Here is a 115,343-nt window from a genome sequence, read left to right as displayed (position 1 = left end):
GCTGCTGCCGCTGCTGCCGTTCGCCGTCGGCACGCCGTGGCTGTGGTGGACCTTGCTGCTGTTGCTGGGCGCGGCGGCGGGCGGCATCTACATGCTGGCCCTGGTGGCCTGCGGCGAGCGGTTTACGGGGCTGTCGCTGACCAGCGCCAGCGCCATCGTCAACGCCACCTGGGGCGTGACCAGCGGCGGCGGCCCCCTGCTGACGGGCGTGCTGATGCAATCGGCGGGCGTAAACGCCCTGCCGGCCGTCATGTGGGTGTGCGCCGCCATTTTCGTGGGCAGCGCCGTGTGGGAACGCAGGAAGGGGATCGTGTAACGCGCTATTTCTTTTCCAACCGCTGCCGCAGCTCTTCGGCCACCGGGTAGTCGGGATACGCCTGCCTGAATGCGGCCCACTCCTCGTGCGCCAGCGCGCCCTCGCCCGCCTTGAGCAGGGCGTCGATCTTCACCAGCCACACGGAAGCGTCGAGCTTTGCCGGCGGCGGCAGCGGCGCGGAGCGGGCCGCCACGGGAGCGGGCATGGCCAGCGCGCGCTGCACGGGCGCCTGGCGCTGCAGGCCGGCTTCCGCCTGCATGACGGCTTGCTGCTCCATTGCCGCAGCAGGCGCCGGCGGAGGCGGCGGCGCAGGGGGAGCCACGGGTACTGACACATGTGCTGGTACTGGCTCGGCCTGCGCCGGCGGCGGCCTCGGTGCCGCCTTGGCCATGGCGCGCGGTGCTGGCGGTGGTGGCGCGGACTCCGTCGCAGGGGCAGGGGCCGGTGCGGCTTCCCGCATCACCTCCTGCGTGGCCGGCTCCCCGACCACGGGGAACTGCGCCGGCTTCGAGCCGAACCAGTCCACGCCGATCAGGTTTACCGTCAGCAGCACGGCAGCGGCCAGCCCCAGCGGAACGCGCCAGCGCTGCAGGTAGTCCGGTGATTTCTTGGCCGGCAGAGTGCGCAGCACGCCATCGGCGCTGTCGTTGGCGGCCGCCGGCTGGTGCAAGGCTTTTTCCGCGTCGGCCAGGATGGCCGCATCGAGCGCGCTGGAAGGCGCCGGCTGCGGCAGGCTGGCCAGCAGCGCGTTCAATTCCTCGTCATTCGGTTCGTCGTGATCGTGCGTATTCATGCCTGTCCTCCCGCGCCAGCGGCGCTGTCCAAGCCCGCGCGCAATTTCTGCATGGCGTAGCGCAGCCGGCTCTTGACGGTTTCCGCTTCCGCCCCCGTCACCGCGGCGATCTCGAGGATGCTCATGCCGCTGAACTGCTGCAGCACCAGCGCTTCCTTCTGTTCCGACGGCAGCGCGGCGATGGCCGCATGCAGCCGCGCGTGCTGCTGTTTCTGCTCCAGCGACTGCGGCGGCGAGGCGCCCTCGTCCGCCAGTTCGCCCGCCTCGCCGTGATCCTGTCCTTCCCGCTGGCGCAGGAGGTCGATCAGGCGGTTGCGCGCGATCTGGTACAGATAGGTGCGAAACGCCGCCTGCGGCTGGTAGCCGGCGCGCGCCGCATGCAGGCTGGCCCACGCATCCTGCACGATCTCGTCCACCCACGCGCGGCGCGGCGAACGCCAGGCCACGAAGCGGTACAGGCCCTGGCTGTGGCGCCGGTACAGCTCGCGAAACGACGGCAGGTCGCCGGCGCTGTAGCGCAGCATCAGGTCTTCATCCGTCGCGGTCAGTAAGGTATCGGGCATGCGGACCAGTGTAGCCGAACTACGCGGCAGCGACAATTTCCCTGCGCCTTCAGCGCAAAGAGGAGGCATTGGGCGCATAGCTGACGCGGCGCACTTCGCGGATCTGCCCCTCCTTGAGCGCCCCTTCCACCAGTTCATAGCCGAGCAAGGCGAAGACGCGGCCCTGCAGGAACAAAGGACGCGCATTGCCGTACCAGTCGATGCACGACGCGCGGCAGCCGTCGTCCGGTGCCGGACCGGGCCGCGCCGCCAGCGCGCCCAGTTCCGTCAACTGCAAGCCGCTGTTGCGCAGATACAGGACTGAGGCGGCTGGCTTGTTGAGGCCAGGCCGCTCGTCCGCGCCCAGGATGGGCAGGCCGATCAGGCCCTCGCCGGCCGTTTGCGGCTTGTAGAAAAAGCCGTGGCTGCGCGACTCGCCCTGCGCCGCGTCGGCGCGGATGTAGCGCGTGGCGACCGCCGCCTGGCCCGCCAGGCCGATGGTGCTGAAGTGCAGATCCCTGCCCTGCGCGCCGATCACCAGGGCGTCATTGCCCAGCGCCTCGATGCGCTCCACGCCGTGCGGCAGGGACAAGGCTTGCACGCTGCCCGCATCGGCCCAGCGCACGGCATACAGGGGCTGGCGCGGCCAGGCCTGATCTGCCTTGCGGCGTCCGGGATTGCCCGGATTGCCGTACAACAGATACGGCCCCACGAAGCGGTTCTGCAGGCCGTAGCCGCCACCGCCGGGCAGCGGATGGTAGCTGCCGGCCGGCGCACTGTCACGGCCATCGGAAAACGTGGCCAATGGCACGCGCAGCAGGGCCATGTCGCCCCGACCCCGCGCGCCATCCCACATCGCGTCGCCCTGGCCCTCGGCGCGCAGCAGGACGTTCAGGTGGCCATCCACGCTTTCGAGGAACGAGAACTGGTCGACGGGCGCGCCAGCCACCTTCAGGGCGCTGGGCGCCGAGCCGTCAAGGGGAATGCGGAACACGCCCGAGTCGCTGCCCCGGCGCGTGGTCCACACGAAAACGGATTCGCCCGAGACATAAAACACGCGCCCCTGCGGCCCCATCACGGCCGTCGCTTCGCAGCGCATGTCGCGCTGCGCCAGGTCGCACACGGTGACCGTATGCAGGGTCAGGCCAAAGCCCGGCTCGGGCTCGTCATCGGTGCGGTAGATGCGCGTGGCAGGGGCGATGCGCTTGAAGTCGGACGGCACGGCGTCGGGGTGCCAGCGGCGCAGCGCGGGGAAGCTGCCGAACGGGTCGCCCCGGCGCAAGTTCAGCGACAGGGGCGAATAGAACACCAGCTTGCCGCCGACCAGGCGGCTGGCGTAATTGCGCGACGAATAATAATCGTTGGAGCGCAAGTGATACGTGGCGCGGTAGGCCAGCTTGCCTTCCGCGTTGACGTCGAACAGGCCGATCTCCGTGCCGCCACGGCTGTAGCTGTAGCCGATCACCACCACCGTGTCGCCATCGATCAGCATTTCGTCATACCAGCTGCCGGACGGGTCGCTGCCCGGCGCGAACGCGTCGAGCGAGGCGATGGGCTGCAGGGCATTGCCGCCCACCTGCACGGTGAACAGCTTGCCGCGCCTTAGCATCACCAGGTGCTTGCCGTGCAGCTTGACGATGCCGCCTTCGTCCACACCCGCCGTCTGCACATTGGTGACCGATTCGGCCGCCTCTGCCGACGCCGCCGGTGCCGCTTTCGCCACCATCGGCGCTGCTGCTGGCGGCGGTGCGGGCGCCGTCGCCATGTACTGCGCCGTGGCGCGCTGCAGTTTCTGCTGCTCCCGCAGCAAGGCCGCCTGGCGCGCCTGCAGCTGCTGCAGGTAGCTGCTCAAGGCTTGCTCGCTGGCGAACGGCGCCAGGGTCTTGCGCGGCGCCGTGCCGGCGGCGTGGCTGCCTGCAGACAGCAGCAGGGACAGTATCAAGGTGATCTTGAGGGCGCTGGACATCGCTTCTTCTCCGGTTGGCTGGGGTATCCAACATGAAACGCAGCGGCGCAGAAAAAAGGGTTAAATATGCGCAAAAATATGCACGCGGCTGCCGCCTTACTCAAAACCCCGTATGCGATCACCATTGAAATTCGGCAGGCGCCACTCGAAGTGCAAGGCCAGGAAGCGGAACAGAAAGCCCGCACCGATGGACGACAGCTGCGCCACGGAGCTGTCGACCTTGAAGTGCAGCAGGCCGACATACAGGGCGCCCGTGAACAGGGCCACGGTGGCATACACTTCGCGCTGCAGCACGAGGGGAATCTGGTTGCACAGGATATCGCGCAGCAGGCCACCGAAGACACCCGTGATCATCCCCGCCAGCACGACGATGGCCGGGTGCATCTTGGCCGACATGGCGATGTCGCAGCCGATCACGCAAAACGCCACCAGACCCAGTCCGTCGACCAGCAAAAAGATGGCGCGCAGATGGTGCAGGTAGCGCGCGACAAAGGCCGTGACGACGGCCGCGCCGATGGTAAACAGCAGGTATTCGGGATGCGCTATCCAGCCCAGAGGATAGTGCCCCAGCAGCACGTCGCGCACGGTGCCGCCACCGAGCGCCGTGACGGCGCCGATCATGCAGATGCCGAACAAATCCATGCCGCGCCGCATGCCCATGATGGCGCCGGACATCGCTTCGGCGACAATCGCCACCAGGTAAATCGTATATAACAGCATGGTCTTACTCTTCCGAAAATGATTTGAGAATTTGTTCGCGTTCGCGCGCTTCGCTCAGGGTGCGCGCTTCGCTCGTGCCCGTGCTGGAGCCGCCATCGCCCGCTTCACCGCGCGCCATGCGCGTATCGGCACCGCCGCTGCCGCAACCGACGCTGCTGTGGATAAAAGCGAAGTTATCCTTCAGGCAGTCGCCGGCCAGGTACTCGGCATACACGTAGTCGCCGTCGAGCAGGGCCAGGCCTGGCGGTTCGGCCAGCACCTGCTCGCGGCGGCCCTGCACGGCCACCTGCATGTAATCGCGCCAGACGGGCAGCGCCAGGGTACCGCCGGTGGCATTGCCCAGGCTCTTGGGCTGGTCGTAGCCGAGCCAGACGACGGACACGAGGCCCGAGGAATAGCCGGCGAACCAGGCGTCATACGCATTGTTCGAGGTGCCCGTCTTGCCGGCCGCGTCGCCCCGTCCCAGCGCCAGCGCGCCGCGTCCCGTTCCGCTCTTGACGACGTCGCGCAGCATGCTGTCCATGACGTAGGCATTGCGCGTGGAGATCACCTGCGTGCCCGGCGCCGGCGCGCCCTTGGCGCGCGGCGCCGCGTCGGAAAACAGCACGTCTCCGCTACGGCTGCGCACTTCCTTGATCAGCTTTGGCGGCATCTGCACGCCGCCGTTGGCAAACACGGCATACGATTGCGCCAGCTGCAGCGGCGTGACGGCGCCCGCGCCCAGCGCCAGCGGGAGCGAGACGGGATTGCGCGCGCCCTCGAAGCCGAAGCGCGTGGCGTAATGCTGCACGTAGCCGGGGCCGGCCGCCTGCATCAGGCTGACGGCCACGAGGTTTTTCGAGCGCACGAGGCCGCGCCGCACGCTGATGAATCCTTCGTAGTTGTTGCCGTAATTGCGCGGACGCCACGGCTGCGCGCCCGTCTCCTGTGGCAGCAGCAGGCGCTGCGTATCGTCCACGGCCGTGCCGGGGAAATATCCCTTTTCCAGCGCCGCCGAATACACGAAAGGCTTGAAGCTGGAACCGGGCTGGCGGTAGGCTTGCATGGCGTGGTTGTAGTGGTTGCGGTAAAAATCGAAGCCGCCCGCCATGGCGACGATTTCGCCGCTGTGCGCCTCGACGGAAATGAGCGCGCCTTCCATCTCGGGCAGCTGGCTCACGAGCCAGCGCTTCTTTGCCGCGTCGTGCACCACGCGGATGACGCTGTTTTCCACGATGGCGCGCTTGCCGTCGAGCGTCAACTTGCCGCCCAGGCGCGCATCCGAAGCGGCCAGCACGATCTCGTCGCCATTGCGCAGCTGCGCCGTCACCTGGCGCTTGGCCGACGTTTCCACCTTGCGCACCAGGGCGGCGCGCACTTCACCGCTATCCGGATAGGCGGCCAGCTGGCGCGCCACGCCGTCTGCGGAGGCGGCCAGGCGCGCTTCCGGACCGCGATAGCCGCGCCGCGCCTGCGCATTCAACAGCCCATCGCGCAGCGACTTGTCGGCCGCCCGCTGCGGCGCCATGCGGATGGTGGTGGTCACGTCCAGGCCCAGGCTGTAGGCGCCTTCCGGGTAGCTTTGCACGATCAGCTGGCGCGCTTCCTCGACCGCATACGCGGCCGCGTGCACGGAGCTGTTGCGGTCCTTGTTCAGGGCCAGTTTTTCCGCCACGGCCGCGTCGTATTCGGCCGGCGTGATGTAACCGAGTTCGCGCATGCGCTTCAGGATGTAATGCTGGCGCACGGTGGCGCGCTGCGGATTGACCACGGGGTTGTAGGCCGATGGCGCCTTCGGCAGGCCGGCCAGCATGGCCGCTTCGGCGATGCTGACGTCGGCCAGCGGCTTGTCGAAATAGATGTTCGAGGCGGCGGAAAAGCCGTAGGAACGCTCTCCCAGGTAAATCTGGTTCATGTACAGCTCCAGCAGCTTGTCCTTGCCGTAGTGCTGTTCCAGCTTGTAGGCCAGCAGCATCTCCGTCAGCTTGCGCTGCACCGTCTTTTCGCGCGACAGGAAAAAGTCGCGCGCCACCTGCATGGTGATGGTGCTGGCGCCCTGCGCATGGTGGCCCGTGACGACGTTGGCCAGGGTGGCGCGCGTCAATCCATAAAAGTCGACGGCGCCGTGTTCATAAAAACGCGCATCCTCGATGGCCAGCAAGGCCTGGCGCATGCGCAGCGGTATCTCCTTCAGTGGTAGGAATTCGCGGCGCTCTTCGCCGTATTCGGCCAGCAGCTCGCCTTCGCTGGAAAAAATGCGCAGCGGCAGCGCGGGCTTGTACTGGGCAAGGTGCTCGACGGCCGGCAAGTCCTGCCATGCCTGGCGCAGCCACCAGCCGCCCGCCAGGGCGGCGGACAAGCCCAGGCCCAGGGTCAATCCCAGGCCGAATTTCAGATTGCGCGCCAGTTTCGATGACGGCTTGCGGGGCTTTGTATCTTGCGCTTGTGCTTCCATGAGGTGATTCCCTTGCTGCCAGGAGGCCGCGCCGCATGCGCATACGCTGCACTCCATCAAAGAGGCATTGTGCACTGCAACACTCTCATCCTTATAAAAAGTAAGTATTATTTAGTATTGATAAATTTTTCTTATGTTAGGCAGTGACCATGGATCTCAATCCCAAGCACACGGAAGCGTTCCGCGCCGTCGTCGAAACGGGCAGTTTCGAGCAGGCGGCGCTGCGGCTGCACCTGACGTCACCGGCCATTTCGCAGAGGGTGCGGGCGCTGGAAAGCCAGCTCGGCAATGCGCTGATCGTGCGCAGCCGTCCCGCGCGCGCCACGCGCATGGGCCAGCGTCTGATGCAGTATCTGAAGCGCGCCAAGCTGCTGGAAGCGGACTTGCAGGCGGAGCTGGCGGTGCAGCAGGATGCCCCGCTGACCCTGGTGCTGGCGCTGAACGCGGATTCGATGGGCACGTGGTTCTTCCCCGCCCTGTCCGAGGTGCTGATACGCGAACGCGTGCTGCTGGACCTGACCGTGGAAGACCAGGACCACACCTATACTTTGCTGGAGACGGGCATGGCCATCGGCTGCATCAGCACGGAGCCGAAACCCATGCGCGGCTGCACGGCCGAGCCGCTGGGCGTAATGCGCTACTGGCTGGTGGCCACACAAGCGTTCCGCCAGCAGTGGTTCGCGCACGGCCTGACGCGCAAGGCGGCGCGCACGGCGCCCGTGGTCGCCTACACGCGCAAGGACACCCTGCAGTCGTCGTTCCTGCAAGAGGCGCTGGGCTTGCCCGAAGGCGCCTACCCCTGCCATTACGTGCCGGGCGCTACCTCGCACTTCAACGCCATCCGCTATGGCCTCGGCTACGGCATGGTGCCGGAACTGCTGCTGAAAGCGAACACGGACGGCGAGCTCGTGGAAATGCTCACGCCCAAGACGCCGGCCGACGTGGCCCTGTACTGGCACACGTGGAAGGTGCAGTCGCCGCGCATGGAGCAGCTGTCGCGGCAAATCATCGCGGCGGCACGCACGATGCTGAGATAATTATCGCTGCATGCCCCAACGCTTCAAGGTCACGCGCTCCAGGGTGCGAAAGCCGATGTTTTCCACGATTAAACCGATGACGATGACGGCCGCCAGGCCGGCGAACACCTTGTCCGTGTACAGCTCGTTGCGGTTCTGGAAGATGTACCAGCCCAGGCCGCCCTGCCCCGACGTCGTGCCGAAGACCAGCTCGGCCGCGATCAGGGTGCGCCAGGCAAACGCCCAGCCTATCTTCAGCCCCGAGACGATGGACGGCAAGGCGCCCGGCACGAGGATGTGCAGCACCAGCCGCAAACCGTTCAAGCCGTAGTTGCGGCCCGCCATGCGCAGGGTCTCAGGCACGCCCTGGAAGCCCGCATACGTGTTCAAGGCCAGCGGCCACATCACGGAATGGACGATGACGAAGATCAAACTGGAGCGCCCCAGGCCAAACCACAGCAAGGCCAGCGGCAGCAACGCAATCGCCGGCAAGGGATTCAACATGGCCGTCAGGGTTTCCAGCAGGTCGCGCCCGATGCGGCTCGATACGGCCAGCAAGGTCAGCACGAAGGCGGCCAGCACGCCCACCGCATAGCCCTGCAGCAACACGACGAGGGACGCGGCCGTGCGCGTGAGCAATTCTCCGCTGGCGATGCCGCCGATAAACGCCTGCGCCGTCTGCAGGAAGCTTGGCAAGAGTAGATCGTTCTGCGTCCAGCGCGCCGCCCCTTCCCACAGCAAAGCCAGGCTGAGCAAAATGAATGCCTTGCGCCATAGCGCGTGCTGGCTCCAGCGCTGCCAGCGCGACAGCGGCCGTTCGACGGTGACGCCGGCGGGCGGCGGCGCCGCATAGACGAATTCCTGGCGGATGGGCGGCTCCAGCAGCGCGCTCATACGGCCTCCCGCTGCGCCGTATCCGCTTGTTGAGCAGGATCAACATCTTCATCGAACAGCAATCCATGGATGCGGCTGCTGGCGGCCTGGAATTCCGCACTGCCCGCACTGTGCAAACCGAACTGATGGCTGTTGAGTTCGGCGCGCACCCTGCCCGGATGGGGCGACAGCAGCAGGATGCGGTTGCCCACGACCAGCGCTTCCTCGATCGAATGCGTGACGAAGACGAGGGTAAAACGCAGCTCCTGCCACAGGCGGCTCAGCTCTTCCTGCATCTTGCGCCGCGTCAAGGCGTCGAGGGCGGCAAACGGCTCGTCCATCAGCAGCACTTCCGGCTGCATGGCCAGGGCGCGGGCGATGGCTACCCGCTGCTTCATGCCGCCCGACAAGGTATGCGGATGCGCATCCTCAAAGCCGGCCAGGCCCACCTTGGCAATCCAGTGATGGGCGCGCTCGCGGGCCGCCTGCTTGTCCAGTCGCTTGCTGGCCAGCAAGGGGAACATGACGTTTTCCAGCACGGTCTTCCATGGCGGCAACTGGTCGAATTCCTGGAACACGACAACACGCTCCGGCCCCGGCTTTGTGATGATTTTCGCCTGCATGGCGATGCTGCCCGCGCGCGGCGCGACGAAGCCGGCCACGGCTTTCAGCAAGGACGACTTGCCGCAACCCGATGGCCCCAGCAGCACGAAACGGTCGCCACGGAACACGTCGAAACTGACGTCATGCGTGGCGCGCACGGTACGCTGCTCCGTGCGGTATTCCAGGCTGACATGCTTTACGCTGAGCAATGGTTCTACCGTGGCCGGAGGACGTACCAGGTGAAAAGCGGGCGCGTTCATGTCAGCCTCCTTGCGTGATGGCAGGGTCGTCAAAAAAGTAATCGCGCCAGCTGTCGGGCAAGTTGCGGATGGCGCTCACACGGTGCAGGAATTGCGCCAGGCCATAGGTATTTTGCGGCGCGATCTTGAATTGCACTTGCGGATTGGCAAAGATTTTCAGCAGCAGATTGCGGTCCACCTTGCTCTTGTTCACCTTGATATAGATGTCGGCCGCACCCTGCGGGTTGCTGCTCGCGTACTGCGCCGCTTCGGCCAGCGCGGCGATGAAGGCGCGGTAGGTCTTCGGATTGTCCTTGCGGTATTTTTCTGTCGCATACAGCAGGGTCGACGAACTGGGCCCTCCCTGCACGTCGTACGAGTTCAGGATGATATGGGCGTTCGGATTCTGCGCCAGTTCCTGTTCCTGGAACGGCGAATTGCCGAAGTGACCACTGAGCTCCGTGCCGCCGGCGATGATGGCGGCCGCCGCATCCGGATGCGGCAGGGTTTGCGTGATCTTGTCGAGGCGGGCAAATTCCTTGTCGCCCCACTGCTTCGCCACAGCCATTTGCAAGATGCGCGCCTGGACGGACACGGACACGGCGGGCAAGGCGATGCGGTCCTTGTCCGTGAAGTCCGCCAGGGTTTTCACCTTCGGGTTGTTGCTGATCAAATAGTAGGGGAAATTACCGAGCGAGGCCACGCCGCGCACGTTCTGCCGTCCCTTGGTACGGTCCCAGATCGTCAACAGCGGCCCCAGGCCCGCCCCCGCGATATCGATATTGCCCGACAACAAGGCATCATTGATGGCCGGGCCGCCGGACAGGGTGATCCACTCGACTTTCACATCGACGCCCTGCTGCTTGCCATGCTTTTCGATCAGTTTTTGTTCTTGCGCAATATTGAGCAGCAAGAAAGTGATGCCGTGCTGGCCCGCGATGCGGATCTGGCCTTCGGCCCGGGCCATGGGCATGGCCATGCACAGCATGGCGATGGTGGCGAGCAGGCGGCGGGAAAAGGTAAAGATCGGCAACATGGACACTCCTTGGTCAACTACGGTCAAAAATCAGTACGGCGCATCGCCTTCGATGGTGGTGCGATACAGTTTGCGGCGCTGGTCGGGCGGGCACCCCGTCGCCAGATGCATCAGGGAACGGTTGTCCCAGAACACCAGGTCGTGCGGCTGCCAGCGGTGCACATACAGGTGTTCCGGGCGCACGCTGTGGGCGAACAGTTCGTCGAGCAGGGCGCGGCTTTCATCGGCGGGCAAGCCGACGATGCGCGTGGTGAAATGCTCGCTGACAAACAGGGCGCGCCGTCCCGTTTCCGGATGCACGCGCACCACGGGGTGGGTCACGGGTGTGACTTCATCGATCTGCGCCTGCGTCAGCGCGGGGCGCCATGGGTTGCGGCGGCGCAATTCCTCATACTGGCTCAAATAGCTGTGTTCGGCGCGGGCGCCGCGCACGGCGTGGCGCAGCGCGGCCGGCAAGCTTTCCCACGCCAGGTGCATGTTCGCAAATACGGTATCGCCGCCCTCGTCCGGCAACTCCTGCGCGTGCAGCATGGAGCCGAGGCTGGGCACTTCCTTGTACGACAGGTCGGAATGCCAGAAATGGCCCGCGTCGCCCAGGCCGATGGGCTGGCCATCCTCGACGATGTTCGAAATGATCAGCACCTCCGGCTGCGTGGGCAGCTGGAACTGGCGCAGCACGTGGATTTGCAGGGGACCAAAGCGGCGGCTGAAATCGACTTGCTGCTGCGGCGTGATGCGCTGCTCGCGGAACACCAGCACGTGATGATCGAGGTGGGCGTGGTGCAGGCGCTGGAAGTCGCCCAGCGACAGCGGCTGCGCCAGGTCCAGCCCCAGCACTTGCGCACCCAGCGGCGCGTCGAACGTTTCGATACGGAAATGACTAGCGGAATGCGCGGGTTTCAGGACGGCCGACATGATGGCTTCATCAGTGAACAAGGGAAGTCCACTGTATGCCGGCCTGCGTTCCTTGCAAACGAAGCATTTACTATATGAATATGCGCGGCGCGTTGCGCCATGCTGCAACAGGCACTGTCACGCGATGGCACAGCCGTAACGGCTTTGCCCGGGAATGGCCCTAGCACGAAACTTGCTTATCTACCAATTTCCAACGCATAGACAGGAACGCCATGCCCACTCTCGCCCTCTTGCTCGCTCTGCTGCTCGCTGCGCCCTCCCATGCCCAGGATAGCCAGGATGAAGGCGATCTCAGCTACAAAGCCTATGTCCATAGCGACAAGCGCATCAAGTGCTTGTACGGCTATGCGGCCGACAAGACGGGCGACCATGCGGCTGCCGTCGCCATCTTTGAAGACTGCATCCGGCGCTGGAACGATGTGTATTCGATGATTTGGCTGGCACAGCTGTATGAAACGGGCATCGGCGTGCCCAGGGACCTGGAACAGGCGACGGCGCTGATGCGGCGCGGCGCCCATACCAACGATGACGCCGCCTATGCGCGGCTGGCGCGCTACCACTATGGCGTGGCGCTGGCCGATGGCCGGGGCACGCCGCAGGATATTCCCCAGGCCAGAACCTGGCTGCGCCGGGCGGCGCAAGAGGGCGTGCGGGAGGCGGCCGATTACCTGCTCCGCCTGGATGGTGCGGCACCATAGGCGCCGCGCCAGGGTCGATTACGCGATGGCTTCGTAGCGGGCCAGGCGGGCCGCCATGCGGGGCGCCAGTTCGTGGCCAGCCGTGACGGTTACTTCCAGGTCGTTCAGCAAGCCATCCTTCAAGCCATAGACCCAGCCATGGACGCTGAGTTCCTGGCCCCGTTCCCACGCATCTTGCACGACGGTAGTCTGGCACACGTTCAAGACCTGCTCAACCACGTTGAGTTCGCACAGGCGGTCGCCGCGCTGGCGGCTGGTCAGCACGTCGCCCAGGTAGCGCTCGTGTTTCTGGCCCACATCCTGCACATGGCGCAGCCAGTTGTCGACCAGGCCGATGCGCGTGCCCGTCATGGCCGCATGCACGCCCTTGCAGCCGTAATGGCCGACGATGATGATATGTTTGACTTTCAGCACGTCCACGGCAAATTGCAGGACGGACAGGCAATTGAGGTCGGAATGCACGACCACGTTGGCAATATTACGGTGCACAAACACGTCGCCAGGCGCCATGCCCAGCAGTTCGTTGGCGGGCACGCGGCTGTCGGAGCAGCCGATCCACAGATATTCGGGCGACGTTTGCGCTTCCAGGTTCTTGAAGAAGTTCGGGTCTTTCGCCACCATCGAGTCGGCCCAGCGGCGGTTACGCTGCAGCAGTTCCGCCAGGGCCAGGCCATTTTTCGGTTCGGTCATATCGCTCCCATGAGGTAAGTTCGGTTGAACAGCGCGCCGATCGCGTGCGTTGGCGTGCGATGCGCGCAGATATTGAGTCAACCGGGGTAAAAAAACGCCGGGATGTTTCAGCATCCCGGCGCATGGTATTACGTGTGCTTACTCAAAAAAATCCTTGACCTTGTCTTTCCAGGTCTTGCTTTGCGGACTGTGCTTGGCACCGCCCTCGGTCGTCGACTTTTCAAAGTCGCGCAGCAGGTCTTTCTGTTTTTCCGTCAGTTTCACGGGTGTTTCGATGGCCACGTGGCAGAACAGGTCACCCGCATAACCGGAGCGCACGCCCTTGATGCCCTTGCCTTTCAGGCGGAAGGTCTTGCCCGACTGGGTGCCCTCCGGGATCGTGAACGACACTTTGCCGTTCAGGGTCGGCACTTCGATTTCGCCGCCCAATGCTGCCTTGGTGAACGAAATCGGCATTTCGCAATGCAGGTCGTCGCCCTCGCGCTGGAACACGGCGTGCGGCTTGATGTGGATTTCCACATACAGGTCGCCCGACGGGCCGCCATTCGTGCCCGGTTCGCCGTTGCCGGACGAACGGATACGCATGCCATTGTCGATACCGACTGGAATTTTCACTTCCAGGGTCTTGTTGCGCTTGATGCGACCGGCGCCGCCGCACGGCGTGCAGGGGTCGGTGATGACCTTGCCGCTGCCATGGCATTTCGGGCAGGTTTGCTGGATGCTGAAGAAACCTTGCTGCATGCGCACCTGGCCGTGGCCACCGCAGGTACCGCAGGTGGTCGGCGACGTGCCCGGCTTGGCGCCGCTGCCGTGGCAAGTGTCGCACTTGTCCCAGCTCGGCACGCGAATCGTCGTGTCGAAGCCGTGAGCAGCTTGCTCCAGTGTAATTTCCAGGTTGTAGCGCAAGTCGGCGCCACGGTACACCTGTGGACCCGCATTGCGGCTGCGTCCACCGCCACCGCCAAAGATGTCGCCGAAGATATCGCCGAAGCTGTCGGCAAAGCCGCCAGCACCGCCGCCGAAGCCGCCACCGCCGCCCATGTTCGGGTCCACGCCAGCGTGACCATAGCGGTCATACGCATCGCGCTTTTCCGGATTGGTCAGCATCTCGTAGGCTTCTTTGACTTCCTTAAACTTTTCTTCCGATTCCTTGCTATCCGGATTGCGGTCCGGATGGTATTTCATCGCCAGTTTACGGTAAGACTTTTTGATCTCTTCTTCCGAAGCATTTTTTGCGACACCGAGTGTCTCGTAAAAATCACGCTTTGCCATGTTGTCGGCACCTTGCAGTCTATCTACTGATGTAAAAATTACACGAAAAAGCCGAGTCGAGTGCTGCGCTAGGCGCAGCGACTCGGCTCGGCCGGTCTTCGCGGCTAATCCCGCGATGTAGCGTTCAGCCCGGCTGCCCCCATTTCATGGGAGCGCAAGACAATTACTTGCTGTCTTTGACTTCCTTGAAGTCAGCGTCGACAACGTCGTCCTGCTTGGCGCCTGCATCCGATGCGCCAGCGGCTTGCTGTGCACCTTCCGCGCCGCCGGCAGCTTGCTGCGCTTGCATGTCGGCATACATTTTTTCGCCCAGTTTCTGCGATGCGCTCGACAGTGCTTCCACCTTGGCGTCGATCTCAGCCTTGTCGCCGGCCTTGATGCTTGCTTCCAGGTCAGTGATCGCCGCTTCGATCTTCTCTTTCTCGCCCGCGTCCAGCTTGTCGCCGTATTCGGTCAAGGATTTCCGGGTCGAGTGTACCAGAGCATCGGCCTGGTTGCGCGACTCGGCCAATTCTTTGACCTTCTTGTCTTCTTCCGCGTTCAACTCGGCGTCTTTCACCATCTTCTGGATTTCCGCCTCGGTCAAGCCGGAATTGGCCTTGATCGTGATCTTGTTTTCCTTGCCGGTGGCCTTGTCTTTGGCGCCGACGTGCAAGATGCCGTTGGCGTCGATGTCGAAGGTCACTTCGATCTGTGGCGTACCGCGTGCTGCTGGCGGGATGCCTTCCAGATTGAATTCGCCCAGGCCCTTGTTGCCGGCGGCGATTTCGCGCTCACCCTGGAAGACCTTGATGGTCACCGCAGGCTGGTTGTCGTCGGCCGTCGAGAAGACCTGGCTGAACTTGGTCGGAATCGTCGTGTTTTTGTGGATCATCTTGGTCATCACGCCGCCCAGGGTTTCGATACCCAGGGACAGTGGAGTGACGTCCAGCAACAGCAAGTCCTTGCGTTCGCCCGACAGGACCGAACCCTGGATGGCTGCGCCCACGGCGACGGCTTCGTCCGGGTTCACGTCCTTGCGTGGATCCTTGCCGAAGAATTCCTTCACTTTTTCCTGCACCTTCGGCATACGCGTCATGCCGCCGACCAGGATGATGTCATCGATGTCCGACACTTTCACGCCAGCATCTTTGATAGCGGTGCGGCATGGTTCGATCGTTGCCGAGATCAGCTCTTCCACCAGCGATTCCAGCTTGGCGCGGGTCATCTTCAGGTTCAAGTGGACCGGTGCGCCGTTCGCCATGGCGATGTACGGCTCGTTGATTTCGGTTTGTTGCGACGACGACAGCTCGATCTTCGCGCGCTCGGCCGAAGCCTTGATGCGCTGCAGGGCGATCGGATCTTTTTTCAGGTCGATGCCGTTGATCTTCTTGAACTCGTCGATGATGTAATCGATGACGCGCTGGTCGAAGTCTTCGCCGCCCAGGAAGGTGTCGCCGTTGGTCGACAGCACTTCAAATTGTTTCTCGCCATCAACATCCGCGATTTCGATGATCGACACGTCGAACGTACCGCCACCCAAGTCATACACGGCGATTTTACGGTCGCCTTTTTCGGTCTTGTCCAGGCCGAATGCCAGCGCTGCCGCGGTTGGCTCGTTGATGATGCGTTTGACGTCCAGGCCAGCGATACGGCCGGCATCCTTGGTCGCTTGACGCTGCGAATCGTTGAAGTAGGCAGGCACGGTGATGACGGCTTCGGTGACTTCTTCACCGAGGTAGTCTTCTGCCGTTTTCTTCATCTTGCGCAGGACTTCAGCCGAAATTTGCGGTGGAGCCAGTTTTTTGTCGCGCACGCCAATCCATGCATCGCCGTTGTCGGCTTTCATGATTTGGTAAGGCATCAGCGCGATGTCTTTTTGGACTTCTTTTTCGTCGAACTTGCGACCGATCAAACGCTTGACTGCGTACAGCGTGTTTTTCGGATTGGTCACGGCCTGGCGTTTCGCCGGCGCGCCGACGAGAATTTCGCCATCTTCTTGATAAGCAATAATCGATGGCGTCGTGCGTGCGCCTTCAGCGTTTTCGATTACCTTTGGTTGACCATTTTCCATGATGGAAACGCAGGAATTCGTGGTTCCCAGATCGATACCGATAATTCTACCCATGATTTTTTTCCTTTTATTTGCTAGATTTCAGATGGTTCTTATATGTGGCAAAGCGGCATGGTTTCAAGGCTTGCTTGATGCCGCCCTCTGATTATTTTGCTTGCGCGGTGGTGACAATGGCCGGACGCAACAGGCGGTCGGCAATCATATAGCCCTTTTGCAAGACTGATACGATGGTATTGGCTTCCTGGTCCGCTGGCACCACGGCAACGGCCTGGTGTTTCATCGGATCGAGCTTCTCGCCCTGCACTGGCAACACTTCCACCAGACGGTTGCGCTCGAACGCGGCGGTCAATTGCTTCAGGGTCATCTCGACGCCTTCCTTCAGCGATTCGATGGTCGGTGCTTCCACCGTCAGCGCCGTTTCCAGGCTGTCTTTCACCGGCACCATGGCTTCGGCAAAGCTTTCCACTGCGAATTTATGCGCTTTAGCAACATCTTCCTGCGCGCGGCGGCGGATATTTTCACCGTCGGCCTTGGCGCGCATGAAGGCATCGTGCATTTCTGCAAGACGCGCTTCGGTACTGGCCAGCTGCTCTTCCAAAGTAGGCTCTGCGGGAGTCGATGGCGCAGTCGTCGCGGCGTCCGCTTGCGGATTAGGTACAGCTTGGTTTTCCTGATCTTGCATCTAGAAAGCTCCTACAATCAATGACTTAAATGGGTTAGGCTATACATCTTTACAACACTAACCGGCAGATGGGGCTATATCCTACTGTTTCAAGGGGTATCGGCGCGAGCGCCAAGGTTTACGTCAGCTAATGTTACAGCTTATTACATTTTGTTTCCCATTTCGGACTGCGAGCCGTGCGCGCCCTCTGAAACAGCCGGCATCCCCAGCGAAGGCGGCATTCTACCAGTCCCGACCAGGCCATTGCCACTGATGGTGTTGCTATTTGGAAAACCTCATGTCCATGCCCAAAATGACAAAGCCGCGCAAGCGCGGCTTTACATGGCAGAAGAACATGCTTCCTAATTCGCTGCGCCCAGGGCCAGGGCGGCCGCGCGCGCCTGCTCGCCCACTGTCTTGTCCGCCTCGCGCTGCGGCGCCGTCTTCATCGTCGGCCAGCCGATCATGTGCTGCTCGGCAATTTCTGCCATACCCGCGATCCAGGCCGGCGTTTCGTTCAGGCAAGCGATATAGTGAAACTGCTGGCCACCGGCCGCCTCGAAATCATGCTTCGCTTCCATGGCGATTTCTTCCAGGGTTTCCAGGCAATCGCTGGTAAAGCCCGGGCACAACAGATCGACGCGCTTGACGCCCTGTTGCGCCAGCGCCACCAGGGTCGGCGCCGTGTATGGCTGCAGCCATTCGGCCTTGCCAAAACGCGACTGGAAGGTCACCACGTATTGCTCTTTAGTTAATTTCAGCTTTTCTGCCACCAATCGCGCCGTTTTCAGGCATTGGCAGTGGTAGGGGTCGCCCAGCAGCAAGGTGCGCTTGGGCACGCCATGGAAACTCATCACCAGTTTTTCGGGACGGCCATGCGCTTCCCAGTGGTTCAGCACGGAATCGCGCAAGGCGTCGATGTAGGTGTCGTGCTCGTGGTACTGCTTGATAAAGCGCAACTCCGGCACATTGCGCACGGTGGCGTAATGGGCGAAGACGGCATCGTAGATGGAACCCGTCGTCGTACCCGAGTATTGCGGATAGGCCGGCAGGATGGCGATGCGCTCGCAACCTTCGCTTTTCAGCCGGGCCAGCACCTCGGGCAAGGAAGGCGAACCGTAGCGCATGGCCATGGCCACCGTCACGCCGTCATGGCCCCGCTCGGCCAGAGCACCGGCCAGCAGTTTGGCCTGCTTTTGCGTATGCACTTTCAAGGGCGAGCCGTCGCGCGTCCAGATCGAGGCATATTTCTTGGCCGACTGGCCCGAACGGAAGGGCAAGATGATCAGATGCAGGATGAACCACCAGACCAGGCGAGGAATTTCCACGACGCGGGGGTCCGACAGGAATTGTTTCAGATAGCGCCGCACGGCCGACGAAGTCGGCGCATCGGGCGTGCCCAGGTTGACCAGCACCACGGCGCTGCGGTCGATGCTGCCATGCGTGTACGGCGGTTCTGTTTGAAATGACATGAAGACTCTTCGAAGACGTTGGATGGATTAGACGACCATTATAGTTACATTGCGTCAACATCGGGAGTACTGCCAGACGATGGCAGCACGCCTGTCACGTCCCAAGTCAAATCGCGAGCAATTCGCGGGCATGCTTGCGCGTGGTGGCCGTGATTTCGAGGCCGCCCAGCATGCGCGCCACTTCTTCCACCCTGGCCTTGGCGTCGAGCATGTCGATGCGCGAGGCCGTCTTGCCATTCTCCAGGGTGCTTTTTGCCACTTGGAAATGCTGATTGGCCTGGCTGGCCACTTGCGGCAAGTGGGTCACGCACAGCACTTGCCGTCCCTGCCCCAGGCGTTTCAACAGGCGCCCCACCACTTCGGCGACGCCGCCGCCGATGCCGCTGTCGACCTCGTCGAAGATCAGCGTCGGCGTGGTGGTGGCATGCGAGGTGATCACGGAGATGGCCAGCGCGATGCGCGCCAGCTCCCCGCCGGACGCGACTTTCGCCAGCGAACGGGGCGCCGTGCCCGCGTGGCCGGCAACGAGGAATTCCACTTGCTCGAGGCCGTGCGCGGCCGGCTCGCACGGATGCAGGGCAATCTCGAAACTGCCGCCCGTCATGCTCAGTTCCTGCATGGCGCGCGTGACGGCTTGCCCCAGCTCCAGCGCGGCGGCGCGGCGCGTGGCGGACAATCGCTCGGCGACGCTGCGGTACTCGGCCTCTATCTTTGCTTCCTGGCGCAGCAAGCCTTCGATATCGGAAGCGTCGGCCAGGTGCTGCAGTTTTTCCGACAGCTTGGCGTGTTCCTCGGGCAACTCTTCGGGCGTGACGCGGAATTTGCGGGCCGTGCTGTGCATGGCTTCCATGCGCGCGTCGAGCTGGTGCAAACGCTCCGGGTCCAGTTCCACCCGGTCCAGGTAGTTGTTCAGCGCATACACGGATTCCTGCAGCTGGATGCGCGACGATTCGATCAGGTCGACAATCGGCTGCAATTCCGCATCGACGGACACGAGCTTGCCCAGCTTCTGGTTCAGGCCCGACAGTTGCGACACGATCGGGTGGTCTTCCGACTCGGAAATGAGAGACAAGGCTTCCTGCGCCCCTTCCAGCAGGCTGGCAGCGTGCGACAGGCGGCTGTGCTCGTTCGTGATGTCCGTCCACTCGCCGGGCTTGGCCGCCAGTTTTTCCAACTCTCCCACTTGCCACTCCAGGCGTTCGCGCTCGTACAGCACGTTGGCGGCATTCGTTTCAAATTCCTCGCGCTGGCGCACGAGGGCGCGCCAGCGCTTGTGCAAGGCTGCCACTTGCCGCGCATCCTGCTCCGCGCCCGCTTCGCGCGCCGTCGCCTGGCCGTCAAGCAAGGCGCGCTGCGCCTCGCTTTTCAGCAAGGACTGGTGCGCGTGCTGCCCATGGATGTCGACCAGCATGTCGCCCAGTTCGCGCAACTGCGCCGCCGTGGCGGGGATGCCGTTGATATAGGCTTTCGAGCGGCCCGCATTGTCGATCACGCGGCGCAACAGGGCGCCGCCGTCGTCGTTGGCGAATTCATTGGCCACCAGCCAGGCCTGCGCCACTTCGCTGACGGAGAAATCAGCCGTGATGTCGGCCTTGGCTGCGCCCTCGCGCACCACGCTGGCGTCGCCGCGGCCGCCCAGCGCCAGGGTCAGTGCATCGATGAGGATGGACTTGCCGGCCCCCGTCTCGCCCGTCAGCACGCTGAAGCCGGCGGAAAATTCCAGTTCAATGGTATCGACAATGACAAAATCGCGGATGGACAGTGTATGGAGCATGGCTTCTGTGGTTAGGCGGCGAGCCGCGGGTTAACGTGGAAAGACTTGTTAGCTGAGCTTGCCCTCGCCCGACGGATACTCATTCCAGTGCAATTTTTCACGCAGGGTGTTGTAGTAGCTCCACCCCTCCGGATGCAGGAAGGTAATCGTGTGCGGCGAACGGCGGATGAGGATGCGGTCTTGCTGCACCAGGCTGGCAAAGGTCTGCATGTCGAAATTGACGCTGATATCACGCCCGCGCACGATTTCCACGACGATCTGGCTGGAATCGGGCAGCACGATGGGGCGGTTCGACAGCGCATGCGGCGCGATCGGCACGAGCACGATGCCGCCCAGGGTCGGGTGCAGCAACGGACCGCCGGCCGACAGCGCATACGCGGTCGAGCCCGTGGGCGTGGCAATGATCAGGCCGTCCGAACGCTGGTTGTACATGAAGTGGCCGTCGACCTCGACGCGCAATTCGGCCATGCCGGCACCGCCGCCGCGCGAGACGACGACATCGTTGACGGCCATGCCCACGTGGATCGATACGCCGTCGCGCAGCACGCTGCCTTCGAGCAAAGTGCGGCGTTCGGCCTTGAAGCGGCCGCCCAGAATTTGCGCCAATACAGGCAGCATACGCTCGAGCGGGATATCCGTCATGAAGCCCAGGCGCCCTTGATTGATACCGATCAAGGGGACGTCGAATGGCGCCAGCTGGCGCGCGATACCGAGCATGGTGCCGTCGCCGCCCATGACGATGGCGCAATCGGCGGCGGCGCCGATCTCGGCCGGCGACATGGCGCGCACGCCAGGAAACGCCAGGTTCAGATGCGCGGCCGTCTCCGCCTCGAAGACCACCGTGTGGCCCAGCACTTGCAGGAAATCGACGATGCTTTTCACGGGTTCGGCAATGCCATCCGTATTCTGGCGCACGACCAGGGCGATGGTCTTGGCGCCCAGGTTGAAGCGCTCGCCCGGGGCTGGCAAGGTCGCGGCTGGCTGTTCGGCTCGCTGGTCGGCGTAGTTATCGACGGGCATAAAAATCTCGGTAGTGAATTCGGTGGCAAACCGCCCCTGGCTGTCGCGTCGCACGCCGGCATCGCATGATACTGTATATATGCACAGTATAGTGCGCCTGCCGTATGCCTGCAAGGGGCGTTCTCGGTGTTGCTCGCAGTGTAGCGCAGAAAAAGAATCGTCCATGCGTGCGCCAGCGCTCCATCGCGGGGCAAATCCGCTTGCATGGTCACGCCGGCGGCAGGACACTGGCGTGACATCATTCTTTTCTTCAGGAGGCCATATGGTTGCCCAGCATAGCGAGCGCAAGATCAATACCGATGAAAAGGTGAAAAATGACGGCGTGGATCGCCTGCCGCATGAGCGCGACGAATCGCCCGACGCGCAGAACGTGCGTCCGCGCAAGATCATGCAGCAGGCGGCCAGCGACCTGGAACAAGGTTTGGTGGACACTGACCGCCATGCCCAGCCCGGCGTGGAAAAGGTCAAGCCCGCCCCGCCGCAACAGGCCCGTCCCGACGCGCAACTGGAACCAAAGAAGGCGCGCTGACTCCAACTGTCACGCACTGCTCATGTTACGGAGTACGCCATGCACCGCTGCGCCCGTTCCTTCCTGCTGGCCGCCGCCTGCGGCGCCCACCTCGCCCACGCCCAGGCGCCCGCCATGCCCGTGGGCTTCGGCCCGCATCCCGTGCTGCCCGCGCCCGATAAACAGTTCATTCCCACCGTCAACGTAGCGCCCGTGCAGCGCTGGACGGCCGGGCAGCACCCGGCTGTCGCGGCGGGGCTGGCCATCCGCGCCTATGCGCGCGGACTCGACCACCCACGCTGGCTGTACGTCTTGCCGAACGGCGACGTGCTCGTGGCGGAAACGAATGCCCCGCCGAAACCGGACGACAGCAAGGGCATCAAGGGTGCCATCATGCAGATGCAGATGAAAAAAGCGGGCGCGGCCACGCCCAGCGCCAACCGCATCACCCTGCTGCGCGGCATGGATAGCAACGGCGTGGCGCAGACGCGCAGCGTCTTCCTGCAAGGGCTGAACTCGCCATTCGGCATGGCGCTGGTCGGCAACGAGCTGTACATCGCCAACGCGGACGCGCTGATGCGCTTCCCGTACGAAACAGGACAGAGCACCATCACGGCCCCCGGCGTCAAGGTGATGGATTTGCCGGGCGGCCCCATCAACCACCACTGGACCAAAAACGTCATCGCCAGCGCCGATGGTCAGTTTCTCTATGTTGCCGTCGGTTCGAACAGCAATGCGGGCGAAAACGGCATGGCGGTCGAAGAGGGCCGCGCCGCCATCTGGCAATTCACGCGCGCGACGGGCGAGGCGCGCGTGTATGCGACGGGCTTGCGCAATCCCGTCGGACTGGCCTGGCAGCCTGCAACGGGCGCCCTGTGGACGGCCGTCAATGAGCGCGACGAGCTGGGCAACGACCTCGTGCCCGACTACATGACCTCCGTCAAGGATGGCGCGTTTTACGGCTGGCCCTACAGTTATTTCGGCCAGCACGTCGATGCGCGGGTCAAGCCGCCCCGTCCCGAACTGGTCGCCACCGCTGTTGCACCCGACTATGCGCTCGGTGCGCACACGGCCTCGCTGGGCCTGGCGTTTTATGACGCCGTCTTGCTGCCCGAACGCTACCGGGGCGGCGCCTTCATCGGCCAGCACGGTTCGTGGAACCGCAAGCCCTACAGCGGCTATAAAGTCATCTTTGTTCCGTTCGCCGGTGGCGTGCCCAGCGGTCCTCCGCAGGACGTCGTCGCCGGCTTCCTCGATCAGAACGGCAAGGCGCATGGGCGCCCCGTCGGCGTGGCCGTCGACAAGGCGGGCGCGCTGCTGGTGGCCGACGACGTGGGCAATATCGTCTGGCGCGTGACGCCGGCGCCGTGAATGCATGGGCGCCGCGCATGCGTGCCCTGTGTGGCGCAACGAACGGAAGCGCAGGGGGCGGGCGCGCATGATGGACGCTCGAACCACGCAAGGAGTACATCATGAAAAAAACAGGATCAGCCGTCTGGAGTGGCGGCCTTAAAGATGGCAAAGGATTCATTTCCACCGAAAGTGGCGCGCTCGACAATGTGCCATATGGCTTCAACACGCGCTTCGAGGATGGTCCCGGCAGTAATCCGGAAGAACTGATTGGCGCTGCCCATGCGGCCTGCTTCACCATGGCCCTGTCCGGCCAGCTGGGCGAGGCGGGCTTGCGCGCCACGGCCCTGAAAACCACGGCCGACGTCAGCCTGGAAAAGATCGATGGCAGCTATGCGATCACGGCCGTCCACCTGACCCTGGTGGCCACCATTCCCGGCGCCAGCGACGAAGCGTTCCAGGACGCGGCCCTGCGCGCCAAGCTCGGCTGCCCCGTATCGAAGCTGCTGGCCACGGAAATCACGCTGGACGCCCATCTGGAGTAACTCCAGAGGCATCCTCACCGTCCGCTGCCGTTCCATTACCGGGCGGCAAGGGCGGTTTCGGCAAGAAAGCCGTAAAACGCATAAAATCCTGCCATTCCCCTAACACCCTCAAGGATTTACGATGCGTATTTTGCACACCATGTTACGGGTCGGCGACCTGCAGCGCTCCATCGACTTTTACACGAACGTCCTGGGCATGAAGCTGCTGCGCACCAGCGACAACCCGGAATACCAGTACACGCTGGCCTTCGTCGGCTACGGTTCGAACCCCGACCACGCGGAACTGGAACTGACGTATAACTATGGCACCACCAGCTACGAGCTGGGCACGGCGTATGGCCACATCGCCATCTCGGCCGACGACATCGTCGCCGCCTGCGACGCGGCACGCGCGAATGGCGGCAACGTCACGCGCGAACCGGGTCCCGTCAAGGGCGGCAACACGGTGATCGCCTTCATCACCGACCCGGACGGCTACAAGATCGAATTGATCGAACGCAAGTTCGACGGCCAGGGCGGCGGCCTGTAATACCTCAGCCTGGCTCGGCGGCCCTGGCAATGGCCGCGCGCAGCCAGGCGATGCCCGCGTCACCGTCCGTGCGGCGGTGCCGTATTGTTTCAAACGCAAACGGCGCGATGGCGAACGGCGCAGAATGCTGCGCCAGCCCTTGCCCCGCGCTTCCCTGCAAGGCGCGCCGCGCCACCGTCAATATCAGATCCGTCCCCATCAACAGCTCCGGCGCAACTGTCCAGTACGGCACGCGCACGGCGAGGCGGCGCGTCTGGCCCAGCTGCGCCAATGCGGCGTCGACTTCGGCAGCCATGCCCCCTTCGCTGGACGCTACCAGCACGTGGGGACGCGCCAGATAGGTCTGCAGGCTCAAGGACTCGCCCGGCGCCAGGCTGGCCGGGTCCAATGCGCACACGAACGCTTCCTCGAATAAAGTTTCCCTGTGGAACTGCTCAGGCAGTTGCGGGAACACACCCAGCGCCAGGTCGATTTCGCCATCCTGTACGCCGGCCACGACGGCAGAACGGCTGGCGTGGCTGACGGTCAGGTCGATGCCGGGCGCTTCCACGCGCAAGCGGCGCAGCAAACGGGGCAAGATCAATGCCGCGCCGTAATCCGACATGGCCAGGCGAAACACGCGCTGCGCCGTGGCCGCGTCGAACACGGCGCCGCCGAGTACGGAGCGCACGCTTTGCAGGGCTTCGGCCAGCGGCCGCGCCAGCTCCAGGGCACGCGCCGTGGGCTGGAAGCCGCCCTTGCCGCGCAACAGCAGCGGATCGTCGAGCAGATGGCGCAGGCGCGCCAACGCATGGCTGACGGCAGGCTGGCTCATGTGCAGGCGTTCCGCCGCACGTGACAAATGGCGTTCGCTCAGCAGCGCGTCCAGGATCACCAGCAAGTTCAAATCGACGGCGCGCAGATTATTCATTTGGTGCATAGTTGGATGACAAACTACGAATTGGATTTAATGATGACAGCATAATACGATGACTCCATCAACTCAACACGCAGGGAGTCGCACATGAATGGATGGATCACCTTGTTTGCCCCGCTGGCCATGCTGGCCGGCGCCGTCGTCCCCTTCCAGGCGGGTGCAAATGCCGCGCTGGGCCGCAACCTGGGCCACCCGCTGTGGGCCACGCTCGCCTCGCTGGCCGTCAGCGCCGTGCTCGCGTCGCTCGTGATGCTCGTCTGGCGGGTGCCCGCGCCCGATTTGCACCTCGCCGTGCGCGGGCCGGGCTGGTCCTGGCTCGGCGGCGCGGCCGGCGTGTTTTATATTACGGCCGCGCTGATGCTGGCGCCGCGCATGGGTTCCGGCCCCTTCATGGCAGCCGTCATCGGCGGGCAGATGCTGGCCGCGCTGGCCATTGACCGCTACGGCTTGCTGGGCTTTGCCGTCAAGCATATTTCTCCGCTGCACTGGGCGGGTGCGGGACTGGTGGTGGCCGGGGTCGTGCTGACCCAATTCGCCAACAGCCGCGCCGTGTGACAACACCGCCAGACGAAAAAAAAGGCTCTGTCCCCGACAAATAGGGGAACTCAAGGAATCTTTCCCAGCCCCGGCTGTCTGACTGTACATATTAGACAAACGGGAGCCTGCCATGCAGCCAGCCGAATGGAAAACCTTCATCGCCCAGTTCACCGCACTGAGCCGTCGCCAGCGTCTGGCCAGCGCCACCCTGCTGCCCGGGGCAGGATCGCAGAACGCCGCTGTGGCACTGGTCGAAAGCGTGGCCCGGCAGCGGCTACACTGTCCCGCCTGCCACAGCAGCCATGCGCACCGGCACGGCCATGCGCACGGACTGCAGCGCTACCGCTGCGTGCCGTGCGGCCGCACCTTCAATGCGCTCACCGGCACGCCGCTGGCGCGCCTGCGCCACAAGACCTTATGGCTAGCCTACGCCGATTGCCTGCTGGCATCGGCTTCCGTGCGCCAGGCAGCGCGACAACTGAACGTGCACCGCAACACCGCCTTCCGCTGGCGCCACCGGTTTTTGACGCTCGCCAGGACGGACCGGCCGCTGTGCCTGCACGGCATCGCCGAGGCCGACGAGCTGTATCTGCTGGAATCGGAAAAGGGATCCAGGCATCTGACGCGTCCGGCGCGCCGCCGGGGCGGCCACGCCCGCCAGCGCGGCATTTCCAGTGAACAGGTCTGCATCTTGGTGGCGCGCGACCGCACGGGACAAACCCTCGATTTCGTCACGGGAAAAGGGGCGCTGACCAAGGTCCAACTGCATGCCTGCCTGCCACCCGTGATCGACAAGGACGTCTTGCTGGTCACCGACGGCCACGCCGCCTATCGCGCCTTCGCCCGTGCAGCGGGCATCAGCCACCGGGCCGTCAACTTGCACGCCGGCATCCGCGTGCAGGGCGCCGCCCACGTGCAGAACGTCAACGCGTATCACAGCCGCTTGCGGGAATGGCTGCGCATCTTCCATGGCGTGGCCAGCCGTTATCTGCCGAATTACCTGGGGTGGCGCTGGATACTGGACGCCGGGCGTATCCGCTCTCCGGAAACATTATTGAAGGCAACACTGGGAGAGTTCCCACGCTTGACGGTGACATAGCCAAAAAAAACCAGCGCCGTTGCCGGTGCTGGTTTTCATGTAGAGCAAGAGCGCGCTTACTTGACGAGCAAGGCGTTGACCGGCATCAAGTCCGTTTCCTTCAGGGTGCCGGCGGCCGCCTTCAGGCGCAAGCCGTTCATGATGGTGTCGTAGCGGGCTTTCGACAGGTCTTTCTGCGTCGAGAACAATTGTTTCTGTGCATTCAAGACGTCGATATTGATGCGCACGCCCACCTGGTAGCCGAGCTGGTTCGATTCCAGCGCCGATTTGCTCGACACTTCCGCCGCTTCCAGCGCCTTCACTTGCGCCAGGCCGCTGTTGACGCCGAGGAAAGCCTGGCGCGCGCCCAGGGCCGCCGTACGTCGTGCCGTCTCCAGGTCGTTGCGGGCCTTGTTTTCCAGCGCAATCGATTCGCGCACCTTGCTCGTGACGGCAAAGCCGCTGAAGATGGGGATGCTCCACTGCACGCCGATGGCGTTATTGTTGTTCCCGTTGCCATTGCCGCCACCGGAAGTGTAGGTATGGCCCGTGTTGGCGATCAGGTCCAAGGTCGGGTAGTGGCCGGCGCGGTTGCGGCCGATGTCGCGCTTGGCCGATTCCACGTTGAACTGGGCCGTGACGACGCCGTAGTTCTGCTCTTCGGCGGACGACACCCACGGTTCGATGGCGGCCGGTTCCGGCGCGCTGATGACGACGCCCGTGCGCATCGGCGCCAGATTCGTTGGCGCTTCGCCAATGATGGTTTGCAGGGCGCTGCGCTTGTTGGCCAAGTCATTGATGGCGGCAAATTCCTGCGCCACCACCAGGTCGTAGGCCGCTTGCGCTTCGTGCGTGTCGGTAATCGTTTGCGTACCGACTTCAAAATTGCGCTTGGCCGACGCCAGCTGCTCCGTCGTGGCGACCTTCTGCGCCTGGGTGGCGCCCAGGTTGTCCTGCGCGCTGAGCACGTCGAAATACGCCTGCGCCACGCGCGTGATCAGGTCTTGCTGGACTTGCGCAAATTGCGCTTCCGCAATTGCCTGCGCCAGCTTGCTTTGCTGATAGGTTTCCCAGCGATCCCAGCGGAACAGCGGCTGCGCCAGGGTCAGGTTGTAGCTGTTCGTGCGCACATTGACAGACGGCGAGGTGATCTTGTTGCCGCCATTATTCTGGATAATCTGTTCCTGATTGCCACGCGTATTGCTGCCCGACGCGGAGATTTGCGGCAGCAAGCCTGCCATCCCCTGCGGAACCCGCTCCATCCCGGCCGACAGGGCCGCGCGCGCGCTGGCGTACTGCGCGTCATTGGCCAGCGCCTGCTGGTACACCTGGATGAGATCGGCCGCCTGCGCTGGCAGCGTAGATGTCATCGAGACAAAGGCGCTGGTCATCAGTACGGCGATAAGGGGTTTCCGCATTGCATTTCTCCGTTGGAGTCGTCAAAAGTTGATGGAATCAAAAATCTGCTACCGCTTGCCTTGCGCCCGCCGGGTGAGCGGGGTACAGGCCTCCGCAGGCATGCCCGATGGCATGCCTGGGAGTGCATCTACTGCGAATTAACTTAGTATTTCGGCATGGCGTTGTCGACTTGCAGCGCCCAGGCGTGAACGCCGCCCGTCAAATTACTGATCTTGCCAAAACCATTGCGTTCCAGGAAGGCCGCCACTTGCATGCTGCGCATGCCGTGATGGCAGATGCAGACGATCTCGGCGTCTTCATCGAGGTCATCGATGCGCGCAGGAATCGAGTTCATCTGCATCAGGGTGGCGCCATCGAGGTGGCACAGCTCGAACTCCCACTGCTCGCGCACGTCCAGCAATACAGGGCGCGGGCGCGAAGGGTCAGCGAGCCAGGCGGCCAGCTGCGGTGCACTCAAATGCTCCATCGAATGGGTCGCCTCAGAACTGGAAGTGCGACGGCGCCACGGCTTGCAGCGGCGTGACGTTGGTTTCAAACAGCTTGCGCGTGTCGTAGGCCTTGTCCGAGCTGCGCGTGATCAGGTGCGCCGACATGATCGGCGCTTCGCCGATGATGGCCAGGATGCGGCCGCCCACTTTCACTTGTTGCAACAGCGCTTCCGGCAGCACGGACAGGGCGCCGGACACGACGATCACGTCGTACGGTGCACCCTTGCTCCAGCCCTGGGCACCGTCGCCCAGTTCCACGGTCACGTTGGTCACGCCATTGGCGGCCAGGTTCTGTTCGGCCAGGGTTTTCAATTGGGGAACGATTTCCACGCTCGTCACATGACGCGCCTTGTGCGCCAGCAGAGCGGCCATATAGCCGCTGCCGGTGCCGATTTCCAGCACATTTTCATGCTTCTTGACTGCTACATCTTGCAAAATGCGTGCTTCCAGCTTCGGCGTGAACATGCATTCGCCGCCGCCCAGTGGAATTTCGGTGTCGACGAAGGCCAGGTTTTTATAGGCGGCCGGCACGAAATCTTCACGCTTGACCACGTTCAACAACTCCAGCACGTCGAGATCCAGTACGTCCCATGGACGGATTTGCTGTTCGATCATATTGAAGCGGGCTTGTTCGATATTCATCTTTGGACTCGGTAAGTGAAGTAATAATCCGCCATTTTATCGTTGAACTGGCTGAAAGCACATGTTAACCATAAAGACGGGGAATGGAGGAAATTTGCGACGATCTGCAGATTTGAGGGGGCGAACCTTGGAAAAGGGGCAACTGAACGGTGGCGGCGGGCTCCGCACGTCAGCTTTTCCCGGGCGCCTCCACCTGCAGGCTGCGCAAGCTCATGTCGATAAAGGCATCCATGTAGGCAAGCGGGTCGATGTTCTTGACCTCGCATGGCAGGAAGGAATGTGTCCACATCATCAGCATGGTGACGGGCGCGCCGAGGATGGTGCTGACCAGCACGGGATCGACCTGGCGGAATTCGCCGCGCTGCATGCCCCGTTCCAGCAGGCTGACGATCAGCGCATGGCCGCGCGTGACGACTTCTTCGTTGTAAAACTGCGCCAATTCCGGGAAATTGTTCGCTTCGGCCATCATCAGCTTGGTCAAGCCGGCCAGTTTGGTGGCACCGAACTCTTCCCACCATTGCATCATCACCTTGCGCAGCAAGTCGGCGCTGCACTCTTCCGAGGCGGCCATGCTGTTTTCCGCCTCGCCGATCGACTGCACCATATTGTCGCGCACCACGGCCTTGAACAGTTCCTGCTTATTCTCGAAGTACAGGTACAGGGTGCCCTTCGACACACCCGCCCGCTTGGCCACATCTTCCAGCCGCGTCGACGCGAAGCCCCGTTCGACGAAGAGGTCGAGGGCGGCGGCGAGCAATTCCTGGGGGCGGGCATCCTTGCGCCGCTCCCAGCGGGGCTTGGTATCAGTCGGGGCTTGCATGTGTCTTTCCAAGTAACTTACTTTTGAGTCATTAATATTAGACCTGTCTGCCGTCAAGGTCAAGCGGAGGGCCACTGACACTACGCAGTGGCCTCGCACCCTGCAACAAAGCACAGGCATTGTACCCTTCGCGTCCACGCCGTCCCATGCCGGCGCGGCAGAAGCATGACGCCACGCCTGCCTTCAATCGTGCAATTCAGGCAAATTTTCCATTACGACACATCAATAGGCGACGGTATACAGTGACAGTATACCAAGGCGCAAAGCCGCCGGATCACAATGCGGCCCTTCATGCGGCTTAGCTCAGACATCTCCATGCGCTTGCGCCTGGCGCAGGCCGCGCCTGGAGCAGCGCCGCCGGCAGACAGTCTCGGGCAAGGAAAAACGCAGTTCAGCCCCCGTTTTGCGCAGTTCATCGCATTGGCGTTCAGCGACGATAAGCGCTTTGCTATCTTGTCATCGACAGCACGGCAGCCGCGGCGCGGCAGCCGGCTTTTTTCTTGTTCCGCACTAAAACAATCATAAAGGAAACACCATGCGTACCCTGCTGGCCCTGTGCTGTGCCCTTGCCCTTGGCGGTTGCGCCATCGTCATCAACCCCGGCGATGGCGAAGTGCGCCATGCCGACTCGGGGAGCCATACCATCCAGGGCAACGAGCAAGTGAGCCGCGACGTGCGCCAGGTCAGCAACATCGACACACTCGACATCGACAGCATGAAGCGCATCGATATCAAGATCGACGTGCGCGTCGGGCCGGCGACCTCGCTGGTGATCGAGGCGGACAGCAATCTGCAGCCGCTGATCCACAGCGACGTGAACGGCAATACCCTGCGCATCTGGAGTGACAGCAACATTCGTAGCGGCAACGGCATCCATGTCATCTACACGACGCCGCGCTTGAGCAAGATCAATGTCTCAGGCTCGGGCCGCCTGGTGGCCAGTGGTTTCAACGGCCAGGACTTCAGCCTGGTGCAGCGCGGCTCGATGAAGAGCGAGCTGTCCGGCAAGGTAGGCCGCTTCGACGTGGCCAACAATGGCTCGGGCAGCATCAACGCGGCGGCCCTTGCCAGCGGCAATACGGATGCCGTGCAGAATGGCTCGGGCCGTATCCAGCTGGGTGACGTAAGAGGTGAGCGCATCAACGTGGCAGTCAACGGCTCCGGCAACATCAGCGCCAGCGGCGCCGTGCAGCGCCTCGACACCAACGTCAACGGCTCGGGCGACATCAACCTGGCGGCGCTGAGCAGCGACGTCGCCTACCTGGCGAGCAATGGTTCCGGCGACATCGACGTCACCGTGCAAAGCGAAGTCAATGCCCGCACCAGCGGCTCGGGCCGCATCACCGTGCATGGCGATCCGCTGCGCCGCACCTTGTCGGGCAAGCGCATCAGCGTCGTGCGCTAGGTGTGAAGTTGCAAGAGGTTATTCGGAGTGGATCTGAGCCGTGACATCGGGGCCGGCTTGCTATACTGTCGGCCCCAGATTCTTTTCCAGCCTGCCGCCATGCCTTCCCCCGCCGTTTCCCTGGCATGCCGCCCTTCCTGCGGCGCCTGCTGCACCGCACCGTCCATCACCAGCCCGATTCCCGGCATGCCGGATGGCAAGCCTGCGGGCGTGCGCTGCATTCAGCTGGCCGACGACAACCGCTGCAAGATCTTTGGCCAGCCGGAGCGGCCCGCGTTTTGCGGCGGATTGCAGCCATCCGAGGATATGTGCGGCAACAGCCGCGAACATGCCATCCGCTGGCTGGACGAACTGGAACGGCTGACGGCACCCTGAGCAGTAGCCCCTGTCATCTTTACCGCTTAACGGCCATCTTCGGCGGCTGCCGAAGCTTCCTCCGCGTCGCGCAGGCGCTTGTATTCCAACAGCATGGCCAGGCCCAGATAGATCAACAGCAAGAACAGGGAGTCGCGCGCATCGCTCCAGTCCAGCGTACTGTGGCGCATCCAGTGCATGACATTTAGCAACAATACCGCACCCAGCATTCCCCATCCATGACGGCGCATGGCACGGCCCAGCAAAATGGCCAGCAACGATGTACGTGACAGCATGGCATTCCTTTATTTATTCCAATTTTTACAACACTAACAGAATTTATATCTTTTCGGCAATATTTTACGGCGCCATGCTGTACGCTTGACTTCATTTGCACGTTTGCGTATATTCATGCACATTCATGCACGTTTCATCATATACCCATGTCCGCCACCCTGCTCCTCAAACAACGCCACGCACTGATCCAGCAACAATTGCACGCCGACGGCCGCGTGCTGGCGCTGGACCTGGCGCGCCAACTCGATGTGTCGGAAGACACGATACGGCGCGACTTGCGCGAGATGGCGGCGGCCGGACTGTGCCAGCGCGTGTATGGCGGCGCCCTGCCGCTGGCGCCCGACGGCGGTACCTTGACGCAGCGCAAGCAGGCGGCGCCCGAACGCAAGGCGCGCCTGGCGCAGGCGGCCGTGTCGCTCGTGCGCGCCGGCCAGGTGCTGTTTCTCGACGCGGGCTCGACCAACCTGGCCATCGCCTGCGCCCTGCCACCGTTGGCGCTCACCGTCATCACCAACGCCCCATCCATTGCCATGGCGCTCATGGAACGTCCCGAGATCGAGCTGATCATGGCCGGTGGCAGGGTCGACCGCCGCGCGGGCGCCAGCCTCGGTCCGCAGGCGCTGCGCACGGTCGAGCGCATGCATCCCGACCTGTGCTTCCTCGGTGCCTGCGGTGCCGATGCGGAGGCGGGCGTGACGGCATTCAATTACGACGAGGCCGAGTTCAAGCGCAGCATCGCCGGCGCCAGCAAAGCCGTCGTCGTGGCCGCCACCAGCGACAAGCTGGGCACGGCCGCACCCTTCGGCGTGCTGGCCACAGGCTTGCTGCAGCACCTGGTGCTGGAAGCGGACGCCGATGCCACGCATGCCGCCGCCTTTGAGCGGCTGGGCGTGCAAGTGTTGCGCGCCCGCGCCTGATCTTATCCACCCCGACTCTTGAAAAGCTCCCCCATGCATCTCACCGGCACCTTGCAACAACGCGCCACGCGCCTGGTCTTCTTCGCCGCCGGCCTCGGCATGGCCGCCTGGGCCCCGCTGGTTCCCTACGCCAAGTCGCGCCTGGGCCTCGATGAAGCCACCCTCGGCGTCCTGCTGCTGTGCCTGGGCGCCGGCTCGCTGTGCGCGATGCCGTTTACGGGCATGCTCACGGCCCGCTTCGGCTGCCGCAAGGTCATCGCCGCCGCCGGCCTGCTCTTGACCGCCATCCTGCCCGGCCTGGCGCTGGCCGCCACGCCGCTGCAACTGGGCCTGGTGCTGCTGGTCTTCGGCGCGGCCATGGGCACCTTCGACGTGGCCATCAATATCCAGGCCGTGATCATCGAAAAAGCCAATGGCGGCGCGATGATGTCGGGCTTTCACGCGCTGTTCAGCGTGGGCGGCTTCGCCGGCGCGGCCTGCATGGCGCTGCTGCTGTGGCTGGGCCTGTCGCCGGCCTGGTCCTGCGCGGTGATGATGCTGCTGCTGTGCGGCGTGCTGGGCGCGGCGCAAGGCCATCTGCTGCCGACGGCGTCAGCGACCGGCGAAAAGACGCCGCTGTTCGTCATGCCGCATGGCGCCGTCATTTTCATCGGTCTGCTGTGCTTTATCGTCTTCCTCGCCGAAGGCGCGATTCTCGACTGGAGCGCCCTGTTCCTCACCACCACGCGCGGCGTGGAAGAAGCCAAGGGTGGCCTCGGCTACGCCGCCTTCGCCATCGCCATGACGATAGGCCGCTTCACGGGTGACAAGGTGGTCAGCCGCTTTGGCGGCAAGCGTGTGCTTACTTTCGGCGGCTTGTGCGCGGCCAGCGGCTTCTTCCTGGCCGTGCTGGCGCCGCACGCCGGTGTCGCCATGGCCGGCTTCGTGCTGATCGGCCTGGGTGCCGCGAACATCGTGCCCATCCTGTTCACGGCGGCGGGCAACCAGCATGCCATGCCGGCCAGCCTGGCGGTGGCAGCCATCACCACCATCGGCTATGCGGGCATCCTGGCCGGTCCGGCCGTGATCGGCTTCGTGGCGCACGCCACCAGCCTGAATATCGCCTTCGCCATGCTGGGCGCCGCCCTGCTGCTGGTGGCGGCCAGCGCGCGCCTGGTGGCGCCGGCAAAACAAGCATCCTGATCGCCCCTCCTGCCTGGCGGACGGCGCTAAAAAAGCGCCGCCCGACAGCGCCCAAATAAGGTCCGCAGGCCTGCGGCGTGGTAAGCTTCGACCCCGCGCACATTGCTGGCGCCATGCAGTCACCCCATCCTGTCAATTACACCCTTGTATACATCTATGGATCTCATTCTTGCGTTAAAAGCCATCATCATGGGGCTGGTCGAAGGTTTCACCGAATTCTTGCCGATTTCGTCCACGGGGCATCTGATCCTGGCCGGCAGCTTGCTCGACTTTACCAAGGATGTCTCGAAAGAAGTCATGGATGTCTTCGAGATCGCCATCCAGGCCGGCGCCATCCTGGCCGTCTGCTGGGAATACCGCCAGCGCATCGGCAGCGTGCTGTCCACCTTCAGCACCGAGGTCAAATCGCGCAAGTTCGTGCTGAACGTGGCCATCGCCTTCATCCCGCTGGCAGTCATCGGACTGGCGATTGGGAAGATGATCAAGCATGCGCTGTTCAAGCCAGTACCGGTCGCCATGGCCTTCATCATCGGCGGCATCGTGATTTTGCTGGTGGAGCGCCGCGCGCGCACCAACCCCGTCACCGTGCGCGTCAACTCGGTCGATGAAATGACGCCGTTTGACGCCCTGAAAGTGGGCTGCGCGCAGGCCTTCGCGCTGATTCCCGGCACCAGCCGTTCCGGTTCGACCATCATCGGCGGCATGCTGCTGGGTCTGTCGCGCAAGACGGCCACCGAATTCTCGTTCTTCCTGGCCATCCCGACGTTGCTGGCCGCCACCGCCTATTCTTTGTACAAAGCGCGCGACATCCTGTCGGCCACCGACGTGCCCCTGTTCGGCCTGGGCACCGTGGCCGCCTTCATTTCCGCCTTCCTGTGCGTGCGCTGGCTGTTGCGCTACATCAGTTCGCACGACTTCACGTTCTTTGCCTGGTACCGCATCGTGTTTGGCTTGCTGGTGTTGGCCAGCGCCCACTACGGCTGGGTTGTTTGGGCAGAATAAGGCACTATGAATCAAGATCTTAACCAGCGCGCGCTGCACCTGCTGCAGACCGTTTTCGGCTACCCGGCCTTCCGCGGCCAGCAGGCCGACATCGTCGACCATGTCAGCCATGGCGGCGACGCGCTGGTGCTGATGCCCACGGGCGGCGGCAAGTCGCTGTGCTATCAAATTCCGGCGCTGCTGCGCGATGGCGTCGGCGTCGTCGTCTCGCCACTGATTGCGCTGATGCAGGACCAGGTCGACGCGCTGGAGGAAGTGGGCGTGCGCGCCGCGTTCCTGAACTCCACCCAAACCTACGAAGAGGCGAGCCGCATCGAGCGCCTGGTGCGCACTGGCGGCATCGACGTCGTCTACGTGGCGCCCGAGCGCCTGATGACACAGCGCTGCCTGGACCTGTTCCAGGCCTCGAAAATCGCCCTGTTCGCCATCGACGAGGCGCATTGCGTGGCCCAGTGGGGCCACGACTTCCGTCCCGAATACATCAAGCTGTCGGTGCTGCACGAGCAGTTCCCGGACGTGCCGCGCATCGCGCTCACGGCCACGGCCGACCCGCAGACGCGCGCCGAAATCGCGCTGCGCCTGCAACTGGAAGACGCGCGCCAGTTCGTCTCGTCCTTCGACCGCCCGAACATCCGCTACCAGATCGTGGAAAAGGCGAATGGCCGCAAGCAGCTGCTAGACTTCATCAACACGGAACACGCGGGCGACTGCGGCATCGTGTACTGCCTGTCGCGCAAGAAAGTCGAAGAGACGGCGGAATTTCTGAACCAGAGCGGCATCCGCGCCCTGCCCTATCACGCCGGCATGGAGTACGCCAAGCGCAGCGCCAACCAGGCGCGCTTCCTGCGCGAGGAAAACATCGTCATGGTCGCCACCATCGCCTTCGGCATGGGCATCGACAAGCCCGACGTGCGCTTCGTCGCCCACCTGGATCTGCCGAAAAGCATCGAGGGCTATTACCAGGAAACGGGGCGCGCGGGCCGCGACGGCATGGCCGCCAACGCCTGGATGGCGTACGGCTTGCAGGACGTGGTGCTGCAGAGGCGCATGATCGACGAATCGGAAGCGGACGACACCTTCAAGCGCGTGCTGGGCGTCAAACTCGACGCCATGCTGGGCCTGTGCGAAACGCTCAGCTGCCGCCGCATGCGATTGCTCGAATACTTCGGCGAGCCGGCTTCGCCATGCGGCAATTGCGACACCTGCCTGGTGCCGCCCGTGTCCTTCGACGGCACCGTGCCCGTGCAAAAGCTGCTCTCGGCCATCTACCGCGTCGACCAGCGCTTTGCCGGCGGCCACGTGATCGACGTGCTGCGCGGCGTGGAATCGGAGCGCATCAAGACCTGGCACCACGATTCCCTGTCCGTCTTCGGCATCGGCTCGGACCTGGGCGAGGCGGAATGGAAATCGATTCTGCGCCAGGCCATCGCGCTCGGCCTCGTCTCGGTCGACCATGAACAATACAGCTCGCTGAAACTGACGGACGCCTCGCGCCCCGTGCTCAAGGGCGGCCAGAAGGTGCAGCTGCGCCAGTACCAGAAACCGGTGAAGACCAGCAAGCGCAGTACCAGCGTGGCGAAAGGCTATGTCGAGACGGATTTGTCCACCAGCGAACAGGCGATCTTCGACAAGCTGCGCTGGTGGCGCGTGGAAACGGCGCGCACGCACAACGTGCCCGCCTACGTGATTTTCGTCGACGCCACCCTGCGCGAAATCGCCAAGGCCAAGCCCACCTCGCTGGAGCAATTGCGCGGGGTAAGCGGCGTGGGCGAGAAAAAACTGGCCTCGTACGGCGACGAAATCGTCGCCATGATACTGGAGATGATTTGATGGAAGCACTCTCGCCGGACCTGATTTACCAGGCCGTGAAACTGCTTGGCGCCCGGCCCGACGCAGATGACGCGGTGGAAGCGCAAGTACGTGCCCTGGTCGGCGACGACCTGACGGTGCGCCGCCTGGCCGACGTGGTGCCGGAAGCCTTCGGCCTGGTGCTGGCCTCCCACCTTCCCGGCGCCGAAAACATGACCTTGCCCGACACCTTCTGCGCCCAGGACGAGAATGGCGAGTGGGTGGAATTCCCCCTGCGCCGCGAACCGATCTTTGTCGTCGCTGCGGATATCGCCCAGCATACTTTCCACAACGGCCCGCGCGCGCTGATGAAAAATCTCGCCGACCGCAGCTCTCTGCTGTCGGCCATCAACAAGGGCTTGAACGCGGGCGGCTCGCTCGATGGCACGACGCTTGGCCCGCCATCCTTCTTCGGCCTGCCGGCATCTCTGTACCAGGCAGCATGATGAAAAACGGCGCCTGCGGGCGCCGTTGCTACGATTACCGTGCCAGCGGCACGCCGTCGGCATCGAGTACCGTCACTTCGCCCCAGCCCAGTTCGCGCACGCCCGCCTCGATCTTGCGCAGGTCGCCAATCACCACCCACACCAGTTCATCGGGCTGCACGAACTTGGCGCCGGCGCTGGCCAGTTGCGCCTCATTGAGCGCGCGTACCCTGGTCGCATAAGCGGACCAGTAAGTATCGGGCAAACCCAGGTTGAGGCTGGTCAATGCGGCCGAGTCGAGTGCTGCCAGGGTTTCAAAACGGCCCGCCAGACGCGAAGTCATGTTGCGCATGATGCTGTTGAATTCTTCGCCCTGCACCGGTCGCGCGCCCGCCACGCCGCGGATTTCCTTGGCCACCTCCTGCATCGCCTCGCGCGTCTTGTCCGTCTGTACGGGCGCCAGCACGATGAAAGCACGCTGGCCGCGTGGATTCGTCAGCATGCCGCTGGTACCGTAGCTCCAGTGCTTGTCCAACCGCAGGTTGCGGTTCAGGCGCGAGGTGGCCATGCCGCCGAAGTTCTGCATCAGCGGTTCCATCGCCAGGTCCTCCGGCTGTCCCTGCACCTGCGTCAGGTGCGCGGCGACAATGGTCGATTGCGGCGCGTCGGGTTTGTCGATCAGGAAGACGCGCTTGCCCGCCGTACGGCCCGGCACTGCCACTTCCTTGGCCGGCGCGCTGCCACCCTGCCAGTTGCCGAACGAGGCTTCCAGCGCCGGCATCAGTTGCGCCAGCGTGGTGTCGCCGGTGACGATGATAGTGGCGCTGCCTGGCTTGAACCAGGTGGCGTGCCATTGCTCCACGTCGGCGCGCGTCAGGCCCTGCACGCTGCCGGCATAACCCGACGACGGACGGCCGTAGGCATTCTCGCTGCCATACAGGATGCCCGGCACGATGCGCATGGCAAGGCTGGTCGGCTGGGCCTTTTCCTGGCCGATCTGCGCCAGCCGGCGCTGCTTCTGCTGGGCGAACAGTTGCGCGTCGAAGGCCGGGCGCAGTGCAGCATCGGCCATCAGCACCAGCGACGGCGCCAGATTGCCGGCCGTCGACTGCAGGCGCAACAGGGACTGGTCGGCCAGCGAAGCACTGGACAGGGTGGCTCCCAGCGATTCGAGCGCGTCGGATAGCTGGAAGGCATTGCGCGTGCGCGTACCCTTGTCGAGCAAATCCATGGCCAGCGACGCGGCGCCCGCCTTGGCGGCGCTGTCCGAGGCACTGCCCGCGTCGAGCGCCAGGGTCACGTTGACGATGGGTGCGGTATGCCGCTGCAGCAGCACGACCTTCACGCCGTTTTTCAGCTGCGCACGCTCGATAGCGGGAAACGCCACGTCAGGCGGAGTACCCAGCGCCGGCAGCACCTTGCGGTCGAGCGTGGATTTCTCCGCCGCCAGTTGCGAAAACGGTTTCACGGTCAGGGTATGGCTGTAGCCATTGAGCCATGCCATGCCGCTGCGCCTGACCTGCTCCGGCGTGACCCTGGACGCCGCTTCCAGCTGGTCCAGGTAGGCTTCCGGCGTGGCGCCAAAGGTGGCGTTTTCGGCCAGCAGGTTGGCGCGATGGCCGAGGCGCTCATTTGCCCGTGCGACAGCGGCGAAACCGCGCGCCCTGGCGCGCGAAAGTTCAACAGCCGTCGGCCCTTCCTTGAGCAATTGCTGCAGCACCTGGTCCATCTCGCGCTCGGCGTCGGCCGGCGCCACACCCGGCTTGACGGTCACGATAATATGGAAGGAGCCGGCCAGTTCATTGTCATTGACGCCTGCGCTGACCGACGTGGCCAGGCCTTTCTCATACACCAGACGGCGTTCGAGGCGCGCGCTTTTCGAGCCTGCCAGCACATCGGCGAACAACGACAGAGCAGGTATGCTCGGATCGCCAAACGCTGGCGCGTGGTAGCTGCGGTAAATGCGCGCCTGCGGCACGCGGTCTTCCATCTCGCTGCGGATATCGCTGTCCAGGCGCGGAATCCAGCTCTGCGTGCGCGGCAGCGGCGGGCCCGGCGGGATGGCGCCGAAATACTGCGTCACCAGCGCCAGAGCGCGCTCCGGCGTGATGTCGCCGGCCAGCGAAATGACGGCGTTGTTCGGGCCATAATAGGTGCGGTACCACTGCTTGATATCGTCCAGCGAAGCGGCGTTCAAATCGTCCATGCTGCCGATGGTCGACCACGAATACGGGTGCGAATACGGATACATCTGCGCGCTGATCTCTTGCCACACGCGGCCGTATGGCTGATTCTCTCCCTGGCGTTTTTCATTCTGCACCACGCCCCGTTCGCGTTCGAGCATCTCCTTCGAGATGTAGTTACCCAGGTAACCCATGCGATCCGACTCCAGGTATAGCGTGCGCTCCAGCGCGGACACCGGCACGTCTTCATAGAAGTTGGTACGGTCGCCATTCGTCGTGCCGTTGCGGTTGTTGGCGCCCAGGTCGTCCATCGCCTCGCGGAAGCCGTGCGGATAATTTTCCGACCCGTTGAAGAAAAAGTGCTCGAACAGATGGGCAAAGCCCGTCTTGCCACGCTGTTCGTTGCGCGAACCCACGTGGTACCACAGGTTCACGGCCACCACGGGCACGCTGTGATCCTCATGGACGATCAGGGTCAGGCCGTTCTTCAGGACGAATTTCTGCTGCTTGAGCGCGAAACTGCTGCGCTGGAACGGCGCCTGGGCGGCCGGTGCCGCCTTCGCGGATGCAGCCGGCGTGGCGGCATGCAGGGGAAGGGCCATTTGCGCGGCGGCGGAAAGGGCCAGGGATATCAACAATTTCTGTTTCATTGCATTCCTGAAAAAAGAAAACTTCGCATGGGAAGATGCGGCACAGTAGGCACCATGGCTGGCCGCAGCAGTCATGTATTCTGCCAGATGTTTTAGATAGCAAAGAACTATTTATTGCATTTTAGAAATCTTGCTCGGCGGGCGCCGGCACCCTTTGCATTTGCCCACAAAGGCGGTACGATCCTGCGATGGAAACCAAATGGCTGGAAGACTTCATCTCGCTCGCTGAAACGCATAACTTCAGCCGTTCCGCGGCCCTGCGCCACGTTACCCAACCGGCCTTCTCGCGGCGCATCCAGTCGCTGGAAAACTGGCTCGGCATCGATCTGGTCGACCGCACCTCCTACCCCACGCGGCTGACGCCGGCCGGCGCCGTGTTCTACGAGCAGGCGCTGGAGATGCTGGGGCAGATCAATGGCGTGCGCGCCCTGTTGCGCGGCAAGCGCGCGGCCACGCAGACGAGTGTCGACTTCGCCGTGCCGCACACCCTGTCGCTGACCTTCATGCCGAAATGGCTGACGGCGCTGGAAGAAGGTTTTGCGCCGATCAACAGCCGCCTGATGGCGCTGAACGTGCACGACGCCGTGCTGCAGCTGGTCGATGGCGGCTGCGACCTGCTGCTGTGCTACCACCATCCGCGCCAGCCGGTGCAGCTCGATCCGGGCCGCTACGACATGCTGGTGATGGGCCGCGAAACCCTGCGCGCGTACGCGCGCTGCGGCCAGGACAAGGTACCGGACTTCGTCCTGCCCGGCAGCGCCAAGGAGCCGCTACCCTTCCTCTCCTACACCAACAACGCCTACCTGGGGCGCATGGTCGAATTGCTGGTGGCCGACGCCAAGACGCCGCTGTTCCTCGAGACCTGCTACGAGACGGACATGGCCGAAGGCTTGAAGATGATGGCGCTGGAAGGACGCGGCATCGCCTTCTTGCCGGAGTCTGCCGTCATGCGCGATGTCAAGTACAAGCACCTGGCACGCGCTGACGGCGGCGCGCCAGGCTGGGAAATCGAACTGGAAATACGTTTGTACCGCGAGCGGCCGTCAAGCCTGCGTCCCGGCAAGCCCATCGTCGAAAGCCTGTGGCAATACCTGGTGCAGGCGCAGGAAGGCAAGGCGCGCAGCGGCAAGCGCCGCAAGCGCAGCACCGGGGACAGTCCCCGATCCTGACTGGCAATCACGACAGCAAAACTATGCAATAAATGCATAACCGGATGCGCACAAAGCATTGGCCGGGGCAGGAGGCTATCGCCTACGATGCGGTTCCGCTGCGCGCAGCTGCATCTCGGCTGCGCCTCTAACGTATTCGTATTGTCCAGGAGCTTATCAAGCATGACCAGCAAGCACGCACTTCCTTCCTACCTCAATCCTGAAGACCTGGGCCCGTGGGGCGTCTACCTCGAGCAGATCGACCGCGTTACGCCGTACCTGGGCAACCTGTCGCGCTGGGTGGAAACGCTGAAGCGTCCAAAGCGCATCCTGACGGTCGACGTGCCTATCGAGCGCGATGACGGCACCATTGCCCACTACGAAGGCTACCGCGTGCAGCACAACCTGTCGCGCGGCCCGGGTAAAGGCGGCGTGCGCTTCCACCAGGACGTGACCCTGTCGGAAGTGATGGCCCTGTCGGCCTGGATGACGGTCAAGAACGCGGCGGTCAACGTGCCATACGGCGGCGCCAAGGGCGGTATCCGCGTCGATCCGAAGACCCTGTCGCGCGGCGAACTGCAGCGCCTGACCCGCCGCTACACGAGCGAGATCAGCATGATCATCGGACCGAACAAGGATATTCCGGCGCCGGACGTCAACACGAATGAACAAGTCATGGCGTGGATGATGGACAGCTATGCCATGATCGGCGGCAATATGTCGACCGGCGTGGTAACCGGCAAGCCTATCTCGCTGGGCGGCAGCCTGGGTCGCCGCGATGCGACGGGCCGCGGCGTGTTCGTCGTCGGCAGCGATGCGGCCGCCAAGGTCGGCATGTCGCTCGAAGGCGCGAAGGTCATCGTGCAAGGTTTCGGCAACGTGGGCGGCGTCGCCGCACGCATGTTTGCTGAAGCCGGCTCGAAGGTCGTGGCGGTACAGGACCACAAGACCACCGTCGTGCATTCCGGCGGCTTGAACATCCCGCAATTGCTGGCACACGTGGCCGAAGTGGGCAGCGTCGAAGGCTTCCCGGGCGCCGAGGCATTCGTGCCGCGCGAAGATTTCTGGGGCATCGATTGCGACATCCTGATCCCGGCCGCGCTGGAACAGCAGATCACGGCCGAACGCGCACAAGTCATCCGCGCCAAGATCATCCTGGAAGGCGCCAACGGCCCGACCCTGCCCGCAGCGGACGACATCCTGACCGACCGCGGCGTGCTGATCGTGCCGGACGTGCTGGCCAACGCCGGCGGCGTGACCGTCAGCTACTTCGAGTGGGCACAGAACTTCTCGAGCTTCTTCTGGACCGAAGAAGAAATCAACAGCCGCCTGACCCGCATCATGCGCGAAGCGTTCGACGCGGTATGGCAAGTGTCGCAAGAGAAGAAAGTGTCGATGCGTACCGCCACCTTCATCCTGGCGTGCACGCGCGTGCTGCAGGCGCGCGAAGTACGCGGCCTGTATCCATAATGGCTGCCTGAGAAAATGCCTGGGGCGTTGTTGCTTCGCCTCGCCCCAGACATTTTTCAGGCGCCATTGGGTTGCTGGCGCTCTAAAAAAATCCCGCTACACTTGCGTGTGAGCGGGATTTTTTGTATCTGTCGGGCTTGTTTACGCCGCGTAGCCTTGCGGATTCTGGTGCTGCCAGCGCCAGTGGTCGCGGCACATGTCGTCGATATTCTTCTGCGCTTGCCAGCCCAGCAACTCCTTCGCCTTGTCGGCCGAGGCGTAGCAGCTGGCGATGTCGCCAGGGCGGCGCGGCACGATGTCGTACGGTACCTGACGGCCGCTGGCCGCCTCGAAGGCGCGCACGGTATCGAGCACGCTATAGCCGTGGCCCGTGCCCAGGTTGACGGTAAAGCCGCCCTCGGTCGAGAACAGGCGGTTCAGCGCCGCCACATGGCCCAGCGCCAGGTCGACCACATGGATGTAGTCGCGCACGCCCGTGCCGTCCGGCGTATCGTAGTCGTTGCCAAACACGGCCAGGCGCTCGCGCCGGCCCACGGCGACCTGGGCGATGAAAGGCATCAGGTTGTTCGGGATGCCAGCCGGATCTTCGCCGATCAAGCCGCTGGCATGCGCACCGACCGGGTTGAAGTAGCGCAACACACCAACCTGCCATTGAGCATCAGCATGCACGAGATCGGCCAGAATCTGCTCGACCATCAGCTTCGAGCGGCCATACGGATTCGTCACGGACAGGCGCGACGTTTCCAGGATAGGCAAGGCTTCCGGGTCGCCGTACACGGTCGCCGATGAGCTGAACACAAAACGCTTCACGTTAGCCGCCGCCAGCACTTCCAGCAAGGCAATGGTACCTGTCACGTTGTTGTCCATGTACATCAACGGTTGCGCCACGGATTCGCCCACGGCCTTCAAGCCAGCGAAATGGATCACGGCATCGATCGCGTGGTCGCGCAAGATGGCGGCCATGGCCGTGCGGTCGCGCACATCGGCCTCATAAAACGGCACGCGTTTGCCGGCAATGCGCTCGACGCGCACCATCGCTTCGTGCGCGCTGTTGCACAGATTGTCCACCGCGACCACGTCAAAGCCAGCAGCCAGCAGTTCGACACAGGTGTGCGAGCCGATGAAACCAGACGCCCCTGTCACGAGTATCTTCTTGGTCATAATATCAATCAATGCAAAAAAGATAAGACTAACGGAATTCCCCCGCTTTGCCAAGCCCGCACGAGGCCATGCAAGTAATAAAAAAGCCCGCGGCATTGCTGCAGCAGGCTTGTGCAAATGATACGGACGGGCGAGCCGCCACAATGCGTTTTATTTCTTGATAAACACCAGATCCCACACGCCATGGCCCAGCTTCAAGCCGCGGTTTTCAAACTTGGTCAGCGGACGATATGCCGGCTGCGGCGCATAGCCATCAGCGCTATTTTGCAATTGCGGCTCGGCGCCCAGTACTTCCAGCATTTGCACTGCGTAGTCTTCCCAATCGGTGGCGCAATGCAGATAGCCGCCCGGTGCCAGGCGATCAGTCAACTGCTTGACGAATGGCGACTGTATGAGCCGGCGCTTGTTATGGCGCGCCTTGTGCCATGGATCGGGGAAAAAGACGTGGATGCCGGCCAGCGAATTGGCGGGAATCATGTGCGTGAGCACTTCCACGGCATCATGCTGCAGCAGGCGCAGATTCGTCAGTGACTCTTCGCCGATCAGTTTCAACAGGCTGCCGACGCCAGGCGTGTGCACTTCGACGCCGATGAAATCCTTCTCCGGCATGGCCTTGGCGATATGCGCCGTGGTCGCCCCCATGCCAAAGCCGATTTCCAGGATGACAGGCGCCTTGCGGCCAAACGTCTGCTCAAAATCCATCGGTTCTTTGACGAAAGGCAACAGGAACTGCGGCCCCAGCGTCTCCAGCGCACGCGCCTGCGCCACGGAAAGCCGTCCCGCACGGGTCACGAAACTGCGAATGCGGTGTTCGGTCGGATCGTACATCATTGGCCGCGCCGGGCCGTTTGCTGGGGTATCAGAAGACATGGGAATGGAGAAATAAGTGGCCGCGCCGCACAAAGTCAGGCGCCAGCGAAAAATGGAGCGGGTGAAGGGAATCGAACCCTCGTCGTAAGCTTGGGAAGCTTCTGCTCTACCATTGAGCTACACCCGCGAAGCCTGCATTTTACGCGGGATGGGAAGGACTTGGCAAACCCCCGGCAATGTTGACGTCGCTTGAGGTCGCATCAGTACCGGTAACAAAACATTTGGGGAGGCAACGATAGCGGACTGATTTTGTTGACATAGAACAACTTCAATAGCAGCCATCCAAGGGAATTATCTAACTATTGGATTAAAATACAATCAATTATTGCATCCATCAACGGTGCAATGCAGACTAGCAGAGGAAATGTTGCTACAATCATGTGACAGTTTAGTATTTCCCCTGTTCAACCTAAAAGGATATCCCATGAAGAAAATTCTGATCGCTTCGGCAATCCTGTGCTTCGCTTCGGCGCAAGCAATGGCTCAATCAACCCCAGCACCTGCACCAGCACCAGCAGCAGCAGCCTCAACAGCTGGCGCAACCGGCGCTGCTGCCGGCACCGTTGCCGGCCTGAGCACCAGCGCCCTGATCGCAATCGGCGCAGCCGTCGCTGTTGTCGCCGGTGCAGCAAGCTCGGATTCGACCACCGCGCACGCCACCACAACCCATCATTAATTCTTAGCTGCCCTGGCAGCGACAGATAGACTCGAACTCCAGTTTATTTTCAGACTGGAAGTAAAAGTCTGATGCGCTGAAAGTGCCATCATTGGTGATGCGCACCTTTCATAATAAGAGCCCTTTTTCATTTGATTGAAAAATGGGCTTTTATTTTTTCAAACAAGTTTTAAGCATACTGGCTCAATTCTGCTTTTAAAGCAGTTAGATATCACATTCCAAGTCATATCTCCGCTATGCATACTCACTGTCAATAAGAATTTTCGTGTTATGCCCATCCAACGCCTTATACAACTGCTTCAGCCGCGATGAAAAACCAGCCTTTTCTCAAACGCATGGGATTTGCCTTACAAGGCATTGCTGCGGCTTTTCGCACGGAGTCGAGCTTTCGCCTGCAGTGTCTTGCCACCCTGATGGTGATAAGCGTACTGGCCTGGTACAAGCCCGCCATGGTCTGGTGGGCTCTGCTGTTACTCAATTGTGGATTGGTGTTGGGCGCTGAACTGTTCAACACGGCCCTAGAACAAATGATCGATCATTTGCATCCGAGCCTGCATCCCAGCATCAAGATCGCCAAGGATTGCGCCGCTGGCTCGGTACTCATCCTTAGTGCCACTGCTGCAGGGGTATTTATTGCTTTTCTGATCGACGTGGTGGCGGTCTAAAACGTGTTGAGGAACTAATGCAAGCGAGGTACCAGCATCGTATGTACCATGCTGGCAACATATTCAAAAAAGGCCGCTATTCTTTTGACGGAAGCCAAAATGGACACCGAGTTAAAACGGAGTAGGCGCATGGACGGCTGAACTATCCGAACTGCTGAGATTGAATCGCCCCGGGTTTGAAGGAGGCTCAAACTTTGAGAAAATCGAGCCACACCATGAAAAATCAGCTCAATACTTCTCTGAAGTGATGGAGCGCGCCGTGCGCATAGTCCCAGAGGCCGGAAGCGAGTACGAGTCGCAGTGGGTGGTCATCATGTCCATCGCAGCCACAATAGGCTGTACCGCCGAAACTTGGCGTCACTGGGTCCGCTAACGAGAGCGTGATACAGGGCACCGCCACCGCCGAAAGCGAGCGTCTTAAAGCGCCGGAGCGTGAAGTTAGGGAGCTGCGCAATTCAACCTGGCCCGCCGCAGCAGAATGCTTATGTCGAGCGCTATAACCTCACGATGCGATACGACTGACTGGCCCATCACCTGTTTGAAACGCTCGATGAGATTCAGGATTTGCAACCCGCTAGCTGTGGACTTACAATCACGACCGGCCCAACGTGGCACTTTCCGGTATCACACCAAAACAGAAGCTTGCCTTGGCCGCTTAACCTCTGCTTTTAGTGCAATCTGAAAATGGGGGATTACCGGGACATCCAGTATTGCTCGACTTACTATCAGGAAATTCATCGTCGTCACGAATTGACTTGCTCCATGACAGATGGCTACGACTGTTATCAGATTGCGCTGGCCGAACGCATCAACGGCATTCTGAAAGTCGAGTTCCTGCTGAATCGACCTGCAAACCTGAAACAGGCGAGCAAAATGGTGGCGCAATCGGTGCGAATATACAACAAGGAACGGCCGCATGCGGCCCTGCAATACAAAACGCCCGATGCGGTGCATCGGGCGTTCTAACAGCAATAAATACTGTCAACCTATTTTAGGACTGGACAGCCTACCGAACACGTAAGAATCATGCGTGAACGCAAAGCCGTTGCCTGTGCTGGCTCCGGATCCACGACGCGGGATGCATTTGCTCGCCCAAGGCTGACTGAAAGCAACACTGGGCGAATTCCTGTACCTGTCGGCAACATAAGCCTTTGTAATGATTAGTGTACGATCCCGTCGCGCCGAACTACCTTAAGGGCCGTCAGCATGATGATCTTCAGGTCTAAGCCGAAAGACTGGCGCTGGACGTAATCCGAATCCAGTTTTACTTTTTCCGGCAACGGCAGTTCGTCGCGACCATTAATTTGTGCCCAACCGGTTAGACCAGGCCGAATCAGATGTACACCTTGCTCGGTCCGCATGTCGATCAGATTCTGTTGGTTGAACAGCGCCGGCCGTGGGCCAACGATGCTCATGTCTCCGCACATGATGCACCAAAGCTGCGGTATTTCATCAAGGCTGGATTTGCGCAGAAAGCCGCCGACAGGCGTCAAAAATGTTTTTGGATCCGTCAACAAGTGAGTGGCAACCACCGGCGTATCGATCCGCATGGTACGCAGCTTAGGCATGGAAAAAATACGGTTGCCACGACCGACACGATCCGACCAGTACAGTACCGGCCCCTTGGAGGTGGCCTTGACCACCACGGCAAGCAGGCAAAGCGGAATAAAAAAGATCACCGACGCAATCACACTCAGAAGCAAATCAAATAATCTCTTCATTTTTTCTTTCTATCATTCACCAAAAAAAACTGCTCGACGGTCTTGTCGATTGCCGCCTGCGACGTAACCACAGGTTGCCATGCTAACGTCGCTTGAGTATGTGCAATATCTACTTGGAGTGAGCCGAACAAGCGATCTACAACACCTTGCTTGCCCAGCAATTTTGCGGCGCCGATCATCAGCCCCACTGGCACTGGCACCAACCAGAGCCGTTTGTTCATCGCATTGGCAATTTTCGTCACCAATTCCTTGATGCCCATATCGGCCCCATCGGACACCATGAAAATGTTACCAGGCGCATCAGGATGCTTGCTGCAGACAATTAGCAAGTCGACCAGATTATCCAATGCAACCATGCTGCGGAAGTTGCTGATGCTGCCAAATGGCAACGGGACACCTTTTTGCACCAGTTTGATCAGATTCAGGAAATTCGCTTTCACGCCTGGACCATACACCAGCGGTGGTCGTACGATCACCACCTCTAATCCGGTCTCACGGCCTAACTGCTGCAACGCCTGCTCAGCCTCCATCTTCGACTGGCCATAAGGATCGCAGGGCATCGGCACATCGGAAGACCTGAACGGCTGCGTCGTGGTCGACTCGCCGTTCACCTTTACGCTGCTGACAAAGACGAAACGGCGCACGCCAGCCTGAACCGCCTGTCTGGCCAGATTGAGCGTGCCATCCACATTCACATCCCGGTAGGCGCGCAGCGGATCTTGATCCCTGTCGGACATGACGTGCACGCGCGCGGCCAAGTGAAAAACCACATCACATCCCTGCAGCGCAATGCGCCAGTCGGTCTTGCCATTCAAGTCGCCAACATTGATTTCGTCGGCGCCGGCAGCCTTCCTGACAGCGGCCCGCACCGTGCTTCCACCTACGCGCAAAGTGCGGCAAAGCGACTTGCCCACAAAACCATTACTTCCTGTAACAAGCATTATCATTTTTTAATCTCTGTTGGGTTGCACTTGGATGAGACTGGATCTCGGCCAGCCATTGCTCCAATTGAGAAATCAACCCCTCCCGACTGAATTGGGCGGCACTCGCTTCCAGGCCGTTTTTTCCCATCGCAGAACGTTCCGAAGGCGTCATCGATGCCATTGCCAATACGGCATTGGCAAGGCCTTCATGGTCACCCGCCCCGCAAGTCAAACCGGCCCTAGCCTGTCTCACCACATCTGCGCCTTCCCCATTCAACATCGCCAGCAAAGGAATGCCGGCAGCCAGGTAGGACTGTAATTTTCCCGGGATCGTCATCGAGAAAATCGGTTCATCCTTGAGGGAAACAAGTAATGCATCCGCGTGCTTGAAAAAGCTGGACATACGCTCGACCGGATAGCGTCCGAGCAAAATAAAACACTCGGACAAGCCGCGCGCCACAACCTGCTCGGCGAGCCAGCCACTCAGCCGGCCATCACCCACGATTACCCAGCGAATTGCCCGATTCCCCTTCAGCATTTCCGCTGCGGCGAGAATAGCCGGAAAATCCTGCGCATCGCCTACATTACCAGCAAACATGACCGTAAACGTCGACGTATCACTCTGCATTTCGACCGCAGGTGCCACTCCCGCCATGTCGAATACCGATTCCGCCCAACTGGGAAAATATTCGACCCGCGCCGACGAACCTGCATATTTCACGATATTCGGAACGAACGCACGCGACTGAGCGAGGATAAGGTCACAGCGCTTATAAATAAACGATACCAGCTTGCCAACAGCACTAAGTATCGCCGGTGACTTCACCACGCCGATCGCATGCAAAGTCTCCGGCCACAAATCGAGCACCCAGAATGCCAATGGGGCCTTCTTTACCGCACGCAATGCCGCAGCGGGAAGGCCGACCGTGATCGGCGACGGTTCATAGCAAAAAACAGCATCGAAGTCGCGTCCCCGCAATTTCCACAACCCACCGCATGTCGCGCTCAGGGCGAATGTTAAGTAATTGAGCATCAGCCGCACGCCCCCCTTGCCGCGCGCAGTATGGCGCACACGCACCACGTCCGCACCGGCATACTGGTTGAAATTTTCTGGCGCTTCCAAAAACTCGCTAAAAAACTCACCCGCCGGGTAGTTCGGATGGCCGGTCAGAACCGTGACATGGTGGCCGCGCCCAACCAGTTCGGCAACTAGGTCATTGATCCGGAAGTTCTCCGGCCAAAAGTACTGAGTAACAACAAGTAGGCGCACTTCGTTACCTCTATTGCTTCTTCCAAACTACGCGGTTGACGTAGTCGGTATAGCTATGAATGATACGGACAACTTTGTCCGAGACATTGGGCATGCTGTAGTCGGCAACTAGGCGAAGGCTGCGCTGCTCACCGCGCGGCTGATCCGCCAGAATTGCAAGTCCTTGCAGTATGCGATCACATTCCAGACCGGTCATCATGACTGCAGCCTCTTCCATGCCCTCAGGCCGTTCATGCGCTTCGCGCAGGTTCAATGCCGGGAAATTCAAGATCGATGATTCTTCGTTAATTGTGCCGCTATCAGACAGCACCGCCCGGGCGCTCGCCTGCAATTTCACATAATCCCGGAAACCAAGTGGCTTGAGCAAACGCACCAGCGGATGGAAGGTGGCGCCCAGCGCGTCGACTTTCTTTTGGGTACGTGGATGCGTTGAAACGATCACCGGCAAACCGTATGTTTCGGCAACGTTGTTCAATGCCTCGACCAGTTTGGAAAAATTGACAGGCGAATCGATATTCTCTTCGCGGTGTGCGCTGACCACAAAATACTCACCTTCGACCAGTCCCAGGCGCGTGACCGCATCCGACTCGTCAATTCGCGCCTTGTAGTGATGCAAAACTTCGTACATCGGACTGCCTGTCTTGATGATACGATCCGGCAGCAATCCTTCGCGCAACAGGTATTCCCGGGCGATATCGCTGTACGTCAGGTTGATGTCTGCTGTATGGTCGACAATCCTGCGATTCGTTTCCTCGGGCACCCGCTGGTCAAAACAACGGTTACCTGCTTCCATGTGGAAGATAGGGATCTTGCGTCGCTTCGCCGGAATGGCTGACAGGCAGCTATTCGTATCGCCAAGAATGAGTATCGCATCAGGCTGTACCTGTTCCAGAACCGCATCCACGGCGATAATAATCTTGCCGATCGTCTCGGCGGCAGTACCGCCCGCGGCATTCAGGAAATGATCGGGCTTACGCACTTCAAGATCGTGGAAGAAAATTTCATTGAGCTCGTAGTCATAATTCTGTCCGGTGTGGACAATGATTTGCTCGCAATACTCGTCGAGCTTGGCCATGACACGCGACAGGCGAATGATTTCAGGCCGTGTACCAACCACGGTCATCACTTTTAATTTTTTCATGCTGTTACCTTATATGCAACGGTATCCGGATGTTGGCGATCAAATATCTCGTTTGCCCACAACATCACAATCATTTCTTCATCACCAATGTTGGTGATATCGTGCGACCAACCGGGAATCGTTTCCACCACTTCCGGTGCATCGGCACTGGTGCACAGCTCATGCATGCGGCCACTCTCGATGTGCAGGAAACAGAATCGCGCCTTGCCTTTGATAACCAAGAATTTCTCGGTCTTCGTATGGTGATAATGTCCACCGCGCGTAATGCCAGGATGAGCTGTAAAGAATGAAAACTGACCGGAATCGCGCGTCTTGAGCATTTCAACAAACATGCCGCGGGGGTCTTCGTGTTTGACGAGCGGATAGGAAAACATCTCCGGCTCAAAATACGTGATGTAGGTCGAATAAAGAGCGCGGGTAAAGCCGGTGCCCACTCGTTCGGTAACGTGGGTCGAACGGCTGTCCTTGAAGGCCTGCAAGAGCTCGGCCATCTCGCCGACGGTCGTTGTATAGACTGGCTGCACTTCCACTGGCATGCCGGCGGTTGGCGCCGCGTCCATCACTTTCAGGAAGTCGGCAACCACATCATCAACATAGACCAGACGCAACTCGGACGCCGGATTGTTGATCTGGATCGGTAAGCCGTGGACGATATTGTGGCAGAAGGTCGCCACCGCAGAGTTGTAATTCGGCCGGCACCACTTGCCAAAGACGTTCGGCAAACGGTAGATATACACCGGCACATCCATTTCGGATGCCAGGGCACGCAAGGCATCCTCAGCCGCGCGCTTGCTGGCGCCGTAGGCGTTGGGCAGCTCGGCTTGAACGGACGAAGCATAAATGATCGGCACCTGACGGCCACTGCGTTTTACCGCATCGCACAGCGCTTGCGTAAGGTTGGCATTACCTTCCTCGAATTCCGACTCCATCTTTGGGCGATTTACTCCGGCCAGATGAAAGATGAATTCAGCTTGCGCAACTTTTGCATCCAGCGCATCGAGCGAATCGCCGCGCAGGAACGTGAGGTTATCAATGCCACGCTCGCGAAGATGGATCAACAGATTCTTTCCGATAAAGCCGTTCGCTCCAGTAACAAGTACCTTCATCGCTCAACCTTCCTCGACCGGTGACTCGCCGCGCGCGATCGCCTGGACAAATTCCAGCTTCATCAACAGTTTTTTCATGCCAGCCGTGTCCAGGCGCTCGGTATTGTGCGAGTTATAGTCGTCGTAAGTGGAAATCTTTTGCTCTCCCTCTTCGACAAATTTGCCATAGTTCAAATCGCGCAAGTCAGGCGGAATACGGTAGTAGCCGCCCAAGTCCTCGGCGGCAGCCATTTCTTCGCGGCTCAGCAAGGTTTCGTACAATTTTTCGCCGTGGCGTGTTCCGATCACATCGACTTTGTGATCCGGCTTTTTCATAATCGACAGCAAGGCGTCAACGAGCGTTTCCACTGTGGCGGCCGGAGCTTTTTGAACGAACATATCACCGTTGGTGCCGTGCTCGAACGCATACAGAACCAGATCCACCGCATCCTCGAGGGTCATCATGAAGCGCGTCATTGCTGGGTCGGTGGTTGTGATCGGCTTGCCTGCCAATACCTGGTCCACAAACAGAGGAATGACTGAACCGCGCGAGGCCATCACGTTACCGTAGCGGGTACCGCAAATGACGGTCTTGGCATCGTCGAGATTACGCGACTTGGCAACCATGACCTTTTCCATCATGGCCTTGGAGATACCCATGGCATTGATCGGGTAAGCCGCCTTGTCGGTACTCAGGCAAACCACGCGACGCACGCTGTTCTGGATTGCCGCTTCAAGCAGATTATCCGTACCGATAATGTTGGTCTTGACCGCTTCCATCGGGTGGAACTCGCACGATGGAACTTGCTTCAAAGCAGCGGCATGGAAGATGAAATCCACGCCGCGGGTTGCATTCAAGACACTCGAAAAATCACGTACATCACCGATATAAAACTTCAACTTCGGGTTATTGTACTTCTTCCGCATGTCATCCTGCTTTTTCTCATCGCGACTAAAGATCCGTATTTCAGAAATTTCCGAATCCAAAAAACGCTTCAATACTGCATTACCGAATGAACCCGTGCCGCCAGTAATAAGGAGAATTTTATTATTAAACATTTTTTAACATTAATTAGATTGTTGGACTCGAAGATCTGGCTTGCCAAAACCTTGCGGCACCTTTGGCGGTATATATCCCCGAAGTGAAAATTCATAGTGCTTGTACTCCCATTGCCGATATACCTCAGTTCGCAAGTGAGACCATATCCAGCCAACTTTCCCAGAACGCCATGCACCTATGATTAAAAGATGATATAGAAACAAAATTTTATACCGACCGGGAAAACGCCAGAAAAACTTTTTGACCCACATCCGCCGCTCAAGAGAACTGCCAAAAAGCCGCGGTGGCGTGGTCAGTGCTCTGCCTTGAAACTGGCTAATTGCCTCAGCAGTGGTATATCCGTTTTGTTTGGTAATCCAATGTTCCAGACTAGGGCTATCGAGGTGTATCAATTCCTCAACGAGTCGCGCCTGCCTCCCGGCACTTAAAGCATGTTCATTCGCGGCAACATTACTAAAAGAAGCACTACCTGTTTTCCACAAACGATTCATGTGTAGCACACTAGGTAACCGGCGCCCCATAAAGTGCAAGCGAATAGGAATCGAATACATTTCAGCATTGTTCGACGCAATCGCATTTTCAATCTCAAATTTTATCGCATCGGTAAGTCTCTCATCCGGATCCATTTTCATGGTCCAAGGCGCAGTGATCGGAAGATTTGTCAAAGCAAAATTCCATTGGTCACCAAATCCCTTGAATGCTCGCTGCACAACGTGCACTCCATGTTCAATTGCGATATCAACCGTCTTGTCAGAGCTATAACTATCTACCAAAAAAACTTCATCGGCCCAACCAGCGAGGTTACCTAAAATCTCACGCATATTATGTCCCTCGTTCAACGAGATCATAACAACCGCGACAGGCACTTTACCTGGTCCTGAGTGTTTTTTCCATGAATTCAAAATCAAAGCTCCTTAATCCACTCAGGCCGATCTGCTTTTCCTAACAACCAGCGATACGAGATATCAAATTTTCCCGACAGTTTTTCCCAGTTATAATCTTGGTTCATCCAGGAACGTCCGTTTTTCCCCATTTTTTCCAACCGGTCAGGCGATGATATCAGTGCCAGATCCAACACCTTCACCAATGAAGCAACGTCGTTGTCCTCCCACCATCCGCAATCATGATCAACAAGGCCGGCCCATGGCGCACCAGTGCCGACGATAGCGGGACAACCATGCGCCAAAGCCTCGGCAACTACCATGCCAAAGTTCTCGGTGTAAGTCGGAAGAATGAAAAGGTCAGCGTCAATATAAGCCTGGGCTTTCGCTTCGCCATAGAGCGGCCCACAGAAAACAGTACGCTCTAATTTCAATTTCGTAGCGAGCAATTTGATTTGACCTTCATACTCATCGGTACCCACGCCGGCGATCACCAGGCACCAATCCGGATGGCGGTCGCTCACCTTTTGCCATGCCTCCAACAATTGTTCCAACCCTTTTGTAGGATGAATTCGACTCAAAAAAAGGAGGGTGCGCGACCCTTCCGAGCGCCGTTTTGCCAGCACTGCGGGAATGTTGGTGCCATTGGGGATCAGCGCAATCGGTGCACGAAATCCAAAACGTCGAATATCTGCAATTTCTTCCTCTGAGGTGGCATGCAGCAAATCAGATTTTTCCAGCAGACGTCGTTGAAATGGCCATAAAATCGATTTCAAAAATGAGGTTCGCCTCATTGCATGCTTGGAAAGTGTGCCGTGAGGAGACGTCACCAGTTTCGCCCGCTTTCCCGGGACGACATACCCGCACGCAACATTAATCATCGACCATAAACTATGGCAATGAACAATATCATAGTCATGGGAAGCACGACTGACCTTGCCAGCAAGTTCAGTTGATATTTCGAATCGCGAAAAAATGGGCCATTTTTTCCCGATTTGAACATCAACTTCCTGAAAATCACCAGCAGCCTTAATAGTTCCCAATCCAACATCATTACCAAGCTTAACCAACCATTTGGAAAGAGCCTGAATTACCGGCGTCACGCCATTTGCTTCTTCACCAATATCAGGCACAACATTCATTATTTTCATTTTATCTCGTCACCATCTTTCATATGGCGCGCAATCAAGTTTCCAATACCTGTTTTTTTTCAAAACGTGGTCGATATCCATTAATAACAATTTGCACAAACCCCACGGCCACCAGAGTATATAACACCCCGCGGAATGTGCTACCGATGTCATTCCTCACTAATGCGAGCACGCTAGCAAACGTGACCGCCATGAAAATAACAATCAGTTTTCTATCACGATAACGATGTAGCCAGATCAGGAAAAAGCCAAGCAAACCAAGGATGGACATTCCGCCGTAGAAACCAAAGTTGATCGCAATCTCAGAAAACATGAAAAATCCGAATCCGCCACCACTGTCAAAATATTCAACCGACACATCACGAGCATACTCATTTCCCAATGAATCACCATAGCCAAAGATACCTCCAAAGATACTCTGACCAAGAAGTGGACCATGCGTGTGCAAATATTCGCGGGCGAAATTCAAGGTATCGGCAAAATCTCCGAGATTGGCCAACATATTGAATGCTTTCAATGGATCGTCAGCATCTACCAATGTGGCATCACGGAGCAAAGCGACACCCAGCAAAAATACAACGCCTATAGAAAAAATCAAAAAAAAGTACCTAAAAGACAATCTTTCGCCAAAAAAGAAAAAAATCACAAGCAGATAAAATATCAATGGGGACCGTAGTTTGAAAAATAGTCCGTACACAAATATATAACCAATGCTCAATAAAACAAGACGAAATCTAATTTTCTCTTCAGGCCCGGCGCTTGAACAGATAAGCAGTACCGCGCCGAATGAAAGATAAATGCCTTTCAGCATGAATTGCAGTAGCCCACCGCCTGCATGCACCTCAACATAGTCGCGACCGGCATAGCCTATAAAATAAATCACTGAATTCAATAAAAGTGGAATCCATGCGATTACAAAAAGAACGAAAATTTGTCTAGGACTTGAACAATTTTCCCGTATTTTCAAAGACCAATAAGGAAAGCGGACAGAAAGCGCAATGAACGAACCAAGCATCAACGAGTATAGCAACATGGTGCCGCTTCTGATGACAAACGAACGACTTTCATCATCGACATCCAGATATGGCTGCACTTCAATCCAGTCAAACATTACCAGATAAAAGAACATAATGATGAAGGCGAATACAATCAGCAACAGAGCCGGATTCTGGTTGAATTGAATACCTTGCTGCGTGGCCCGCTTTGCCAGATAAAGCATCAGCAACGGCGCTGCCAGCAAGGAATATGTTCCAGACGTTTGTGATGCAATATAGATAAATAATATTATCAGCAAACACGTCAAGCTATTTTTTTTGTCGATATATGTTTGCATACGGAATATAACCGAGGAAGAATGGATGCCAAACCAAAAATAAGAGAGCAAACAATTGGTGCAGCAATCCCAGCACCATCCGCGAATTTACTGAATACATACAATAAAACACTTGAAAATCCGACAAATATTGCTGTCAAGGCGGCCAATTTCGCTATCTCTTTGACTGCAAAGCTCTTTTGAATGAGCGCGGCTGCAGGAAATGCAAAGGCCGAATAAATCCCGTACACAGAAACAATAGGCCCCCAATATGAAAAAAAGTCGGTCGGCGAAGTGAAATATGGAATTTTTACACCGATCAGGATCAGCATGACTATCAGCATCGCATAACATACTTCTAGAACAAAAAGTATCGTAGCGAATTTTGCAAATTTCGAAAAAAGTTCCTCATCGCTCTCTGCAATTATAAATTGCTGAAAAACATTTCCAACATACACTAGTGGAACGGCCCAAGTGACCGCGACCGCATATCTGGCAAATTCTATTGACGAAAGATGTGACTGCGCAACAACTCGATCTAGCACAAACGGCAGAGTCGCCGTCCCGTATATAACTGCCAATGGTAGTCCCAATTTAAAGATAGCCGCAAGGTTGGTGTTGGCCGGATTATCATCTACTTTCATCCTGTCGCGCTCATATACCATAAAATATGTGGCAATCATCAGTGCAATCACCGAAGCAACCGACCATGCCACTCCAGCATCAAATCCTGCATGTAAGAATAAAATTAGTACAAGCAATATTGTGATGGCCTTGGCGGCACCAGATATTCCGTAACTCATGGTCCGGCCTGAAAATACCAGATACGACTGATAGATGGCGTTCAGGGTATTACAAAGAGCGGCTATAACTGCCAAAATATATTGCGGCGTAGAAAGACTACGCGAGAGAAAATACAAAAAAAATGCTGCCAGCAAAGTCGTAATTACAGCATGCCTAGTTGCAATCGGTACCTTTACTCCTAAACGTGGACATGCAACTTCAAGTCCGACAGTACCCACAATCGAAATTAACTGTGAAACGGCCAGCATCTTTGCGAAATTCGCGTATTCTATCGGTCCTAATATATATGGCAAGGTGAACAAAACTCCTGGACCGGCAAGCAGGCCAAGCGCTACCACGAAAAATTTGAAACTTTTTCGATAAATTGCGTTACGTAAAACAATAGATGACATTACCAGAACCGCAGATGCGACTTTAATTCACGCATTTGAGAATCACGCAATGGATCTCTCGATATCTCACGACTGGCATCACGCAAAAAGATCACGATAATCGTGAAAAATAATGTCCCAAGAAAGGCAAAAATAGCAATATTCAAACGCCGCGGCTTGCTTTTCCGTTCCGGTACTTTGGCTACATCAAGGACTTGGATGATGGCAGGATCTTTCGCTTCTTCGAGTCGCGCAGCCTCATACTGCTTTGCCAGCAACTCGTACAGCATCTGATAATATTTGACGTCACGCAAAAGCCTGATATTCTGCAACCCCTCAGGGTTTTCAGCGACTTTTTCAGTATAGGTACCAGTATCGGGACGACCATTTTCAAGCCGGGCCAACTCACTGCGCAAGCTGATCAACGATTGCTGTACACGCTTATAGTCAGCATTGCTCGGCGTGATAAATGCACTTAAGGAGCTGAGTTCGATCTCCTTTGCAGAGATCAACGCACGTAAGCGACCAACGGTTTCCACGATTGCTTTGCTGTTGCCGTCGACGCTGATGACTCCTTTAGTATCGAGAGTGCGCTTTAACTCCATTTCTACCTCAGCCAACTTATTTTTTGATATTTCAAGCTGCTGCTCGAAGAACAATCTTCTTTTTGATGCTTCTGTTACGGCAAGAGTTTTAGTTAGTGTCAATAACTCATCCACGTAGGAATTAGCCAATTTGGCAACACGTTCCTGATTACTATCCATCACGTCAATGGATATTAATCCATCTTTACCTGCAACAATCAACGTGTTTTCTTCTAACTTTATGCGAGCTGTTTCCAGAGAGTCGGTGCCATAAGCCACCTTGAGATCATATTTTTCTATTATTTTGTCTTTTATAGCACGGCTTTTCAACATACCGATGTATACATCATTCGGATTTTTAATTCCTCCAGCACCTGATACAGCCGCGGCAACTCCACCTAACTGGGAAAGAAATGCAGCGGCTCCTCCTTGAGACTGTTGAGGTGGAAGGAGGCGAGTATCTGCATTATAGACATTGGGAAGCAGGAAGCTCATTCCAAATGCTAGCACTGCAGCCACCAAAGGAAGACCAATAATATATCTTTTATGCTTTGCAAAAATTAGCAGTAAACTCATAGCATCAATGGCACCGCTACTGTCTGGCTCTTGCTCTTTAACTACCGCTTCATTGGTGCGAATATTGGTCATGCTTGCTGGCCGTTTAGAGTAATCATAATTTCTTGTTAATCCACGTAAATTTAATAAATAACATGCGTAACCAACTTATTCAATCAATTTGACTGCGGAAACTTGAGAAATAAAATATCAACACAGTTTACCTGCTGGCAAGTTACGCTAAATTCCTATATTAAATGGCTTCTTACTGCAGCAGTATTATTCCTTCAATACTTTAATGGCGGCAGCGCCGAGTCCAAAGTTGGCAAATATCTGTGCCCATTCACGGGTACCTTTGGTGAACTTGGTCCATGCTGTTTCTTTATCTAACTTCTCAGGTACGACAATGGAGTCACCGGGCATTACGATGACACCACCAATACCGCCAAACGACCAAGCACTCGTATTGCGTGCGACCACGCTGCCATCAGTACGCATGATAAAGACATTTTCCGCATCCGCGTCGGTAGTCAGACCTGCCATTTTTAAGTAATCCTCCACTCGCGCATTCGAACGCCACATTGGCGATGCTTCGGCGTTAACAGCGCCAAATATATGAACAAACTCTGGCTTTGCAGCGATCACGAGACGGTCACCGTTTTCTAGCTTGAGTTGAGGCAAGCGCGTAAACGATCGCTCCGCAGGGTCAAGTCCGAATGCTATGCGACCGGTTGGTTTCAGTTGTTTGAAGCGAGCAATATTTTCTTTAGCAAGTTGCAATTCCGCCTGACGTTGCGCTTCTGCTGCCTGCGCGTCATTAGTACTGAGCGCACGGGCGTTCGCCACACTTTTCGACTGCTCAATACGCAACTGGTTTTCCAGCTTGGCAGCAGCTTTTGCCAGGTTGGCCTCTTGCTCCACGCGAACCTGCTCACGATAAAAAGCCGTACCAAAAAAATAGGCATCCGGCGTCGCACCGCCAGCCCGCGCCAACAACGATTGCAGCGTTTCACCGGCATTCATCTGATACACGCCAGGCGCTTTTACTTCGCCCTCGACACGCACGAACACGCGGCGCTTGTCCATCGGCACGGCGACATCCTGCTGGGAAAAAATCGTCACCGTATCGCCTGGCTGCAACTGGACGTTATCCGTACTGGACGGATTGGAAAACACATTACCCAAATTAAATGGGATCAGGCTGACTGTAAGGTCCGAGCGGTTGATACGCTCGACGACTGCATAGTCCCAGTTGATTTCATCAATCAATCCTCCAATACGCGATGCGATGTTCCCAGCCGCCTCGTTGGTCACTTTGTCATTTTCACCAGTACTAACGGCGCTATTCTGGCGCTTGATTGAATTACGGGTGATCAAATACTCACGGCTGGGAATCAGATCGCTGACGTGCATTCCCGGCAGAAACGGTGCGCGAATAGCTTGATCGACGTTGCCGCGAAGAATGACCGCGTTCGAGAAATCAGGCGTAATCGAAGTGACGTTGAGCACATCGCCGTTTTTCAGCGAGCGCTTCAGTCCGGCGCCTGTCAGGGCAAACTGTTCCACACTACGCGGCTGGCTCTTGCTCGCATCAATGCGCTCAAGGTAGACCCGTCGAGGATCGGCTACGACTGGCATGCCGCCAGCGATGTCCAGCATTGATTCGATGGTATCGTTGGCAGTGCGCAGCTCATAAATGGCAGGTGTATTGACCTTGCCGACCAGGGCCACATGACCGGTTGCCGCCGGAATATAAATCGAATCACCATCCTGCAACTTGATATCGGCCGATTTATCGCCCTTGGCGATAAAGGCATACAGATCCAGGTCAGCCACGACCTTGCCTGCGCGCTTGACTTGCAGATGGCGCATACTGCCATTCGCATTAGGCCCACCGCTGGCAAACAAGGTGGTAACCAGGGTCGACAGGCTCGATACCGTGTACGTACCAGGACGGTTTGCCTGGCCCACTACATAGACGGTAATTGCACGCAACTTGCCAAAATTAACATTAATCGTGACACCCTTGTACATCGTCGCAACCGCACCGCGAATGACCGACTCTGCATCGCCTGCCTTGACGCCAGCCAGGTTGACAGCGCCGATCGTCGGGATCGAAATCTGGCCATTGCGGTCGATCGTAGCGCGATAATCGATATCGATGCTGCCCGTACCGCGTATCATCAGTTCATCGCCAACTCCCAACGGGTAGTCGGCAGGCACCGGGGCGCCGGAGATCGGAGTAAACGTGGCGGTAGCGGTAGCGTTAGCGAAAAATTGGGCGCCAAATACGGGTAAGATCTTGCCCGTGCTGTCTGCAATGAATTTTTGGAACTCACTGGTAGCAACTTCCGGGCCACGACGGCCTGGCGCAGATTGCTGACCCGCGTCCGCGGCAGTGCGCGCTGGAAATGCAGGATTTGCGTCTGCGTTACCGTCCAAGGCACTGGCGTTTTTGATGCTGACCCGCCGTGACGTTTCTGGCGAAGCAAAGCCTGCCTCAGGAGGCATCATGGATGGGTCAGACGTACCTGCTTTGCCTACAACATCCTGGGCATTAGCAACGATAGAGGTAATGGCCAGAATTACGGCCACGAGACGGCGGGTGATTTTGATCATTGATGAATTCAGTTGGAGGGCGGGGTAACTCGATAGCCACAATTTGCGGTCTCGAATTTTAACTTAAATCATGAAAGCCGGAAAGTTTATATTAAAATGGATAACATGTTCACACCATTGACCTCCCCCCTATAACTGGCGTAAACGCTACCGACTCCACTCCTATGCTGCGACAACGATATACACTGTTTGGCCAGTTGGACTGGCTGGCTGTCTTGGAGCAAGAACCGGTGCATGCACCGAGTACTGCAGCAAATTAGTTGCAAAAATAGCACCATCACGATGCCATGCAATGACGTCGCAGCTTACCAAAAGGCAGCACTGTGTGGATTTGCAACACTCAGGTGGAGCGTACGGTAGACGGGTATAGCTCACCAAGAAGACGAACTTAAACCAAAAATACGACGTGCAGCAAGTTTTTTAAGGGATGCCCTTATCCTGATGCAGATGTACACTTCCAACCCATGATTTGGATTGATTAAATAGCATTTAAGCAGTGAGCAGCAAATAGTTCCAATACCCCGAAACTTCACAATCTCAAAATAATTTCATGTACCATTCCGCAACTTATTAATACATTCCCCCAGAAATTTTATTTCCCAGCGTGCAATTGCGCTACATATTTGAATTATCAAACCATGAAAAACGTCTTTCTTAACCTTACTCGCAAGCAGAAGCAGTTAATCGCTGCGACTGCGGACGTGCTTTGTCTTCCTATCATCTTTTATCTTGCTGCCATTCTCCATTTCCAAGGTATCAGCCCCCAGTTGCCCGCCCCCTATTTCTGGGCCGCGCTGACTGCCGGCTTGGTCTCGGTGCCAGTGTATGCAAGGCTAGGGCTTTACCGGGCGGTCGTGCGCTATATTGATCAGCGCATCATCTCCACCGTGCTGCTCGCCGTTACCATCTCGACACTTATTTTGGCTGCCTCTTGTTTGTTCGTATTTGCCTCACAGTTATCAGCAAAGACTTTCATTATCTATTGGCTGGCGGCCATCCTCTACGTCCTGGCCAGCCGTTTCTTTGCGCGCGGTTTCTTGAACCAGGGTCGCGAGGCACACAAAACGCGGGTGGCGATTTATGGCGCTGGCCAGGCGGGTAGCTTGCTGGCAAACGCGATCATACCGGGCAATGAATACCTGCCAATTATTTTCATCGATGACGATCCTCAACGTGTCAATACGACCATACGTGGCATTAAGGTATATCCATCGCGCGATCTCGAGCGACTCGCGAAAGATTGCAATATCACCACGGTCCTGCTGGCGATGCCGCAATTGAGCCGCAAGGAGCAGCGGGCAATCCTTGATCGCCTGGCCTTGCTGACTTTGCGCATCAAGGTAACGCCGCCTATCAGTACGCTCGTCAAAGGAAATGCACGCGTACAAGACGTTCGCCAGATCGAAATTGAAGATCTTCTGAGCAGGGACGTAGTAGCCCCGAATGCCGAATTGCTTTCGATTTGCATTACTGGCAAGTCGGTGATGGTGAGCGGCGCGGGAGGCTCCATCGGCTCGGAACTATGCCGCCAGATCATTGCGCTTGAGCCAAGCAAACTTGTTTTACTAGACAGTTCCGAATTTGCACTCTACACGATCGAGCAAGAACTCCGCGAAATCCGGACGCATGGCGAGTTGAACGTTGAATTGGTTGCCTTCGTCGGTTCGGTACTCGAAACAGAAAAGTGCACACGCATCATGAGATCCTTTGCTGTCGAGACTGTTTACCATGCCGCAGCCTACAAGCATGTGCCGCTGGTAGAACATAATCCGATCGAAGGCATTCGAAACAATGCTTACGGCACGCTGAGCATGGCCAATGCGGCGATTGCGGCAAAGGTGAAGTGCTTCGTCCTCATTTCAACGGACAAGGCGGTACGCCCGACCAACGTGATGGGTGCAACCAAGCGCTTGGCTGAGCTCGTTCTACAGGCTTTTGCGCGCAAAGGATCAGGTACACGCTTTTCCATGGTGCGCTTTGGCAACGTGCTCGGCTCCTCTGGGTCAGTTGTGCCGCTTTTCCGCAAACAAATTGCTGCTGGTGGCCCAATTACACTAACCCATCCTGACATCACCCGCTACTTCATGACCATTCCGGAAGCGGCTCAGTTGGTGATACAGGCTGGCGCCATGGGAAAAGGCGGTGATGTATTCGTGCTCGACATGGGCGAACCGGTTCGGATTGCGGATCTCGCCGTGCGCATGGTTCATTTGAGCGGTCAGGAGGTAAGAACACCGGCCACGCCGATGGGCACTATCGCCATTGATTATGTCGGCTTGCGCCCAGGCGAAAAATTGTATGAAGAACTGCTCATCGGAAGCAACGTCAGCGAAACCGATCACCCGCTGATTCAGCGCGCCAAGGAGGCCGAATTTGAATGGCCGGTGCTGGAAAAAATGCTTCAACATCTCAATGAAGCATGCGATCGATTCGATCATAATGCCATTCGCTTGCATCTTCAAAAGATTGTCCAGGAATATGCACCATCATCAGACATCTCCGACAATATATGGCTTAACAGCGTGCAACAAGGCTCATCGGCCAGTCCAGCAATGGCGGGCCATTCCAAGCTCGCTGCTTGTATCACTTTACCGGCCAGCACCTTAGAAAATCAAGTTCCGGAGTATAAGTAACACAGCATTGCCAAGGGCGCGCTCCGGCTCTTGGCAGCATGGCTGACAGGCTACATCAATCGAGATTGGCGACGGTCGGGGTGCCGTGTCCAAATTATCTATTCTGCAGACCATCACACCGGATGGAACAGCAGACGCTTCTCATCACCATCCGGTTAACTTCCATGCGCTGATGGACTTTGGATAGCTTGTCCTGTCAAATTTCCTGAATAGGACTTTAGTCACCACCAGGCGCCGCGACACACGCCAGGTACTCTCCACTTGGGGTTTGGTGGTATCGAAAATGGAGCAGAATTGGACCCGACACAGCTACGTCCGCCGGACATCGGATCAGACGACTTGAAAATGCATCGGTCTGTTGTTCTATCAGTTCTGGACAAGCATGGCCACGTATCGGGCACAATTACCCATTCTATCCTGAGCCTGGCCTGACAAAATCAAAATAGTCGTGAGTACGAGGCAACTGCAAAGGCGACAGGCATCCCTACACGAAGTCGGGGCCACAACCGAGGCAGAAAGTATCGCAGGCAGCAATTGACCGTGCACAGCAGGCCATGCTGCATGCCTTAATACTTGCTCTGCCAGGTTACGCTGATTTCCTTCGGCCCCGGATTGATGGACAACCCAGACTTGCTCTGATCGCGTTGCGCATGCCACAGCCAGCTACCCACAGCATAACCGAGGATGCTTCCCGCGACGGTATCGGATACCCAGTGCTTGCGTCCGGCGACACGGCCGGCTGAACCGAGCGCCGCCACGCCATACAACCACGGTGCGTCATATTCTTGGGCAAACGGCGTCACAGCAGCAAAGGCGATTGCCGAATGACCGGAAGGGAAGGAAGCATCCGAGCGTGATTTTCCGTCTCCGACGCTACTCCAAGGCCCACGGTCCTCCTCTGGACGGGCACGGCCAACCGCATATTTCCCCACCAGGGCCAGGCCCGTCGCCGCCGCCACCGATTGCATGGAAATAAGACCGATATTTTGCAGGCGGTCATCACCCAATGCGAAAGCTGCGCCGGCCGCTCCCACCAAGGCGAAAGGCATGGCCTTGCCAAACTTGTCCCAGTTGCGGAGCGCAGCTGACTCCTGATGTTTTTTCACGAAGCGATCAACAGGCTTGTCAGCCAACGCCGAGGCCACCACTACGCCACCGATCAGGGCAGTGGCCTTGACCCACTCGGCCGGTTGCGGCATAGCTGACGAGGACTGCTCAAGGCGCGCGCGCATCGCTGGCCATGGGCTGACAAAGGGTCTGTCCGGCGGATTGACGGCGGGCAGGTTCTGTTCATCCGGACGCTCGGCAAAGTTGCCCAATCCATCATAACTATGCATGTCGGCACGCGGTCGCTCGAACATGTCGTACAGGTCGCCGGGAGATGCCACCATCTGGCCCACGTCGCGCGTCCATGGCGAGATGGCGAAGCCGGCAGTTGACTGTGTGTCCATCGGCAGCATGCTGTTCAACGGAATGGACAGGAAAACACCTCGGTCCTGATATGGCTTCGCAGGCGAGCCCGGGCTGGTGATATCGTTGCCGTTCGTATGCGTGTACCAGGCACCCACTTCAATGCCGGACTGGAAGCGACGCTTGAACTCCATGCGCACACCCATGTCTTTCGCCAGGAAGCGGCCGGCACGCGCAGTCACGGTGATATCGTGCGGCAAGCGGTAATGCACGGAGCCAATCGCCGTCACCGTCTTGTAGTCGAGTGAGTCGAACAAACCCTTGTAGCCACGCTGTTGCAAAGCATCAACGGCCAAATCTGCCGCCCAGCGACTATCTTTCGGCAAGTACAGCACCTGGCCACCAACACCCCGGAACATGTCTTCATACAAGCCCGCCGACAAGCGGGTATATACGCGTTCGGCAGGATTGTCGTATTTGTTCAGCAATACGCGGCTCAGCGAGAAGCGTCCGCCACGCATGTACTCCGCCACATCCGTGCGTACGTGTGGCAAGTTACTATTCGATGCCTGAGTAACGCCTGACACCGTCTCCAGCAACTGCAGGCTGGCGGCGCTATTCAGGTACAGTCCGTCGCCGAGGCGGCGGTCATAGTTGGCGACTGCTGAAATCGAATAGCGGAAGGCGCCGCTCGGATCGTTGAAGAAGAATCCGACCTTTGGGGCAATTTTGAAACGGTTGGCTTCCCGGTCCAGCGACTTGATCTGGATTACATCACCATCCAGGCCCACGCCTACTGCCAGCTTGCCGTCGTCCTTGAGGACGTTGGCAGCCGTGGCAGGTGCAGCATCGGAGCCGGCCGGAGCAACCGCGGCCGGCACGGAGGCAGTGGCCGGAGCGAGAGCGGCTGCTGGTAGAGGGGCTGGCGCCTGCACGGAAACGGGCGCCGCGGCAACAACTGGCACAGGCTTGTCGAGAAACTCTTGCAGCCAGCCTTGCTGATCATCGCGGATAACGTCGCTTTTTTCCGGGTAACGCAGCAATACAACGTTGAGGAAATCCTGACGATCAATCTTGCCAGCCAAATAATCGTTCAGCTTTGGCAGATCGAAAAATTCGTAGGTGGCAATCGGCTGGTCCAGCTTGGTATATGTAATACGCAGGGTCGTGACACCCTTCGGTGTGAAAGCGACGGCCGTGCGCGCCGCGCGACCGACGGCACGGCCAAGGTTTGAAATACGGCTGTTGGTCAAGCTGAGGCTGAGGACATTACCCACTTGCTCGACGCGGATATTCTTGTAATCCTGCTTCACCAAGGCGTTGACCAAATCGGCGCCATAGCCGGCGTCGCGGTGCCATTCTTCCCGGCTTGGCAGCGGCGGCGGATTCTTGTCGTCCACAAAATAAGACGGTTCATACACCTTGGGAATAAACTCGCGCTCACTAAACGGGATGCTGACAAAGGCATTCAGACTGAACTGGTCGCGGTTGCGTGCCGCTTGCAGGGCAAGCCATCCCCAGCGATACTCAAGGCCTACTGAAGCGCCCTTACCCCGTTTACCAGCATTGGTTTCGCTGGCGCGGTAGTCACGCTGATAATTTGTCGTATCGTATTCTGCCACCACCGACCAGCGCGGTAATGCCGTCGGCGTCCAGCGCGCGCCAGCAAACAGGCCGTCAGGACGCTTGCGCGCGTAGCCAAGGCTCGCTTCAATATTCTTGCTGGCGCCAAAAGTCTTGGTGGCGACGACATAATTCCCCTTGAACAGCTCGGTGCCGAACAGGTCCGTCATGCCAACGGCAACCGAAGGGAGCCATTCCCCCTCTTGCCACAGCCGCAGTTTTCCGTCGACAACCTTGTCCTTGTAGCGGCCATAGCCGCTACCATACTCGCCGGGCACATTAGTAAAACCTGGAATACCTGTTATCGATACATAACGCCCTGTCATTTGCAGGAAAGGCAGGATATTCGCCGTCGCCCATAACTGGCCATACGGACTATCGTAGCTATACCCAACACTGAAAGTACCGTCGGTTTCCACCACGGCGCTGGGCATATTGATATAACCCGATTGACCGCCGTGATTCGGTGTAGCGGCAATCGCCGATGGCGCGCCAAGCATCATGCACCCACACCAGGTATATTTAATTGATTTTCTGAGTACGCTTAACAAATCCGGCTACCTAAAATATCCTGCACTGGAATTCCTGACATTCTATTCAGAAAATCAACGAGCCTGAAGGGACGTGAATACAACGAAAAAAGGCCAACCTGCTGGCATTTTGTAATGCCATGCATTGGTTCGCCACTAACAACGGGCATTCCCAGTCGGCCGGTTAGCCATGCCGCCTGGAATTTATGTCGCAGGATTTTAACATTGTTTTCTTGTAGCAAATGCTTAACTTGTCTGGCTTGCGCCACACCTGGCAACAAGATGCCAGCAGCGCCTGCAGCTTTGCAGAACACCAGGCAATCACTTTAAGCTGCCGAAGACTTTACCGATAATCTTGCTGCCATACGCAAGCGGATCGCTGCGAATGGCTTTTTCCTCTTCGCCAATCATCAGGTACAAGCCATCGAGCGCGCGGTCGGTCACGTAGCCTTCAACGGTCGATTGCTGCTGCGGCACCAGTCCCGACTTGCCGATCTGGCTCATGGTGCTGTTGTACTTGCTGGCCAAGCCGGAACGATCCGTGACAGACTTCACGATGGGCAGGAATTTGGCGGCCAAGGGGGCCGATGTTTTTTGACGGAAAAAGTCAGTCACCGAGGTGTCGCCACCGGACAGGATATTCTTGGCATCGGTGACGCTCATCGACTTGACCGCGTCGAGCAGCAAAGGCTTCGCCATGGGCACGGCCGATTCGGCGGCCCGGTTCATCGACACCACCAAGTCATCCAGTTGCTGCCCGCGGCCCGTCATTTTCAACAGAGGCTTGGCTTGCTCCAGGATGCCGGGCAGCTTGATTTTCACCTTGTCATTGTTGAGGAAGCCGTTTTCGACGCCCAGCTTGGCCACGGCGGCGGACGAGCCTGCTTCTAGCGCCGCCTTCAGGCCACTACTGGCCTCCTGGTTGGTGAGGGATGCCAAGGGATTGGCCGCCCCGGCGGCAGACGATAGCAGCGCCAGCGCGCACACGATGGCAACTGGGCGGCAGGAAAGGCAGGTCGGGCGCATATTCTTCCTTTGTTGAAATGCAGCAAGTCACGGGACGATTTTGCTTGCTTAGCATAACAAAACGCCAGCGATGGCAGCGACTTTTCTCGCAGGCAAATCGTCTCCATTCCTGTATGGAGGGAGTGGAAGATACAGCAAATCTTGTTGTATTCACGCACGTTTGACTCCCCGTGCCAGCAAGACGACAAGCGGACATGGCTATGAGGATGGGCCTGCGGTGTATGAAACGCATATCCATATCCACATATATTCGTTCGTCAAAGTTAACACTCTAGCTACGCTTCGAGCCTGTATTCATTTCTACCAAGGAACGGCTCATGAGCAGTAGCAAGCGACAAATGCGGTTGGGGGCATTTTTGCAGGGTGTCGGGCATCACATTGCCGCTTGGCGCCATCCCGACGTCGATCCGGCCGAAGCAACGCAGCTGGAACCGTTGAAGCACCTGGCGCGCGTGGCCGAGCGTGGCAAGTTCGACGCCATCTTCTTTGCCGATACGGTAGGCTTTCCAGAAGGCCCGCCCGCGCTGCTGGCACGCGCCGCCCTGCCATATTATTTTGAGCCGCTGACCCTGCTGGCAGCCCTGTCCGGGGCCACGAAGCATATCGGTCTGGTCGCCACCACTTCCGTCACCTACCTGCACCCGTTCCACTTGGCGCGCAAATTCGCCTCGCTCGACCATATCAGCGGCGGGCGCGCCGGCTGGAACCTGGTCACCTCGGGCACGGACTGGGAAGCGAAAAGCTTCGGCCTGTCTGCGCAAGTGCCGCACACGGAGCGCTACCAGCGCGCGCGCGAATACGTCGATGTCGTCAAGGGACTATGGGACAGCCTGGGCGACGATCCCTACCTGTTCGACCAGGCCAGCGGCAATTTCTTCGACCCGGCCAAGCTGAAAGTGCTCGAACACGAAGGTAAATACTTCAAGTTGCGCGGCGCCCTGCAATCGCAGCGTCCCGTGCAAGGCTATCCCGTGCTGGTGCAGGCCGGCTCCAGCGAGGATGGCCAGGAACTCGCGGCTGCCACGGCCGAACTGGTGTTCACGGCGCAGCAGACCCTGGCCGGCGCGCAGGCCTTTTACAGCGGCCTGAAGGCCCGCCTGGCGCAGCACGGCCGCGGCAGCGACGAGCTGCTGATCCTGCCCGGCGTGATGCCCATCATCGGGGCCACCGAGGAAGAGGCCAAGGCCCGCTACGACCAGCTGCAGGACTTGATCGACCCTGCCATCGGCCTGGGCCTGCTGTCCGGGCTGACAGGCGTGGATCTGAGCAAATATCCGCTCGACGAACCGTTCCCTGACCTGCCGCTGGGCGAAGGCTGGCAAAGCCGCGTGCAGCTGTTCATCGACATGGCAAAGAAAGACAACCTCACCCTGCGCCAGGTCTACCAGCGCGCCGCTGGCGCGCGCGGCCATCGCGTCATCTGGGGCACGCCATCCTCCATCGCCGACCAGCTGCAGGAATGGTTCGAGCACGGCGCCGCCGATGGCTTCAATATCCTCGCGCCCACCTTCCCGCATGGATTGGAAGCGTTCGTCGACCTGGTCATCCCGGAACTGCAAAGGCGCGGCCTGTTCCGCACCGAGTACAGCGGCCACACCCTGCGCGAACACCTGGGCCTGGACCGTCCAGTGGGACTGGCGGCATGAGCGCCGCCGCCTTGCCCGCGACGCCGCCAGCGCCAGCATCGGTACCCGCGGCTGTAGCAGCGCCAGCGAACGACTACCTGTTTGGGCGCCGCCGCACGGTACAGACTTTCAGCCTGCTGTGCTTACTGATGGTGTTCGATTTCGCCGACCGCATGATCCTCGCCGCGCTGATCCCGTCCATCAAGGCCGAATGGCACATCACGGACGCCACGGCCGGCATGCTCAGCTCCATCCTGACCTTGGGCATGGTGCTGTGCGCGTTTCCCGCCTCGATCGCCATTGAGCGCTGGAGCCGCGTCAAGACGGCCAGCATCATGGGCGTCGTCTGGAGCCTGGCCTCGGCTGCCGGCGGCCTGGCGGGCAGCGTCACGCAACTGGCCGCCAGCCGCGCGCTGGTGGGAGCAGGCGAGGCGGGCTACGCGCCCGTGTCCTACACCTGGATCAGCGCCGCCTTTCCCAAGCGCCGGCGCCAGCTGGCCCTGGGCCTGTTTTCTTCCGCGCAACCGATCGGCATGGCGCTGGGCGTGGCGCTGGGCGGCTATGTCGCCACGCATTACGGCTGGCGCCACGCGCTGGGCATCATGGCACTGCCAGGGCTGCTGATCGCCCTGTGGCTGTACCGAGGCCAGGATTACCAGACCGTCAGCGTACGCGAAATTGCCGGAAAATCCCCCGCTGAGCCGGCGCTGCGCGGCCGGCTGGCCGTCATCGCTGGCACCCCGTCGCTGGTGTTCGCCTACCTGAGCGCGGCCATGGGCACCCTGCAATGGGTGCCGGCCGTGTTCTTCCTGCCCACCTACCTGAACCGCTTCCACGACATCCCCGTGCAGCAGGCCTCCTTCATGACCAGCGGCGTGATGCTGCTGTCGATCGTCGGCGTGCCGCTCGGTGGCTGGGTCATGGACCACTACAACCGCCGCAATGAGGTGGCCAAGCTGCTGTTCCCGATCGTCGCCTCGCTGGCCGCCACCATCATGCTGGGCAGCGCCTTCGGCATCGTGCACGGCCTGGCATGGCAATACGGCCTGGTAATCGCCGGTGCCTTTGTCGTCTCGGCCGCCGGCACGGGGCCGCTGGCGATGACGCAGGAACTCGTGCACCCGGCGTTCCGCCCTTTTTCCGCCACCTGCGCCGTGGTCACCCTGCACCTGCTCGGCTCCGTACCCGGCCCTGTGCTGGCGGGCCTGCTATCGAACCACTTTGGCCTCAACGACGCCCTGCTGTACCTGGCGCTGGCCGGCGGGGCGCTGCAGCTGACGACCTTGCTGCTGGCACTACGCTACTACCGGCGCGACCTGCGCAACGTGGCGCAGCACCAGTTGCAGCCCTTGTAAAAAACACCGATGATCACGCTAACAACAGGCTTAACGATGTCCAAGAAAATCCATCACCTCACTCTGACTTCCGGCGCGCTGCTGATCGCCGCCGTCTTCGGTCCCCTCGGTGCCGCGCGCGCCGATGATGCACCAGCCGCCACGGAACCTGCATTGCGCGACGGCGGCGAAGTGCAAAGCATCACCGTGACGGCGCGCCGGCGCCAGGAAAAGGCGCAGGACGTGCCGGCGCCGATCTCCGTCGTCAGTGGCGCCCAGCTGGAAGCACAGGGCTTGTATCAGGTGCAGGACCTGCAGCAGGCCTTACCCAACGTCACCTCGCAATTTTTGCATGCGCGCCAGTCCAGCGTGGCCGTGCGCGGCATCGGCAACAACACCGCCAATGAAGGCCTGGAAGGCAGCGTCGGCATCTACCTGGACAACGTCTTTCTGGGCCGTCCCGGCCAAGCCGTCTTCGACCTGCTGGACCTGGAACAGGTCGACCTGCTGCGCGGCCCGCAAGGCACCCTGTTCGGCAAGAACACCACGGCCGGCGTGCTCAATATCAGCACGCGCCTGCCTACTTTTGAAAAGGAAGGCCACTTGGAAGTGTCGCTGGGCCAGCGCGGCTACCGTCAGTTCAAGGGAGGGTACTCGGGTCCCGTCAGCGACACGGTGGCCGTGCGCATCGCCGCCTACGACACGCACGACGATGGCTGGCTGAAGAACCTGCAGGACAATCGCCGCTTCAATGAAATCAACCGCAAGGGCGTGCGCGCGCAGGCGCTGATCAAGCCAAACCAAAATTTCAGCCTGCGCCTGATCGCCGAACACAATGAGGAGGATTCCAGCACCGGCACCCTGGTGCCGTACGCCTACGGCCCGCTGAACCGCGGTGCGCCCGGCGGCAGCCTGCCGAGCAACGCCACCAACTACGGCCTGTGGCTGCAAGCCAAAGGAGCGAGCAAGGTCATCTTCAATCCATACGACTACAACGTCAGCATCGACGAGCAGCAGCAGGCCAAGGTAAGGCAGAACGCCGTCTCGGCGGAAGCGAACTGGAAGATCGGCACAGGCGCCGACACGTATGCGCTGACCTCGATCACGGCCTGGCGCGACTGGCGTTTCGAGCCGAAGAACGACCTCGATTCGAGCGATTTAAAAGCATTGACCGGCGGCTTCAGCACCAGCGAGCACCAGTTCTCGCAAGAGCTGCGCCTCGCTTCGCCGACGGGAAAATCCTACGACTATGTGCTGGGCGCCTATGTCTATCACCAGAAGAGCGCCAGCTACAACCACTACGACACGGGCCCGCTGGCGTCGGCCGTCTCGGGCGGCGGCTACCCGAACAACAATCTGATGTCGGGCCATGGCGAAGCGCAGACGGACAGCTACGCCGTGTTCGGACAGGAAACCTGGCACCTCGCGTCCAGGCTGGACCTGAGCGCGGGACTGCGCCTGAACTCCGAACGCAAGCAGGGCCGCGTGTTGCAAAACGCGCTGGGCAATCCCTCGCCCTACACGGCCTATCCGATCTTCGCTTTCTGGGATTCCGGCAAATTGAGCCGCACCGACAAGAACGTGGCCAGCCTGCTCAACGCCAGCTACCGGCTAGAACGCGATGTGCTGACCTACGCCACCTTCTCGCAGGGCGAGAAATCGGGCGGCTACAACGTCAACGGCGTGGCCTCCGTCGGCTCGGCCTTTGGCGTGCAATCGATCATCATCGAGCCTGAAAAGGCGCGCAACCTGGACCTGGGCATCAAGACGGCTTGGCTGGACAGCCGCCTCACCGTCAACGCGAATGTCTTCATCACCAAGGTCAAGGATTACCAGGGCATCACCAACGTGCCATATGCGCCGCTGGCCAGCTATATCGGCGTGCTGACGAATATCGGCGACCTGACCAGCAAAGGATTCGAATTCGATGCGCGTGCACGCTTGTCGCGCCAGCTGGACGTGAGCGTCAATGGCGCCTACACCAGCGCCACCTTCGACAACGGCACGGGGCCGACGCCGTTCGAAACTTTCAATGACCTGGGCAATCCGCTCAATCCCCTGCAAGGCTATGGCAAGGGCAGCCGCGGCATCGCCGGTAACCGCGTCAACGGCGCGCCAAAATGGATCCTCAACACCAGCGTGCAATGGCGCCAGAAACTCGGCGCGCAGGTGGAGCAGTATGCGAATGCCAACCTGGCACTGCGCTCGGACAGCTTCGGCGACATCAACAACTCGCGCTACTCGCGCCTGCCCGGCTATGGCCTGGTCAACGCCAGCGTGGGCTGGCGCGTGGGCCAGGGCGACGCGCGCTGGGATTTTTCGCTGTGGGCGCGCAACCTGTTCGACAAGCGCTATTTTCTTGGCTTGACGGGCGTGGGCACGAATGCCTACGCGGCGTCGGCAGGCCAGCCGCGCACGGTCGGCGCCAGCGCGCGCTACGACTTTTAACGGGTGCTAATCGGCCAGCGCCGCCAGGCGCTGGCGCACCTGGAGCAAATCTGTTTCACGCATGCGCGCCGCTGTCTGGCGCAGCGATTTTTCCGCACCGGCCACGCCGGCCGCCGCCGCCATTGACAGCCAAATATACGCCTGCTGCAAATCGAGCGGCCCGCCCTGCCCGCTGGCCGCCATCAGGCCGAGATTGAACTGGGCCCGCGCATGCCCCTGGCGCGCAGCCAGCGCATACCATTCCCAGGCGGCGGCATAATCCTGCGGCACGTCCTGGCCATTGTCGTGGCGCAGTCCCAGCGCGAACTGCGCCAGGCTGTGACCTTGCGCGGCGGCGCGGCAATAGCAGGTGCAGGCCTGCTGCCGGTCAGGCGCCGGACCATCGTCGCGGTCGTGCAGGACGCCCTGCATGTACTGCGCTGGCGCGTAATCCTGCTCGGCCGCGCGGCGGTACCATTCCAGCGCCAGCGCCAGATCCTGCGGCACGCCCTGGCCATGTTCATAACGCAGGCCCAGGTCGAACTGCGCCCGCACGTGGCCCTGTTCAGCCGCCTTTCGGTACCAGTACACTGCCTGCGCCACGTCTTCCGGCATACCTTGCCCATGTTCGTACAAGAGTCCCAACTGATACTGGGCGGCGGGAAAGCCCTGCTCCGCCGCCTGGCGGTAGCACGATTGCGCCTGTGCGTAATCGTGCGCGCCATGTTCATGATGCAGGCCCAGGTTATGCTGAGCTGCCGCATGCCCCAGGCCCGCCGCCTTGACGTACCAGTCGAGCGCAGCCTGTTTATCGCAAGGCACGCCCTGGCCATTGTCATAGATCAGCCCCAGGTTGAACTGCGAGCTGGCGTGCCCCTGCTCGGCCGCGCGCCGGTACCACATGATCGCTTGCCCGCTATCTTGCGGCAGCACCTCGCCATTTTCATAGCGCAGTGCCAGGTTGAACTGCGCGGGCGCATAGCCCTGTTCGGCCGCCTTGCGCAGCCAGGCCGTCGCTTGCTGGCGATCCTGGCGTACGCCCTGGCCATTGTCGTAGCGCAGGCCCAGGTTGAACTGCGCCCGTGCATAGCCCTGCTCTGCGGCCTTGCGGTACCAGGCGATGGCTTGTGCGAAATCCTGCGGCACGCCTTTGCCATTGTCGTACATCATGCCCAGATTGTTTTGCGCGCCCGCGTCACCCTGCTCGGCCGCGCGGCTGAACCACAACATGGCCTGGGCGCTGTCCTGCGTAATGCCCTGGCCCTTGGCGTACAGCCAGCCCAGGTTGTACTGCGCCGCCGCATAGCCCTGCTCGGCCGCCTGCTGATACCAGTGCGCGGCTTGCTTGAAGTCCTGCGACACACCCTGGCCCTTCTGGCACATCACGCCCAGATTGTACTGCGCATGTTCGAGCCCCTGTGCCGCGGCCAGCCCATACCAATGCAGCGCCTGCGCATAGCTTTGCTCGGCGCCCTGACCATTGAAGTGCATGAAGCCCAGGCTGTGCTGGGCATTCGCGTTGCCCTTTTCGGCCAGGCCTTTCAGGCGCAGATAATCAGCCGTGTAATGTGCGGCCGTATAACGGGGATCGGCAAGCGGCATGGATCAGGCCTCGATAGCCAGCGTCTGAGACGTCGCAGGCACGGCATCAGCGATCAAGCGGTTCTGTTCCTGCAGCACAGCAATGAAGCTGCCCAGCGATATGGGCCGGTGGTACAGATAGCCCTGCATCGTGGTGCAACCCTTGTCCTGCAGGTAGCGCGCCTGGCCTTCCGTCTCCACGCCTTCGGCGATCAAATGCAGGCCCAGTCCCCGCGCGATCGAGATGATGGCCAGAATCACGGGATAGTGTCCGTGCTCGTCGTGGATTTCCTTCACAAACGACTGGTCGATCTTGATGGTGTGGATAGGGAAGCGGTGCAGGTACGACAGCGAGGAATAGCCGGTGCCGAAATCGTCGATGGCCACAGAGACGCCCAACTGGCACAATTTGTTCAACTGTTCGATCGCATACTGCGGATTGCGGATGCAGATGTTTTCCGTGATTTCCACTTCGATCTTTCCCGGCGCGATGCCATAGCGCGTCAGCGCGCCACGCATCTTCTCGAAAAAGTCGCCCCGGTCCAGGTATTGCGGCGACAGATTCAAGGACAGGCGCACGGCTTCGCCGCCGGCGGCATCCCACTGCACCAGGTCGCGGCACAGAGCGCCCAGCATCCAGTCCGAAATCGGCAGCATCAGGCCGTTTTCCTCGGCGAACGGCAGGAATTCACCCGCCGTCAGCAAGCCCCGCTGCGGATGGTTCCAGCGCATCAGGCCTTCGGCGCCAACGATGCGCCCCGTCGTCACGTCGACCTGTGGCTGGTAATACATCTCCAGTTGGTTCAGTTCCAGCGCCTTGCGCAGGCTCTGCTCGAGCGCGATCTTCTGGTGCGACACGTCGAGCATGGATTCGTGATAAAAACTGTGGCCGTTCTTGCCCAGCGCCTTGACCTGGTACATGGCGATGTCGGCGTGGCGCAGCAGCTCGTCGATGGTCTCGCCGTCGCCCGGATAGATGGCGATGCCGATGGATGCCGAAATATGCACCTGGTTGCCCTCAAGGTCGAACGGCTGGTGCAAGCATTCGAGGAACTTGTCGGCGATCATACGCGCATCCTGACGGTCACGCAGTTCCGGCAGCACAATGGTAAATTCATCGCCGCCCTGGCGCGCCAGGGTATCACCGCGACGCAAACAATCCTTCAGGCGCAGTGCCACCTGCTGCAGCAATTCGTCGCCCTTCACGTGGCCCAGGGTATCGTTGACCAGCTTGAAGCGGTCCAGGTCGATGAACATCACCGCCAGCTCCGTCAGCTTGCGGCGTGCCTGGATCACGGCCAGGCCCAGCCGGTCCTTGAACAGCATGCGGTTCGGCAGGTCCGTCAGGATGTCGTGGTAGGCCTGATAGGAGATGACTTCCTCGGCGCGCTTGCGGTCGGTGATATCGCGCGCCACGCCATAGGTGCCGAAATACTCCTGCTTCCTCGTTTCATGATCGAGGCTGTGGATGCCGATCGAGTTGAGCGGTATCGTCATCAGGGTGTTGTTGAAGGTGCGATCGCTACCGCTGCCACTATGGCACTTCAGACGCAGTTCCACGTTGCGCGAGGCGCGCTCGTCGAGGCGGCGTTCGTTGAAGGCATAGCGCGCCCGCTCCTGGTCCTCGTCGTGAACAAGGATGGAATAATGGCTGCCGATCAGCTCCTCGCGGCTAAAGCCCAGCAACTGGTGCACGCGGTCGTTGATGAAGGTGATGCGGCCTTCGTGATTCAGGGTATAGATGATATCGGGCGAACTGTCGACCAGATACCGGTACATCTTTTCCGAATTTTCCAGCTGCAGCGCGATGCGCTCGTTGTCGTATGCCAGCTTGCGCTGTTGCAGCGCATTTTCCACCGTCTTGAGCAGCTCCTCGCGGCTGTACGGCTTGCGCAAGTAATCGTAGGCGCCGCGCTTCAGGGCGCCGATGGCCGCTTCGATGCCGACGTCGCCGCTCATGACGATCACGTCGCCCTCGATGCCGCGCCGGTTGATATGGTCCATGATTTCATGGCCGCTCATGTCGGGCAGGCGCAGGTCCAGCAGGATCAGGTCGAAGCGCAGTTTCGATAAGTGCGCCAGCGCCTCGCTGCCGCAGGTGGCCGTGTGCAGCTGATAGCCGCGATCCTTCAGCAATTCATGCAGGGAAGCAAGCAGCCGGGGCTCATCGTCGACCAGCAGGATGCGCGGACTATTTTCCAGGTCAAACGGGGTAGCGAAGGAATTCATGGATGTTACAAAGATAGAGCAGTGTTGCCGGGCGCAGGCAGCGCGGCGGATGCGGCAGCGTTCTGCGGCTGGGGAACGGGCAGCAGGATTTCAAACGTGGTGCCAGCCTTGCCGCTGCGGCAGCCGATCACGCCATGCAGGCGCGTGACCAGCTCATGCACGATGGACAGGCCCAGACCGTGATGCGCGCCTTCCTTGCTGCTGCGCACGGGGGAAAACAGATTGGCCAGCACTTCCGGCGCCAAGCCGGCGCCATTGTCGCTGACGCACAGTTCCAGATACAGGCGTCGGTCGCGGTTGAGGTGCCCCCGATTGACCACGTCGATGCGCCCTCCGTCCGGCAAGGCTTCGACGGCGTTCTTCAGCAGATTGAGCAGGATTTGCTTGAGCGTGTCGGCATCGGCTTCCACCTCGCAAGGTGCGTCCTGCATGCGCGTGACCACTTCGATCTTCGCCGGCAGGAATTCGGTGGTGCGAAACAATCGCAGCACATCGTCGACCACGCGCGCGCAATCGGTCACGCCGCTGGCCGCTACCGGCTGCAGGTCGGCCAGGCCGCTGATCAACTGGCCAACCCGGTCGATTTCCTCGTTCAGGATCGACATTTCGCCGGAAACAGGCTCCTGCTTCTCCAATTTGTAATCAAGCACGCTCAGGTAATTCTTGATGATGGATAGCGGGTTATTCACCTCATGCACGACGCGGCGAGATGCTTCACGGTACTCCTCGGTCACGTGATCGAGCTGGCGCCGCGCCGCGCCGCGCGCACTGATCGCCGTTTCCAGCGCATGCGCGGCCTGGTTGCCGAACGCGCGCAGGAAGCCCTCGCGCTTCCGGCTGGCAGGAATCTGCCAGGCCGCCACGCCGCCTATCAGCACGCCCAGGCTGCGCTGGCCCGACGCCAAAGGCAGGCAAACCAGGCTATCCGTACCGAGGATGCGGAACAACTGTTCTTCGACGACGCCAAGCGCTGGCATATCGCTCGTCAGGAAGGCCGGACGAGACTCAAGCGCCGAGGCGGCCAAAAGCCCCCCCTTGGCCAACGGTATCGAGAATCCGGCCAGGCGCTGCTGCAGTTCGCCCGCCGCCACGCCGACGAGCGCATGTCCCGTGGGGTTTTGCAGCAGGATGACGGCGGACTCGAAATCGAACAGGATGCGCGCCGAGCGCGTGATGGCCTCCAACAGGCTGGTCTCGCCCTGCTGGCGGGCGAAGGTCTGTCCCACTTCCGATACCAGTACCATATTGCGCACGTCATCGGACAAGCGCTGCTGCACCGGATCGACGGGCGGCGGCGCGAACGCTGGCGGCACGACAAGATCGTCGGCGCCGGCCAGGTCGATGCCCAGGTGCTGCGCTGCCTGTTCCACCTGGCGCGCGACGCTGCCGACCAGGGTTTCCAGTACGTCTACCTCCAGCGCGCACAGGCGCGCGGCCTGCGTGATCGATTCCGCATCGTCGGCATGGCAGCACAGCAGGTGCGCCAGGCGCACGATGCGGATCAAGGGATGGCTCGCTTCCAGGCGCGCCAGCGGCTCATGGTGATACAGCACGCTGTCGGCCAGGAAGGAATCGAGATGCCAGCGTTCGATCAGCCAGGCGCCCGCTTCGGCATGCGTGATCTGCAAGGTGCGCTGCTCCACCGCGCACAGCGCGGCATCGTCACGCGCCGTGAAATTGAAGGCATATTCCTTCGGCGCCGTGGCCAGCAGGGCCAGTCGGCCCACGTTGTGCAGCAAACCTGCCAGATACGCCTCTTCCGCGTGCGGATAGGCCATGGCCTTGGCCAGCGCGCGCGCCATGACGGCGGCAGACAGCGAGCTTTTCCAGAAGGCGCGCAAATCGGTGCTGCCGGAATGGGGGAAGCTGTTAAAGGTCTGGAACACGGATTCGCTGATGACCAGGATCTTGATCATGTCCGTTCCCAGCGACACGAGCGACTGCTCCAGGCTGACAACCTTGCCCTGGCGGTGGTACGCAGAACTGTTGGCCACGCCGAGGATCTTGCTGGTCATGCCCGCATCCTTGGCAATCAGGGCGGCCAGTTCCGGCATGCCGGCATCATCGGCCTGCAGATGGGCGATCAGCTTGATGAGGATCTGCGGCATGGCAGGCAGGCGGGCAATCAGCAGGCGATTGCGTATATCTTGATCAGATTGATGCATCGTATCAGGCATTGCCGGTTTGAAAAGGAAGAGCGCTCAGCTGCGAAGCGCGGCCACGTTCAGAGGAATCCTCCACTCCTGTAACCAAAAAATAGACTGCCTGAGAGGATGCCGGGAAAAAGTCATCTCATCTTATCATAAGCGCCGGATATTACTTGCAATATAGAAAATTAAGTTGAAATAAATCCAGCGTTCTACAGTGGAAACTATGGTTTTAGTGAACCGAGCAAACGGTGGCGGAAGCGCCGCGAAATCAGCCACAGAGCCAGCGCCAGCGCCGTAAACGCCAACTGGCCCGACGCCAGCCACAGCACGGAACCGGACAACAGCGGCGAAATGACGCCGGCCACCACGGCCCCGAGCAGGGTACTTGCGAACGACTGGCACGAGGCCACCGTCCCGCGGATATGCGGGAACAGGTCCAGCGCCAGGAGGGTCGCGCCCGGCCCCACCAGCGACATGCCGAAGGTATAGAAAAACAGCGGCAATACCGACCAGGGCAAGGATGGCGGCAGGAACAGGTGATACACGACATTGACGCTGGCGGCGCACAGCAGGAAGGCAAAGCCGATGCCGATCTGGCGCGCGAAAGTGACCTTGCCGGCGATGCGGTTGGCGGCCAGGGCGCCCAGGAAAATGCCGCTCACGCAGGGGATGAACAGCCAGCCGAACTGCGACGGCCCCAGGTGCAATTGCTTGGGCAGCATTTCCGGTGCGGCCGTGATGAAGAGGAACAACCCCGCGAAATTGAGGGCGACAATGCCGGCCTTGATATGGAACAGGGGCGAGCGCAAGATCTGGCCATAGCTCGAGGCCAGGAAGCGGGGATTGAAAGGCTGGCGCTTTTCCATCGGCAGGGTTTCGGGCAGGCGCCAGTAGCAGAAGGCCAGCAGGACCACAGTATAAAACGCGAGGAACAGGAAGATGGAGCGCCAGTCGAACCAGATGACGATCCAGCCGCCCAGGATGGGCGCGACGGCCGGAGCAATGGAAAAGATCATCGTCACCAGCGACAGCAGGCGCGCCGCCGCCGCATCCGAATACAGGTCGCGGATGATGGCGCGGCTGATCACCACGCCGGCGCCGGCCGAGACGCCTTGCATGATGCGGAAGAACCACAGGTAGTGCACCGTGTGCGCCGAGGCGCAGCCCAGCGAGCCGATGGCAAACATCAGCAGCGACACCAGGATGACGTTGCGCCGGCCGAAAGTATCCGAGATAGCGCCATGCCACAGCACCATGCCGGCAAAGGCCAGCATGTAGAACGTCAGCGACTGCTGCACTTCCAGCGGCGATGCCTGCAGCGAACCCTGGATCGCGCCAAAGGCGGGCAGATAGGTGTCGATCGACAAAGGGCCCAGCATCGACAGCCCGGCCAGCATCATCGCCAGCGCACCGCGGCTGAGCGGCGCCATGTGGCTCGGCGTGGGAGGCGGAACGGGCGTGACCGGGTCGGGCGGCACATCGGCCGGAGGAGTGGGAAACATGGCGGGTCCAAAGTGGCGCGCGGACCGGTTACGGTCCGCGCGAGGTACTGCGTTACTACAAACGTCTACAGACTCCAAAATAGCTGATAAAACCGTCGCGAGCGGAAGGGAGGGGTGGCCGAGAAGCGCAGCCGTACACGAGTACGGCGAGCATCACAGGCCGCCTATCCCGATGCGCAGCAGGTTTGATCAGTTATTTTTTGGCTTGGCTTCTTCGCGGCGGTTGTAGCCGGCCACCATATCGAAGCGGAACAGACGGCATTCCAGTGCGCCGTTGAAGAATGGCGTCTTGCGCGCTTCCTTCAGACGCAGCAGCTTGGGCAGGCCCAGGTCGGCCGTGAACAGGAACACGGTCCAGCCGGCGAAGCGCTGCTTCAGGGTCGTGCCCATGGCCGAATAGAAGGACGTCGACAATTCATCTTCCGGAATGGTGCTGTCGCCGCGCACGCCGATACGCTCGCCGTACGGCGGGTTGGTCAGCATGATGCCCGGCACGTCGCTTGGCGGCTTGACTTCCTGCGCCTCGATCTGCTTCAGCGGCACGTCGAAGCGCACGCCGGCGCAACGCAGGTTGTGCCGCGTCATGGCGACCATGTCGCCCGAGATATCACTGCCGAAAATGGTCGGTTCGGCTGGCAGCGGATTGACCTTGATGGCATTTTTCATGGCATTCCACGGCGCCGGATCGAAATCGTGGAAGTTTTCAAATGCGAACTGGCGCGAGGCGCCCGGTGGAATCCCCTGCAGCATCTGCGCAGCTTCAGCCAGGATGGTGCCGGAACCGCACATCGGGTCGAACAGCACCATGCCAGGCTTCCAGCCCGATACGCGCAGCAGGCCGGCGGCCAGGTTTTCACGCAGCGGCGCGTCGCCCGTCTCTTCGCGCCAGCCGCGCTTGAACAGCGCTTCGCCCGAGGTATCGAGGTAGACGGTAAACGTGTGCGCGTCGAGGAAGCCGACGATGCGCATGTCCGGCGTCTTGGTGTTGACCGACGGACGCTCGTTGAACTGGTCGCGGAAGCGGTCGCAGATCGCATCCTTGATTTTCAATGTCGTGAATTCCAGGCTGCGCAGCGGCGATTTGACGGCCGTGACGTCGACGCGGATCGTGTGATGCACGCCGAACCAGCCTTCCCACGATTGCGCCAGGGTCAGGTCGTAAATGTCGTTTTCCGTCTTGTAGCCGGAATGGGCCATGCGCATCAGCACGCGCGAAGCGATGCGCGAATGCAGGTTGATGCGGTAGGCATCGAGCAGGTCGCCCGAGCAGTGGACGCCGCCCGGTACCTGGTTGTGGACCTTCATGGTCGCACTATCCTGGGCGATCTCGCCCAGTTCCTCGGCCAGCGCCGCTTCCATGCCGCGCGGGCATGGGCAAAAATATGAAGCCATGGTGTACCTTTTATCCGTTGAAAAACAATTAACTAAAAATTTCAAAACTTGTCGGATTACGCGCGCAGCGCTAATCCGACCTACATCCAATATCTTGCGCAGGTCGGCTTAGCCCACCAGAGCGTAAGCCGACAAACACCGCTGCCGACTGAGCTTGTCGGATTACGCGCGAAGCGCTAAACCGACCTACATTGACATCTTTCCATAATTATTTCGCCAGCGCGCGCTCGACAAAATCGAGGCGATCCTGGCCCCAGTAGCCTTCGCCATCGACGATGTACCATGGCGAGCCGAAGACGCTGGCGGCGGTGGCCGCTTCCGTATTGGCGTCGTATTCCGCCTGCACGCTGGCCGTTTCCGACGTTTTCAGCAACTGGCGCCCATCGAAACCGGCGTCAAACGCAATCTGTACCAGGGTTTCTTCGTCGCCGATATTGCGCTCTTCCGCCCACAGGCCGCGCATGATGGCGTGCGCCAGGTTCAGCGATGCTTCCACGCCGTGCGCCAGGCGCGTAGCGATGATCAGCTTGGCCGACGCTTCCGGCGATACGGGGAAAAACTTCGGCTGCAGATTCAAGGGCACCTGCAAAAAGGCCGACCAGCGCGCCAGCTCGGCCAGGCGATACGCCTGGCGCTGCGGTGCGCGCTTGGCCAGCGGCAAGCCGCCCGAGACGCTGAAGACCTTGCCCAGGTCGAAGGGGCGCACGTCGATCTGTGCACCTGTCTTCGCGGCGATGGCCACCAGGCGCGCATGCCCCAGGTAGGTCCATGGCGAGTGGGGCGCAAAGAAATATTGCACGACTTTGTTCTGGCTTGCACTCATCTCGACTCCCTTAGAAAGGCTTGACCACGACCAGCACGACGACGGCCAGCAGCATCAGCACCGGCACTTCATTAAACCAGCGGAACCAGGTGTGGCTGCGCTTGTTGAGACCTTTTTCAAACTTGCGCAGGATGGAACCGCAGGCGTGGTGATAGCCGAGCAGCAGCACCACGAACGTCAGCTTGGCGTGCATCCAGCCAGGCATCTTCATGCGGCCCTCGCCTCCACCGTACAGCATCCACATCAACGCCAGTCCCAGCACCATCGCCGGCAGCGCCAGCAGGGACATGAAGCGGTACAGCTTGCGCGCCATCAGCAGCAGGCGTTCGGTGGCCACGGTTTCCGTCTCCATCGCCAGGTTCACGAAGATGCGCGGCAAATAAAACAGGCCGGCAAACCAGGACATGACGAAGATGATGTGGAAGGCTTTGGTCCAGAGAAAGAGCATGGGATTCCCAGTGTCAGAGAGCTACAGAAATGAGAGCACGGGCCGCCTTGTGTGCCGCCCGCGAAGACGTACTACCTACGATGCTTACTTTCGTACTTCACCGTGGCCAAAGACCACATACTTGAGCGAGGTCAGGCCTTCCAGCCCCACCGGGCCGCGCGCATGCAGCTTGTCGTTCGAGATGCCAATCTCGGCCCCCAGGCCGTATTCGAAGCCGTCGGCGAAACGCGTCGAGGCGTTCACCATCACCGAGGCGGAATCGACTTCGCGCAGGAAGCGCAGCGCGTCGCTGTAATCTTCCGTGATGATGGACTCCGTATGCTTCGACGAATACCGGTTGATGTGGTCCATCGCTTCGTCGATGCCGTCGACCACCTTCACCGACAGGATGGCGGCCAGGTATTCGGTGGACCAGTCTTCCTCGGTGGCCGCTACCAGGTGCGGGTAGGCGGCGGCGGCCAGGATGGCATGGCTTTCCGGATCGGCGCGCAATTCCACCTGCTTGGTCAGGTACAGTTCGGCCAGTTGCGGCAGCACGGTCGGTGCGATGGCGCGCGCCACCAGCAAGGTTTCCATGGTGTTGCAGGTGCCGTAGCGGTGGCACTTGGCGTTGAAGCCGATATCGACGGCTTTTTTCAGGTCCGCCTTGGCGTCGATGTAGACGTGGCAGATGCCGTCGAGGTGCTTGATCATCGGCACGGTGGCTTCGTTCATCAGGCGCGCGATCAAGCCCTTGCCGCCGCGAGGTACGATGACGTCGACGAACTGCGGCATGGTGATGAGCAGGCCCACGGCGGCGCGGTCGGTGGTGTCGATCACTTGCACGGCATCGGCCGGCAGGCCTGCACCCAGCAAGCCCTCGGCTACCAGCTTGGCCAGCGCGCGGTTGCAATGGATGGCTTCCGAGCCGCCGCGCAGGATCGTTGCGTTGCCGCTTTTGATGCACAGGCCGGCCGCGTCGACCGTCACGTTGGGGCGGGCTTCATAGATGATGCCGATGACGCCCAGTGGCACGCGCATCTGCCCCACCTGGATGCCCGTCGGGCGGTATTTCATGTTCGAGATTTCGCCGATCGGGTCGGCCAGCGACACGATTTGCGTCAAGCCTTCGACCATGGTGGCGATGGCGGCGTCAGACAGGGTCAGTCGGTCGAGCATGGCCGGCGCCAGGCCGGCGGCGGCGGCCGCATCGAGGTCACGCTGGTTGGCCGCGCGCAGCAGATCGGCATCGCGCACGATGGCGGCGGCGATCAGGGTCAAGGCGCGGTTGCGTGTGGCGCTGTCGGCACGCGCCATGGCGCGCGAAGCGGCGCGCGCACGCGTGCCCACGTCCTGCATATATTCTGTGATGTCCATGCTCGTATCCATATAGTAAAAAACTAGCCTCGGGCGACCTTCAGTCCCAGTTGCAGCATGGCATCCCAGGCATCGCCCGCATAACCCTTGGCGCGCAGGCCCTTGATCATCTTGTCCACCTGCGCCGCCTGTTGCAGCGCCGCTTCCAGCACGGGCAGCGAAATGCGCCGCAGGGCCGGCTCCATCATGCGTTCGCGCGGCCCCCAGATGCGGTATTCCTTCAGCAGCGCGCCCAGCGGGCGCCCTTGCGCCATGCCGGCCTTCAATTTTAACAGCGTACGGATTTCCTCGGAGACGGCCCACAAGACCAGCGGCAGCGCCTCGCCCTCGCCTTTCAAGCCTTCGAGCATGCGTACCAGGCGCGCCGGATCGCCGGCCAGCATGGCCTCGGACAGCTTGAAGACGTCGTAGCGGGCCACGTTCAGCACCGCGTCCTGCACTTGTTCATACGTCAGCTTGCCCGCAGCGTGCAGCAAGCCCAGCTTCTGGATTTCCTGGTGCGCCGCCAGCAGGTTGCCCTCCACGCGCTCGGCGATGAAGTCGATGCTGGCCCGCTCCGCACTCTGCCCCTGCGCGGCCAGGCGCTGGCCGATCCACAGCGGTAGCTGCGCCCGTTCCACATTCGGAATCTCGATGTAGACGGCTGCCTGCTGCAGGCTGGCCACCCAGGCCGCCTTCTGCGTGGCCCAGTCCAGCTTGGGCAGGGTGATCAAGGTCAGGTTGTCGGGACTGAGGTTTTTCGCGTAGCTTTGCAGCGCCGCGCCGCCATCCTTGCCCGGCTTGCCGGTGGGGATGCGCAGCTCGATCAGTTTTTTATCGCCGAACAGCGACAGCTCCTGGTTCGCCGCCAGCAGTTCGCCCCACTTGAAACTGCGCTCCACCGTCAGCACGTCGCGCTCGGAAAAACCTTGCGCGCGCGCGGCACGGCGGATTTTGTCAGCCGCCTCCAGTGCCAGCAAATGCTCATCGCTGGTGATGACGTACAGCTGCGCCAACGGCTTGGCCACATGCCCATCGAGCGCATCTATCCGCAATTGCATGGCGTCCCCGTTACTGCTGCGGGGTCGCTGGCGCGACCGGCGTCACGGGCGCCACCGACATGGCCGGCAACACCGGCTTGATGGCGGCAAGACGACGCATGATCTGCTGCACCATGTCGTTGCGCATGTCACGGTACAACTGCGTTTCTTCCGTCTCCATGGCCAGCAACTGCGCTTCATTGAACGTAATCGGACGCACCAGGCTGATGGTCGTCGGCGCCAGCAACTGGTTACCCGCCTTGTCCAGCACACGGAAATTGATCGAATAGCCGAGTTGATACTCTTGTACGCGGCCATTCTTGTTCAGGGACAGGATGGTCTTGGTACGACTCTTCTCCGGATCGCTGAGGACTTCAAGAACGGCATCAGCGCCATCCTTGAGGTTAACCACTTCCGTACTGCCGACGGCGCGGATATAGCGTTTCAGGTCAATCGCCAGCGGCGACGAATCGGGCAAGCCGATATACATCGTCGCGAACGGCAGCATGAAACTGCCATTCGAGCCACGCAGGTGAAAGCCGCAGGCCGACAACAACATGGTCAGGGTGATGGCCAGCATGGCGCGCCAGGCGCGCCCGCCAAACAGCGATACGGAAGAGGAAGTCGTCATAGTTACACCACGATGCTGATTAACTTGCCCGGCACGACGATGATTTTCTTCGGCGTGGTTTCGACATATTTCTGCACACTTTCGCACGCCAGTGCGGCCGCTTCGATGCTGGCCTTGTCCGCATCCTTGGCCACCGTGATCGAGCCGCGCAGCTTGCCGTTCACCTGGATCATCATCTCGATCTCGGACTGCTCCAGCGCTTGCGGGTCAACCTGCGGCCATGCGGCGTTGAGCAGGTCGCCATGCACGCCGGCATAGCCCAGTTCCTGCCACAGCACGTGCGTGATGTGCGGCGCGACGGGATTGAGCAGGCGCAGGAAGATGGAGAAGCCTTCGGCGATCAGCGCCTTCGACTGCGCGCTATCGTCCAGCTTGGCCGATTCCAGCGTATTGAGCATCTTCATGCAGGCCGACACCACGGTGTTGTACTGGATGCGCTTCAAGTCGTAATCGGCTTGCTGCAGCAGCTTGTGCAATTCGCGGCGCAGGTTTTTCTGTGCGTCGCCCGTGGCCGGTGCGGCAGCGCCAGCCAGTGCGGCCTGGATCGTCGCCGACTGGGCATAGCCGAAGTTCCACACGCGGCGCAGGAAGCGGTTCGCGCCTTCGACGCCGCTGCCCGACCATTCCAGGGTCTGTTCCGGCGGCGAGGCGAACATGGTGAACAGGCGGGCCGTGTCGGCGCCGTACTGCTCGATCTGCGCTTGCGGGTCGATGCCGTTGTTCTTCGACTTCGACATTTTTTCCGTGCCGCCGATTTCCACCGGCTGGCCGTCGGCCACCAGGATGGCGGACTGCGGACGGCCCTTGTCGTCGAGCGACAGGCGCACGTCGTCCGGGTTGAACCAGGTGGTCTTGCCCGCCGCGTCCTTGCGGAAATACGTTTCGTTGAGCACCATGCCCTGCGTCAGCAGGTTCACAAAAGGCTCGTCGAACTTGACCAGGCCGAAGTCGCGCATGATCTTGGTCCAGAAGCGCGCGTACAGCAAGTGCATGACGGCGTGTTCGATGCCGCCGATGTACTGGTCCATCGGCATCCAGTAATCATTGCGCGCGTCGACCATCGCGTCGTTCGAGCCTGGCGAGGTATAGCGCATGTAGTACCACGACGAATCGACGAAGGTATCCATGGTATCCGTCTCGCGGCGGGCAGGCTTGCCGCACTGCGGGCAGTCGCACTGCAGGAAGGCTTCATATTTGTTCAGCGGATTGCCCGTGCCGTCCGGCACGCAGTCTTCCGGCAGCACCACCGGCAAGTCTTTTTCCGGCACCGGCACCACGCCGCACTCAAGGCAATGGATCATCGGGATCGGCGTGCCCCAGTAGCGCTGGCGCGAAATGCCCCAGTCGCGCAGACGGAACGTGGTTTTCTTCTCGCCCAGGCCCAGCTCCGCCAGGTCGGCGGCCACCGCATCGACGGCGGACGCGAAATGCAGGCCGTCGTATTTGCCGGAGGCGACGCAGACGCCGTCCTTGCTGCCATACGACTCCTGCCAGGCGTCCGTCGAAAATTCCTGGCCCTTGACTTCGATCACTTGCTTGATCGGCAGATTGTATTTCTTGGCAAAGCCGAAATCGCGTTCGTCGTGCGCCGGCACGCCCATCACGGCGCCGTCGCCGTAGGTGATCAGCACGTAGTTGCCGACCCACACTTCCACTTGCGCGCCCGTCAGCGGATGGGTGACGAACAGGCCGGTCGGCATGCCCTTCTTCTCCATCGTCGCCATGTCCGCCTCGATCACGGAACCGAGCTTGCATTCGGCGTTGAACGCGGCCAGAGCAGGATTGGTTTGCGCGGCGTGGATGGCCAGCGGGTGTTCGGCGGCCACGGCGCAGAAGGTCACGCCCATGACGGTGTCCGGACGGGTGGTAAACACGTACAGCTTGCCGTCGCCGATCAGGGCGCCGTTCGCGTCCTTGATCTCATGCGGGAAGGCGAAGCGCACGCCCGTCGACTTGCCGATCCAGTTGGTCTGCATGATGCGCACGCGCTCGGGCCAGCCCGGCAGCTTGTCGTCCACATAGGCCAGCAGCTCTTCCGCATAATCGGTGATGCGCGCGTAGTACATGGGGATTTCGCGCTTTTCGATCAGCGCGCCCGAGCGCCAGCCTTTGCCATCGACCACTTGTTCGTTGGCCAGCACGGTCTGGTCGATCGGGTCCCAGTTCACGGTACCGGTCTTCTTGTAGATGATGCCTTTTTCCAGCATCTTGAGGAACATCCACTGGTTCCATTTGTAGTATTCAGGCTTGCAGGCCGTCATCTCGCGCGACCAGTCGATGGCCAGGCCCATCGATTCCATCTGCTGCTTCATGTGGGCGATGTTCGAATACGTCCATTGCGCGGGCGGCACGTTGTTGGCCATGGCCGCGTTTTCCGCCGGCATGCCGAACGCATCCCAGCCCATCGGCATGAGCACGTTGTAGCCGTTCATGCGCAGGTAGCGGTACATCACGTCATTGATCGTATAGTTGCGTACGTGACCCATGTGCAGCTTGCCCGAAGGGTAAGGTAGCATCGAGCAGGCAAAATACTTGCCTTTAGGGAAACGCGGGTCGTGTTCGACGGCTTTATAGGCGTCGATCGCCTTCCAGTGCGATTGGGCGGCTTGTTCGACGTCGGCGGGACTATATTTATCTTGCATGATGTGCGGCCAATAGTGGATATGAACCGAGCATTATACTGGTTGTCGCCGCCCGATAGCGCGGCGCGCTGGCGGCCCGGGCCGGCATATTTTTGCCGGTGTCCAATTATGCTGTGTAATATATGTGCAATCTTGTTCTTTGCATCAAAGCCGGCCATGATCGTCTACCAGGAATATGTCCCCATCCCCGCCCTGCGGCCCTGGCTGGACTGCGTCTGGACCTGCCGCGTGCAGACAGGCGCCACGCCCTTGACGCACCAGGTCTTGCCCGACAATTGCATCGATATTTTGTGCCAGGACCAGCAGGATGCCAGCTTTGCCGTCGGCATGATGACAGCGCCGATTGCCGTCGTCAGCCGGGGCCTCGTGCAGACCGTGGCGGCCCGCTTCAAGCCGGGCGCGGCGGCACGTTTCTTCCAGTTGCCCCTGTGCGAACTCAATGACGGGCGTGTTGATCTGCAACAACTTTGGGGCCGCGACCTGGCGGCGCGCCTCGGTGACGCGCTGTGGAGCGAGCCCTTGTCCAACGCGCAAAGAATTTCTATTTTGCAAGATTATCTGCTGCTGCGCCTGCGCCAAGGACCGCCGCTGCGCCCGGCCGGCGTCGCCGAACACGCGATTGCCGCCATCGAAGGCGCGCAGGGCATGCTGCGCGTGGATGGCCTGGCGCAGCAGCTGGGCGTATCGCGCCAGCACCTGGCGCTGCAATTCCGGCGCCAAGTCGGCATCAGCCCGAAGCTGTTTGCCCGCATCTGCCGTTTCCGCGCCGCCAGCGCTGGCTTGAAAAACCTGCCGCAGCAGCCGGACTGGGCGCAAGTGGCCTTGCAATACGGCTATTTCGACCAGTCGCACCTGATCCACGACTTCCAGGATTTCGCCCGCAGTTCGCCCGAGGCGTGGCTGACGGGCCGGCACGGCTAGGACGACCTTCCATTTTTCCAATCGCGCGGCGTGCGCCGGTGGCATGATGGCGTCATGCATTTCAACCAACAGGAGCAGAACATGATCAAGGGTTTACGCACCGTCACCTATCCCGTCCCCGACCTGGACCAGGCCAAAGCCTGGTACAGCCAGGTGTTCGGCACGGCGCCGTATTTCGACCAGCCGTTCTATGTCGGTTTTGCCATCGGCGGCTTCGAACTGGGCCTGCTGCCGGGCGGCGAAGCTGGCACGCAGGGCAGCGTGACATACTGGGGCGTGGACGGCATCGAAGCGGAAGTCGAGCGCATCGTTGCGCTGGGCGGCACCCTGCACCACCCGATCACGGACGTGGGCGACGGCATCCGCACGGTGGAATTGCTCGATCCGTTCGGCAACCAGATCGGCCTGATCGACAATCCCCACTTCGATACGGCCAAGGTACGTTAAGTTGCATTAAGCGGCGGCCTCGCCCTGCAGCCACAGCCGGAACTGCTGCAAGGCCAGCTTTTCATGCGCCGCCTCGGGCGTGATCAAATAATATGCGCGCTGGCCGCGCAGTGGGCGCTCGCACACAATCCGCAGCTCGCCGCGGGCCAGTTCCGCTTCGACCAGCATACGGGGCAGCAAGACCACGCCCTGTCCCTGCACGGCCGCCATGGCCAGCATGGAAAACAGTTCATAGCGCGCGCCGTAGCGCGCCCCTTCTCCTTCGACCTGCATGGCGTCAAACCACTGGCGCCAGGCGCCCGGGCGCGTACTTTGTTGCAACAACGTTAATTCCAGCAAATCCTGCGGCTGCCAGGCGCTGCGCGCGGCCAGTAGGCGCGGACTGGCGACGGGCACGATTTCTTCATGCATGAGCAAGGTGGCCCGCGTGCCGGGCCAGCGCGCCAGCTGCTCGGGCGTGCCTGCGTACAGGGCGCCATCGTATTCCGTATCGGCAAACATGAACGGTTTCGTGTAGGCATCGATATGCACGACGATGTCCGAGTGCAAGCCCGCCAGCGACGACAGGCGCGGCATCAGCCAGCGCGTGGCAAACGTGGGCACGGACGCGAGCTGCAAGGCGCCGCCCCCGCCCTGGCGCGCCATGGTGTCGAGCGTGTCGCGCTCCAGGCCGTCGAGGCGCGCCGCAATCTGGCGCGCATACGCGGCGCCGGCGCTGGTCAGCAGCACGCCATGGCGCGTGCGCTGGAACAATTGCACGCCAAGAAAGCTTTCCAGGGAAGATATCTGCCGCGAGACGGCGCTTTGCGTCAGCGACAGTTCGCGCGCCGCATGCGTATAGCTCTGGTGGCGCGCGGCCGCCTCGAAGCAATTCAAGGCTTGTAGCATGGGAATTTTTCTGGACATGGCGGAGCGATGACAGGGAAGAAGTCACCAGTATGCCGCAAGATATGCGCCACACGCATGTCTGGGTGCGAAAAAATCGTTTGCGCAAGGCTAGGCAAGAACCTACCATGAGCCATATTCAATCTTGCGCCGATCACCGGCGCTCACCTGCGAGGCCTGTGATGAGCAAAACCGTATTCGACTGGAATTCCCCCCTGCTGCTGGAAGAACAACTGACGGGCGACGAACGCGCCGTGCTGGAAGCGGCCCGCGACTATTGCCAGGGCAGCCTGGTGCCGCGCGTGCTCGAATCGTTCCGCCATGGCCGCACGGACGCCGCCATCTTCCGCGAAATGGGAGAGCTGGGCTTGCTGGGCACGACCATTCCCGAAGCATACGGCGGCGCCGGCCTGAACTATGTCTGCTACGGCCTGGCCGCGCGCGAAGTCGAGCGCGTCGATTCCGGCTACCGCTCGATGATGAGCGTGCAATCGTCGCTGGTGATGGTGCCGATCAATGCCTTCGCCAACGAAGAAACCAAACAGAAATACCTGCCGAAACTGGCGACTGGCGAATTCATCGGCTGCTTCGGCCTGACGGAACCGAACCACGGCTCCGACCCTGGCAGCATGGTCACGCGCGCGCGCAAGGTCCCGGGCGGCTACAGTATCTCCGGCGCCAAGATGTGGATCACCAACAGCCCGATCGCCGACGTCTTCGTCGTCTGGGCCAAGGACGATGAAGGCGCGATCCGCGGTTTTGTGCTGGAAAAAGGCTGGAAAGGCCTGTCGGCGCCGGAAATCCACGGCAAGGTCGGCTTGCGCACCAGCATCACCGGCGAAATCGTCATGGATGAAGTATTTTGCCCGGAAGAAAACGCCTTCCCCGACGTGCGCGGCCTGAAAGGTCCGTTCACCTGCCTGAACAGCGCCCGCTACGGTATCGCCTGGGGCGCGCTGGGCGCGGCCGAAGACTGCTACCTGAAGGCGCGCCAATACACGATGGACCGCCAGCAATTCGGCCGCCCGCTGGCTGCAAACCAGCTGGTGCAAAAGAAACTGGCGGACATGTTGACGGAAATCACCATGGGCTTGCAAGGCTGCTTGCGCCTGGGCCGCATGAAGGATGAGGGTTCGCCCGCCGTGGAAATCACCTCGATCATGAAACGCAACAGCTGCGGCAAGGCCCTCGACATCGCCCGCATGGCGCGCGACATGATGGGTGGCAACGGCATTTCCGACGAGTTCGGCGTCATCCGCCACCTGGTCAACCTGGAAGTGGTCAACACCTATGAAGGCACGCACGATGTGCACGCGCTGATCATCGGCCGCGCCATCACCGGCATCGCCGCCTTCAGCAACTGATGGACGCCTTGGCTTCCACCCTGCGGCCCGCGCCGTTGACCGGCTTGCGCGTGCTGGACCTGTCGCGCGTGCTGGCCGGTCCGTGGGCCGGACAATTGCTGGCCGACCTCGGTGCCGACGTCGTCAAGGTCGAGCAGCCGGGCCGCGGCGACGACACGCGCTCCTGGGGTCCGCCGTATCTGAAGGATGAGGACGGCCGCGACACGGCCGAAGCCGCCTATTTCCAGTGCGCCAACCGCAACAAGCGCTCCCTGTGCATCGACCTGGCCGCGCCCGAAGGCCAGGCGCTGGTGCGCCGGCTGGCGGCCGAAGCAGATGTCTTGCTGGAAAACTTCAAGCTGGATGGCTTGAAGCAATATGGCCTGGACTCTGCCAGCTTGCTGGCGCTTAACCCGCGCCTCGTCTACTGCTCCATCACGGGCTTTGGCCAGGACGGGCCGTACGCGGCGCGCGCCGGCTACGACTTCCTGATCCAGGGCATGGGGGGCTTGATGAGCATCACCGGCGTGCCCGACGGCCAGCCGGGCGCCGGGCCGCAAAAAGTGGGCGTGGCGCAGACGGACATCATGACGGGCCTGTACGCCACCATCGCCGTGCAGGCGGCCCTCAGCGAGCGCGAGCGCTCGGGCCTGGGCCAGCACATCGACCTGGCCCTGCTCGACGTGCAAGTTGCGGCCCTGGGCAACCAGGCCGCCAACTACCTGTGCGGCGGCAAAGTGCCCCAGCGCATGGGCAATGCGCATCCGAACATTGTTCCATATCAAGACTTCCCCACGGCCGATGGCGACATGATTCTGGCCATCGGCAACGATGGACAGTTCTCGCGCTTTTGCGCCGTCGCCGGCCACCCGGAATGGGCGCAGGACGAACGCTTCGCCACCAACCCGCAGCGCGTGGCGCACCGGGCGATCTTGATCCCCTTGATGCGCCAGACCACGGTCATGCGCACGACGGCCGAATGGATTGCGGCCTTCGAGGCGCAAGCCGTGCCGTGCGGCCCCGTCAACCGCATCGACCAGGTCTTTGCCGACCCGCAAGTGGTGGCGCGGGGCTTGAAAGTGGAGATGCCGCATCCGACGGCGGGGACTGTTGCGCTGGTGGCCAATCCCGTGCGCCTGTCCGGCTCGCCGGTGCAGTACCGCTTGCCGCCGCCATTGCTGGGGCAGCATACGCAGGAAGTGCTGCAGCAGTGGCTGGGGTTGGAGAGTGGGGAGATTGACGGTTTGCGCGAACGCAAGGTCGTCTAAAGAAAAACGCCGGCCAGTTGCAAAACTGTCCGGCGTTTTTTTATGTCTGCAACCTTATTTCAGCACCAGCTTCAACGCCGGTTTTTCGCCGTAATCGTCATAGCGTTCATTGATGCCGGCGATACAGAACGTGATTTCTTCCAGTAGATCAGGCACTTGCGCCTTCATCGCGTCAGCGTCCTGCACGACGATTTCCAGCACTTCGTTCGGTTTCAAACGGAATTGCGTCATGTTTTCATCATCGCGCAGGTAGCTGAGGCAATCGACCCAGGCATCCATGCTGTTGCCGTAGAACTCGGGGAAACCGAAGGCTTGCACGCATTGCGCGTGAAAGCTCGCTGCGTCGGTGATGTCTTTTCCATTCAGGATGGCAGTGGCCATGGTCTTCCTCAGTTCTTCAGCGACAGCACGTCCTGCATGTCGAACAGGCCCGTCGGCTTGTCGGCCAGGAAACGCGCGGCACGCAGGGCGCCGTGGGCGTAGGTGACGCGGCTGCTCGACTTGTGGCTGATCTCGATGCGTTCGCCGATGCCGGCAAACAACACCGTATGGTCGCCGACGATATCGCCGCCGCGGATGGTGGCAAAGCCGATGGTCGACGGATCGCGTTCGCCCGTCACGCCTTCGCGGCCGTACACGGCGCATTCCTTCAGGTCGCGGCCCAGGGCGCCGGCCACCACTTCACCCATTTGCAGGGCCGTGCCCGATGGCGCATCGACCTTGTAGCGGTGATGCGCTTCGATGATTTCGATGTCGTAGCCTTCGGACAGGCTTTTCGCGGCCAGTTCCAGCAGTTTCATGGTGACATTCACGCCCACGCTCATGTTCGGCGCGAACATGATGGCCGTCTTTTCGGCGGCGGCGGCAATGGCAGCCTTGCCTGCGTCATCGAAACCGGTGGTGCCGATGATCATCTTGATGCCGTGCTCGGCGCAATACGCCAGGTGCTGCAAAGTGCCTTCGGGGCGCGTGAAGTCGATCAGGTAATCGGCGCCGGCCAGGCCGGTGGCCAGGTCGGACTCGATCAGCACGCCGGCAGGCTTGCCGAGGAAGGCAGCGGCATCCTGGCCGACGGACGGCGAACCGACACGGTCGAGGGCGCCGGCCAGCACGGCGTCGGGCGCGTTGCTGACCGCTTCGATCAGGATATGGCCCATGCGGCCGCTGGCGCCAGCGATGGCAATTTTGAGTTCAGTCATTTTATTCTCTTACAGCAACTTATTTGGTGGAAGTGTCGGTAGCGTCCGACTTGTTGCGTCGCACGGGGATAGCCGGCGCGGCATCGTCGGGCCCCGGCACGGCGCTCGGCGCCACGGGCGACGGGACGACGGCGGCCGGCACATTGGCCTTGGCCACCTTGGCAAACGGCGATGGGCCGGCGATGCGGTCGATGTATTCTTTCTCTGTCGGCAAGTTGCCGCCTTCGAAACGCGCAACCTTGCCTTCCTTGTCAAAGTACACGACCACGCGGCTGCTGGTGGTTTCGCCATTGCCCCGGGCCAGGCGGAATGGATAGTCCCAGCGGTCGGCGTGGAAGATATCGGTCAGCAGCGAAGTGCCGAGGACGAAACGTACCTGATCACGCGTCATGCCCACTTTCAATTGGGCCAGCATTTCTTCGGAGACAAAGTTGCCTTGCTGAATGTCAGGACGGTAGGGCGAGAAAAACCACATGAATTTCTGCAGTTGCGTCACCGTGGTGGTCTGCGCACCTTTTTCCGGAACGACCTCCTGGCCTTCTTTCTGGGAGATGGCCGGCTTTTCGCCAAGGATGCCACGGCTGGCACAGCCAGACGCCATCAGCGCGACACAGACCATGCCTGCCACGACTGGGGCTCGAAAGGAAAGACGGTGCCAGAGAGATGGCAATACAGCCGGGGTTACGCGCATAAATGACCTCAATTGGATGAACAAAACGCCAGGAGTGACCGGCCCGCCAAAAAATGCATATTTTGGCACTCCCCGACAAAACGCTATATGATAAAGCACCTGACCCACATACGAGCAACAAACATGAGTAACAATCCTAGTGATCTCAAGGCAAGCGGCCTGAAAGCGACCCTGCCACGGCTGAAGATACTCGATATCTTCCAGAGTAGCCCGGTACGCCACCTGACAGCGGAAGACGTCTACAAAATTCTGTTGGCCGACAATATGGATGTCGGTTTGGCAACTGTCTACCGTGTCCTGACGCAATTCGAACAGGCAGGCTTGCTTAACCGCAACCATTTTGAAACCGGCAAGGCGATTTTCGAGCTCAACGAAGGCTCCCACCACGACCATCTGGTGTGCCTCGATTGTGGCCGGGTCGAAGAATTCTTCGACGAAGACATCGAAATCCGCCAGCAAAAGGTGGCTGAAGAGCGCGGCTTCAAGATCGCCGAACACGCACTGGCCATCTACGGCAACTGCATCAAGACAGCCTGCCCGCACAAAACCGCCTGATACCCGCCGGTCGTTTCCACAAGGAAACGGCCGGTCTGACGTTCAATGATGGCTCAATGCGTTGGACAGCAATTTTGCCGTGATATCGACAATCGGAATGACCCGCTCGTAGGCCATGCGGGTCGGGCCGATCACTCCCAGCGTTCCCACAATCTTGCCGTTGACTTCATACGGCGCCGTCACCACGCTCATCTCATCCATCGGCACCAGGTTCGACTCGCCGCCGATGAAAATCTGCACGCCCGTCGCCTTGCTCGACACGTCGAGCAGCTGCATCAGGCCCGTCTTTTGCTCGAACATGTCGAACATCTGGCGCAGCGAATGCATGTTCGATGACAGGTCGCTCACGCTGAGCAAGTTGCGCTCGCCGGAAATCACCATGTCGTCGCTATGGTCAGCCATCGCTTCGCTGCCCGCTTCCACGGCCGCCTGCATCAGGCTGCCCATATCGTCGCGCAGCTGGCGCAGTTCGCCCTGCAGACGCACGCGCACGGCGTCGAATGACAGGCCGCCGTAATTCTGGTTGATGTAGTTGGCTGACTGCACCAGCTGCGCGGGCGTATAGTCGGCCTCCGTCAACAATAAGCGGTTCTGCACGTCGCCGCCCGGGGCGACGATGACGAGCAGGATGCGTTTTTCCGACAGGCGCAGGAATTCGATTTGCTGGAACACGGATTCACGGCGCGGGCTGAGCACGACGCCGGCAAACTGCGACAGCGACGACAGCATCTGCGCCGCATTGGCGATGGTGCGTTGCGGCGTCTGCAGGCGCAGCGGCGATTCCACCAGCTGCTCGTCCAGGTGCTTGACGGTCAGCAAGGTGTCGACAAAGATGCGGTAGCCGCGCGGCGTGGGAATGCGACCGGCCGAGGTATGCGGACTGGCCACATACCCGAGCTCTTCCAGGTCAGCCATGATGTTGCGGATGGTGGCCGGCGACAGGTCGAGGCCGGAAATCTTCGACAAGGCGCGCGAACCGACCGGCAGGCCGTCGGCAATATAGCGCTCGACCAGGGCTTTCAGCAGTGTTTGGGCACGTGTATCGAGTTGCATGGTGTGTAGTTAAGCAAGGTGCTGTGACGCAAACGGCAACGAAGGCGGCCAAACGTGCGTCAACAGCGTCTATTATGCACGTTCGCCCGGCCAGCGGCGATCAATCTTCCAGTTGCCTCTGCAGCCACAGCAGCAATTCATCAAAGTTCGCGCAGATGGCGTCGGGCCGCACGCCGGCCGCCAGGTGCGCGTCGCTGCCCTTGCGGTTCATCCAGACGGCGCGCATGCCCGCCCCTTGCGCTCCCGTCACGTCAAAATACAGGTCATCGCCCACGTACACGGCCTCGTGCGGCGCCACGCCCAGCGCGGCACAGCCGGCCAGGAAGATACTGGCGTCGGGCTTGGCCACGCCGAAATCGCTGGCGGCAATCGATACCTTGAAATGCTGCGCCAGGCCGATAATTTCAAGGTCCGCGTTGCCATTCGAGATAGAGCCGACCAGCATGCGCTGGCGCAGCCAGGCCAGGCCGGGCAAGACATCGTCGTAGGGCTGGACACGGTTGCGCGCGGCCAAAAAGTGCACGATGGCGCCATCGACCAGGGCGGGATCCTCGCCGGCCGCCTCGAAGGCCGACAGCAGGCCCGCACGGCGCAACTCGATCAGGTTGCCATGAAAATGCGGTTGCTCGTTGAGCATGGTCAAACGATGCTGGCGCAACATCTCGCTGGAAAACTGCTGCGCCACCTTGGGCGCATGCGTGGCCAGCCAGTCGTGCAGCAGGATTTCGGCGGCGGCGATCACGGGCGCGATGGGCCACAGCGTATCGTCGAGATCAAACAGGATGGCCTTGGGCGGCGCGACAGCTTTTACAGGGGCAAGAGACATGGAACTCACTATGGATGCCGCGCCACGATGCGCAGCCTGCCTCTATTGTCGCACCGATCGCCGCCGCCAGCACGGCTGCGCCCTTCGTGAAATGGGGCCGGGCCAGCGCTTTCCGGCGAAAAATTGTTACAGGGTGATACAAGGCAAGATCATCCCGCTTGCCAGATAGACTAAAATAGGCGCCATTCCAATGCGGCGCCAGCGTCCGTGTTGCGCTACCCCACCTAATTCGTTTTGGAGAATGTATGAAAAATTTGTACCTGCGCTCGATGCTGGCGGCGGCTTGCGCCGTCACACTGGCAGCTTGCGGCGGCAGCGGCGGCAATCTGTACCTCGGCGGCCAAGTCTACGGCCTGGCAAAGACTGGCCTGATTCTGCAGAATGGCTCGGAAGAATTGCCGGTAGCGAGCGGCTCGTCCTCTTTCTATTTCACCAAACTGATCAATACCGATGACCGGTATGACATCAAGATCAAGCAGCAGCCGGCTGGCGCCGTTTGCACCATCACGAATGGCAGCGGCAAGGCATCGAGTTACTCCGTGACAACGGCCGTGGTCAGCTGCATCACCAACACTTATGTGTTGAGCGGCAGCATCACGGGGCTGACCGCTGACGGCTTGCACCTGGTAATGGGTTCCACGGGCACCAGCCCACTGGCTGGCGCCACCTCCTACGAATTCAAAGCCGTTGCTGACGGCGACCCATACAGTATTTCCATCGGGGCTCAACCAAAGGGCCAGACGTGCCGCTTCCAGGGTTCCACGAGCAGCGATACCGTCGGCACGATGGGCTCTGCCGCCACGACTGCGGCCACACTTGACTGCACGCCGCAGTAATCCTTGCGATCCGTCACCTATTTTTGGAGAAATACATGAAGTTATCCTGCTTGCGCCCACTCGCCGCGCTGCTGCTGACCCTGGGACTGGCCGCTTGCGGCGGCAAGGCCTCGTATGATGTCAGCGGCACCATCAGTGGCTTGAACAATGAGGGCCTGATCCTGGCCAATGGCGGCGAATCCCTGCCCATCGCGGCCGGCAAGACATCGTTCACCTTTGCCAAGCGCATCGACTACGGCACCGAGTACAACATCACCTTCAAGCAACAACCGGCCCATATGACTTGCAACATCGTCGGTGGTTCGGGCTCGGCGGGTCATTATGTCAATATCAGCGCCGCTGTTTCTTGCTCGCAAAACGTCTACACGGTAGGCGGCACGATTTCCGGCCTGACCGTGGACGGTTTGGTGCTGATCAATGGCAATACACAAACAACGGTGGCCAAGGATGCCACGGCCTTTACCATGGCCGGTCCTGTCGCCGATGGCGCCACCTATAACGTCAGCGTCTTCACCCAGCCGAAAGATCTGCTGTGCGTCGTACAGCCGGGCACTGGCGTTGGCACCATGGGCAGCGCCAACATCACCACCGTGCAGATCGCCTGCAATCCGGCCTGAGTAAGGGAACGGTAGCCGCTGCGCGGCTACCGGGAAGAGATATCATGGAAATCTATAGTTGATATTCCAAAGATAAATTGGAGTTATATGTGGCGATGCAGCATAATGCATCTGTCTCCTCCAACTCTTCCAAGAATTGGATTTAGCCCGCTTTCACCAGCGGGCTTTTTTTTGTCCAGAATTCCTCAAGCGGACTTGTTCAAGCCCGGCTGCAGCATCTGCACGATGCTGGAGAAATCCTGCTGCGCATAACCGGCTTGCGCATGCATCTGGTACAGCTGGCGCACCAGGCCGCCCAGGGGCGTGGGCGCGTTCGCCGACAGGGCCGACTGCTGCGCCAGGCCCAGGTCCTTCAGCATCAGCGCCGTGCCGAAGCCGCCCGTGTAGTTGCGCGAAGCGGGCGTGCCGTCCATGACGCCGGGCCACGGGTTGTACACTTCCAGGGTCCAATTGCGGCCCGAACTCTTGGCCATGATGTCGGACAAGACCTTCGGGTCCAAGCCATGCGCCACGCCCAGGTTCAGCGCCTCGGCCGTCCCCGCCATCAGTATGCCCAGCAGCATGTTATTGCAAATCTTCGCCACCTGGCCCGCGCCCGCCTCGCCCGCATGGAAGATGTTCTTGCCCATCTTTTCCAGCAAAGGCCGGGCCTGCTGCAAGGCCGCCTCGCTGCCGCCGACGATGAAGGTCAGGGTCCCGGCCGCCGCGCCCGCCGTGCCGCCCGAGACGGGGGCATCGATCATGGCAAAGCCGCGCTCGCTGGCCGCCTGCGCCACCTGGCGCGCCACATCGGCGGCGATGGTGCTGCAATCGATGAACAGGGCGCCGGGCTTGGCCGAGTCCAGCACGCCGCCGGCCGCCAGGTACAGTTCCTGCACGTGCTTGTTGGCTGGCAACATGGTGATGACGGCGTCGGCCGTCTGCACGGCCGCGCTGGCGGACGCAGCCGCCGTGGCGCCCGCCTCGACCAAGGACGCCACTGCCGCCGGCGCCAGGTCGAACACGGACACGTGGAAGCCGGCGGCGACCAGGTTGCGGGCCATCGGCGCGCCCATGTTGCCCAAGCCGATAAAAGCGATATGTTGCATTGTTGAAGTCTCCTGTTGTTCTTTTAATGCAGGTCGCGCAAAGGATGGCTATCCCATGGCGCCGTGAAATATTCATTGAGATACGCTGCGCCGACGTCGGCCAGGCTGGCCGGCTGCCATTGCGGCGCGTTGTCCTTGTCGATCAGCAAGGCGCGCACGCCCTCCCGGAAATCGCCATGGGCGCAACATTGCACGGCGACAATGAGTTCCAGCTGGAACACTTGCGCCAGACTCATGTGGCGCGTACGCTCGCGCATGGCCCACACGAGGGCGGCCGAGCTGGGCGCGCCCTTGTCCAGCGAGTGGGCCGCCTTTTGCAACCAGGCCGAATCGCCGTCATACGCGGCGATGGCAGCCACCACTTCGGCCAAGGTGGGCGCTTGCGTCAGCGCGGCGATGGCGTCGAAATTGGCGCGCACTTCGGAGACGGGCAGCATCGATGGCGGGGCCGAGAAACCGCGCAGCAAGCGGCTCAGCTGCTGTTGATTCGCCTGCGGACTGGCTTGCCATTGCGCCAGCGCCAGCGCATCGAGCACCATGGCGCGCTCTTCCTGGCGCAGGAAATAGTCGCCCAGGCCCGTAAACAGGGCGTCGGCCGCGTTCAGCGGCGCACCCGTCAAGCCGAGGAACAGGCCGCTGCGTCCCGGCATGCGGCCCAGGAACCAGCTGCCGCCCACGTCGGGGAACAGGCCGATCGTGATTTCCGGCATGGCGATGCGCGTGCTTTCCGTCACGACGCGGTGGCTGGCGCCCGCCATCAGGCCCAGGCCGCCGCCCATGACGATGCCGCCGCCCCACACCAGCAACGGTTTCGCATACGTATGGATGCGGTGGTCGAGCCGGTACTCTTCGGCAAAAAAGGCCAGCGCCTGCGGATTCGGCACGATGCCGGGCTGCTCGACGATGGCCGTGCGCAGGCTGCGCACGTCGCCGCCCGCACAAAAGGCCTTGTCCGTCGACGACTGCAGCACCACGCAGGCGATGGCAGCGTCAGCGGCCCAGCGCACCAGGGCGCCGTCGATGGCGCGTATCATGTCCAGGGTCAGCGCGTGCAGGGATTTGGGCGCGTCGAGGGTGATGACGCCCAGCTTCATGCCGCCAGGACAGTCGCGCTCCTCGATTTTCACGGTTTCAAGCAAAGGCTCAACCATTCTTCCACTCCGCCACACGTTTTTCCAGGAACGCCTGCACGCCCTCTTTCTGGTCTTGCGTATCGAACAAGCCCAGGAACAGGGTGCGTTCGTCCGGCAGGGAATTGACGAGGGGACGGCTGCGCGCGCCCTGGATCAGGGTCTTGCACGCCGTCACGCTGCTGGGGCTCTGGCGCGCCACCTTGGCGGCCAGGGCCAGCGCCGTGGCGGCAGCCTTGCCGGTTGGCACGACTTCCTCGACGAGGCCGATGGCCAGGGCCTTGGCCGCATCGACGCGTTCGCCGCATAAAATCATGCGCTTGGCCCAGCCTTCGCCCACCAGCCACGGCAAGTGCTGCGTGCCGCCCGCACATGGCAGCAGGCCGACGGAGGCTTCCGGCAAGGCCATCTGCGCATGTTCCTCGGCGATGCGGATATCGCAAGCGAGCGCGCATTCGAGCCCGCCGCCCATGGCATAGCCGTTGATGGCGGCGATGCTGACGCCGCGGAATGCGGACAGCGCCTCGAAGGCTTCGCCAAAGGCGGCGGCCATGGCGAACGCCGTGTCCTTGTTGCCGTCGGCAAACACGTTCAGGTCGGCGCCGGCCGAGAAAAACTTGGCACCGCCACCCGTGATCACGAGAGCGTACACGTCGGCGTCCGCGTTCAGGTCGGCCACCAGTTCTTTCAGCGCGTTCAGGCTGGCCAGGGTCCACGTGTGGGCGGGCGGGTTGTCGAGAGTCACCAGGGCCGTGTGGCCACGGCGTTCCAGCAGAAGATTGGTATACACTTTAGTCATCGTAAGGTCTCCGTGGCGCCGTCTTTCAAGATCGCTCGCGCGACGATCAGGCGCATGATTTCATTCGTCCCTTCCAGGATCTGGTGTACCCGCGTGTCGCGCACGTGGCGCTCGAGCGGGTACTCGCGGATGTAGCCATAGCCGCCGTGCAACTGCAGCGCATCGTTGGCCACATTAAAACCCACATCCGTGGCGAAACGTTTGGCCATGGCGCAATACGCCGTCGCGTCCGGGCTTTCCTGGTCGAGTTTCCAGGCCGCCAGGCGCACCATCTGGCGCGCCGCCACCAGCTCCGTCAGCATGTCGGCCAGCTTGAATTGCAGGGCCTGGAACTGGGCCAGTTCGCGGCCGAACTGCGTGCGCTCCTTCATGTACGTTTGCGCGCGCGTCAGGGCCGCCTGCGCCGTGCCCACCGAGCACACGGCGATATTGATGCGCCCGCCGTCGATGCCCTTCATGGCAATCGTAAAGCCTTCGCCTTCCGCGCCCAGCAAGTTACCAACAGGCACTTTCACCTGGTCGAAGCTGATGATGCGCGTGGGCTGGCTGTTCCAGCCCATCTTCTCTTCTTTCTTGCCGTACACGATGCCGGGCAAATTCGCCGGCACGGCAAAGGCGGAAATGCCGGCCGCGCCCTCGCCGCCGGTTCTCGCCATGACGATCAGCATGTCCGTCTGCCCCGCGCCCGAGATAAACGCTTTCGTGCCGTCCAGCACATAAAAGTCGCCATCCTTGACGGCCTTGGTGCGCAACGATGCCGCGTCGGAACCCGATTGCGGTTCCGTCAGGCAATAGCTAGCCAGCTTCTGGCCGGCGGCCAGGGCCGGCACCCACTCGTCGCACAGGGCTTCCTGCCCCCAGCGCGACAGCATCCAGGTAGCCATGTTGTGGATGGTGATGTAAGCCGTGGTCGAGGTGCAGCCGCCGGCCAGTTCCTCGAAGACGATGGCCGCGTCCTGGCGCGACAGGCCCAGGCCGCCCCAGCGCTGCGGCGTGTACAGGCCGCAAAAGCCCATCTCGCCCGCCTTGGCGATGGTTTCCACCGGGAAGATCGATTCCGCATCCCAATGCGCCGCGTGCGGCGCCAGTTCGCCTTCGGCAAACGCGCGCGCCGCCTGCTGGAACTCGCGCTGCTCGTCGCTCAATTCAAAGTCCATGGCAGCTCCTTACTTGAGGCTGATGGTGGTGTTGACCTTGCCCACCGACGCTGCATCCGTGAACCAGCGCTGGGTGATCGTCTGCGTCTGCGTGTAGAACAGCACGACCTGCTTGCCGAACGGACCCAGGTCGCCCAGCTTGGAGCCGCGCGAGCCCGTAAAGCTGAACAGGGGAACGGGCACGGGAATCGGCACGTTGATGCCCACCTGGCCCACGTCGATTTCTTCCTGGAAATAGCGCGCGGCGGCGCCGCTTTGCGTGAACAGGGCCGTGCCGTTGCCGTTCGGATTCGCGTTGACGAGTTCAATGGCTTCGTCCAGGGTGTCGACTTCGACGACGATCAGGACGGGGCCAAAGATTTCCTGGTCATACACGACCATGCCGGGTTTGACGCCGGACAAGATCGTCGGCCCGACGAAGTTGCCGTTCGGATAGCCATCGACCTTCACGTCGCGGCCATCGAGGGTCAGCACGGCGCCCTGTTCGATGCCCTTGGCGACGAGGCTATGCACGCGCTCTTTCGCCGCGCAGGAAATGACGGGACCGAGGTCCGGATTGTCCTTGCCCGCGCCGACCGTCAGGGTTTGCGCCTTGGCGGCCAGTTCCGGCAGCCACTCGCGCGCTTCGCCCACCAGCACGGCCACCGATGCAGCCATGCAGCGCTGGCCGGCCGCGCCGAAGCCGGCGCCCAGCAGCTGATTCAGGGTCTGTTCTTTATTTGCGTCAGGCAAGACGACGGCGTGGTTCTTGGCGCCCATCATGCATTGCGCGCGCTTGCCGTTCAGGCTGGCGCGCTGGTACACATGCGTGCCCACCTTGCTGGAGCCGACAAACGAGATCGCCTTGATGTCCGGGTGGTCGCACAGGGCGTTGACCACGTCTTCGCCGCCGTGAATGACGTTCAGCACGCCGGCCGGGATACCCGCCTGCAAGGCCAGGCGCACGAGTTTTTCCGTCACGAGCGGGTCTTGCTCCGATGGTTTCAAGACAAACGTATTGCCACAGGCAATCGCCATCGGGAACATCCACAGGGGGATCATGGCGGGGAAGTTGAACGGGGTAATGCCGACGCACACGCCCAGCGGCTGCAGCACGCTGTAGGTATCGACACCGCCGGCCACGTTCTGCGCAAATTCGCCCATCTGCAGGGTGCCGATGTTGGCCGCATGCTCGACCACTTCCAGGCCACGGAACACGTCGCCTTCCGCGTCGAGCAGGGTCTTGCCCTGTTCCATCGTCAGGGTGGCGGCCAGGTCGGCCATGTTTTCGCGGATCAGCTGTTGCAGTTTCAAAAAGATGCGGGCACGGGCGCCGATCGGCGTCTTGCGCCAGGTTTTGAAGGCGCGCTGGGCCGAGGCGATGGCCGCGTTGACTTCATCAGGTGTAGCGAACGGTACCTTGGCCAGGACTTCCTGCGTGGCAGGGTTGACGACGTCGCGCCAGACGGTGGTGCGGGATTCGACCCACTCGCCGTTGATCAACAGTGGAACGGTCGGAATTGCGGTTTGCGTGGTCACTCGGTGTCTCCTCGTTGGGGTATGGTCTGTTTGCATTATTCGCACAATCCAGCCTGCAAACAAGGCGTGAAAATGCGAGATAATGCAAAGACGAATCTGTTAATCTGCAAAGATTGTAAATTTGCAGACTCCACAAACCGGGGAAGAGGAAACGCGATGGCAAAGGTTTTCATGGGCGTGCGCCTGCAGCGGCTGCGCGAAGAACGGCGCATGACGCAGGTGGCGCTGGCCAAGGCCCTGGGCATCTCGCCCAGCTACCTGAACCAGATGGAGCGCAACCAGCGCCCGCTGACGGTGCCGATCCTGCTGCGCATCGGCAGTGTGCTCGGAGTCGATCCGCAAATCTTTTCCGAACACGACAGCGCCAGCCTGGTGGCCGACGTGCGCGACGTGTTCGGCGAATTGCCCGACGCGCCGCCCACCTCGATGGCGGAATTGAAAATGCTGGTGGAAAACATGCCGGAACTGGCGCGTTCGATCTTGCTCTTGCAGCGGCGCTACCGCGTGATGGCGGAACGGGCCGATACCCTGGCCGCGCGCCTCGACGATGGCAGCCGCGGCGCCAGCTCGGCGGCGCCGTCCACGGACGAGGAAGTGCGCGAATACCTGAACCGGCGGCAAAACTACATCGATGAGCTGGACCGGGCGGCCGAAAGGGTGGCGGGCGAATTCGATCCGGCCCTGCGCACGCTCGACGCGCTGCAGGGCCGCTTGCTGGAGCGCCACGGCATCCAGGTGCGGCTGTCCGATGGCGACGCGGGCATGGTGCGCAAGCACCGCTTTGATGCGCAACAACACATCCTGTTTTTGCCCGACACCCTGACGGGCGGCCAGCGCGCCTTCCAGATGGCGGCGCAGATCAGCCTGCTCGAACATAGCGACCTCATCGACGCCCTGGTGCTGGCGGCGGGGTTGTCCGGCGCGGCCGCGCAGACGGGCGCGCGCCTGGCCTTCTCGAATTATTTCGCGGGCGCCCTCTTGATGCCCTACCAGCGTTTTTTACAGGCGGCGGAAACGCGCGCCTACGATATCGAACGCCTGGCGCACCAGTTCGGCGTGGGTTTCGAGGCCGTGTGCCACCGTTTGAGCACCATGCAGCGCCCCGATGCGGCGGGGCTGCCGTTCTTCTTCGTGCGCGTCGACCGCGCGGGCAATGTCTCGAAGCGCCAGTCGGCCACGGACTTTCACTTTTCACGGGTGGGCGGCACTTGCCCCCTGTGGATCGTCTACGACGCCTTCAGCCATCCGGGCCAGGTGCTCACGCAAGTGGCCAGCATGCCCGACGGCTGCACCTATCTGTGGATCGCGCGCCAGGTCAGCACGGCCTCGCCGGGATTCCGGGCGCCCGGCAAGACGTTTGCCGTGGCGCTGGGCTGCGACATCTCGCAGGCGCACAGGCTGATCTATTCGAAGGGACTCGATTTGCACGATCCCAGCAGCGCCACGCCCATCGGCACGGGCTGCAAGGTGTGCGAGCGCCAGAGCTGCCCGCAGCGGGCGTTTCCGTCGCTGCTGGCACCTCCACCGGCGTCAGCCTGATTTACTCGACGACTCTTGCCCGCAGCGCGTCAAATTCGCGCGCAAATTGCGCGCGCCAGTCGCGCCGCGTGGACTCGGCTATCCAGGCCGCGTCGAGGCCATTCAACATGAAGCCGCGCATGTCGTCGAGGCCGAAGCCGAATTCGCGCATCATCATCCAGGCGCCCGTCGGCGTCACGTGGTGCAGGGTCGGGTCGTCCGTGTTCGGATGCAGTTTCAGGCCCAGCTTGGCCATGGCGCGGATCGGGTGGTCGAGCGCCCAGCGTTCGGGCGCCAGGGTACGCAGATAATATGAATTGGTGGGCACCACGGTAAATACCAGGCCCCGCTCCACGCAGCGCTGCGCCAATTGAGGATTATCAACAATGGTGTAGCCGTGATCGACCCGGTCCACCTGCAATTCGTCTATCGCCGTCGCCACGTTCATCCACGGCATGCCGAATTCGCCCGCGTGCGCCGTGCATTTGAAGCCGGCTTCGCGCGCGGCGCGGTAGGCCTCGATGAACAGTTCCGGCGGACGGTCGTTTTCGCGGTAGTCGATGCCGATGCCGATCACTTCCGGCGCGCGGTAGGCCTTCATCCATTCCACCATCTGCACGGCTTCCGCGGGAGCCGCTTCGCGGTCGATGCTGGGGATCAAGCGGCCGATCACGCCAAAATCGCGCTGCGCGTCGCGGATGGCGGCCACGATGGCGTCTTGCGCCGCCTCATAGCGGATGCCCGACACGCGCACGGTGCCGGTCGGATTCCAGAAGAACTCCGCGTAGCGCACGCCGTGGCCATGCGCATCTTCCAGGTATTCGTAGGCGAGGCAATACAGGTCCGTCGGCGTGACGATCAGGTGCGCGTCGAGCGCGCGCAGCACGCGCAGCACGCCCACGGGCTTGTCGCCGCGCGTATAGAACGCGTCGATTTCCTCGGGGGTGACGACATTGCCCGTCTTGGCGGCCAGTGCGCGAAAAGTCGCCTGGCGCACCGTGCCGAACAGGTGGCAATGCAGCTCCACTTTCGGCATGGCGCGTAAAAACTGTTCGATGCTCAGGGGGGAATTAGACATGAAGCTCGTTTCGTAGTGAAGTGGGTCAGACGAGAATGGCGGCCAGGCGGCGCATCAGGCGCTCGATGGCGGCGGGGCCATCGGCCAGCATTGCCACCTGCGCGTTGATGGGTGCGCGGCGCGGCACGCGGAACTCGCACACCGTCATGCCGCGCGTCAGTTCGCCCGTCAATTCGATGGCCACGTGAGCCGGCTGGAACTGGAACAGCTGCGGCGCTTCCAGATACAGCGCTACCACGGGGTCGTACATGGGCATGGGCACGGAGCCGTCGTCACTGCGGATGCGCACATACGCTTCCAGGTAGCCGGCCAGACGCTGCGCGCGCGGCGTGCCGATGGCGCGCAGCTGCTGCACTTGCGCATTCGTCACCAGCAGCTGGCGGCACAGGTTCAGGCCGAACATGCGCAGCGGGATGCCGGATTTGAACACCTGGGCGGCCGCTTCCGGGTCCGCATAGATATTGAATTCGGCCGCCGCCGTGTGGTTGCCCTGGTCGGTGGAGCCGCCCATCAGGATGATTTCGACGATTTTTTCGGCGATATCGGGCGCGCGGCTCAGGGCGGTCGCCAGGTTCGTCATCGGCGCAATGGCCATGACGGTGATCTGGCCCGGATGCTTGCGCACGGCGGCGATCAGCGCGTCGACGGCGTGGCCGGGAGCATCACTGGCGGCGCCAGGCGGCAGGATGTCGCCCGTCGTCGGCATGCCGCTGTCGCCGAGGATGCGCTGCGCCGTTTCGATGACGCCGGCAAGCGGCTCTTCGCAGCCGCGGTAGATGGGCACCGTCAAGCCGTCATGGGCCTTGATGCGCAGAGCATTGTCGTAGGTGATGGCGACGGGCGCATTGCCCGCCACCACGCTCACGCCCAGCCACTCGATGTCCGGATTGCTGCCCAGCAGCAACATCGTCAGCCAGTCGTCGAAACCGGGGTCGGTATCGAGCCAGATCTTTTTCAAGGCTTGGGTCATGATGGTTTCCAGTCGAGGTTAGGCTGCCAGGCACAGGGCGCTGTCGGACGGCAGCACGAACGAGACGGCCGTGCCTTCGCGCCAGGCGGCGCCGCCGGCCGCGCAAATGCCCTTGACCTGGCCCAGCGGCGTTTGCAGCAGGTATTCGACGGTGTCGCCCAAAAAGCCCCGTGCCAGCACGGTGCCCGGGTAGTGAGCGGCCGCGTCGTCGGCGGCACACACGCGCACCTTGTCCGGACGCCAGCCCAGCACCGTGGTGCCGGCAGCAACGGGGGACGTGTACGGCAGGCTGGCGCCCGCGTGGTGCAGCGCGCCGTCGCGGTAGTCGAACAGGTTTTCGAAACCCATGAAGTTGGCGACGAAACGCGTCGACGGGGTATTGAACACGGCTTCCGGCGCGGCCAGCTGCTCGATGCGCCCGCCGTTCATGACGACGATGCGGTCGGACAGGGCCAGCGCTTCTTCCTGGTCATGCGTCACGTACAGCATGGTGATGCCCAGTTCGCGCTGGATGCGGCGCAGCTCGGCGCGCATCTGCACGCGCAGCTTGGCGTCCAGGTTCGACAGCGGCTCATCCAACAGCAGCAGGGCCGGCTCGACGACGATGGCGCGCGCCAGCGCTACGCGCTGCTGCTGGCCGCCGGACATCTGCGCCGGCAAGCGCGTCTCGAACCCCGTCAGGCCCACGGCGGCGATCACGGCTTCCACTTTCGTTTTCAGCAGGGCTGGCGCAACCTTGCGCAGGCGCAAGCCGAAAGCGATGTTGTCGTATACATTCAGGTGAGGGAACAGGGCATACGACTGGAAGACCATGCCGATATTGCGCTTGTTCGGCGCCAGCTTGCCGATTTCGCGGCCGTCGAGCACGATGCGGCCCGACTGCAGCGGCATCAGGCCGGCGATCGCGCGCATGGTGGTGGTCTTGCCGCAGCCGCTGGGGCCCAGCAGCGAGATCAGTTCGCCCTGCTCGACGTGCAGGTCCAGGTCTTTCACGGACGTCGTGTTCTTGGCGTAGCCGAGGTTCAGCTTGTGCAGTTCCAGATAACTCATCGTGTATTGCCTCTTACATGTATTTAGAAATGCCCAGCACCTTCTCGGTCACCATCACGAAGGCCATGGTGAACAAGACCAGCAAGGTCGACAGGGCCGCGATCGACGGATCGAAACTGTTTTCCATATGCCCCAGCATCTCGATGGGCAAGGTGCTGATGCCCGGCCCCGTCAGGAACAGCGACACGGGCACCTGGTTGAACGAGGTGACGAAGGCGAGGAAGAAGGCGGCGATCACGGCGTTGCGGATATTCGGCAGCACGATCATGAAAAACGCACGCAGGCGCGACGCGCCCAGGGTGATGGCCGCATCCTCGATATCCACGCGCAGATTCACCAGGCTGGCGTACACGACGCGCACCGAATACGGAATCAAGAGCGCGATATGGCCGATCAGCAGGCCCACGTAGACGGGCGCGTTGATGGTCAAGACCAGGTGGTGCAGCAAGCCCAGACCGACGAGGATGGCGGGAATGATCAGCGGCGACGTCAGGATTTGCCGGATGGCGCCGATGCCGGGCGGCGGCATGCGCGAAAACGCATACGCGACGGGTATGCCCAGCAACAGCGCGATGACGGTGGCGATCAGGCCGATTTCCAGGCTGGTCTGGAAGGCGCGGCGGAACTCCGGCGCCGACCACACTTCGATAATCCAGCGCAGCGAATACGACTCGGGCGGGAAGGCCAGGGTTTCCCCGCCGGAAAAGCCGGCCAGCACGACGATGGCGAAGGGCCCCAGCAGGAACAGGAACACGAGCCACAGGACGGCGCGCGAGAATAAGCTTTCTTTCATACGGAACTCCGGCTCGAGGAAATACGTTTAAGGCCGGCGTTCACCAGCAAAGTCATGCAGACGAGGATGACGGCGATGACGTTGGCGGCGCCAAAGTCGCTCTCCACGCTGACCTTCTGGTACAGCAGCGTTTCCAGCATCAGCACCTTGGTGCCGCCCAGCAGGGCCGGCGTCACGTAGGCCGTCACGCAGCCCGTAAACACCAGGGTGCCGCCGACGACCAGGCCTTCCTGCGTCAGCGGCAGGGTGACCTTGCAGAATACTTGCCAGGGATTGGCGCCCAACGTCGCCGCGGCCGGTTCCACGTCGCGCGGCAGGTTTTCCAGCGCGCCCGCCAGCGACATCAGCATCAAGGGCAGCAGCAATTGCAGCAGGCCGACAAAGACGGCAAATTCGCTGAACAGCAAACGCAGCGGCTCTTCCGTGAAGCCCATGTTGACGAGCGCCGCGTTGACGGCGCCGTTGCGGCCCAGCAACACGATCCAGGCGTAGGTACGCGCGATGGGCGAGACCATCAGCGGCAGGATCATCATGCCCACCACCAGCCCGCGCCACTTCGGCGACACGCGCGCCACGGCTTGCGCGGCCGGGTAGCCGAGGATGACGGAAGCGAGCGTCACCAGCGCGGCGATGCGCAGGGTGCGCCAGAAGATGGTGCGGTTGAATTCCTGCGAAAAGAATGCAACGAAGCGGTCAACGCCCCACTGCATGCCGTCGCCGACGCGGAAGGCGTCGACCAGCAGCGCCAGCACGGGCAGCAGGAAGCAGACGACGATAAAGATCAGCGCGGGCAGGACCAGCAGCAGTCCCAGGCGCTTTTTTGGATCAGCAAACATGGTGTTTTCTCCTCGTCACCACTATTTGCTCATGGCCTTGTTCCACTGCGTCATCCAGTTCGTGCGTTGCTTGATGATGGTTTCCGGCTTGACGAATTTCAGCGAATTGATCTGGTCGGGGCCATAGGTATTGAATTGCGCGGCCGCCACGGACAGGCGCACGTCCTTGTTGACGGGCGAGTCGACCAGGTTGGTCGCCAGCTGCGTCTGCACTTCCTTGGACAGCCAGAAATCCATCAGCTGGTAGGCCAGGTCCGCATTCTTCGAGCCGGCGACGATGCCCATCACGTTCATGCCGGCCGCCTGGCCTTCGGCCGGGATGCTCCACTTCAGGGGCAGGCCCGTCTTGAGCATTTGCGACCACGTGAAGCGCGCCACGGGCGCGGCCCAGATTTCATCCTGCGCGAACAATGCCGCCAGCTGCGCGCTGTTCTTCGAGAACGTGACGACGTTGCCCTTCATGCCGACGATCTTGGCAAAGCCCGTGGCGTAGTCGTCCGTCTTGCCGCCCCAGGCCGCATCGGCCATGCGCAGCATCAAGGGACCCTGCGTGGTGCTCACGTCGGGGAAGGCGACGCGGCCCTTCAGTTCGGGGCGCCACAGGTCCTTCCAGGACGTCAGCGGGGCGATCTTGTCGCTGCGGTACACCAGGCCCACCGAGTACAGCGTGTAGCCGACGGCGTAGTTGCCGCCGATGGGGTTTTTCGCCACGTCGTACAGGGCCTTGTAATTGCTCAATTTGGAGTAATCCATGGGCTGGATGACGCCCTTCTGCGCCGCCTCCAGCATGCCGGAATCGGACAGCAGCACCAGGTCGATCACCGGGTTCTTGGCGTGCACCACCAGCTTGGCGATGCGGTCCGCATTATTCCCCGTTTCCACCTTGATATCGCAACCGCATTTGGCCTTGAACGGCTCGTACACATACTTCATGAACAGGGGCTGGGCAATCGGGTAGGCCGAAATGACCAGCTCGCGTTTTTCCGCGTGGGCGGCGTTGGCCAGCAAGCCTAGGCTCAACGCCAGCATGAGGTGCTTTTTCAAGATGCTTCCTTTCAGGGGGCGGCGCTGCGGGACAGCGCCTGTAAAGATGAATCAGAATCAGAAATAATGTCGCATGCCGACGATCAGGACGCTTTGCGTCTTGCCGGCGGAGGCGCCAAAGCCGAACACGCGGGCGAACGTCGCATCGCCGGCCGCCTTCTGGTAGCTCCACGTGATGGCGACATCGGTGCGCTTGGACAGGAAGTAATCGGCCTGGAAGTTGACCTGATGCCATTTCGGCGTCTTGTTGATCACGTCGTACTTACCGGTGGTATAGAAATACGACGCGCCCAGGTTCAGCGCTTCCGTCAGCTTGTGGTTCACGTTCAGATCCACGTTTTGCAGGGTCAGATTGCTTTGGTCCAGGTAGTGGTAGCGCACGTTGGTGTACAGCGCGCCAAACTTGGTCCTGCCCACATTATAAAAGCCTCCCGTACCGGCGATGGCCTGGCTGTCCACGCCGGCGCCCTTGACGGCGCTCTTGTTGAAGATCAACAGGGAACTGCCGTAGTCGTTGCCGATGGCGCCATTCGGCGCATCGGGGCTGTTCGGGTGATCCATCTTGGTATAGGCCACGGCCCAGCTGAAGGCATCGACCTTGTAGCCGGCGCCCATGCTGTAGACGCGGTTGCGGTTCGAGTCTGCCGGATTTTCGCTGAAACCATACAAGCCCGTGAACGACAGGTTGCTGATGTTCGGGCTGACGTACTTGACGGCATTTTGCACGCGCAAGTTGTTGTAGCCATTGTCGTTGTCGCCGATGTGCACGCCGTTACTGGCGATCACCACCGGGCCCAGCAGGTCCTTGACGGCTTCGTACTGGCGGCCCAGGGTCAGCGTGCCCTTGTCGTTGCTCGACAGGCCCACATACGACTGGCGGCCGAACAGGCGCCCGCTTTGCGAGGCCGTGCCCGTCATCACGTTAAAACCGTTCTCCAGCACGAAGACGGCCTTGGTGCCGTCGCCCAGGTCTTCCTGCCCGCGGAAGCCGATGCGGGGATTCTGGTTCGTGCCGCTCAGCGCATGCGTGCGGCTGCCGTTACCCTCATCCGAGACATAGCCGATGCCGGCCGACAGCAAGCCATACACTTGCACGCTGCTTTGCGCCTGCGCCGCGCCCTGCGCCGCCAGCAAGCCACCCACTACCACCGTTCCCGTCATCCATTTGTTCATCGCCGCCACCCTAAATAAGAATACACCCTGAGTTTTTTGGAATTATTGTGATTGCCTGCGTCCCTTGCATGCTGGCTGCCGCGTGTGCCGGCGCCGCATGGCAAGCGCTTCTCTGAAAATTGTTGCTTTCAAGACAAGTAAGGACCAGTCCAGAATATGGTAAATTGCGGGATAAGAAAATTTGTTTATTTTTATAAATCCATTAATTTTTTTGATAAACAACGCGCATGCATGAACTGAGCAAGAAGATTTCCTTACGACATTTACAAGCATTTTCCACCCTAGCCCGGGTAAACAGCTTCAGCAAGGCTGCACAGGAGTTGTGCGTGACCCAGCCGGCCCTCAGCGCCTCGATCAAGCTGCTGGAAAATCAGCTGGGAAAAAAGTTGTTTAACCGCACAACCCACCAGCTGGAACGTAAGCGTAAATCCAGCACCGTCTTGAGCCCGGCAATGAATTAGAAGATGATGGCATCACACCGCTGGGAAGCGGCGTGTTTTTAAGCCGAAGGG

102 protein-coding genes, 1 tRNA gene and 3 pseudogenes (1 of these 106 running past the window's edge) are annotated in these 115,343 nt (G+C 60.7%); 37 read left to right on the top strand and 69 right to left on the bottom strand.

Going from position 1 to position 115,343, the window contains the following annotated elements:
• A protein-coding gene (locus tag BXA07_RS04110; protein WP_076565890.1) for an MFS transporter crosses the window boundary here: on the top strand, positions 1-316 show its final stretch. It extends 830 nt beyond the left edge of the window; only the last 316 of its 1,146 coding nucleotides appear in the window; the start codon falls outside the window, past its left edge; it ends in the stop codon at positions 314-316.
• A 4-nt stretch (positions 317-320) separates the two neighbouring features.
• Here BXA07_RS04110 and BXA07_RS04105 read toward each other — a convergent pair whose 3' ends face one another.
• From BXA07_RS04105 to BXA07_RS04085, 5 genes are all read right to left on the bottom strand, one after another.
• Positions 321-1,109 (bottom strand): hypothetical protein, encoded by a 789-nt coding sequence (locus BXA07_RS04105; RefSeq protein ID WP_076565888.1) that lies wholly within the window; start codon positions 1,107-1,109, stop codon positions 321-323.
• Complete coding sequence (locus BXA07_RS04100) at positions 1,106-1,672, bottom strand: sigma-70 family RNA polymerase sigma factor (protein ID WP_076565886.1); 567 nt, start codon at positions 1,670-1,672, stop codon at positions 1,106-1,108. Before BXA07_RS04100 ends, BXA07_RS04105 begins: the two co-directional genes overlap by 4 nt.
• A gap of 49 nt (positions 1,673-1,721) precedes the next feature.
• Entirely contained in the window at positions 1,722-3,617 is a 1,896-nt protein-coding gene (locus BXA07_RS04095; RefSeq protein WP_076565884.1) for a beta-propeller domain-containing protein, read from the bottom strand.
• 96 nt (positions 3,618-3,713) lie between these two features.
• Positions 3,714-4,337 carry a trimeric intracellular cation channel family protein gene (locus tag BXA07_RS04090; RefSeq protein ID WP_076565882.1) on the bottom strand — a complete coding sequence of 208 codons (624 nt, stop codon included), beginning with the start codon at positions 4,335-4,337 and terminating at the stop codon, positions 3,714-3,716.
• Between the two features lie 4 nt (positions 4,338-4,341).
• Positions 4,342-6,771: a penicillin-binding protein 1A gene (locus BXA07_RS04085; protein ID WP_076565880.1), complete on the bottom strand. Its 2,430-nt coding sequence runs from the start codon at positions 6,769-6,771 to the stop codon at positions 4,342-4,344.
• A gap of 149 nt (positions 6,772-6,920) precedes the next feature.
• On the opposite strand from BXA07_RS04085, the gene BXA07_RS04080 reads away from it, so the two are divergent.
• The gene (locus BXA07_RS04080) at positions 6,921-7,808 is read left to right on the top strand and encodes an HTH-type transcriptional regulator ArgP (protein ID WP_076565879.1); all 888 of its coding nucleotides are present in this window, start codon (positions 6,921-6,923) and stop codon (positions 7,806-7,808) included.
• On the opposite strand, the gene BXA07_RS04075 is transcribed toward BXA07_RS04080, so the two are convergent.
• The 4 genes from BXA07_RS04075 to BXA07_RS04060 all read right to left on the bottom strand — a co-directional run bounded on the left by BXA07_RS04075 (position 7,809) and on the right by BXA07_RS04060 (position 11,453).
• Complete coding sequence (locus tag BXA07_RS04075) at positions 7,809-8,681, bottom strand: ABC transporter permease (RefSeq protein ID WP_076565877.1); 873 nt, start codon at positions 8,679-8,681, stop codon at positions 7,809-7,811.
• The gene (locus BXA07_RS04070; protein WP_076565875.1) at positions 8,678-9,523 is read right to left on the bottom strand and encodes an ABC transporter ATP-binding protein; all 846 of its coding nucleotides are present in this window, start codon (positions 9,521-9,523) and stop codon (positions 8,678-8,680) included. The genes BXA07_RS04075 and BXA07_RS04070 overlap by 4 nt, the downstream gene beginning before the upstream one ends.
• 1 nt (position 9,524) lies before the next feature.
• Positions 9,525-10,490, bottom strand: coding sequence for an ABC transporter substrate-binding protein (locus BXA07_RS04065; protein ID WP_244556196.1), 966 nt, complete (start codon positions 10,488-10,490; stop codon positions 9,525-9,527).
• 78 nt (positions 10,491-10,568) lie between these two features.
• Positions 10,569-11,453 (bottom strand): TauD/TfdA dioxygenase family protein, encoded by an 885-nt coding sequence (locus BXA07_RS04060; protein WP_076566469.1) that lies wholly within the window; start codon positions 11,451-11,453, stop codon positions 10,569-10,571.
• A gap of 212 nt (positions 11,454-11,665) precedes the next feature.
• Here BXA07_RS04060 and BXA07_RS04055 point away from each other — a divergent pair, with 212 nt between their 5' ends.
• Positions 11,666-12,151, top strand: coding sequence for a tetratricopeptide repeat protein (locus BXA07_RS04055; RefSeq protein WP_076565871.1), 486 nt, complete (start codon positions 11,666-11,668; stop codon positions 12,149-12,151).
• Between the two features lie 18 nt (positions 12,152-12,169).
• Here the strand turns inward: BXA07_RS04055 and can are convergent, their stop codons facing one another.
• From can to BXA07_RS04020, 7 genes are all read right to left on the bottom strand, one after another.
• Positions 12,170-12,841, bottom strand: a complete 672-nt coding sequence (gene can / locus BXA07_RS04050; RefSeq protein WP_076565869.1) for a carbonate dehydratase — start codon at positions 12,839-12,841, stop codon at positions 12,170-12,172.
• A gap of 138 nt (positions 12,842-12,979) precedes the next feature.
• Positions 12,980-14,113: a molecular chaperone DnaJ gene (dnaJ, locus tag BXA07_RS04045; RefSeq protein ID WP_034745985.1), complete on the bottom strand. Its 1,134-nt coding sequence runs from the start codon at positions 14,111-14,113 to the stop codon at positions 12,980-12,982.
• Positions 14,114-14,276: 163 nt separating this feature from the next.
• Positions 14,277-16,220, bottom strand: a complete 1,944-nt coding sequence (gene dnaK, locus BXA07_RS04040) for a molecular chaperone DnaK (protein WP_076565867.1) — start codon at positions 16,218-16,220, stop codon at positions 14,277-14,279.
• Between the two features lie 91 nt (positions 16,221-16,311).
• Entirely contained in the window at positions 16,312-16,848 is a 537-nt protein-coding gene (grpE, locus tag BXA07_RS04035) for a nucleotide exchange factor GrpE (protein WP_076565865.1), read from the bottom strand.
• A 341-nt stretch (positions 16,849-17,189) separates the two neighbouring features.
• Entirely contained in the window at positions 17,190-18,299 is a 1,110-nt protein-coding gene (gene hemH / locus BXA07_RS04030; RefSeq protein WP_076565861.1) for a ferrochelatase, read from the bottom strand.
• A 106-nt stretch (positions 18,300-18,405) separates the two neighbouring features.
• The gene (gene recN, locus BXA07_RS04025) at positions 18,406-20,073 is read right to left on the bottom strand and encodes a DNA repair protein RecN (RefSeq protein ID WP_076565859.1); all 1,668 of its coding nucleotides are present in this window, start codon (positions 20,071-20,073) and stop codon (positions 18,406-18,408) included.
• 48 nt (positions 20,074-20,121) lie between these two features.
• On the bottom strand, positions 20,122-21,093 hold the full coding sequence (locus BXA07_RS04020; protein WP_244556181.1) for an NAD kinase: 972 nt from the start codon (positions 21,091-21,093) through the stop codon (positions 20,122-20,124).
• Between the two features lie 262 nt (positions 21,094-21,355).
• Between BXA07_RS04020 and BXA07_RS04015 the strand changes: the two genes are divergently transcribed.
• The 4 genes from BXA07_RS04015 to gloA all read left to right on the top strand — a co-directional run bounded on the left by BXA07_RS04015 (position 21,356) and on the right by gloA (position 24,025).
• A complete protein-coding gene (locus BXA07_RS04015) occupies positions 21,356-21,622 on the top strand; it encodes a hypothetical protein (RefSeq protein ID WP_076565857.1) in 267 nt (88 codons plus the stop codon).
• A gap of 39 nt (positions 21,623-21,661) precedes the next feature.
• Complete coding sequence (locus BXA07_RS04010) at positions 21,662-22,972, top strand: PQQ-dependent sugar dehydrogenase (protein WP_076565854.1); 1,311 nt, start codon at positions 21,662-21,664, stop codon at positions 22,970-22,972.
• A 101-nt stretch (positions 22,973-23,073) separates the two neighbouring features.
• Positions 23,074-23,496, top strand: coding sequence for an OsmC family protein (locus tag BXA07_RS04005; RefSeq protein WP_076565853.1), 423 nt, complete (start codon positions 23,074-23,076; stop codon positions 23,494-23,496).
• Positions 23,497-23,617: 121 nt separating this feature from the next.
• Positions 23,618-24,025 carry a lactoylglutathione lyase gene (gene gloA / locus BXA07_RS04000; RefSeq protein ID WP_070311709.1) on the top strand — a complete coding sequence of 136 codons (408 nt, stop codon included), beginning with the start codon at positions 23,618-23,620 and terminating at the stop codon, positions 24,023-24,025.
• A gap of 4 nt (positions 24,026-24,029) precedes the next feature.
• Here the strand turns inward: gloA and BXA07_RS03995 are convergent, their stop codons facing one another.
• Positions 24,030-24,935: a LysR substrate-binding domain-containing protein gene (locus BXA07_RS03995; RefSeq protein ID WP_076565851.1), complete on the bottom strand. Its 906-nt coding sequence runs from the start codon at positions 24,933-24,935 to the stop codon at positions 24,030-24,032.
• 93 nt (positions 24,936-25,028) lie between these two features.
• Between BXA07_RS03995 and BXA07_RS03990 the strand changes: the two genes are divergently transcribed.
• Complete coding sequence (locus BXA07_RS03990) at positions 25,029-25,496, top strand: DMT family transporter (RefSeq protein WP_076565849.1); 468 nt, start codon at positions 25,029-25,031, stop codon at positions 25,494-25,496.
• A 112-nt stretch (positions 25,497-25,608) separates the two neighbouring features.
• Positions 25,609-26,577, top strand: coding sequence for an IS1595 family transposase (locus BXA07_RS03985; protein ID WP_076565847.1), 969 nt, complete (start codon positions 25,609-25,611; stop codon positions 26,575-26,577).
• A 56-nt stretch (positions 26,578-26,633) separates the two neighbouring features.
• On the opposite strand, the gene BXA07_RS03980 is transcribed toward BXA07_RS03985, so the two are convergent.
• The 4 genes from BXA07_RS03980 to BXA07_RS03965 form a co-directional block, all read right to left on the bottom strand.
• Positions 26,634-27,974: a TolC family outer membrane protein gene (locus BXA07_RS03980; RefSeq protein ID WP_076565846.1), complete on the bottom strand. Its 1,341-nt coding sequence runs from the start codon at positions 27,972-27,974 to the stop codon at positions 26,634-26,636.
• A 143-nt stretch (positions 27,975-28,117) separates the two neighbouring features.
• The gene (locus BXA07_RS03975; protein WP_076565844.1) at positions 28,118-28,441 is read right to left on the bottom strand and encodes a rhodanese-like domain-containing protein; all 324 of its coding nucleotides are present in this window, start codon (positions 28,439-28,441) and stop codon (positions 28,118-28,120) included.
• A 13-nt stretch (positions 28,442-28,454) separates the two neighbouring features.
• Positions 28,455-29,105, bottom strand: a complete 651-nt coding sequence (locus tag BXA07_RS03970; RefSeq protein WP_076565841.1) for a protein-L-isoaspartate O-methyltransferase family protein — start codon at positions 29,103-29,105, stop codon at positions 28,455-28,457.
• A gap of 169 nt (positions 29,106-29,274) precedes the next feature.
• The gene (locus BXA07_RS03965) at positions 29,275-29,925 is read right to left on the bottom strand and encodes a TetR/AcrR family transcriptional regulator (protein WP_076565840.1); all 651 of its coding nucleotides are present in this window, start codon (positions 29,923-29,925) and stop codon (positions 29,275-29,277) included.
• Positions 29,926-30,240: 315 nt separating this feature from the next.
• On the opposite strand from BXA07_RS03965, the gene BXA07_RS31050 reads away from it, so the two are divergent.
• The 3 genes from BXA07_RS31050 (at position 30,241) to BXA07_RS03955 (ending at position 31,705) form a co-directional block, all read left to right on the top strand.
• Positions 30,241-30,450 carry a hypothetical protein gene (locus BXA07_RS31050; protein WP_212592268.1) on the top strand — a complete coding sequence of 70 codons (210 nt, stop codon included), beginning with the start codon at positions 30,241-30,243 and terminating at the stop codon, positions 30,448-30,450.
• A gap of 10 nt (positions 30,451-30,460) precedes the next feature.
• Positions 30,461-31,330, top strand: a complete 870-nt coding sequence (locus BXA07_RS03960) for a head GIN domain-containing protein (protein ID WP_076565838.1) — start codon at positions 30,461-30,463, stop codon at positions 31,328-31,330.
• 99 nt (positions 31,331-31,429) lie between these two features.
• Positions 31,430-31,705: a YkgJ family cysteine cluster protein gene (locus BXA07_RS03955; RefSeq protein WP_076565837.1), complete on the top strand. Its 276-nt coding sequence runs from the start codon at positions 31,430-31,432 to the stop codon at positions 31,703-31,705.
• 26 nt (positions 31,706-31,731) lie between these two features.
• Here BXA07_RS03955 and BXA07_RS03950 read toward each other — a convergent pair whose 3' ends face one another.
• Positions 31,732-31,980: a hypothetical protein gene (locus BXA07_RS03950; protein ID WP_139335420.1), complete on the bottom strand. Its 249-nt coding sequence runs from the start codon at positions 31,978-31,980 to the stop codon at positions 31,732-31,734.
• Positions 31,981-32,127: 147 nt separating this feature from the next.
• Between BXA07_RS03950 and BXA07_RS03945 the strand changes: the two genes are divergently transcribed.
• The 5 genes from BXA07_RS03945 to BXA07_RS03925 all read left to right on the top strand — a co-directional run bounded on the left by BXA07_RS03945 (position 32,128) and on the right by BXA07_RS03925 (position 37,376).
• Positions 32,128-32,898, top strand: a complete 771-nt coding sequence (locus BXA07_RS03945; RefSeq protein ID WP_076565833.1) for a DeoR/GlpR family DNA-binding transcription regulator — start codon at positions 32,128-32,130, stop codon at positions 32,896-32,898.
• Between the two features lie 33 nt (positions 32,899-32,931).
• Positions 32,932-34,080: an MFS transporter gene (locus tag BXA07_RS03940; protein ID WP_076565831.1), complete on the top strand. Its 1,149-nt coding sequence runs from the start codon at positions 32,932-32,934 to the stop codon at positions 34,078-34,080.
• A 156-nt stretch (positions 34,081-34,236) separates the two neighbouring features.
• Positions 34,237-35,082 carry an undecaprenyl-diphosphate phosphatase gene (locus BXA07_RS03935; protein WP_076565829.1) on the top strand — a complete coding sequence of 282 codons (846 nt, stop codon included), beginning with the start codon at positions 34,237-34,239 and terminating at the stop codon, positions 35,080-35,082.
• Between the two features lie 6 nt (positions 35,083-35,088).
• A complete protein-coding gene (recQ, locus tag BXA07_RS03930) occupies positions 35,089-36,912 on the top strand; it encodes a DNA helicase RecQ (protein ID WP_076565827.1) in 1,824 nt (607 codons plus the stop codon).
• Positions 36,912-37,376 carry a hypothetical protein gene (locus tag BXA07_RS03925; protein WP_076565825.1) on the top strand — a complete coding sequence of 155 codons (465 nt, stop codon included), beginning with the start codon at positions 36,912-36,914 and terminating at the stop codon, positions 37,374-37,376. Before recQ ends, BXA07_RS03925 begins: the two co-directional genes overlap by 1 nt.
• A 34-nt stretch (positions 37,377-37,410) precedes the next feature.
• On the opposite strand, the gene BXA07_RS03920 is transcribed toward BXA07_RS03925, so the two are convergent.
• On the bottom strand, positions 37,411-40,188 hold the full coding sequence (locus BXA07_RS03920; RefSeq protein ID WP_076565823.1) for a M16 family metallopeptidase: 2,778 nt from the start codon (positions 40,186-40,188) through the stop codon (positions 37,411-37,413).
• 188 nt (positions 40,189-40,376) lie between these two features.
• Between BXA07_RS03920 and BXA07_RS03915 the strand changes: the two genes are divergently transcribed.
• Positions 40,377-41,357, top strand: a complete 981-nt coding sequence (locus tag BXA07_RS03915) for a LysR family transcriptional regulator (RefSeq protein WP_076565821.1) — start codon at positions 40,377-40,379, stop codon at positions 41,355-41,357.
• 162 nt (positions 41,358-41,519) lie between these two features.
• Complete coding sequence (locus BXA07_RS03910) at positions 41,520-42,806, top strand: Glu/Leu/Phe/Val family dehydrogenase (protein WP_076565819.1); 1,287 nt, start codon at positions 41,520-41,522, stop codon at positions 42,804-42,806.
• A 141-nt stretch (positions 42,807-42,947) separates the two neighbouring features.
• Here the strand turns inward: BXA07_RS03910 and galE are convergent, their stop codons facing one another.
• The 3 genes from galE to BXA07_RS03895 form a co-directional block, all read right to left on the bottom strand.
• Positions 42,948-43,967: a UDP-glucose 4-epimerase GalE gene (gene galE, locus BXA07_RS03905; RefSeq protein ID WP_076565816.1), complete on the bottom strand. Its 1,020-nt coding sequence runs from the start codon at positions 43,965-43,967 to the stop codon at positions 42,948-42,950.
• A gap of 150 nt (positions 43,968-44,117) precedes the next feature.
• Positions 44,118-44,798 carry a tRNA (guanosine(46)-N7)-methyltransferase TrmB gene (trmB, locus tag BXA07_RS03900; protein WP_076565814.1) on the bottom strand — a complete coding sequence of 227 codons (681 nt, stop codon included), beginning with the start codon at positions 44,796-44,798 and terminating at the stop codon, positions 44,118-44,120.
• Positions 44,799-44,890: 92 nt separating this feature from the next.
• A tRNA-Gly gene (locus BXA07_RS03895) sits at positions 44,891-44,964 on the bottom strand.
• 297 nt (positions 44,965-45,261) lie between these two features.
• Here BXA07_RS03895 and BXA07_RS29940 point away from each other — a divergent pair.
• The 5 genes and pseudogenes from BXA07_RS29940 to BXA07_RS03880 form a co-directional block, all read left to right on the top strand.
• Positions 45,262-45,513: a hypothetical protein gene (locus BXA07_RS29940; RefSeq protein WP_139335419.1), complete on the top strand. Its 252-nt coding sequence runs from the start codon at positions 45,262-45,264 to the stop codon at positions 45,511-45,513.
• Positions 45,514-45,821: 308 nt separating this feature from the next.
• Entirely contained in the window at positions 45,822-46,178 is a 357-nt protein-coding gene (locus BXA07_RS03890; RefSeq protein ID WP_076565812.1) for a diacylglycerol kinase, read from the top strand.
• A gap of 247 nt (positions 46,179-46,425) precedes the next feature.
• Positions 46,426-46,630: pseudogene (locus BXA07_RS31240) on the top strand (IS3 family transposase); the annotation flags it as partial.
• 1 nt (position 46,631) lies between these two features.
• Positions 46,632-46,837: pseudogene (locus tag BXA07_RS29935) on the top strand (integrase core domain-containing protein); the annotation flags it as partial.
• 43 nt (positions 46,838-46,880) lie between these two features.
• Positions 46,881-47,144, top strand: a pseudogene (locus tag BXA07_RS03880) (integrase core domain-containing protein); the annotation flags it as partial.
• Positions 47,145-47,338: 194 nt separating this feature from the next.
• Here the strand turns inward: BXA07_RS03880 and BXA07_RS03875 are convergent.
• The 12 genes from BXA07_RS03875 to BXA07_RS03825 form a co-directional block, all read right to left on the bottom strand.
• Complete coding sequence (locus BXA07_RS03875) at positions 47,339-47,899, bottom strand: sugar transferase (RefSeq protein ID WP_076565810.1); 561 nt, start codon at positions 47,897-47,899, stop codon at positions 47,339-47,341.
• Positions 47,896-48,840, bottom strand: coding sequence for a UDP-glucose 4-epimerase family protein (locus tag BXA07_RS03870; protein WP_348532951.1), 945 nt, complete (start codon positions 48,838-48,840; stop codon positions 47,896-47,898). The genes BXA07_RS03875 and BXA07_RS03870 overlap by 4 nt, the downstream gene beginning before the upstream one ends.
• Complete coding sequence (locus BXA07_RS03865; RefSeq protein ID WP_076565806.1) at positions 48,821-50,092, bottom strand: glycosyltransferase family 4 protein; 1,272 nt, start codon at positions 50,090-50,092, stop codon at positions 48,821-48,823. The genes BXA07_RS03870 and BXA07_RS03865 overlap by 20 nt, the downstream gene beginning before the upstream one ends.
• A gap of 10 nt (positions 50,093-50,102) precedes the next feature.
• The gene (gene wecB, locus BXA07_RS03860) at positions 50,103-51,233 is read right to left on the bottom strand and encodes a non-hydrolyzing UDP-N-acetylglucosamine 2-epimerase (RefSeq protein WP_076565804.1); all 1,131 of its coding nucleotides are present in this window, start codon (positions 51,231-51,233) and stop codon (positions 50,103-50,105) included.
• Complete coding sequence (locus tag BXA07_RS03855; RefSeq protein ID WP_076565802.1) at positions 51,230-52,339, bottom strand: UDP-2-acetamido-2,6-beta-L-arabino-hexul-4-ose reductase; 1,110 nt, start codon at positions 52,337-52,339, stop codon at positions 51,230-51,232. Before BXA07_RS03855 ends, wecB begins: the two co-directional genes overlap by 4 nt.
• 3 nt (positions 52,340-52,342) lie before the next feature.
• On the bottom strand, positions 52,343-53,377 hold the full coding sequence (locus BXA07_RS03850; protein WP_076565800.1) for a polysaccharide biosynthesis protein: 1,035 nt from the start codon (positions 53,375-53,377) through the stop codon (positions 52,343-52,345).
• 9 nt (positions 53,378-53,386) lie between these two features.
• Positions 53,387-54,280 (bottom strand): glycosyltransferase family 2 protein, encoded by an 894-nt coding sequence (locus BXA07_RS03845; RefSeq protein ID WP_212592267.1) that lies wholly within the window; start codon positions 54,278-54,280, stop codon positions 53,387-53,389.
• Between the two features lie 2 nt (positions 54,281-54,282).
• Positions 54,283-55,410, bottom strand: coding sequence for a glycosyltransferase (locus BXA07_RS03840; RefSeq protein ID WP_076565796.1), 1,128 nt, complete (start codon positions 55,408-55,410; stop codon positions 54,283-54,285).
• Positions 55,411-55,444: 34 nt separating this feature from the next.
• Positions 55,445-56,650 carry a hypothetical protein gene (locus BXA07_RS03835; protein ID WP_076565794.1) on the bottom strand — a complete coding sequence of 402 codons (1,206 nt, stop codon included), beginning with the start codon at positions 56,648-56,650 and terminating at the stop codon, positions 55,445-55,447.
• Positions 56,651-56,709: 59 nt separating this feature from the next.
• Positions 56,710-57,918 carry a hypothetical protein gene (locus BXA07_RS29930; protein WP_139335418.1) on the bottom strand — a complete coding sequence of 403 codons (1,209 nt, stop codon included), beginning with the start codon at positions 57,916-57,918 and terminating at the stop codon, positions 56,710-56,712.
• On the bottom strand, positions 57,918-59,129 hold the full coding sequence (locus tag BXA07_RS03830) for a GumC family protein (RefSeq protein WP_244556180.1): 1,212 nt from the start codon (positions 59,127-59,129) through the stop codon (positions 57,918-57,920). Before BXA07_RS03830 ends, BXA07_RS29930 begins: the two co-directional genes overlap by 1 nt.
• A 186-nt stretch (positions 59,130-59,315) precedes the next feature.
• Positions 59,316-61,655, bottom strand: a complete 2,340-nt coding sequence (locus BXA07_RS03825; protein ID WP_244556179.1) for a polysaccharide biosynthesis/export family protein — start codon at positions 61,653-61,655, stop codon at positions 59,316-59,318.
• 638 nt (positions 61,656-62,293) lie between these two features.
• On the opposite strand from BXA07_RS03825, the gene BXA07_RS03820 reads away from it, so the two are divergent.
• Positions 62,294-64,288 carry a polysaccharide biosynthesis protein gene (locus tag BXA07_RS03820; protein ID WP_076565792.1) on the top strand — a complete coding sequence of 665 codons (1,995 nt, stop codon included), beginning with the start codon at positions 62,294-62,296 and terminating at the stop codon, positions 64,286-64,288.
• A gap of 566 nt (positions 64,289-64,854) precedes the next feature.
• On the opposite strand, the gene BXA07_RS03815 is transcribed toward BXA07_RS03820, so the two are convergent.
• Positions 64,855-67,872: a YjbH domain-containing protein gene (locus BXA07_RS03815; protein WP_244556178.1), complete on the bottom strand. Its 3,018-nt coding sequence runs from the start codon at positions 67,870-67,872 to the stop codon at positions 64,855-64,857.
• 300 nt (positions 67,873-68,172) lie between these two features.
• Positions 68,173-68,877 carry a DUF4197 domain-containing protein gene (locus BXA07_RS03810; RefSeq protein WP_076565790.1) on the bottom strand — a complete coding sequence of 235 codons (705 nt, stop codon included), beginning with the start codon at positions 68,875-68,877 and terminating at the stop codon, positions 68,173-68,175.
• Positions 68,878-69,194: 317 nt separating this feature from the next.
• Here BXA07_RS03810 and BXA07_RS03805 point away from each other — a divergent pair, with 317 nt between their 5' ends.
• Genes BXA07_RS03805 through BXA07_RS03795 form a run of 3 tightly spaced genes read left to right on the top strand, consistent with a single transcriptional unit; the run spans position 69,195 to position 74,284 of the window.
• Positions 69,195-70,523: an LLM class flavin-dependent oxidoreductase gene (locus BXA07_RS03805; RefSeq protein ID WP_076565787.1), complete on the top strand. Its 1,329-nt coding sequence runs from the start codon at positions 69,195-69,197 to the stop codon at positions 70,521-70,523.
• On the top strand, positions 70,520-71,857 hold the full coding sequence (locus BXA07_RS03800) for an MFS transporter (RefSeq protein ID WP_076565785.1): 1,338 nt from the start codon (positions 70,520-70,522) through the stop codon (positions 71,855-71,857). Before BXA07_RS03805 ends, BXA07_RS03800 begins: the two co-directional genes overlap by 4 nt.
• Positions 71,858-71,893: 36 nt before the next feature.
• Positions 71,894-74,284: a TonB-dependent receptor gene (locus BXA07_RS03795; protein WP_076565782.1), complete on the top strand. Its 2,391-nt coding sequence runs from the start codon at positions 71,894-71,896 to the stop codon at positions 74,282-74,284.
• A 6-nt stretch (positions 74,285-74,290) separates the two neighbouring features.
• Here BXA07_RS03795 and BXA07_RS03790 read toward each other — a convergent pair whose 3' ends face one another.
• The 11 genes from BXA07_RS03790 to leuS all read right to left on the bottom strand — a co-directional run bounded on the left by BXA07_RS03790 (position 74,291) and on the right by leuS (position 90,036).
• Positions 74,291-75,865: an SEL1-like repeat protein gene (locus BXA07_RS03790; RefSeq protein WP_076565780.1), complete on the bottom strand. Its 1,575-nt coding sequence runs from the start codon at positions 75,863-75,865 to the stop codon at positions 74,291-74,293.
• Positions 75,866-75,868: 3 nt separating this feature from the next.
• Positions 75,869-78,073, bottom strand: a complete 2,205-nt coding sequence (locus BXA07_RS03785; protein ID WP_076565778.1) for an EAL domain-containing response regulator — start codon at positions 78,071-78,073, stop codon at positions 75,869-75,871.
• A 5-nt stretch (positions 78,074-78,078) separates the two neighbouring features.
• Positions 78,079-80,181 carry an HDOD domain-containing protein gene (locus tag BXA07_RS03780; RefSeq protein WP_244556177.1) on the bottom strand — a complete coding sequence of 701 codons (2,103 nt, stop codon included), beginning with the start codon at positions 80,179-80,181 and terminating at the stop codon, positions 78,079-78,081.
• 263 nt (positions 80,182-80,444) lie between these two features.
• The gene (locus BXA07_RS03775; protein WP_212592266.1) at positions 80,445-81,725 is read right to left on the bottom strand and encodes a multidrug effflux MFS transporter; all 1,281 of its coding nucleotides are present in this window, start codon (positions 81,723-81,725) and stop codon (positions 80,445-80,447) included.
• 189 nt (positions 81,726-81,914) lie between these two features.
• Positions 81,915-83,084: a THUMP domain-containing class I SAM-dependent RNA methyltransferase gene (locus BXA07_RS03770; protein ID WP_076565774.1), complete on the bottom strand. Its 1,170-nt coding sequence runs from the start codon at positions 83,082-83,084 to the stop codon at positions 81,915-81,917.
• A 241-nt stretch (positions 83,085-83,325) separates the two neighbouring features.
• On the bottom strand, positions 83,326-83,940 hold the full coding sequence (locus BXA07_RS03765) for a 2-hydroxychromene-2-carboxylate isomerase (protein ID WP_076565771.1): 615 nt from the start codon (positions 83,938-83,940) through the stop codon (positions 83,326-83,328).
• Between the two features lie 10 nt (positions 83,941-83,950).
• Positions 83,951-84,388 carry a CopD family protein gene (locus tag BXA07_RS03760; RefSeq protein WP_076565768.1) on the bottom strand — a complete coding sequence of 146 codons (438 nt, stop codon included), beginning with the start codon at positions 84,386-84,388 and terminating at the stop codon, positions 83,951-83,953.
• Positions 84,389-84,472: 84 nt separating this feature from the next.
• The gene (locus tag BXA07_RS03755; protein ID WP_076565765.1) at positions 84,473-85,744 is read right to left on the bottom strand and encodes a glutamate-5-semialdehyde dehydrogenase; all 1,272 of its coding nucleotides are present in this window, start codon (positions 85,742-85,744) and stop codon (positions 84,473-84,475) included.
• Between the two features lie 23 nt (positions 85,745-85,767).
• Positions 85,768-86,784 (bottom strand): DNA polymerase III subunit delta, encoded by a 1,017-nt coding sequence (gene holA / locus BXA07_RS03750; protein WP_076565763.1) that lies wholly within the window; start codon positions 86,782-86,784, stop codon positions 85,768-85,770.
• Between the two features lie 10 nt (positions 86,785-86,794).
• Positions 86,795-87,394 carry an LPS-assembly lipoprotein LptE gene (gene lptE / locus BXA07_RS03745; RefSeq protein ID WP_076565760.1) on the bottom strand — a complete coding sequence of 200 codons (600 nt, stop codon included), beginning with the start codon at positions 87,392-87,394 and terminating at the stop codon, positions 86,795-86,797.
• A gap of 2 nt (positions 87,395-87,396) precedes the next feature.
• Complete coding sequence (leuS, locus tag BXA07_RS03740; RefSeq protein WP_076565758.1) at positions 87,397-90,036, bottom strand: leucine--tRNA ligase; 2,640 nt, start codon at positions 90,034-90,036, stop codon at positions 87,397-87,399.
• Positions 90,037-90,168: 132 nt separating this feature from the next.
• On the opposite strand from leuS, the gene BXA07_RS03735 reads away from it, so the two are divergent.
• Entirely contained in the window at positions 90,169-90,957 is a 789-nt protein-coding gene (locus BXA07_RS03735; protein ID WP_244556176.1) for a DUF6597 domain-containing transcriptional factor, read from the top strand.
• 54 nt (positions 90,958-91,011) lie between these two features.
• Complete coding sequence (locus BXA07_RS03730; protein ID WP_244556175.1) at positions 91,012-91,404, top strand: VOC family protein; 393 nt, start codon at positions 91,012-91,014, stop codon at positions 91,402-91,404.
• Between the two features lie 6 nt (positions 91,405-91,410).
• Here the strand turns inward: BXA07_RS03730 and BXA07_RS03725 are convergent, their stop codons facing one another.
• Entirely contained in the window at positions 91,411-92,310 is a 900-nt protein-coding gene (locus BXA07_RS03725; RefSeq protein ID WP_076565756.1) for a LysR substrate-binding domain-containing protein, read from the bottom strand.
• A 161-nt stretch (positions 92,311-92,471) separates the two neighbouring features.
• Here BXA07_RS03725 and BXA07_RS03720 point away from each other — a divergent pair, with 161 nt between their 5' ends.
• Entirely contained in the window at positions 92,472-93,653 is a 1,182-nt protein-coding gene (locus BXA07_RS03720; protein ID WP_076565754.1) for an acyl-CoA dehydrogenase, read from the top strand.
• Positions 93,653-94,900, top strand: a complete 1,248-nt coding sequence (locus BXA07_RS03715) for a CaiB/BaiF CoA transferase family protein (protein WP_076565752.1) — start codon at positions 93,653-93,655, stop codon at positions 94,898-94,900. Before BXA07_RS03720 ends, BXA07_RS03715 begins: the two co-directional genes overlap by 1 nt.
• Positions 94,901-94,954: 54 nt before the next feature.
• Here the strand turns inward: BXA07_RS03715 and BXA07_RS03710 are convergent, their stop codons facing one another.
• The 3 genes from BXA07_RS03710 to BXA07_RS03700 are packed head-to-tail and all read right to left on the bottom strand — an operon-like array spanning position 94,955 to position 96,790.
• Positions 94,955-95,281 (bottom strand): barstar family protein, encoded by a 327-nt coding sequence (locus tag BXA07_RS03710; RefSeq protein WP_076565750.1) that lies wholly within the window; start codon positions 95,279-95,281, stop codon positions 94,955-94,957.
• An 8-nt stretch (positions 95,282-95,289) separates the two neighbouring features.
• Entirely contained in the window at positions 95,290-96,099 is an 810-nt protein-coding gene (gene dapB, locus BXA07_RS03705; RefSeq protein ID WP_076565748.1) for a 4-hydroxy-tetrahydrodipicolinate reductase, read from the bottom strand.
• 19 nt (positions 96,100-96,118) lie between these two features.
• Complete coding sequence (locus BXA07_RS03700) at positions 96,119-96,790, bottom strand: outer membrane protein assembly factor BamE (protein ID WP_076565746.1); 672 nt, start codon at positions 96,788-96,790, stop codon at positions 96,119-96,121.
• A gap of 123 nt (positions 96,791-96,913) precedes the next feature.
• Between BXA07_RS03700 and fur the strand changes: the two genes are divergently transcribed.
• The gene (gene fur, locus BXA07_RS03695) at positions 96,914-97,345 is read left to right on the top strand and encodes a ferric iron uptake transcriptional regulator (RefSeq protein ID WP_071075246.1); all 432 of its coding nucleotides are present in this window, start codon (positions 96,914-96,916) and stop codon (positions 97,343-97,345) included.
• 42 nt (positions 97,346-97,387) lie between these two features.
• Here the strand turns inward: fur and hrcA are convergent, their stop codons facing one another.
• Positions 97,388-98,398, bottom strand: coding sequence for a heat-inducible transcriptional repressor HrcA (gene hrcA / locus BXA07_RS03690; RefSeq protein WP_076565744.1), 1,011 nt, complete (start codon positions 98,396-98,398; stop codon positions 97,388-97,390).
• 100 nt (positions 98,399-98,498) lie between these two features.
• A complete protein-coding gene (locus BXA07_RS03685; protein ID WP_076565741.1) occupies positions 98,499-99,224 on the bottom strand; it encodes an HAD family hydrolase in 726 nt (241 codons plus the stop codon).
• A gap of 245 nt (positions 99,225-99,469) precedes the next feature.
• On the opposite strand from BXA07_RS03685, the gene BXA07_RS03680 reads away from it, so the two are divergent.
• Positions 99,470-100,060, top strand: a complete 591-nt coding sequence (locus BXA07_RS03680) for a hypothetical protein (protein ID WP_076565739.1) — start codon at positions 99,470-99,472, stop codon at positions 100,058-100,060.
• 35 nt (positions 100,061-100,095) lie between these two features.
• Entirely contained in the window at positions 100,096-100,677 is a 582-nt protein-coding gene (locus BXA07_RS03675) for a hypothetical protein (protein WP_076565737.1), read from the top strand.
• Positions 100,678-100,862: 185 nt separating this feature from the next.
• On the opposite strand, the gene mmsB is transcribed toward BXA07_RS03675, so the two are convergent.
• Genes mmsB through BXA07_RS03650 form a run of 5 tightly spaced genes read right to left on the bottom strand, consistent with a single transcriptional unit; the run spans position 100,863 to position 106,405 of the window.
• Complete coding sequence (gene mmsB, locus BXA07_RS03670; protein ID WP_076565735.1) at positions 100,863-101,765, bottom strand: 3-hydroxyisobutyrate dehydrogenase; 903 nt, start codon at positions 101,763-101,765, stop codon at positions 100,863-100,865.
• Positions 101,766-101,788: 23 nt separating this feature from the next.
• Positions 101,789-102,916 (bottom strand): enoyl-CoA hydratase/isomerase family protein, encoded by a 1,128-nt coding sequence (locus BXA07_RS03665; protein WP_076565733.1) that lies wholly within the window; start codon positions 102,914-102,916, stop codon positions 101,789-101,791.
• On the bottom strand, positions 102,909-103,694 hold the full coding sequence (locus tag BXA07_RS03660) for an enoyl-CoA hydratase (RefSeq protein ID WP_076565731.1): 786 nt from the start codon (positions 103,692-103,694) through the stop codon (positions 102,909-102,911). The genes BXA07_RS03665 and BXA07_RS03660 overlap by 8 nt, the downstream gene beginning before the upstream one ends.
• Positions 103,691-104,851, bottom strand: coding sequence for an acyl-CoA dehydrogenase family protein (locus tag BXA07_RS03655; protein WP_076565730.1), 1,161 nt, complete (start codon positions 104,849-104,851; stop codon positions 103,691-103,693). The genes BXA07_RS03660 and BXA07_RS03655 overlap by 4 nt, the downstream gene beginning before the upstream one ends.
• A gap of 9 nt (positions 104,852-104,860) precedes the next feature.
• Positions 104,861-106,405 (bottom strand): CoA-acylating methylmalonate-semialdehyde dehydrogenase, encoded by a 1,545-nt coding sequence (locus BXA07_RS03650; protein WP_076565728.1) that lies wholly within the window; start codon positions 106,403-106,405, stop codon positions 104,861-104,863.
• 120 nt (positions 106,406-106,525) lie between these two features.
• On the opposite strand from BXA07_RS03650, the gene BXA07_RS03645 reads away from it, so the two are divergent.
• On the top strand, positions 106,526-107,908 hold the full coding sequence (locus tag BXA07_RS03645; RefSeq protein ID WP_076565727.1) for a short-chain fatty acyl-CoA regulator family protein: 1,383 nt from the start codon (positions 106,526-106,528) through the stop codon (positions 107,906-107,908).
• Position 107,909: 1 nt separating this feature from the next.
• On the opposite strand, the gene BXA07_RS03640 is transcribed toward BXA07_RS03645, so the two are convergent.
• From BXA07_RS03640 to BXA07_RS03610, 7 genes are read right to left on the bottom strand one after another with little or no spacing between them, the layout of a single operon-like run.
• On the bottom strand, positions 107,910-108,965 hold the full coding sequence (locus BXA07_RS03640; RefSeq protein WP_076565725.1) for an adenosine deaminase family protein: 1,056 nt from the start codon (positions 108,963-108,965) through the stop codon (positions 107,910-107,912).
• Between the two features lie 25 nt (positions 108,966-108,990).
• On the bottom strand, positions 108,991-109,935 hold the full coding sequence (locus BXA07_RS03635) for a nucleoside hydrolase (RefSeq protein ID WP_244556174.1): 945 nt from the start codon (positions 109,933-109,935) through the stop codon (positions 108,991-108,993).
• Positions 109,936-109,953: 18 nt separating this feature from the next.
• Positions 109,954-110,985, bottom strand: a complete 1,032-nt coding sequence (locus BXA07_RS03630) for an ABC transporter ATP-binding protein (RefSeq protein ID WP_076565724.1) — start codon at positions 110,983-110,985, stop codon at positions 109,954-109,956.
• A 13-nt stretch (positions 110,986-110,998) separates the two neighbouring features.
• Positions 110,999-111,778, bottom strand: a complete 780-nt coding sequence (locus BXA07_RS03625; protein WP_034778814.1) for an ABC transporter permease — start codon at positions 111,776-111,778, stop codon at positions 110,999-111,001.
• On the bottom strand, positions 111,775-112,614 hold the full coding sequence (locus BXA07_RS03620) for an ABC transporter permease (protein ID WP_076565722.1): 840 nt from the start codon (positions 112,612-112,614) through the stop codon (positions 111,775-111,777). The genes BXA07_RS03625 and BXA07_RS03620 overlap by 4 nt, the downstream gene beginning before the upstream one ends.
• Positions 112,615-112,635: 21 nt before the next feature.
• Entirely contained in the window at positions 112,636-113,658 is a 1,023-nt protein-coding gene (locus BXA07_RS03615) for an ABC transporter substrate-binding protein (RefSeq protein WP_244556173.1), read from the bottom strand.
• Positions 113,659-113,715: 57 nt separating this feature from the next.
• A complete protein-coding gene (locus tag BXA07_RS03610) occupies positions 113,716-114,831 on the bottom strand; it encodes a porin (RefSeq protein WP_244556172.1) in 1,116 nt (371 codons plus the stop codon).
• Between the two features lie 227 nt (positions 114,832-115,058).
• Between BXA07_RS03610 and BXA07_RS03605 the strand changes: the two genes are divergently transcribed.
• On the top strand, positions 115,059-115,292 hold the full coding sequence (locus BXA07_RS03605) for a helix-turn-helix domain-containing protein (RefSeq protein WP_244556171.1): 234 nt from the start codon (positions 115,059-115,061) through the stop codon (positions 115,290-115,292).
• Positions 115,293-115,343: the final 51 nt, after the last annotated feature.

Origin of the sequence: Janthinobacterium sp. TND4EL3, assembly GCF_900156175.1 — a bacterium.
In the GTDB taxonomy this organism is placed as follows: domain Bacteria; phylum Pseudomonadota; class Gammaproteobacteria; order Burkholderiales; family Burkholderiaceae_D; genus Janthinobacterium.
The sequence above is the reverse complement of the archived record's forward strand: the minus strand, read 5'-3'. Positions and strand labels throughout refer to the sequence as shown.

Coding starts and splice junctions, on each gene's coding strand:
- BXA07_RS04095 (WP_076565884.1), bottom strand. CDS start 3,617: ATGTCCAGCGCCCTCAAGATCACCTTGATACTGTCCCTGCTGCTGTCT.
- BXA07_RS03805 (WP_076565787.1), top strand. CDS start 69,195: ATGAGCAGTAGCAAGCGACAAATGCGGTTGGGGGCATTTTTGCAGGGT.
- BXA07_RS03660 (WP_076565731.1), bottom strand. CDS start 103,694: ATGACTAAAGTGTATACCAATCTTCTGCTGGAACGCCGTGGCCACACG.
- gloA (WP_070311709.1), top strand. CDS start 23,618: ATGCGTATTTTGCACACCATGTTACGGGTCGGCGACCTGCAGCGCTCC.
- BXA07_RS03790 (WP_076565780.1), bottom strand. CDS start 75,865: ATGCCGCTTGCCGATCCCCGTTATACGGCCGCACATTACACGGCTGAT.
- dnaJ (WP_034745985.1), bottom strand. CDS start 14,113: ATGGCAAAGCGTGATTTTTACGAGACACTCGGTGTCGCAAAAAATGCT.
- BXA07_RS04015 (WP_076565857.1), top strand. CDS start 21,356: ATGGTTGCCCAGCATAGCGAGCGCAAGATCAATACCGATGAAAAGGTG.
- BXA07_RS04020 (WP_244556181.1), bottom strand. CDS start 21,093: ATGCCCGTCGATAACTACGCCGACCAGCGAGCCGAACAGCCAGCCGCG.
- BXA07_RS03825 (WP_244556179.1), bottom strand. CDS start 61,655: ATGATCAAAATCACCCGCCGTCTCGTGGCCGTAATTCTGGCCATTACC.
- BXA07_RS03970 (WP_076565841.1), bottom strand. CDS start 29,105: ATGAATATCGAACAAGCCCGCTTCAATATGATCGAACAGCAAATCCGT.
- BXA07_RS03870 (WP_348532951.1), bottom strand. CDS start 48,840: ATGCTTGTTACAGGAAGTAATGGTTTTGTGGGCAAGTCGCTTTGCCGC.
- BXA07_RS03760 (WP_076565768.1), bottom strand. CDS start 84,388: ATGCTCTTTCTCTGGACCAAAGCCTTCCACATCATCTTCGTCATGTCC.
- BXA07_RS03965 (WP_076565840.1), bottom strand. CDS start 29,925: ATGCAAGCCCCGACTGATACCAAGCCCCGCTGGGAGCGGCGCAAGGAT.
- BXA07_RS03785 (WP_076565778.1), bottom strand. CDS start 78,073: ATGAATTCCTTCGCTACCCCGTTTGACCTGGAAAATAGTCCGCGCATC.
- BXA07_RS03850 (WP_076565800.1), bottom strand. CDS start 53,377: ATGTTTAATAATAAAATTCTCCTTATTACTGGCGGCACGGGTTCATTC.
- BXA07_RS04080 (WP_076565879.1), top strand. CDS start 6,921: ATGGATCTCAATCCCAAGCACACGGAAGCGTTCCGCGCCGTCGTCGAA.
- BXA07_RS03975 (WP_076565844.1), bottom strand. CDS start 28,441: ATGGAGCATTTGAGTGCACCGCAGCTGGCCGCCTGGCTCGCTGACCCT.
- BXA07_RS04055 (WP_076565871.1), top strand. CDS start 11,666: ATGCCCACTCTCGCCCTCTTGCTCGCTCTGCTGCTCGCTGCGCCCTCC.
- BXA07_RS03795 (WP_076565782.1), top strand. CDS start 71,894: ATGTCCAAGAAAATCCATCACCTCACTCTGACTTCCGGCGCGCTGCTG.
- fur (WP_071075246.1), top strand. CDS start 96,914: ATGAGTAACAATCCTAGTGATCTCAAGGCAAGCGGCCTGAAAGCGACC.
- BXA07_RS03765 (WP_076565771.1), bottom strand. CDS start 83,940: ATGAGTGCAAGCCAGAACAAAGTCGTGCAATATTTCTTTGCGCCCCAC.
- BXA07_RS04060 (WP_076566469.1), bottom strand. CDS start 11,453: ATGTCGGCCGTCCTGAAACCCGCGCATTCCGCTAGTCATTTCCGTATC.
- BXA07_RS03980 (WP_076565846.1), bottom strand. CDS start 27,974: ATGCGGAAACCCCTTATCGCCGTACTGATGACCAGCGCCTTTGTCTCG.
- BXA07_RS03925 (WP_076565825.1), top strand. CDS start 36,912: ATGGAAGCACTCTCGCCGGACCTGATTTACCAGGCCGTGAAACTGCTT.
- BXA07_RS04010 (WP_076565854.1), top strand. CDS start 21,662: ATGCACCGCTGCGCCCGTTCCTTCCTGCTGGCCGCCGCCTGCGGCGCC.
- BXA07_RS04005 (WP_076565853.1), top strand. CDS start 23,074: ATGAAAAAAACAGGATCAGCCGTCTGGAGTGGCGGCCTTAAAGATGGC.
- BXA07_RS03665 (WP_076565733.1), bottom strand. CDS start 102,916: ATGGTTGAGCCTTTGCTTGAAACCGTGAAAATCGAGGAGCGCGACTGT.
- BXA07_RS03700 (WP_076565746.1), bottom strand. CDS start 96,790: ATGCGCGTAACCCCGGCTGTATTGCCATCTCTCTGGCACCGTCTTTCC.
- BXA07_RS03605 (WP_244556171.1), top strand. CDS start 115,059: ATGCATGAACTGAGCAAGAAGATTTCCTTACGACATTTACAAGCATTT.
- BXA07_RS03945 (WP_076565833.1), top strand. CDS start 32,128: ATGTCCGCCACCCTGCTCCTCAAACAACGCCACGCACTGATCCAGCAA.
- BXA07_RS03640 (WP_076565725.1), bottom strand. CDS start 108,965: ATGTCTAATTCCCCCCTGAGCATCGAACAGTTTTTACGCGCCATGCCG.
- BXA07_RS03995 (WP_076565851.1), bottom strand. CDS start 24,935: ATGAATAATCTGCGCGCCGTCGATTTGAACTTGCTGGTGATCCTGGAC.
- BXA07_RS04105 (WP_076565888.1), bottom strand. CDS start 1,109: ATGAATACGCACGATCACGACGAACCGAATGACGAGGAATTGAACGCG.
- BXA07_RS03990 (WP_076565849.1), top strand. CDS start 25,029: ATGAATGGATGGATCACCTTGTTTGCCCCGCTGGCCATGCTGGCCGGC.
- BXA07_RS03985 (WP_076565847.1), top strand. CDS start 25,609: ATGCAGCCAGCCGAATGGAAAACCTTCATCGCCCAGTTCACCGCACTG.
- dnaK (WP_076565867.1), bottom strand. CDS start 16,220: ATGGGTAGAATTATCGGTATCGATCTGGGAACCACGAATTCCTGCGTT.
- BXA07_RS03920 (WP_076565823.1), bottom strand. CDS start 40,188: ATGAAACAGAAATTGTTGATATCCCTGGCCCTTTCCGCCGCCGCGCAA.
- BXA07_RS03940 (WP_076565831.1), top strand. CDS start 32,932: ATGCATCTCACCGGCACCTTGCAACAACGCGCCACGCGCCTGGTCTTC.
- BXA07_RS03840 (WP_076565796.1), bottom strand. CDS start 55,410: ATGAAAATAATGAATGTTGTGCCTGATATTGGTGAAGAAGCAAATGGC.
- BXA07_RS03630 (WP_076565724.1), bottom strand. CDS start 110,985: ATGAGTTATCTGGAACTGCACAAGCTGAACCTCGGCTACGCCAAGAAC.
- BXA07_RS03775 (WP_212592266.1), bottom strand. CDS start 81,725: ATGTTTCCCACTCCTCCGGCCGATGTGCCGCCCGACCCGGTCACGCCC.
- BXA07_RS03800 (WP_076565785.1), top strand. CDS start 70,520: ATGAGCGCCGCCGCCTTGCCCGCGACGCCGCCAGCGCCAGCATCGGTA.
- BXA07_RS04090 (WP_076565882.1), bottom strand. CDS start 4,337: ATGCTGTTATATACGATTTACCTGGTGGCGATTGTCGCCGAAGCGATG.
- BXA07_RS03780 (WP_244556177.1), bottom strand. CDS start 80,181: ATGCCGCAGATCCTCATCAAGCTGATCGCCCATCTGCAGGCCGATGAT.
- BXA07_RS04065 (WP_244556196.1), bottom strand. CDS start 10,490: ATGCTGTGCATGGCCATGCCCATGGCCCGGGCCGAAGGCCAGATCCGC.
- BXA07_RS03855 (WP_076565802.1), bottom strand. CDS start 52,339: ATGAAGGTACTTGTTACTGGAGCGAACGGCTTTATCGGAAAGAATCTG.
- BXA07_RS03730 (WP_244556175.1), top strand. CDS start 91,012: ATGCATTTCAACCAACAGGAGCAGAACATGATCAAGGGTTTACGCACC.
- recN (WP_076565859.1), bottom strand. CDS start 20,073: ATGCTCCATACACTGTCCATCCGCGATTTTGTCATTGTCGATACCATT.
- leuS (WP_076565758.1), bottom strand. CDS start 90,036: ATGCAAGATAAATATAGTCCCGCCGACGTCGAACAAGCCGCCCAATCG.
- BXA07_RS03910 (WP_076565819.1), top strand. CDS start 41,520: ATGACCAGCAAGCACGCACTTCCTTCCTACCTCAATCCTGAAGACCTG.
- BXA07_RS03715 (WP_076565752.1), top strand. CDS start 93,653: ATGGACGCCTTGGCTTCCACCCTGCGGCCCGCGCCGTTGACCGGCTTG.
- recQ (WP_076565827.1), top strand. CDS start 35,089: ATGAATCAAGATCTTAACCAGCGCGCGCTGCACCTGCTGCAGACCGTT.
- BXA07_RS31050 (WP_212592268.1), top strand. CDS start 30,241: ATGCGCTTGCGCCTGGCGCAGGCCGCGCCTGGAGCAGCGCCGCCGGCA.
- mmsB (WP_076565735.1), bottom strand. CDS start 101,765: ATGCAACATATCGCTTTTATCGGCTTGGGCAACATGGGCGCGCCGATG.
- hrcA (WP_076565744.1), bottom strand. CDS start 98,398: ATGCAACTCGATACACGTGCCCAAACACTGCTGAAAGCCCTGGTCGAG.
- BXA07_RS03620 (WP_076565722.1), bottom strand. CDS start 112,614: ATGTTTGCTGATCCAAAAAAGCGCCTGGGACTGCTGCTGGTCCTGCCC.
- BXA07_RS03685 (WP_076565741.1), bottom strand. CDS start 99,224: ATGTCTCTTGCCCCTGTAAAAGCTGTCGCGCCGCCCAAGGCCATCCTG.
- BXA07_RS03820 (WP_076565792.1), top strand. CDS start 62,294: ATGAAAAACGTCTTTCTTAACCTTACTCGCAAGCAGAAGCAGTTAATC.
- BXA07_RS03830 (WP_244556180.1), bottom strand. CDS start 59,129: ATGACCAATATTCGCACCAATGAAGCGGTAGTTAAAGAGCAAGAGCCA.
- BXA07_RS03890 (WP_076565812.1), top strand. CDS start 45,822: ATGAAAAACCAGCCTTTTCTCAAACGCATGGGATTTGCCTTACAAGGC.
- BXA07_RS03810 (WP_076565790.1), bottom strand. CDS start 68,877: ATGCGCCCGACCTGCCTTTCCTGCCGCCCAGTTGCCATCGTGTGCGCG.
- BXA07_RS03935 (WP_076565829.1), top strand. CDS start 34,237: ATGGATCTCATTCTTGCGTTAAAAGCCATCATCATGGGGCTGGTCGAA.
- BXA07_RS03610 (WP_244556172.1), bottom strand. CDS start 114,831: ATGAACAAATGGATGACGGGAACGGTGGTAGTGGGTGGCTTGCTGGCG.
- BXA07_RS03655 (WP_076565730.1), bottom strand. CDS start 104,851: ATGGACTTTGAATTGAGCGACGAGCAGCGCGAGTTCCAGCAGGCGGCG.
- BXA07_RS03650 (WP_076565728.1), bottom strand. CDS start 106,405: ATGCAAACAGACCATACCCCAACGAGGAGACACCGAGTGACCACGCAA.
- BXA07_RS03770 (WP_076565774.1), bottom strand. CDS start 83,084: ATGGAAGCGGCGCTGGCCGAGGAACTGGGCGAGATCGCCCAGGATAGT.
- BXA07_RS03875 (WP_076565810.1), bottom strand. CDS start 47,899: ATGAAGAGATTATTTGATTTGCTTCTGAGTGTGATTGCGTCGGTGATC.
- BXA07_RS03720 (WP_076565754.1), top strand. CDS start 92,472: ATGAGCAAAACCGTATTCGACTGGAATTCCCCCCTGCTGCTGGAAGAA.
- BXA07_RS03755 (WP_076565765.1), bottom strand. CDS start 85,744: ATGGACATCACAGAATATATGCAGGACGTGGGCACGCGTGCGCGCGCC.
- BXA07_RS03955 (WP_076565837.1), top strand. CDS start 31,430: ATGCCTTCCCCCGCCGTTTCCCTGGCATGCCGCCCTTCCTGCGGCGCC.
- BXA07_RS03680 (WP_076565739.1), top strand. CDS start 99,470: ATGAAAAATTTGTACCTGCGCTCGATGCTGGCGGCGGCTTGCGCCGTC.
- hemH (WP_076565861.1), bottom strand. CDS start 18,299: ATGTCATTTCAAACAGAACCGCCGTACACGCATGGCAGCATCGACCGC.
- grpE (WP_076565865.1), bottom strand. CDS start 16,848: ATGCAAGATCAGGAAAACCAAGCTGTACCTAATCCGCAAGCGGACGCC.
- BXA07_RS03710 (WP_076565750.1), bottom strand. CDS start 95,281: ATGGCCACTGCCATCCTGAATGGAAAAGACATCACCGACGCAGCGAGC.
- BXA07_RS03645 (WP_076565727.1), top strand. CDS start 106,526: ATGGCAAAGGTTTTCATGGGCGTGCGCCTGCAGCGGCTGCGCGAAGAA.
- BXA07_RS04085 (WP_076565880.1), bottom strand. CDS start 6,771: ATGGAAGCACAAGCGCAAGATACAAAGCCCCGCAAGCCGTCATCGAAA.
- BXA07_RS03725 (WP_076565756.1), bottom strand. CDS start 92,310: ATGTCCAGAAAAATTCCCATGCTACAAGCCTTGAATTGCTTCGAGGCG.
- lptE (WP_076565760.1), bottom strand. CDS start 87,394: ATGACGACTTCCTCTTCCGTATCGCTGTTTGGCGGGCGCGCCTGGCGC.
- dapB (WP_076565748.1), bottom strand. CDS start 96,099: ATGACTGAACTCAAAATTGCCATCGCTGGCGCCAGCGGCCGCATGGGC.
- BXA07_RS03625 (WP_034778814.1), bottom strand. CDS start 111,778: ATGAAAGAAAGCTTATTCTCGCGCGCCGTCCTGTGGCTCGTGTTCCTG.
- BXA07_RS03960 (WP_076565838.1), top strand. CDS start 30,461: ATGCGTACCCTGCTGGCCCTGTGCTGTGCCCTTGCCCTTGGCGGTTGC.
- BXA07_RS04070 (WP_076565875.1), bottom strand. CDS start 9,523: ATGAACGCGCCCGCTTTTCACCTGGTACGTCCTCCGGCCACGGTAGAA.
- BXA07_RS03915 (WP_076565821.1), top strand. CDS start 40,377: ATGGAAACCAAATGGCTGGAAGACTTCATCTCGCTCGCTGAAACGCAT.
- galE (WP_076565816.1), bottom strand. CDS start 43,967: ATGACCAAGAAGATACTCGTGACAGGGGCGTCTGGTTTCATCGGCTCG.
- BXA07_RS03675 (WP_076565737.1), top strand. CDS start 100,096: ATGAAGTTATCCTGCTTGCGCCCACTCGCCGCGCTGCTGCTGACCCTG.
- BXA07_RS04075 (WP_076565877.1), bottom strand. CDS start 8,681: ATGAGCGCGCTGCTGGAGCCGCCCATCCGCCAGGAATTCGTCTATGCG.
- BXA07_RS03950 (WP_139335420.1), bottom strand. CDS start 31,980: ATGCTGTCACGTACATCGTTGCTGGCCATTTTGCTGGGCCGTGCCATG.
- BXA07_RS04100 (WP_076565886.1), bottom strand. CDS start 1,672: ATGCCCGATACCTTACTGACCGCGACGGATGAAGACCTGATGCTGCGC.
- wecB (WP_076565804.1), bottom strand. CDS start 51,233: ATGAAAAAATTAAAAGTGATGACCGTGGTTGGTACACGGCCTGAAATC.
- BXA07_RS29930 (WP_139335418.1), bottom strand. CDS start 57,918: ATGTCATCTATTGTTTTACGTAACGCAATTTATCGAAAAAGTTTCAAA.
- BXA07_RS29940 (WP_139335419.1), top strand. CDS start 45,262: ATGAAGAAAATTCTGATCGCTTCGGCAATCCTGTGCTTCGCTTCGGCG.
- trmB (WP_076565814.1), bottom strand. CDS start 44,798: ATGATGTACGATCCGACCGAACACCGCATTCGCAGTTTCGTGACCCGT.
- BXA07_RS03635 (WP_244556174.1), bottom strand. CDS start 109,935: ATGACCCAAGCCTTGAAAAAGATCTGGCTCGATACCGACCCCGGTTTC.
- holA (WP_076565763.1), bottom strand. CDS start 86,784: ATGCAATTGCGGATAGATGCGCTCGATGGGCATGTGGCCAAGCCGTTG.
- can (WP_076565869.1), bottom strand. CDS start 12,841: ATGACCGAACCGAAAAATGGCCTGGCCCTGGCGGAACTGCTGCAGCGT.